The following is a 94,078-nucleotide window of genomic DNA, read 5'->3' as shown; positions in this document are numbered from 1 at the left end:
CACTAACAGAGTTGCTTTAACCGTTGGGTCTGGACATGCACCGCCGCCCCCCGGCCATATTAAATAGGCCCGGAAGCGGCAATAGTTCTCGGCTACTGCCAGCCGCACTGGTCGGGGTTACTAAGTCCCGGCTGGTTCTCACCAGCTAGAATGCGATATTTCCTCCACAGAAAGAAAAGTAAAGCGGAAAAAGTAATTGCCATTTATGCTACCCATGGAGAGCTGCGCTTGGAGTCTCCCCGGGGGCGCGGCTGGCGCTTGCTGTAAGGCATAATTTCCCGGCGGCATTTCCAACGTCAGCTTTGTCTCCCTGTGCTGCTGCACCTGCTGCTCCGGTATTTCGTACCATTACGCAAACTCGCCTCCCAAGACTTCTTCCATACGACCGAGATGTCAGGCCATTTGTAGAGGAGCAGCAGGGAGCCAAGGCGATGCAGTTCAAACCGCCCGCCGCAGGAGTTTGATTGGCTTGCATTCCTGAATGGGCAGAGTTTTTGGGCTTCGCCTTTGGGACGGTGCTTTTCCTTAGTAAAGACTACAAATCCAGACGAGTCGCTCGATAGCACGGATTTACGAAAGCGGTCGGAATTTGTAAGGTTTGTATTTTCGAACATTATACACTTTCCGCCGACGGGCCAAATCTCTGAGACGTATGTTTTCGGTATGGATATCGGAAAAAACAAAGCCGTGGCGAACCTTGCCCGGCGAGCAAACATAACCGTGTACACCGACGCAGAATGGGAATGGAACCTTATCGTGCAGGGATGGGATCAGGACTTAATCTGGGAGAGGTTCCATCGCGTTCTCTCCGGGGCTGGCCTTGAAAATGTCGAGGTCATCGACTCGGGGGCGAAATGGCGAGTCGAGGCGACGGACTCCGCCGGTAAGCCCGTCACGAAAGAGGTCTTGTGCTACATCAGGGGGATATTAGCGGGGTTGCTAGCGACTTATTCAGCGATTCCGTGGTCCTGGTCCCGCGAATCTGAAAAACGTCGGTAAAAGGTCGGCATCTGGCCATAGCGATACCCGGGGTTTTCGTCGAAGGGGACCTTCACGGCAACATTACCATCTATCGATAGCCGGACCTAAACCTATGAACTCACCCGAGTGTGCCCGTTAAAATTTCCGCAAAATGTTCTCAAAGGATGACCGATCTGGTCCCTCAATAGCCTGAAATAGAACGTTTCTATTATCGTTTCTGCTAATAGCATCCTCTTGTAGTGTCGCCTTTTTCCTGGCTTTCGTCCTCTTGGCCGATGAGTTGGAGTTATGATCGTGTAATAAATGCCGATGCGTCGATCCGCTGCCTTTTAGCAATCGACTTTTTGGCTGGGTACGCCATTCACAAATTTTTCGTTATTGGCTTTTGCCGATTTCGATTTACGAACAGCGGGCTTCGGGGCGTTCTCGTTACTTGGGGATTTCGGTTTCACAAGCTCCAACTGGCCTTTTAGGTGAGCGAGATGCAGTTCCGTTTCATGCCATTTGGCGATTGCATTATCCAGTTTTCCCCGGAGCTGCGGAACTTCCTCCTGATAGCGGTTCTGCGCATCAGCCAGCCGATTCTCTGCTTCTGTGAGTTTTAACACCATTTCATTATTGGTGGTCCGGACTTCGGCTAGTTTTGCATTCTCTTCGCGTACCTGAGATTCGAGACGCGCGCCCTGCTCTTCGAGATGACGGTTTCTCTCCTCGGCAGCCGTCAGTCGAGTTTTGAGCTGCTCACTTTCGGCAAGAATACCTGCCGCCTGGACCTCCATTCTGTGCGCCTTTGTATTCGCCTCCGAAACTTCGCTCCGCAACCGAGCGCCCTCGGAGGCAAAATGCTCGCGCAGCGAGTTCAACTGAGCAAGCGCTTCCGCGAGACGGCGGGCGTCGCTTTCGCTATTAGCGCGAGCCTGTGTAGCCTCCGCTTGGGCTTTCGCCAGTTGCGATTGCATATCATCTCGTTGCTCTTGGAATTTTTCAACCTGCGCCTCAGCACTCCGGATCTGTGCAACAAGGCGCTCATTTTCATCAAGCGTCGAGCCATAGTCTTCTTTCAACTCTCCGAGTTCCTTCGAGAGCCGGTCGGCCCCAGCTTGAACGCCCTTCTCCCAAAGGGCGCGAAAGGCTTGGACTGCCTCCGGAGAGTCTGTCGGAAGCGTCTCTTCCGCCTCGATTTCATTCTTGAACCGGTTAATCGTAGCATCCGAACCGCCCGTGATTGCGCGAATCCGCTTGACCGTCGGGTTTTCTCCTCCCGCGCGAATTTGTTTTATCGCGTTCTCGACATCTTGCCGGGTGACATCAGGCCGTGGTTTAGTATTCATGGCGCTATTACTCCGTTTTCCTCGTTGGGTAATTACGGTAATGCCATTACCGTAACGGCATTATCTTGTCCGTCAGATACGCCGGAAATCGGTGGGCGGTGCTACTGCGTGTCGGTTGCTCGGCACGGCTCGGCTTGGATATCAGCGATGCTGGGGTGTTGATATGCATGGTTTTTGGAGTTCAGAGAGCTAGTTCCCGATTCTTTGAGTGCAGGCAACCAACAATTTCACTTTTCGCACTTTGGGTTGCTCGCGAGGTTTTTCACCCAAGCTTGCCAGTCCTCGAAGGCTTCTCTGACGAGTTCCAAGATCCGGTCGCGGAGTTCAATGGGAGGGTAATCGCCAATTTCGTCGGCAATCTCGACAAGATCTCCACCCGGAATATTCCCCTCCTTAACGGCGATGGTTAACAAGCCGTGACGTTCAAGAATGACTTTGAGTTTTGCCACTGCTTGGCGAGCGGTTGCCTCGTCCGCGTCTTCGGGGAGGTAAAACGCCTGCCAGTCGGGTCTAAGCGATAATGTGACCTCGGCAAAGGCCACCTCACGGGTAAGAGCCGAGGCAACAGCCACGGCGGCCATCGCCCGTAGAATCTCCATGGCTTGTATCGAAATATCGCCCTCGATCCCCTTTAAGATTTTGTCGAAGAGGGCGCGCCCCATCAGCAAGCGGGTGTATCTGCTAAGCCGGAATATATCGTTGTCAGTCAGCTCCGAAAGAAACTCGGCAAACTGGCCAGGTTCGTCTGTTGCCACTTCCAGGCCACCGGCCTCGGATTCGAGCCAAAGCAGCGTGCCGCCGTCAGGCGTGGTCCCAAGGTACAGCGTGCGGTTTGTCTCGCTAGCCGGGAGAATACCATCGTCCTTGTCGTTGGTTGTATGGAGACGGCGGACGGAAGATTTAATGACGCCGTGAGATTTAGTGAGCTGCAATAGGGTGTTCTTTTTCACTATTTAGGATACACCCCCCAGATTCTGCCCATCGCAGATTTTTTTTGATTTTTGCGAGAATTGCCTTTTTGGCGGAAGGACTGAGCTCGGCGGAGTTAATAGGAACTTCTTGGAAATCAGGGAATTGCCACATCAGGACTGGGGTGTTCAATTTTCCTCCCGTAATTCGTTGGAGTTTGCGAAGCGACGCGGTATAACCCGGGAACTCTTCGCCTCACACCACCACGGTCGGTCTCGCCATGCAGCTTTCCACCTCAGCCCGTTCGCCTTCGCACACTTCCGGCTTCTTCGCCGCGACGCGCTGGACGATGGTGCTCTCCGCTGCCGGGCAGGGAAGCGGAACAGGTTTCCGGGCTTTGGGTGAGCTTTGCCAGTGTTATTGGCGGCCGCTTTATACTTATCTTCGGTGGCGGGGAATCGACGCGCAGGAAGCCGAGGATTTGACGCAGGAATTTTTTGCCCGGCTTTTGCAGGGAAACGGCCTGGCAACGGTTGACCCCGACAAGGGGAAGTTCCGGTCGTTCCTGCTCGCCTCGCTTAAGCACTTCCTGGCCAATGAATGCGACTGGGCGCGGGCGTTGAAGAGAGGAGGCGGAGTGCCGCCCATCCATCTTGATGCGTTGGATGCCGAGAAGCGCCGCCAGTTGGAGCCCTCTGACGATCTCTCACCCGACAAGGCGTTTGACCGGCAATGGGCGCTCACCGTGCTGGATCAAGCGCTTTCGCGACTACGTGCCGAGTTTTCCTCGGCGGGCAAGGAAGTGCTTTTCGAGGAGCTGAAAGGTTATTTAACCGGCGACGGGAAGGCTGATTCCCATGCGGCGGCAGCGGAGCGTTGCGGCTTGAGCGAGGGGGCGGTCAAAGTAGCCGTCCACCGTTTGCGCCGACGCTACCGCGAACTTCTGAGGGATGAAATCGCGCAGACGGTGAGCACCGCCGTGGAGGTCGATGAGGAAATTCGGAACCTTTTCGCCTCTTTCCGATGAAATTCTGTAACCTTTGGCGCGATTTGCTTTTTCAAGAGGTGAACCTATTCCCTCTATGAGTAATGAAGCCCAGTGTCCCGAATGTGGCGGAAAGCTTCCGGCAGAGACGCCGGAAGGGCTTTGCCCGGCCTGTTTGTTGCGGCGTGGTTTGGAAACGCAGGCGGCGGGGAGCGCCCCCGATCTCCCTTCGCCCACGCCGGAGGCGCTCGCCGCCTATTTTTCGCAGCTCGAAATAGCGGAACTCCTCGGGCGCGGCGGCATGGGGGCGGTTTACAAGGCCCGGCACAAGGGGCTGGACCGCTGGGTGGCTTTGAAGGTTCTCCCGGCCATGGCTCAGCGCGATCCGGCGTTTGCGGAACGGTTCACTCGGGAGGCCCGCGCGTTGGCGAAGCTCGACCACCCCAATATTGTCACGGTCCATGATTCCGGAGAAACCAACGGCCTCTTTTATTTCATCATGGAGTATGTGGACGGGGCAAATCTGCGCCAAGTGCTGGCTTCGGGCGGTGTCACGCCGGAGCAAGCGCTCGCTATTGTCCCGCAAATCTGCGATGCGCTCCAATACGCGCACAAGCAGGGTATCGTTCACCGCGATATCAAGCCGGAAAACATCCTCGTCGATAAGTCGGGCCACGTGAAGATCGCCGACTTCGGCATTGCCAAAATCGTAGGACGGGAAGCTCAAGATTTTACGCTCACAAGCATGGGCGACGTAGTGGGAACGCCTGCCTACATGGCTCCGGAACAAGTGGAACACCCGAGCGAAGTCGATCACCGGGCGGACATCTATTCGCTGGGCGTGGTCTTTTACCAGATGCTTACGGGCGAGCTGCCGTTGGGCCGGTTCGCGCCTCCCTCGCGCAAAGTCCACATCGACGTGCGCCTGGATGAGGTGGTGCTACGAGCTTTGGAGAAAGAACCCGACCGGCGCTACCAACAGGCCGGGGAGGTCAAGACCGAGGTGGAGACGATTGCGGGTACGCCCGGTTCTGCGGGAACGGAACGGCCAAAAGCCTACCCGTGGAATAGGCCAGTTAATTACCGAAGCAGAGCCACGCTCTTTGGCCTACCGCTGGTTCATATTACGCAAGGCACGGATCCGACCACTGGCCGGAAGCTCGTGGCGCGCGGTATTATCGCCATTGGGGATATCGCTCAGGGAGTGATCGCCATTGGCGGGTGCGCCATGGGGGGCATCGCACTGGGAGGGGCAGCTTTCGGCGTCATTTCCGTGGGTGGGCTGGCTTTGGGACTATGGGCCTTTGCTGGACTAGCTTTGGGACTGATCGGCGCATGGGGCGGACTGGCGCTGGCACCTATTGCCATGGGCGGGACAGCGATGGGGTACTTTGCAAAGGGAGGCCGGGCAATTGGAATGCATGTGTGGGATTCAATAACGAAGGACCCTGAGGCCGTGCGATTTTTTCAGGACTCGTGGTCGCAGAAATTCCTGGATTGGATGCCCATCACCAGCCCTATCTTTGGGTTTGTAATTTTTGCGATTGCCTGGGGATCGATTGAGTGGGCCAAGGCTCGCGAAAACCGTAGAACCGGGAAGAAAACGAGATGGTGGCTCGGGTTGCTCCAGTTTGCCAGCGCTCTGCTCATCTTGGCTCTCTTTGGAGTGAGTATCGCGATCTCTTGGACATCGGTTCATCAGCGACAACAACCTGCCCGATCCACAACATCGGTAAACCACGAGCACTCCCTCTCCTTTGGCCCCGCAATCGAACAAACAGTAGCCATGGAAAGCGCCATGGATTTAGATACCGGCAAACTCGCCACGCCTCCGAAATCGGTCTCGGGGGAGAACGACATTGGGAAGTTTGTCCTCGGACTGTATAAATGGTTGGAACAGCAGGGCATGGATGTTTATATCAGCAGCGGCCCCGACATCGGCGCGGTCGATATGAAGGTCGCCATCTTAAAAAACGACGCTTGGGAAACGATAACCGTCGAACAACTCTTCCAGGCGCTCGAATCGGCCAAAAAGGAAACCTTTCAACCGCTGAATCACGGCAAGGATTCACCAGTGACGTACGCCTTTCAGACGCGAGAAGGCGGTATAGGCATTCTTCAAATCCTCGGCTTCAACGCCAACGACGGCGCGAAGATCCGTTACAAAATAGTGCAGAATATGGCAAAGCCCCGGAACATCGAGGCCGTCCTGTCAACCGAGCAGTCCCCTATCGAACGTTTTCAGGCAACGCTCCAAGATGCGGTGGACCGGAAGGACAAGGCCGAGGTTCTCGCTTTAATTAACCAGGACGGCATCGATGCGGAAACGATGGCCGATTTGCAGAAATCTATCCTCCCGCTTTTTGACCGGGTATTCTCCTGGCCGCGGGTGAAGGTGAAATGTGAGCGGCGGAGTGATGTGCAACCGGAATCGTGGGAACGCAACGGCAAACAATATGCCCTGAATGGGAAATTGCTTATGAGCGCTTCTTTCCAAAACACCGATCCCGCGCACAACGGACAGGGCCCTGTGTTCCAGGCAGGGCTAACTCCCAAAGGCATGCGTATTTTGCTGCCGGTCGAAGCCAGCCAGCCCTCCGCGCAGTGGGCTCAAAACGTGTCAGGCTGGGGCTCGGAATTGCTGTCCGTTCACGGAGTAGCTGCGAATGCCGGACCGGACACAAAGGATTATCCGCTTACCAGCCCCAGCGGGCAGACCGAAACCGTCCATCTCGAAAAGCCTGTGCTGCTGGATTGGCTGAACGTCCGTTCGGTAAAGCCGGAACCGGATGGTAATGGCGTATATACCCTGAAAGTAACTTTGGACGAAGAAGGCACGCGGAAGTTCGCTGAAATCACTGCCCGGCGCCTCGAAAAGCAGATCGGGTTTGTCGTCGATGGCAGGCTCCTCTCCGCGCCCAGAGTTAAAGACCCCATCTTTGGTGGAAACTTTTCCGTGGGGAATCTGCCCGAACAAGAGGCCCGCGATCTTGCCGCAAAGCTTACCAAGGCTATTGGAACAGGCATGCCCGAACCCTCGGCAACACCAACCCCCAGCCCTTCCCCGGTTCCGGGTTCCTCTGCACCAAGCCAGGATATGAAAACCCGGGCTGTGGCGTTCGTCGACCTCCTCGCAAAGGGCGACTTTGCCAAGGCGCGGGCGGAGTTTGACACTACGATGAGCGGCGCGATGTCGGAGCAAATGCTCGGCACGGTTTGGGCTCAGTTGGGTTCGGGCGGTGGAAAGTATCTGGGACACGATGCTCCCAGGGAGGAAGCCTTTCAGGAATTCATCATCGTTTACGTTCCCTGCCGATGGGAACGGATGCAGGTGGATCTAAAAATCGTGTAAAACCGGGCAGGAAAAGTGAGCGGCCTTTGGGTCGTACCAGCCGGTTCATCCATGTTGGGGAGCTCGCCAACGCCACCAGCCAAGGAGCAAAAATAATATTTCATCATTTTTATTCGTATGGATGAATTGCCCCTTTACGTTTCCAAGCGAACAGCCAAGAGCCTTTGGCCGGAATACCGCATTTATAGCGACCGGGTGGAACTCCAATGCTGGACGGCTTTTCACACGCTCGTTATCCCTGCCGCCCAGATTGGGAAAATCGAAGTGCGTCCTTCCGCCTTGTTTAGCGTGAAAGGGATAACACTTTGGGGATTAAAGCTCGATTACTGCGACTTGTGCCGTCATGTCTTGCTGACGAAAAAATCAGGGTTCATGAAGGGTGTCGTATTCGCGCCGGACGACCCCGAAAAGTTCGTTTCCGTGTGCCATGCCATCATTCCCGATAATTATTGCTAGCTTCCTCAGGAACATTCGGACAGCTATAGCCGCCTGCAATAAAGGGCAGCGTGTGTAGCGGCACGTTAAGCTTCAAGCACGGCGGCTTCGAGCAGTCCGGAGGCAAACTCCACGTACCGGACGGTATTATTCACATTCACGTGGCCGAGAAGGCGTTGCATTTTGCAGAGGTCACCGCTAATCCGGGGATTCGTCCACATCCGGCTCGCGAAGGTTTTGCGCATCGAATGAGTGCCGAGCCGTTCGGTTGAGACGCCCATTCGCTCCGCCGCAGCCTGGATGACCTCCCAAGCGTGCGCGGCTGACATCGCTGTTGTCTTGCCCTGCGCAAAAAAGAGAGCTGTGCGAGCGTGAAACGGGTGGTCCAGTTTTTCCACGCGAATGTAACGTTCGAGGGCCTCTTTTGCCGTCCGATGAATGGGCATCGTCCGAGCCTCCCACTTTCCTTTCATACTTTCCCGCCGAACCGTCAGTGAATCGACGATGCGACCATCGCGGCAAATGTCTTGGACGCGAACGGAAAGCAGTTCTGAAACTCGGAACCCTGAGAAAACGCCCAGGGTGAAAAGCGCCCGGTCGCGCAGTGCGTGCCGCCCCGTCATACCTTCGAGCAGCTTGTTTACCTCCTCATCGGTAAGAGCTTTGCAGCCTTTGTAGTTCATACGAGAGATACGGTACGCCAACGCTCCCACGCAATGGCCCCTATTCCGTCGGATTCCTCGACATGGAAAATGGCGGGGCTCGCTTGCTTTCCGATCAGTTATGCACCGTGCCGTTGAGGAGGAGCAGAAAGCTTCGGTGTTCCATCCGCAGCGAACTCAAACTCCAACGTGCAGTAGAGCAACTTGCCAGGATGGGGATAGACTCGCTGCCCAACGTTGATGCACTTTGTCCGGCCAATTTCCTCGAGCCACCGTTCGGCCCGGAGCGGCGTGTTGTGGTCGTGCCCGCAAGCAAAGACCAAAGGCTGATGCCGCCGGATCGCGTCCGCCCATTCGGGAGCCGACAGCCACCCTTCGGACAATTCCAAGCACGGTGGTTCGTGCGCGATCCAGAGAGCACCTCCTGCGGGGCCTGCCGCGCGCAGGAGGCGGGTCAACCATACGTCCGGTTCGTAACTGTCCAGCGCACGTCCCTGCGCATACCATTCATCGTCGCCCATCCAGCACGGGAACCCCACGATTGCGAGCGGGCCGACAAAGACCGCGCTGCCGTGCAGAAAGTGCGCCGGTCGCCCCGCCGCGCGCCAAACTAGCTCGAAATCCTCGAAGTTGCTGTCTTCATGGTTTCCTCGACAAAAGACAATCTTGCACGGCAGGGCGGCAAGGACCATGGCGCACTCAGTAACTGTGAGCATTTCAGGGGTGTGCGCCTGAGGGGTAAATCCATCAAGAAAATCGCCAAGAACGGCGAGCACATCCGGCTTGTGCAATCGCACAGCAGCAGTGAGTTGCTCGTACAGGTGGCGGCGTTGGTGCAAGTCGGCAACGGTTAAGACGCGCATTACACAGTTACTGGTATTTCATGCTTACAAAAAATCGTTTCGGCAGGACGATCTCGAAAGCACAATGCGTGAACACAAGAGCCGGAATTCTCCGCCTTCTATTATTCACGTGAATTGGATATCGTGGTCACGCTGCGTTTTTTAGCCTGCGGTTCGGATTCCGGGACGAGCGGGCGTCAATCCTTCGCGGGCAAGGAGTGCTTTGTCGCGTTTGATGGACGGCCCTTCGGTGGTGAGCATGTCGCCTGCGATCAGCGCGCTGACACCCGCCTGCAGGAGCTGTGGCATTACCTTCTCGAAGAGGATACGCCCACCGGCGAGGCGGACCGTGGCTTCGGGATAAAGGATGACGAAGATGGCGACGCTGGTTAGGATTTCTTCCGACGGCAGTGGCGGCATGGATTCGAGCGGGGTGCCCTTAATGGGATACAGGACGTTGATGGGGATGGAATCGACCCCGAGTTCTCGCAACGCAATAGCCATTTCAATACGCTCGGCAAATCCTTCGCCCATCCCGATGATCCCGCCGGAGCAAAGGCTCATCCCCGCCGCGCGGGCGTGGCGCAGGGTTTCCATTTTCTCCTGAGGCGTGTGGGTGGTACAGAGCTTGGAAAAAAATGACGGGGCGGTTTCGAGATTGCAGTGGTAGCGGCTTACGCCGCTGGCGGCAAGTGCATCCAGTTCGGGGCGGGTTAATAGCCCCAACGAGGCGCAAAAACGCAAGCCGGGAGTTTTTTCCCGCATTTCCCGGTAGACGGCGCAGAGTCGCTCTACGTCCGCCCGACTCACTTTGCGTCCGCTGGTGACCAAGGCGAAGCGGTGTACCCCGTTTTGCTGCGCCTTTTTGGCAGCGGCTACCGCTTGTGGTGCCTCCACCAGCGGCGTTATTTCCACGCCGGTGCTGTAAAAACGCGACTGGGCGCACCAGCGGCAATCCTCGCTGCACCGTCCGCACCGTGCGTTGAGAATGGCGCACATCTCAATGTTTTTCCCATGGAAGGCGACGCGCAGCCGCCCCGCCAAGTTCCACAAAGCCTGGGGAGCGTTTCCTTCTAGCAAACGCAATGCTTCCTCCTGCGAAAGGCGCTGGCCATTGCAAACATCGTTGTGGAGTTTTTCCAGAAGCATGGAGTTTCCAGCCTAAAATCGAGATTCCCCATGGGCAAGACAAAGACGGGATTTGAACGGATGAGCCAGGGTGACGGTCGGATGAAAGAAGCGGATGAGAGCGTGGTACCTGTGAACCAGTAGACCGCTCCCCTCCAAAATGCAGCATAACACCATGATTCCCACACATTCCGATTCGCGTTCTGAAACCGACCGTGGCTCCCTGCTGATGGGCGATATCTTGTTTCCGCTTCGGCTGGTGGTGGGATGGACCTATTTCTCGGCTTTTTGGAGGAGGCTGGTTTTAGAGAACAAGCTCATATCGGATGCTCCGGGGTATATCGGCGAGAAGTTCAATCATTTCCTGCCCAATGCGATTGTCATCAAACCGATCATTGAGTTTTTTGTCTCCCAGCCCGTTCTGCTTTGGTGGCAGTTGGCGGTTTTCACGGCGGTGGAAGCCGTGGTGGGGTTGGCACTGATGGCTGGTTTTGTGACCCGTCTGGCGGGGATCGCTACAAGTCTGCTGGCCTTCGGGATTTTGCTTGGGGCGGGTTGGCTTGGGACAACGTGCCTCGATGAATGGCAGATCGGTGTTTTAGGCGTCACGGCGGGACTGGTTTGTGCCATGGCCGGAGGTGGTCGATATTCCGTGGACTATTTCCTGATCCGCCGTTTCCCTCGTCTCACAGACACCATCTGGGGCCAGATGTTATTTGGGGTGCCCCTTCGCAATGGGCGTTTGTTTTCACGTCTAGCGCTGGCGGTCGGGGTCGCGGTATTTGCTCTGACGCTAACGACCAATCAAGTATTTCACGGAGGCGTCTGGGGCCCTCTCCACAATAAGTCCGTCCGGCCCAAAGTGGAGGTCACGAATGCCCGAGTGGATTCCGGCGTGCTTCGATTCTCCCTGCAGCGCGTCGAAGGCGCGGACGTTTACGGTTCCTTTCTTGTTGGCGCAAGATTGCTCGACCGGGACGGGCGGGAGCAGGCGGCGTGGTCTGCCGAGGCTCTGGCAAAAACGGCAGGGTCGGACATTGGCAACCGGTATGTTGCAAAAATCAAACCCGGCCCGTACGGACTGATTCTGCCGCTGGGGGCACAGGCCACGGTATCGTTGCATCATGATTCGTTAGCGCACTTGGCAAATGGCTCCTACACTCTCGAATTACTGGATGTCAGCGGAGCAAAATGGTCGGCTCCCGTGCGAGGAGAGATCCGGTAGCAGGTGTCGGTATTGAAGCATGGAAGCCGCGACCTTTTCCCCGGCCCCGTTCTTGGACTGGCAAGATAAGGAATGCCGCGATAATTGAAATGCCTGCGGCCAAGCCAATCAACAGCGGCCAGAGGCGTCCATTTCCAGCAACTTTTGTCAGCCATGCCCAATTGATGACCAAGTGCAATACGATCAGCGCGATGAAAGCGTAGGCAATCCAAGTATGCAGGTCGCCCCATTCATGGCGAGTCCAGCCCAAAACGGTTAATCCCCGTCCGCCCCGGCTTCCCGGGATTAGCCGAAATGCCATCAGAAGCCCCGTGCCCGTCATCATGCAAAAGCTCAAATAGAGGAGAAGATTCAAGACGCGCCGAATCAGTGTTCTCATGATATCTTCCGAAACGTAGCGCTGGGCATAGCGGGATGCCGCGATTTTGAGTGAGGCAACCAACATGCGGGAACAAAGCGCTACATCGTCAATAGTCACCTCAGCCGCTTCCGGGCTTTCCAGCCGCGAGGCGAAGCTGAGGCTGGAGCAGTTTGGCCCCAACGCGGTCAAGGAAGAGAAGCCGCATCCGGTTAAGCGTTTGCTGCGGCGCTTTTGGGCGCCCGTGCCGTGGCTTTTGGAGGCGACCATCGTGCTCCAGCTTTTCCTCGGCGAACGGCTGGAAGCCTATGTGATTGGCGGGTTGTTGGTTTTCAATGCCGCGTTAAGTTCAGTGCAGGAAGGGCGCACCCAGAAAACGCTAGCGCTGTTGCGGCAAAAATTGCAGGTGGTAGCGCGGGTTCGGCGTGACGGCGCGTGGATGAGCATCCCCTCGGAAGAATTGGTTCCCGGCGATGTGATTCATCTGCGACAAGGCGGCATTGTGCCCGCTGATGTGCGGATCGATACCGGATCGCTGCTTGTAGATCAGTCAGCGTTGACGGGCGAATCCGCTGCCGTGGCAGTCGAACCCGGCAAATCCGCGTTTGCCGGTGGGTTGGTGCGTGGCGGCGAGGCGACGGGCGAAGTAATCTCCACAGGGGCGCGCACTTTTTTTGGAAAAACGTCGGAGCTGGTGCGCACGGCGCGATCCGCTAATCGGCAGGAACATGAAATCACAGCGGTGGTGGAAAATCTCTTTGTGGTGAACGCAGCGATGATTGTATGTGTAGCCGGATATGCCGCGTTCCGTGGAATGTCGCTCTCGTTCATCGTGCCGTTGCTGGTCACGATTCTGCTCGCGTCAATCCCTGTGGCGCTACCGGCAACCTTTACACTAACTGCCGCGCTGGGCGCAGCGCGGCTTACCGGGCGGGGCGTTCTCGTCACCCGGTTGAGCGCGCTGCACGACATCGCCTCAATGACGGTTCTATGCAGCGACAAGACCGGGACGCTCACGCGCAATGAAGTGACCGTCAAGACGCTCTGGACCATGCCGGATGGTTCACAAGACGACCTGTTATGTGCCGCGGCGTTTGCCAGCGATCCCGCCGGACAAGACCCAGTGGATGGCGCTGTGGTTGATGCCGCCACGCAGCATGGCTGGCAAGCCAATGAGGCGGAACGAACCGGATTCAAGCCGTTTGACCCTGCGACCAAGCGGGCCGAAGCGGATTATCGCCACGGAGAGGACTTGCACTGCTATACCAAAGGCGCACCCCCGGTCATCGCAAAAATGGCAGGCATTGAAGACGCCGTGTGGCTGCCGCACGCGCAAGAAATCGCGGCGAAAGGAGAGCGGGCGCTGGCCGTGGCCGAAGGCGTGGGCGGCAAGTGGTATTTCCTTGGGCTCATAGGCTTGGAAGATGCCGTTCGAGAAGACTCCAAGGCCGTTGTCAGCGCTATCCGGGATGCAGGGGTGCGCGTGGTGATGGTCACCGGAGATAACGTGCTGACGGCGATGAATGTCGCAGCCCAAGTCGGCATCCCGCCTCGGCTTTACCCGGCGGATCGGCTTGGCGGACACTTTCACGGCGAGGCGCTTGATGACGACATTTTTTCCGGCGTGTTTCCCGAGGACAAGTTCAAGCTGGTGCGCGCCTTTCAGCAACGGGGAAACGTCGTCGGAATGAGTGGCGATGGCGTCAACGACGCCCCGGCACTCCGCCAGGCGGAAGTGGGCGTGGCGGTGGCTAACGCGACCGACGTCGCGAAGGCCGCCGCCGCCATCGTCCTCACCCGGCCCGGGCTGGGCGACGTGGTGCCCGCGCTCCATGAAAGCCGAGGCGTGTTTCAGCGAATGATGACTTACACGCTGAACATGCTGACCAAAAAAATCGAGATCATGTTCCTGCTCGTCGGCGGCTTTTTCCTCACCGGCCACCGACCGCTGACACCGCTCATGATGGTGCTCATCATGTTTCTCAACGATTTCCTGACCATGGCCCTATCCACTGACAAGATGAGCATTTCGAGCCGTCCCAACCGCTGGAACACTCGCGCCATTGTTACCACCGCCTCGATCTTTGCCCTGGGCGTGTTCGTGTTTTCTTTCGGCGTGTTTGTGTTCGGAAATTACGTCCTGCGTTTGGATGCCCCGCATTTGCAGACGCTTCTATTTATCACCATCATTTTTAGCACGCAGGCCAACGTTTACCTGCTCCGGGAGCGCGGGCATTTCTGGGATTCAATCCCAAGCTTCCCGCTCGTGATCAGCTCGGTTTTGGGCGTTGCCGTGGCAGTGATGCTAGCCCGGACAGGGTGGATTATGCCGTCGCTTCCAACAGAGCTGTTGGCACGGGTGGCAATCGCAACCGTCATTTACAGCTTCGGATTGGATTGGCTGAAAACCTGGTTGTTTGGCCGACTTTACCTACGCTAGCAACAATTTCGATATTGCTGTTGCCTTATATCGCACGGCGCTTATATTTGCGGCGTGAAGCTTCTCGATATCTACAAGAGCCTGAGCGATGAAACCCGGGTTCGTATTCTGGGGCTGCTTTCGGTTTCGCCGCTTTGTGTCTGCCACATTCAAGCTGTTTTGCGCAAATCACAAGTCGTCGTTTCACAGCACCTCGGTTACCTGCGGGAGCGTGGACTGGTAACGGGGCGGCGATATCGGAGTTGGATGATTTATTCGCTGCCGTCCGGCCGTCCCGAGGCACTGGAGGCCAATCTCCAGTGTATTCAAAACGCCGGCAATACGGACCCTCAGTTCCGGAAAGACCGGGAACGGCTGGAAAAGTTGATGGGGGCAAAAAACGTGCAGGCATTGCTCGATGACGGCTACTGCCCGTGTCCCAAAGTTTCCTCCACCAAGTCCTCACGCCTCAAGGCAACCATTTCCTGACAGCATTTATGAAGAAACTACAAATCCTCGGCACCGGCTGTGCCAAATGCAAAAAGCTCGCCGAAGTCACCGAACACGCCGCCGAATCGCTCGGGTTGCCGTTCGAAATCGAGAAAGTGACGGAGATCCAGAAAATCATGGCGTTCGGCGTGATGACAACGCCTGCCCTCGTGGTAGACGGCGTGGTCAAGGTTAGCGGCAGAGTCCCGTCTGTGGACGAAGTTTGCGAATTGATCAAGTAGGCAAATTTTTCAACCAACACACTCTTATGAAAACAGGATCAAGGATGACGCTGGCTGTAATAACGTGTTGCGCATTGTGGTGGGGGACCGTGGCGTTTGCCGCCGAGCCTTCCGCTGGGAGCCCTGCGTCCACCGCCGTGAACACGCCCCAGCCAAGGCTGGTTGACTTGGGCGCGGGCCGCTGCATTCCATGCAAAATGATGGCCCCGGTGCTGGAGGGTCTGAAAAAGGAATACGCGGGCCGGATGCAGGTGGAGTTCATCGACGTTTGGCAAAACCCCGACGCTGGGAAGAAATATGGGATCAAGATGATCCCGACGCAGATTTTCTACGATGCCACCGGGAAGGAACTCTTCCGCCACGAAGGCTTCATCTCCAAGGAGGACATCCTCAAAAAATGGAAGCAGCTCGGAGTAACGTTCGCCGAGAAGAAGACCGCGCCATAACAGGTCCCAGGAAACCATGGAGACTCTCTTTATTTCACTGACTCACGCGGTGGAAGGCTCGGCGGTAATTGCCCTCGGGGCGGCCTTCGTGTGGGGTATTCTGAGTATTATCCTGAGCCCCTGTCACCTTTCCAGCATCCCCCTCATTGTAGGCTTCATCGGGGGACAAGGGAAGGTGTCCACCGCGCGGGCTTTCTGGACAGCGACGCTCTTTTCCACCGGCATCCTTGTGACCATCGCGGTGATCGGGGTGGTCACGTCGGCAGCGGGGCGCATGATGGGCGATGTTGGCCCATGGGGCAATTACCTTGTGGCTTGCGTGTTCTTCCTGGTCGGACTTTACCTCTTCGGCTGGCTTCCAACTCCGTGGACGGCTCCCGGTCAAGTTGGAATGCGCAGCAAAGGACTTGTCGCCGCGCTGATTCTCGGGCTCGTGTTCGGGATTGCCCTGGGGCCTTGCACCTTTGCTTACATGGCCCCGATTCTAGGCGTCACGTTCAAGCTCGCACAAACGAACGCCATTCAGGCAGCGGCCATGCTACTGGCCTATGGCATCGGGCATTGCTCGGTAATCGTGCTGGCTGGCACCTCGACGGAGTTGGTCCAGCGTTACCTCGATTGGAACGAAAAGTCCAAGGGCATCACGATTCTCAAATCCATCTGCGGGGTGCTGGTGATCGTGGGCGGAATTTACCTCATCTACGTGGCGCAACATTGAATCATCCAATGAACTCGACAAATTGGCCCTATTGGGCGCTGCGCCTGTCTGCCGTTTTCCTGGCCGTAGCCGCGCTGCTTTTGGGCGGATGCAATGCCAATCCCAAGCAGGAAGAGGCCGCTTGGTATTATCCGGATTGGATTGTCCAAGCGCCCTATGCCCCGGTGTTTCAAGTGCGGGACACCGAGAGCAGCCTCGGTCCCTACTCGCCGCAGACCAAGAGCATCACCATCAAAGACCTCGTGAAGATGCACGGGCATCCCTGCGATGGCCTCGTGACGGCAGCCTGCGCGTTGAGTCTCGGGATGCAGGAACTATATCCCGAGGGAGTGATCGACCGCACCGATACCGGCGGCATCTCGAACAACTCGCCGTGCTATGGCGACGTTGTGGCCTACCTTACCGGCGGACGCATCCGATTCGGCTCTCAGAAAATCGATCCGGCGATGGGCGCAGAATTTATCCTCTGCCGGTTCTCCACAGGGAAGGCGGTGAAGGTCGCATTGAAGCCCGGCGTGTTCCCCGCCGACGTGGCCCAACTGGAAGCGAAAATCCGCAAGGGCGACTTTACCAATGAGGAAATGCGGCGCTGCCAGCAGTTGCAGTGGGATTACGCGCGCCGACTGATGCAGCACCCGCTCGCCGAATCCTTCACCGTGACGCCGCTGACGGATTTCGTTTGGCAGCCGGACGCCTATGAGCACCTCGGCAAGCGGGGCGATGTTGTGAACAAGAACGTGGGCGCACAAAGCTCCCATCCTTAAACCATGCAAGAAGACCCAAAAAAGAAACCGAACTGCTGCTGCAATTCCGCTAACAGTGAGCAGGCTTGTTCCTCCACGGCTGGAAGTGGCCCAAGCCTAACCAAATACTTCTCGGTCGGACTCGCGGGCCTGATTGTTTGGTGGCTTGTCTATGGCAGACTCTCGCAGTTGGCGGGATGGTTTACCTACTCGCTGATCGGCCTTAGCAAAGGCTCTCAGATGGCCTCCGCCGTAGAGTTCTTCGTCTTTGAGGTGCCGAAGGTGCTGATGCTGCTCGTGCTGGTGGTATTTGGCATCGGTGTCATCCGCTCCTTCTTCACGCCGGAACGGACCCGGCGGATTCTATCGGGCAAGGGCGAGTTTGTCGGGAACGTTCTTGCGGCGTTGCTGGGCGTGGTCACACCGTTCTGCTCGTGCTCGGCGGTGCCGCTCTTTATCGGCTTCGTCACGACCGGCGTGCCGCTTGGGGTAACGTTCTCGTTTCTAATTTCCGCCCCGATGGTGAACGAAATCGCGCTCGTGCTGTTGTTCGGCCTGTTCGGCTGGAAGGTGGCGGCGATTTACCTTGGCACCGGCCTTGTGATTGCACTCGTGGCGGGTTGGATCATTGGCCGCCTGAAGATGGAGCGCCACGTCGAGGAATGGGTCTATGCCATGCAGACTGGCTCCGCCGCAGAGGATACGCGGCTGACCTGGCCCGAACGTATCCAGTATGGCTGGAACGCTGTGCGCGAGATCGTGGGCAAGGTGTGGTTTTATGTGATGCTCGGCATCGCGGTCGGGGCTGGGATTCACGGCTATGTCCCCGAAGGGCTGATGGCGTCCGTGATGGGCAAAGGGGTGTGGTGGTCGGTGCCCGTGGCCGTGGTCATGGGCGTGCCGATGTATTCCAATGCCGCCGGGATCATCCCCATCGTCCAAGCGCTCCTCGGCAAGGGGGCCGCGCTGGGCACGGTGCTGGCTTTCATGATGGCGGTCATCGGTCTTTCTGCGCCGGAAGCCGTGATCTTGCGTAAAGTGCTCAAGTTGCCGCTCATCGCCACGTTCTTCGGCGTTGTCGCCATTGGAATCATGCTCGTCGGCTATCTCTTCAACTTCATCATGTAGCGGTTACCCGAAAATCGCGTTTTCCTTGGCAAGCCGCTTTTGGAGGCTTTTGCAGACATGGCCGCAAAGATCAAAGATACCGGGATCGGCGATGCGATAGAAGACGCTAAGGCCACTTTTGCGCCGAGCCAGCAATCCCGCCGTCGTCAGGATACCCAGTTGGCGGGAAACATTGGTTTGCGTCGCGCCAGTGGCTTGAACCAATTCGGTAACGCTTTTTTCGCCTTCCTCCAGGACCATCAGCAATTTGAGCCGGGTCGGTTCACTCAACGCTCGAAACCGGGCGGCGATCAACTCGATGGCGGCGTCGGATAGCTTGGCGGATGTGCGGGTTTTGGGCATGTGACAAAAAAGATTCTTGCGCACTATATTTGTATGTGCTCATATAGTCAATGAAATACGGTCCCTTTGAAACGACGGCTATGAAGACACATCTTTCCCTGATCGGAGCTACTCTCGGATTTGCGTTATTGTTGGGGGCTTGTCACAAAAAGCCTCTGGCAAAGGGGGGCGGCGATGAGCTTCCTCCGGTAAACATTCGCGTACAAACCGTCCAAGCCAAGCCGCATGTTGCCACCGAGGATGTCACGGGCTCGGTCCGACCGAAATTGCAAACGGCCATTGCCCCCGAAGGCACGGGGCGTATCGAAAAAATGCTCGTGGTTCCGGGGCAGCAGGTCAAACGGGGCGAGGTGCTGGTGCGGCTGGACACCCGCGATGCGCAGGCGAAGCTCGATCAAGCCCGCGCTGTTTTTGAGCAATCGGTAAAGAGTTTGCAGCGGTACACGGCTTTGGTGGCCAGCAAGGCGGCATCGCAGGCGGACTACGATACGGCCTTGGCGAATAACGGCGTTGCCAAGGCCACGCTCACGCAAGCGGAAACCGCTCTGGGCTATATGACGATTGTCGCTCCGTTTGAAGGCGTGATCACCAAGAAATCGGCTGACGTGGGCGACCTTGCTTCCCCGTGGAAGGCGATCCTGGAGATGGAAGATCCCGGTGCGTTGCGTTTCGAGGCCGATGTGCCTGAGGCGATTATCGGTTCCGTAAAACCTGGGGAAGCATTGGCTGTCCAGAGTGGAACGATTAGCATCACCGGAACGGTAAGCGAGATCACGCCAGTCGCCGATGCGCAGAGCCGCACCTTTCTTGTGAAATTGGATCTTCCATCCACTCCCGGTTTGCGAACGGGGCAGTTCGGGCGTGCAGCGGTTCCCGTGAGCGAGACCACCGTGTTGCGCATTCCCACAAGCGCGGTGGTGCGCCGGGGGCAGATGGAAATCGTCTTCGTAGTCGACAAGGGACATGCGCAACTACGTCTGGTAAAAACTGGCAAGTGGTTCGGCAACGAAGTTGAGGTTGTCTCAGGGATCGAAAACGGCGAGCAAGTGGCAACGGAGAATGTAGCCCGGCTGGTGGACGGCCAACGCGTGGAGGTGCAGGCCCAATGAACTCGCAACCGTCTGAATCGCTCGGTCTGGCGGGCCGCATCGCCAAGGCGTTTATTGACTCCAAGCTGACACCGCTCATCATTGTCACGTCGATATTGCTTGGCATCGCCGCAGTGCTTCTTCTCCCTCGCGAGGAGGAGCCGCAAATCAAAGTGCCGATGGTGGATGTGCTGGTTTCCATGCCGGGGACCAGCGCCAAGGAGGCCGAGGAACGGGTCACGCGGCCCATGGAAAAGCTCCTGTGGGAAATCCCAGGTGTGGAATATGTCTACTCCACGTCGAGCCCTGGTCAGAGCCTCGTCATCGTGCGCTTTCTCGTCGGCTCCAATGCCGAGGAGTGCCTCGTGCGGCTGAACCAGAAGTTGCAATCGAACTTCGACCGCATCCCTCATGGCGCTTCGCAGCCGCTGATTAAGCTGCGCTCCATTGACGACGTGCCGGTTCTCGCACTCACGCTCCATAGCGCGAAATACGATCATCTGACCTTGCGGCGCTTGGCCGCCCAGGTGGACGACGCGGTGAAACAGGTGCCGCAGGTGGCGGAAACCAACTTGATTGGTGGAGCGCGGCGGCAACTGCGCGTCCTGATCGACCCGCCTCGGCTTGCTTCACGCAATCTGAGCCCGGCGGGGCTGATTCCGATGATCCAGCAGGCCGACCGCCAGTACGCTTCCGGCGGATTGACCAGCGAGAATCGTGAGGTATCCGTAGAAACCGGGGCTTTTCTGCAAAATGCGGACGATGTGCGAAACGTCGTCGTGGGCGTATACGCTGGCAAGCCCGTCTATTTGAAGGATGTCGCCGATGTGGTGGACGGGGCAGAGGAGCCAGCCAACTACGTGTTTTATGGCGACGCTGCTACGCCGGAAGAAGCGGCCGTGACGCTCAGCGTGGCCAAACGCCCCGGCACGAATGCGGTGTCGGTTGTCCACGAAGTTCTTCGAAAGGTGGACACGCTCAAAGGGACTGTCATCCCGTCAGATGTGCAGGTCTCCATTACCCGCGACTATGCAGAGACGGCGGCGGAGAAATCCAACGAACTGCTCTTCCACATGCTGATCGCTGTGTTCAGCGTGTCGCTCTTGATTCTGCTCACGCTCGGCTGGCGCGAATCGGGGATTGTCGCCATCGCCATCCCGTCAACGCTCGCTCTCACCTTGCTCGTTTTCTATCTCTACGGCTACACACTCAATCGTATCACGCTGTTTGCGCTGATCTTTTCCATCGGCATCCTGGTGGACGATGCCATCGTCGTGGTGGAAAACGTGGTGCGGCATTTTCATTTGCCGGGGAACCAGGGGCGGAATCGTTCGGAGGTTGCCGTGGAAGCGGTCAACGAAGTCGGCAATCCGACCATCCTTGCCACGTTCGCCGTGATTGCCGCCGTGCTGCCGATGGCGTTCGTCGGCGGGCTGATGGGGCCTTACATGCGCCCAATCCCGATTGGTTCCAGTGCCGCGATGTTCTTCTCGCTGGCTATCGCGTTTGTCGTCACGCCGTGGGCCGCCGTGCGGATGCTGCGGCATGTGGCAGGAGCTACTGCGTCTACGGGAGCGGCCTCAGCCCATTCCCACTTTGAGCATGAGGAGGATTTCTTTACGCGCTTTTACCGGCGCATCATGTCGCCGCTCTTGGCTCATACCGCCTGGCGCTGGACATTCCTGACCAGCATCACCGTGTTGTTGCTGGGATCCATGGCGTTGGTTGGGATCGGCTGGGTGAAGGTGAAGATGCTTCCCTTTGACAACAAGAGCGAGTTCCAGATCATCCTCAACATGCCCGAAGGCAGCGCGCTGGAACGGACTGCCCAGGCCGCGCGCGAAATTGCCGCCGCGGTGCGCTCGGAACCGGAGGTCACCAACTACCAGGTCTATGTGGGAGCCGCTTCGCCGTTTAATTTCAACGGCCTCGTGCGCCATTACTTCATGCGCGGTGGCGCAAACGTTGCGGATATCCAAGTCAACCTTGTTGGCAAAAACGAGCGCAAAGCGAAGAGCCACGACATCGCCAAGCGCGTCCGCCCGCGTGTGGCAGCCATCGCCGCGAAATACGGCGCCCGGGTCGCCGTGGCGGAAGTGCCGCCCGGCCCGCCGGTGCTGCAAACGCTAGTTGCGGAAATTTACGGGCCGACTGAGGAATCGCGGCTAGCCATGGCTTCCAAGGTGCGCGACATTTTTAAGAGCGTGGACGGTGTGGTCGATGTCGACTGGTATGTCGAAGCCGACCAGCCAAAAGCGAAGTTCGTTATCGACAAGGAAAAAGCCGCGCTCAATGGCATTAGCGCAGAGACGATTTCGCAAACGCTGCGTATCGCCGTGGCGGGCGAATCCATCGATTTGCTCCATCTTCCGCGTGAAAAGGAGGACGTCAATCTGACCCTCGAATTACCGCGTTCGGCGCGTGTCACGCCGGAGGAACTTCTCGCGCTCCGCGTACGTTCCGGCGACGCCAATTCGCTCCCAGAGCCCGGAGCATCATCAGGTTCGCAACTTGTCCCATTGCGCGAACTGGTCAAAATCGAGAAAACCATCACCGACAAGAGCATCTATCATAAGAACCTGATGCCCGTAACCTACGTCATTGGCGATGTGGCGGGCGCTATTGAGAGCCCGGTCTACGCCATCGCCAAGATGAACCAGGCGCTGGCGAAACTGGATACCGCAGCGTACGGCGGATCGGGGGCGAAGTTGCAAGTATTCAACGCCGCCATGCCATTCACGGGCGAACAGCCTGCGCTAAAATGGGACGGCGAGTGGCACATCACCATCGAGGTATTCCGCGATCTCGGAACCGCGTTTGCCGCAGTTCTGGTGCTGATCTACGTACTGATGGTCGGCTGGTTCCGGTCCTTTCTGACGCCACTCATCGTCATGGCGGCCATTCCGTTTTCGCTAGTTGGGATTTTGCCAGCGCACGGCGCGCTCGGGGCATTCTTTACGGCGACCTCGATGATCGGCTTCATGGCAGGGGCAGGTATCGTTGTGCGAAATTCAATCATCTTGGTCGATTTCATCGAATTGCGCCTGCGCGAAGGCATGCCGCTCGCAGAAGCCGTTGTGGACGCCGGAGCCGTCCGATTTCGGCCCATGCTCCTCACTGCGCTCGCTGTGGTTGTTGGCGCTGGGGTAATCCTTTTCGATCCGATTTTCCAAGGGCTGGCCGTTTCCTTGATGGCCGGTGAAATCGCATCCCTTCTGATCAGCCGCATGGCGGTTCCGGTGCTCTATTATATAGCGAATGCATCTCGCCAGGAAAGAGAATCCGTCCCTTCCATCACTGCAAAGCCAGCGTTGGAAGTCTCAGCCGCTGATGATCGGTTCGAGCGAAAACGCTAATCACCTTCGGTATCGGCGGCCTCGGCCTTGTTCACCTCAATACGCAAAGCAAACCCGTTGACAAGCGCCTGGGCTGTTTTTTGATGAGCCCGGCGAATGATGCGGTCGAAGGTTTGCCGCGAAACGCCCATGCACTTCGCCGCGTCTTGATTGTAAAGTCCCTCGCAGTTGGCCAGCCGCATAGCTTCCAGTTCATCCGCCCCCAGTTCGATCTCTTTGAGGTTGCACAACGGAATGCCCGCAGGCTTGAAATAATGCGCAGGAGGCGAGTGCTGGATTCTTCTCGGGCAGGGCGTTCGTGGCATGTGGGTAGCCTATACCAGCGGGGAGCGTATGGGAAGACCGTGCAAATTCGTTTGCAATCATGGTTATATTATGAGCTTATGCTCTTTATGAATTCCGTATCTATTCCACCCGAGCAATCGCCAATCGCGCATCAAATCCGAATTGCCATGCCGATCCAGAACGGCGCCTTTTGCGCCCATTTCGGCGGAGCCTCGCATTTCCGCATCATCGATGCCGAACGCGCCACGGGCAATATCCTCGAACAGCAAGACTTGGAAGCGCCCGAGCATGTGCCGGGGGCGTTTCCCAAATGGCTGGGGAGGCAGGGCGTTCACGCCGTCATTGTCTCGGGGATTGGCCAGCGCGCCGTGCAGCTTTTCACTGTTTATGGGATACCTGTCTATATCGCCACGCCGGGTGCTTCGTCTGAGGAGTTGGTGGCCTTGCAGACCCAAGGCAAGCTGGTCCAGCCAAACGCGAAAGAATGCTGCCCCGGACATGGCCACGAACACGGAGAAACGCATAGTGGCCACTGCCACTAATCCCCAGGCTGAGGCGCTTCGCTTCGGACTGCACACGCATTGTTTCGCCTGCGCGCCTGGTAATCCGCACGGCCTTGGGCTCAGTTTCTGTACGGACGATGCCGGGGTGACCCACGCCACATGGACACCGACGCCGGAATATCAGAGCTACAACGGGCGCGTCCATGGCGGCATCATGGCAACGTTGATTGATGCATCCATGGTGCACGCGCTCTTCGCGCTCGGAGTCGCGGGCGTCACAGCGGAGATGAATCTACGTTACCACACGCCGGTGCTTCTTAACGTTCCGGTGGAGGTGGCGACGTGGGTCGAAGCCCGCAAACTCGGGCTTTACCGGCTGCGTGCAGAGGTTCGTCAGGCGGGATGTAAAGTTGTAACAGCCAACGCCAAATTCATGTCCATCCCGGACACATCGACGATTCAACAGCCTCAAACCAAATGAAAATGGCCGCTGGCGGTTCCGCCGCTTCCTAACGTTACGACCTTCCCCTGGGAGACTCCGTGGTCGCAGTCGGCTGTGCTGTGCTCACCTTGAGCTGGCTGGTGGCCAGCGCAAGTTTTTTCAACCAAAGGTCTCTTCCTCGATCTTCCTTAAATGATTCCACCCTTGTGTGGTGGCGAGCACAATCGGCTTGCGTAAGAAAATGAGATAATTCGTCCGGACGCCTATCTTGGTCTTGTGTCGCCCCCATACCAAACCACAAGATGTTGTGGAATCAAAGGAATTACCAAAAGATCGGATTTCCCGGGGCTGGCCGCGAAGCGGGAAAACGACTGACTTATATTCTCCCGAACACAACATTCCGCACTTTGCGGTCGTCAAGCAAGGGATGTTTTTGGAAGTTAGCAATCGCTCGCTACTTCATCTCTCGGAGCTTCGCTGCGCATTTCGCAATAGCAGCATCCCGTTTTTGCAGCGGCCAATAAAGCTCACAGGCGGGGAAATCCTGGTTGGCCGAAAGCTCATAAGCATAGAGGTCGCAAATGCGAAAATCTCGTGTTTCACCTTTGGATGGCAGCAATGCGGGTTCAATCCTCGGATCTCCCTTTGCTTGTCGTTGCCAGCGGCCCCATCCGTTCTCAACAGAAAATCTGAATCCATCGGGTGCATCGCTTTCCACTGTTCCGGCAACCGACGTGTCCGAAAGGCCGCGCAGTAATTCAACGCAAAAACTGGGGTTGGTAATGAGCCGGGATGTGAAAAGATCGCTAAGCCAGCCATTGATTTGTGAATCCTTGGGGACCGGCTGAATCAGAGGTGCCCAAGGCCCCGGAGGCTTGGCAAACAATGTCTCCGCAGCGTGTTGGAGGATGGGGTTTTGCGGATATTTCCAAAAAGGCTCAAAGAGTGGCGGGGTAAGCGGGCTCATCCCTGCCCAACCAAGTTCCTTCGCCTCTTTGCGGCTAAGGTGGGTGATCCATTGGGCATAGTCCGCAAAATCTCTTTCTTCACCAAAAGGAAGCCGTTTCACATAGAGGCCCAGCAGCACCTGGCCCAACTCACGGCGATAACCGGGCATGGCTGCCAACCGTCGTTGCAGTTCTTCGGTAAAATCGCGCAGTTCCTTCAAATGCGCCTTGCCGTCCCAGTCAGCCAAGGCCAAACCAAACCGGGCGGCCTGCGCAAGCGGGCAAGGCTCATTGAAGCCAGGTGAATCGGAAGTATTGTCCGGCTTTGCGGCCAGGGAGCGCATCCGCCGAAGCATCAACTCTGAAACCGACGGGCTGTTTTTGGCGCGCAGTGGTTCGCCCTTCATGGCGACGTTGTCCGTACCGCTCGTTACTGGCATCATCATCCAACCTCCGCCGAAGCCTGAGGCGGAATAAGTGCGATCCCGATTGACCGGGTCAACGATGTTTTCGAGAGCTTGCAGCCATTCCTGCGGCGTGCGGCTATCGTCGTTCAGTGTTTGATACCAGCGTTCCGTCACCGAGAGTCCCTTGCCTTTGAGCCAATACTCGCGATAGGCGGCGGCGAGCCGCTTGCGCGTTTCCATGCTGTGATCGGTCAGATATCCGATGCTGGCCGCGTACCGACAATGGGAATCTTCGTCCACCGGAAACGATTTTTTCAAAATGGTGGCCAATGCACAGGAAGCTGGATCCACCACTCCCAGAACCATGCCATTGAGCGGTCCCCAAATAGCCCGGTCGGTCGTGCGGGTCAGGCGCGTGTCGTTTTCCAGACAATCGATAAGCGGTTCGACCGCCGCATCGCCTTCTTTGATGAGGGCGTTGACAGTGGGATCGAACATGAAACTGACGCCTCCTTTGGAAGTCTCCACCGGCAATTTGATCAACTCCAAGTCGCGGATTAGCGCCATGATCGTTGCACGGTCCATCGGCAGATTTTCCATTTTTACGATGGGCAGCCCGGGTGGCACGACGGGCGTCCAAGGTGCCAGCGCCTCGCGCCTGCGAGCATCAGCGACCAGTTCGGGAAGCTGCGGGAGAAAATCAAGATGAGGGGGCGTTTTCTCCCCGTGAACGGCCGCCTGGTTTTCGATGTATTTTTGAAGCGGCACGAGCGCCTCGAAGCTGACCCGCGCCAGCCGGTCATCGCCTCGCATGTGAGCGCGAAGGCCGCGGTCCATGAGGCTCCATGCCCACTGGCGCGCAAGTTGCCGCCAAGGGTTCTCGTTCTGCCCGTCCTCGTGGCGTTGCTTCCAAACCTTCGCCGCTACATCGGGGCGACCGATCCGCCAGAGCAATGCCGCTTTAATCCCGGTCAGTTTCTCCCGGGAGAGCCCCTCATCCTCAGAACCGGCTCTTTCGCCACGGACATAAACGTGGTCCCGCCCGGCATTTTTTCCAAAGTCCTGCTCCGCCTGGAGCGCGGCCTCCATATCAGCCCCCGGGTCGGCAGATTCCCCAACGGAAAGGACGGGATAAACCAGACCGTTCCAAGCAATGGCGTATTGCGGCGCATCGGGTTGCGCTTTTGCGGAAGATGTCTTTGGAGGCGGGATAACCCACCCGGCTGTTTTGCAAACATCCTTCACGTTCTTTTCAAACACCCAGGGACCGCAGCCAACGCGCACTTCAATTTCGCGGTAATCGCACCCACGCGGATCAGCCAATCCATTTTGGAAAAGGTCGTCGAAAACACCCGCAAGCTCTTTCGGCAAAGGTAAGCTGGCCTCTGGTTCATCCGCCGGAGCATGCCAGGGGGTGCGTTGAAAAGGAGGCGATGGGAACGCTTGGCCAGGCTGAGATTTGCAGAGAGCCGACGCGCAAAGCAGAAAAAACGCGACGTGAAGGAGAGTTCCTGTGGCGAGACTGCACCTGCTCTTGATGTGAACCGATTTCACGCACCGATTATGGTTGCGGCCTCCATGCCGCGCAAGTTGGAATTGAGTTTGCTAGCTATGCTGAATTCGCCAAAGTCATATCAAAGTGGCTAGCTGACTCGAATAACTGCAACCCCTGTCAGTATTCGAGTAGCGTCACTGTTGAGCGTCGGAGATGGTTGCGTTCGAGTTCATCGTCGAGAGTGTTCAGTGCGTTGACAAGGCGTAGCGGGACAGGGGCGTCAAAGGCGAAGCACAGCCTCCCGTCCTCGAAAGCCACGCTTTCCAGGCCATAGGAGTGAACCTTTGATAACCGCCAAACATCAAGGGCCAAATCGAGGAGGTGATGATAGTACGCGTAGGGCACGGCCCCGGTAATCGTCGCGTTGGCGTACAGGGGAAGCAGTTGCAAAGTCTCACGGTCGGAGATGGAAAGGGTGCGTTGGCTCATGGTGCTAATTCAGTGTTGTTCGTTGCGCCGGTGGCAGTCCGGCGCGCATTAAGGAATCATCGAGTTCGTCGAGCGTTGCTATGAGCATCGGTGAAATGTCTCCGAAAACGAGGAGTAGGTGGTTGTCATCATACCGGACTTCGCAGAGGTCTCCGTCCGAGAATGGTAGGCTCTCTGTCACATCGCGACCCAGTTTTTCGAGGTGCTGACCATATCTCTCCGGGAGATTGTCTGCGAACCAGGCGTCGGCGAATATGCGCCATTTTCGCAGTGGAACAGGACAGAGCGTCGGGTATGCTACGCTTGGCGTCCTTGTAGGCTCTGCAGGCGCGTTTTTTCGGTCACCTGGTTCATCGTGTGCGAATTGCGTTCTCCCCGTCTTGCTGGACTTCCTGGCGCATTTCTCGCAAACCGTCGAGAGCCGGTTACGAATTCGGTGCCTGTGGCCCGGGGCGCCGCAAAGCTCGCAGGTTTTCGCGCTCTCCCTTTCCGCTAACCGTGCGATTCGACGAAGAGCGCGGCTGTGCGGCGGCGAAACGGGGTAATCGCCCGAGAGAACGATGGAAATGCACCCGCCCTTGGAATTGACCTCCTTGAGGCGCAGTCCTTGTAGCCCGTGGCGGTGAGCGTAGCCGGTAACCGACTGAGCGAACCCTTCGAGGAGTGATCCCCACCCCTGGCTGATGCAGATCGAAGCGTCGCGGAGGAGCGGATATCTGGCGCGAAGGCTGTCGAGCGAATCGGACACGCTGAAGATACCCATGGGCGAGGCCGCCTGGTCCGACGACTTGCCGGGATGGTCATCGGTTGGGCGTTCGCTTCCTCCGGTCGGGTCTTTATTGGTTCCGGGGCCTACCTGGCCGTGCCGTGCCCCGAGCATAAACGGCATGCCGGCCAAGCCATGCCGTCGGCGGCGCACCCGGGCTAGAAAGCACACCAACCCGCCAACTGCGAGGCATACAAATAGGACGAGCATCCATCAGATACCGTGGTGCAAAAATCCGGTTGCAGCCTGGTTTTGTTATACCGCAGGTGGCCGGAGTACCTTCAAAAGCGGCTTCGCTAATCGGAAGTTGAGGTCCAGTCGATAGACCCCGCGCGATGGTGTGGCGACGTAGAACTGCCCGGTTCGCAGGTCCGCAAATCGGTGCGGTTCGACGAGCAACCGTTCCTCGCCGTTTGAGTCGCTGACGGCGCGTCGGAGCGCCTCGCTTTCGTGCCAGATTCGCGCCCGTTGAATCGGGGTGCCATTGCTTGTTCCGCAGAATCCAGAAGCTAGGTTGTTAGTCGCGGGATCGGAGTTGGAGCCGAAGACCCGTGTGCGGCAATTCGCCACCAACGCGTGCAGCTTGTCCAAGTCCCGGAGTGCGCCCGCCAATAACGAGAGCGATTGCGTAGCCAAGATATTGACCACCCCGAACTCTCGGCAACGTGCTAGGAAATGATCCTCGCCGCCCAAGCGTCCCCGGCTGGCTAGGCAATGGAACTCATCAACGAAGACGGCCACCGGTCGGCGACTCAGCGGTCGTCCGCCACAGCGAGCCGAAAGACGGCCCAGCAAGCGGTCGAATAACGCGAGTTTGATGGCCACGAGCGCCGGCAACGTCGCGTTGCCCGAGTCCCCCAATGGCAGGTCGATAACGAGGATCAGCCCGCGATGGATGACCTCGTCCAACGTGGTCGTCCGTTTGCGTTGAGCGAGAACGAGATTCCCCAGCGGTCCCGTGAATGTCTCAACCACCCCACGGAGGTCCGTGGCGATGCAGCCGCGCGTCGTTTCTGGGATCGCAAAGTACTCGCTAACAAGTCGGCGCAAACGTTCACCGCTCTCCGCATCCAAAGTCGTCGCGAATTGATCCAGCACCGATGATTTTGTGGGGGTCTGCAACGCATTCCGGGCCTGCTTTGCCATTTCGCCGGACAGCCGCATGAGGGCTGCGATTTTCTGGTGGTCTTGCTGCGGCCAGAGAGGCGGTTCCGTATTCGCATATTGTCTCGCCAGTTTTTCCGCTGCGTCGAGATCGGCCTCGGTTCCAAACCCAGCTTCGCGCAATCAGGCGACCACGTCGCAGTACTTCGAGGTGCCATCCCGTCGATTTCCTCCGGCGTGGTCGAAGAAAGCAGTCAGCCGATGCAGTAGGCGAACCAGTGCGTCCTCATGGTGAAGTGGAACCACCTCCGGGAGTATCGCCGTTTTGGATAACCAGCGGTCTGGGTGCAGCGATGCGAGTTCGCGCAGAATCCGAGCCCGCTGCCGGTCCCAGAACGGGTCATGCCGGGTCGCTCCCATCGCATCCGAAAGGTGTTCCGCCAAGGTCTCGATGAATTGCGGCACGGCGGATTCAAGCGCGTCCTGGGACGGCCAATTCGCGGACGGAAAGAGGCCAAGCCCCCATGAACACTCGTCGGAGGCGGAGAGGTGAATCACGTCTTTCCTTCGCGCCGGCGGCAACGACTTTATGAAATCCCGATGTGGCGCTCCCTTCACCGTGAAATAGAATATCGCCGGTTTGCGCCGCGCGTCTTCCATGGCGAGGGTAGCAAATTGGCCCGCAAAATTGTTGATGACCGAAACCGTCTTGCCCGAACCCGTCGCGCCGGTGACAAGGATTCCGCCGCAAAGCGTATCCAGCGGCAACGTCAACCCGCCCAGGTTTACGGACAAGTCGGCAAAGGTTTCGCTAATCTGGGAGGGCGTGTTTTTCATAGGAGGTCGTCCCCAGGTTCGCTCTTCGGCGTTGGGGGCTGGATTCGACTTTGTTCCGGCAGCGGGTGTTTATCGACCTCACCTGCAGGAAGAATCCGGTCGAGGTCGTCGGATGGCAGCAGAAGCAACTCCCGGAGGTCGTCCACGGAAAGCCGCCGGTTGAGAACCATGTCCAGCGCGACGTGCTCGGAAATGATATCCAAGCAACTTTGATAATCCCACAGTCGGGTCGGGGGGCGCAACATTTCAGCGGCGCATCCCCCGGCAACCTCGCCATCCGGTTTGGAGTCTGCCCCCGGGACATACACCCACGCGCTCGGCCGGATCTCGCGGACCGGCCCGGCCCCAAGCCAGAGAGCAAAATCAGCGCCATACAAGCTGCTATAACTAACGACGACGATTTCACATTCGGCCCGGGAGAGAAGGTCGAGGTAAGCCATAACCGCGTCCGGTTGGAGCCCTCCAGAGCCCGTCAAAACGAGCAGTAAACGTTCAGGCCGGGATTCCAAAAGTGAATCGAGTTCGCCGATGCGCAGTGCGTGATCCGTCGCCGTCCCGACGAGCGGGACACTGAATTTAGCGAGCACTTCCTTCTCTCCCTTTGCCGGTAGTCAAAGCTTCAATAATCATCATGACGGCAGATACCGGAACGCAAATTCGGACGCGCAACACCCTCCCAAAAATCACATTCCCCGATTTCCGTTTGAATTAGTAATACTCTTCCGTCCGCCGTTTGGTGGGCTCTTAGTCACGTTACGCGAAGAAGCTGCATCAACAGAGTAAAAGTGCGCGATTGTCCTGAATCCTAGGCGGGGTTAGAATTCTCCTTTGAATTTGCCCCCGCTATTCGGCATCCATCCTTCATCAAGCAGAATCGTAAAAGACAATTTTACAGATTAACGAGGGCGGAAAAAGGGTGCCGAGAAATGAAATCGTAACCGGGAGACGCAAATGCGCGAAAGAATAACCCCCGAGAAGCAGAATTCTAAGACCCCGCTTCACAGATAAAAGGGGCAGAAAAAAAGGCGTCGGCTGCCAAAATCCTAACCAGGGGACGGCATCTTAGCGGGGTAATGGGCTTCGCACCCAAGAATCCAAAGATCGAGTACTACTCTGAAAACGCAGGCAAATAGGATTATGCCATTGCTAAATCCTAACAGGGCACAGCCGCTTCCGCTCGAATGCATTGCAAAAACCCTGAACACAAAACCCGCCTCCGACAGAGTAAACCCCTGTTTAGGGTGCGCGGTTTTGCCAGAATCCTAACAAGGAAAGCAGCCTGGGGGGTCAATAGTCCTCCGGAAGCATGACGGTCGTCACGCTTCGGTCAGCCTCGGTGATAACCCAGATGCGCTGACTGCCGATGTCGTAGCTCGAAAAAATCCGCCCTTCGCCGCTCAAAATGGCATCGAGATTCGCCAAGATATCGTCGGCGGAGAGGCCGCCTTCGTCGCAACAATCCCCGCTCTGGTGACGCGCCAATAGAATCGCAATGTCCACGGGAGCGGAGTTCAGAAAATCCCAAGCGCGGGGAGTGGAGACAACTTTCCCAAGAGAAAATGCAGGCTTCATTCCCGAGATACCCGAAGCCTTTCGCTCAGTTTTATTAGGTGTTCGGGCCGGGATTCGGACCAAAAACAGGCCGCGCCGGGCAGTTTTTCGAGGAACTTTCTGGGGGAAAATAGCGCGTGCCCGCCGTCATTTTGGCATGGCAATCCTTAAAATTGAGCAGAAAACTCATCTGCAAAACCGGCCATCGGCGAGGAAGCGCGGCCTCTCTTTCGTCCAAATCGCGCCTACTTTTCCGGCGAAAATCCGGTTTTCTCACGCAAGCGCCGCATGATTTCATCATGCGCGTTCTGCCAGGTGTCGCCGCGAAGATGACTCAAACGACGGCCGATTTCCTTCTCGCAAATCGCAACCCACCGCTCATCCGACGCGTGTTTCGCGATAGCGAGTAGGTCAGCGTGCCGTCCATCCCGGAAGAATGCGTCCGCGTGTTCCCGGGCGATATCGCGTCTATTTATCGACATGAAAAAGCATTCGGAACCATTTGTGTTCTTGTCTGGCCAGGAAGTTTTGCTCACCCGATCTCGCGCACGCGAGGATGGTATCAAGCACACGTTCGCACATCGAAAGTGCGTTGAAAAGGACCGTCAGGCTGGTCGAATATCCCCGCTCAAACCAAGCTTTCTTGTCGTAGCAATCGAGTTTGAGAGCGCGGTCGACGATGTCCTGGAACCCAGGATCAATCCGGATCGAGCAGGGGGTTCCAAGCGTGAAAAGCTGGAAAAAATCGAGCGCTCGTTTCAGATCGGACTTCACTTCGATAGCCCGTTCATCCCGATTCCCGGAGATGAGCAAATACAAAATGAAGCTTTGAGCATCGTTCAATTTGTCCAGAAGGTTGATCGTTTCCCGATAGTATTTCCGGCAACTTAAGGCGAGTTTTTGCATGTCTCGGCGGAAATCTTCCGCATTGGCTTCGTCCTCCCAAGGGGAGGAATTCGGGTCGTCGTCGCCGTTGTCGTGTCCGTAAAAATAGGGCATAGGCGTGGGTTATTTCAGAAGATACCAAACGCAAATCCCACCCAATCCGTCGGTTCTTTTTCGAGGTGGGATGGCTTGCTTTCGGCAATGGCGATGAGCTCTTTGTAGAGCATCAGGACAAACGTCACCGCCTTCAACACCTCGCGAAGGCTCGACTTGCGACCGCGCTTTTGCCACTCGCCTTTAACGTCTGGATTCTCCAACGCGCGGGCCGGGCGAGTGTACGCCAGCACCTCCGCATTCAGTTCCGTCCATTGCCGCGAATGAGGAAGCAGCGCGCCCAAAGCCTCGGTCGCGTCGGCGATTTCCACGATGACCTCCTCGACATCTTCCTCGTGCGGTTCCGACATTACCCACACGGCAGCCGCGTAGAAACAGCGCGAAAGATAGTCCTCGTGGTGGCGCAAGATTTCCAGATTCTCGATGCAGTTCTCGCGCAAAATCTCGAAATCCCGCATCTGCTCCGGCGTCCTATCGATACCTGGATCAGCCGATTTTCGCGAAGCTTTTCGGGACGGAGAGCGCCCGGAGGATGCCCGGGAACCGGTCCGCTTTTCATTCATTGTGGACGCCTCCACCAGCTTTCGTGACCGCTTTTTACAGCCTTTCCGGCGCCTGAATTCCCAATACGAGCGCGCCTTCTTGAACACGAACCGGCTCAACCAGAACGCGGTTCCCAAACAAACAGCCGTCATTTTTCCACATGTCCAGGCCAAGAAAACGCAGAGCGTGATAGGGGCAACAGGGTATATTGGGAGCCACCTTGGCCCCCGCGAGAGGCGGTATAAGTCGTAGGGTATCCACATTTGTTGAGAGAGTTCACACGCTTCTGAGATACCTTTTTAGCGGCAATGGTCGCAAAGAATCGTACGAAAAGGATGCTTCGCCCGACGCGCCACCCGTCCTCCGGACCGTCCGCAAACGGAGCACGTTACACGCGATGCAACCTCGAGTTCCTCGCATCGAGCAAAGATTTCATCAGCCAAAGGAGCCAACGCAGTTGTGCGGCAAATCACCAGCAGGCGCTGCTGGCATTCGTAGAAACGCATCACCTTCGTCTCCGTTCCGTGCCGCTGATCGAACCGCGCCAAGTCCAATCCGAAGTCGTAAATCAGCTCCATCCACCCGCGCGGGATGATGCGAAAGTCAGTATTTTTGAGCGGCGGAAACTGACGGAGATCCTCCTCGGAAATCGTGAAAACGGGCAACATACATCGCAGATACCCGCGAGTTTTTGTGACGTACGGAGGAGGTGCGAGTTATAAATTACGAATGTAACGGCACTTCGGATAAGCAGTACATCCCAAGAACTCTTGGCCTGCGTATTTCCCTTTTTTGGCACTCCGTCTTGCGAGCGGAGAACCGCATTTCGGGCATGTTGAATTGGAATTATACCTCGCGTGCAACTGGTGAACATGCTGGGCTCCGGAGGCAAACGTGCGTAATTGTTTCAACGCATTGATCCGGCTAAAAATGCGGTTGACCTCCTCGTCTGATAGACACGCGCCGTGGAATCCCTGGACGTAACTGGCAAGCCCACGCGTCAAAACATTCGCTGGTAGCGGTGTTTTGAATTCGCAATCGCCAATGAAAAATACGACGGAACGGAAGACGTCGTGGTTCAGCCCGAGGTAATCCGACAACGATTTTGTGTGACGGTAGTTTTGGTGAAGCGGGTTTTGGAACTGGTATTTCTTTCCAAAAATTACCTGCGTCCACTTATCCTGGCGCTCATTTCCAAAGATCCACCCATCCATATTTTTTGTCTCGATAACGAATATTCCAAACGGGGAGACGAGAATATGATCTACCTGAGTTGTGCCGTTTGCGGTAGGAACAATGACATTATCGATACGTTGGTAAATGCGCGCATCCAGCCTGAGCCACATCCCAAATGTAGCTGCTTTTTCACCGAACCATCCTTTGAACAGGCTTAAAAACATCGAGTCGTCAAAAGAATGCGTCGATCCTACTTGCGGCGGCAAGCCAAAAAGGGCATTCCAGGTAGGCCGTAACAATGTACGGCTTTATATTTTGGACAAAGTCGGACGCTCGCCAGAGTCCGGGAGTTCAGTGCGAAACAGTTGGCACCGGCGGCGACGACCATCACTCCCATCCTTAGCTTCGGAGCACACCTCGGGGTGGTATGGAAATTTCGATTTTTGTTTTGCAGCGGCTCGGGAATTCGAGATTCCATCCACGAACCATGCTTATCCCCCTCACGCCAGGAATTTCGCGGCTGGTTGACGCAAATTTCATATCCTTTTTGTGTCAAAAAAAGCTTCGTTTTCTTAGGGGGAGGGGATTGCAGATATCAGTCCAGCAGGGGCGTAAACTTTTACCAATGCGTCGCGAGATGCGGTTAAAAGAGAACAGTTTTGTTATCACTTCTGCTGACTGCATCCAAAAAATGAAGTGGCGAAATCTGACGTCAATCCCCATCAAATGATGCTTGCTGAAGTCTCGAAAAGAGGAGCACCCTTCGGTAGTATTTCGGCATCTCGGTCGTAATCCGCTCGCTTCTGTCACTCAAAAGTGTGCGGCAAGGTCGTCAATCTTTGTGGCTTTGATGAATCTTGCTGGCGAGGTTTTGCCTTTTGCCAACTCCTTGAAGTGGGCTTTCCCACACTTCATCTTCGCCTCTTCTTTGTTCCGTAAATCCTCTGTGAAAAGGCTCTTTTTCGTCTCGACCACAAAATACAGGCGTTCCGCTTCACCATCGGGCTTGACGAGGACCGCCCAGTCAGGATTGTAGTTTCCCAAGGGAGTTGGCACCTTAAACCACCCCGGCAGTTTGGCGTACACTTTGACAGCGCTGTTCTTTTCGAGTTGATCCGCAAAATTGCTTTCAACATCGGAATCGTAGACCACGAACTCGTGCGTGGCTTTCGTGACCGCCAGCATCTTGTTCAGGTACCCCGTCAGTTCTTCCGTCTCGAATAGCTCCTGGGCATAATAGCACTCATCACCGATGCGCTGATATTTGATCCCATTGACAATAGCGAGACGTTTGGCGCGCAGGATGGTCTCCGCCGCCTGTTCGATGAAATATTGCGGGTTCCGCCTGAAATCGGCAAGGCGACCGCTTCCCGTCAAAATAGTCACCAAGCTCCGGCGTGTGAGTTGGGTTCGATTTTGCAGCTCTGTCAGAATGTCCGGTAATTCAATATCACCTTCCTCGATGGCAATCGGCGAACTCACCGAGCGTTCCGTGGCTTCGACGCCTGATTTTCCAATCGAAAGGTCCGCCTTGTGCCAGACCAGCCGCGACTTGGGGATAGGTGGCAAGTCCGTCATCGAAGCAATGCAGCTTTTTAGCAGCGCATCGTTGTCGAACTCCACCCGGTAGGTCGTTTTCTGCTTAATGCGATCCCACAGCGCCTTGAACTCCTCACTCTGCAAAATAGCGCGCCGGGGCGAGATGGTTTTTCGGTCAGCCGCGTTCTTGATATCGAGCTTTCCGGAGAGTTTCCGCAGTACTTCCTTGATCTGTGGAAGCTGCGCTGCGAATGCCTCGGGGACTTGCAGTGTGCCATCTTTGAGGGTGGTCCGCAGCTTGTCTTGAACCTTCCCCTTGCCATCAATATACCCCTGCGCCCGCAATTCGTTCCAAAGAGCAACGGATTGCTCGAATCCAAAGGAAACAGGCTTCCCATCTTGGCCGGCCATGGCCATCGCGGCAAATTGATGCTGCTCCACAATGCCGAAACGGATGCCCGTATCTGCCTCGATTTCCTTTTGGAGATTCTCGGCGAATTGCTCGTAGCTCTCGGTGGCCACGACAGTAAGGGTATTGATGTCGAACCCGCGGAGCCGTTCGCCGTCTTGGTTAACGCACAGGCGCAGGCCGCGGCCGATGGTCTGGCGGCGTTCCCGCTCTGTACCAATATCCCGGAGCGCGCAAATCTGGAACACATTGGGATTGTCCCAGCCCTCTTTGAGGGCGGAGTGGGAAAAGATGAACTTCAACTTGGTATCGAAACTTAGCAGCCGTTCCTTATCCCGCATGATCAGGTTATAGGCCCGCTCCGCGCTGTCCCGGTTCCCTTGATTGTTCTCGCTGGTGTTGGTCCACCGGCCCTTTTTGTCGATGGAGAAATAGCCGTCGTGGACGTCCTCCGCGAGAGAGCGCACGTCCACATCCTTGAATAAGCTGGAAAAATCGGGGGACGAAGCCAGTCTCCGGTATTCCTCCTCAAATTGCAGCGCCAGCTTCCCTTTGACTGCGTTTCCTTCCGCGTCGTATCGACGATAGTTTTCGACGGTATCAATGAAGAACAGGCTCAATACCTTGATTCCCAGGGGGGCAAGCCGTTTTTCCTTTTCGAGATGCTCTTGAATGGTACGCCGAATCATCAGCCGCTGAAAATCCTCGTGATTTACTCCGCCGATGGCTTGTCCCGGGCGAAGCCACTGTTCGCTGCCCGGCACCCGCACCTCCATGATTTCATTGTCTCGACCCACACGGATTTCGCCAATCCGGCAATTCTCGTAAATCCGGCGACCGGTGATCTGATCCAGCATATCGCCGTCCTGCACCGTCATTGTAGTTCGTTCAACTTTTTTATCTCCCTGCACGTCCACTTCTACATCAGCCGTGATGACATTCCGCTTATTGCTGGTGGAAAGGAGCTTCACATACGGGTGATTGTGGGCGCTTTCAACACGGGCTTCCGCCACTTCAATCTGCTTCACCAGCTTCCGGTCATACGCGTCCACCGCGTCCAAGCGGTAAACCATATTGTATTTATTCGCATGGGTGGCGGAATAGCGCAGTGTGCAAAGCGGGGCCATGGCGCTAAGCGCCTCGCGACCGCGGCCTTCAAGGCCGCCGTCCACGCTTTGGGGCTCGTCCACGATAACAATTGGGTGCGTTTCGCGGATTAGGTCGATGGGGCGGTCGCCGCCCGTCTTCTCGCTGTCTTTGTAGAGGTTGTTGACATCCTTTTTGTTAATGGCCCCCACCGTCACCACCATGATCTGGATATTGGGGCTGGTGGCAAATGTCCGCACCTGGCCCAGCTTGGACGAGTCGTAGGGGAAATACTCGAACGGCACGTTGGCATAGAGAGTGCGGAAATGATCCTCCATCATTTGCAGCGATTTATTGACACCCTCCTTAATGGCCACCGATGGCACCACCACCACGAACTTGGTGAACCCATAGCGCCGGTTCAGCTCGAAAACCGTTCGCAGGTAAACGTAGGTTTTGCCCGTGCCGGTTTCCATCTCCACGGTGAAATCCTTCGAGGCTAACGCGTCGGATGGGCGCAGCCCGTTGCGGAGTTGGACGGATTGGAGGTTGTGCAGAAGTTCGTCATCCAGCAGTTTGAGGCGGTTCCCGATGCCGACATCATACTGGGCGAAAGCCATGCGGCCCTGCAAATCGGAGCGGTCGAGAGTGACGGTAAACTCACTACGGCAAACCTCCTGGCCGTGGAATAAATCGCACACCGCCTCAATGGCTTGCTTCTGGAAATCGAGATCCGGCTCGAAGTGGAGTTTCATTTTACGATTTTAGTGACCGTGAAATCAGAGAACGTCACGGCTGGGGACAAATGAGCTCTTTGAGTGTCGTGTAGAAAACGTTGAAGCTGTGCGACGAATTGTTATCGGGAGATAGATGCTTGGCTATCGTTTCCGCCCGGCCGATTTTAGTTATATCCCCGGTAAGCTTGCCAAGTTCCTGGGATGCGTTGTTCAAGCGGTCCGGTACACGGTATGAATGGTAATTCTGAGGGATAGTTGCCTTTGGATATGCAGCAGCCACGGCGGCAAGATCCCCGAAAAACCAGTTTTCCAACTCCTGGCAAACAATCCGAACATGATGAGGCTTTCCACTTTTGCATGCAATATTGTGCAGCCTTTCCTTCAAGGCGACGCAATTACCCCCATCGTTGTCCCGCACGATAATGAAATGAGGATTGCCATAATTCCAAGATTTCATCTTGTCATGAATCTTGCGCTCTAAATCAGCCTTCCCATCAAATGCAATTACCAGCCAATCAACTCCTTCCAGGCGTTCCGGCCAAGTTTGCGCGAGCACGGATTTAATGACCCCTTTTATGGAGGGTTCTTCGGTTAAGAGGACAATCATAATCAGCTCTGGATTCGATTGTTCATTCCATTAAAAAGCCCCTCTGTCCAAAGCGTCCCGGGCTTGAAGCCTGCCGCTATCTGTTCACAAACGAGAGGATCGTCATTGGCTCGGAGCATTTTCGAGACTCCTTCATGTTTATTGACCATGAAGATGGAGTCGAGCGGAATGGCGTTAAGGAAATCCGGGGAATGAGTGGAAATGAACACCTGTCCACCGCGACGAGCATACTCCTGGAACTCCTCGGCTAGGGCCGCCATTAACTCCGGGTAAAGCTGATTTTCCGGTTCTTCCACACAAAGAATCTTGAATGGGGTGGGGTCATTCAGAAGCACCATGTAGGCAAACATTTTGATCGTCCCATCCGAGACGTTGTAATCAAGGAAGGGATCCTTGAAAGCCCCGTCACTGTATCGAATGAGAAGGGTGCCATCATCTCCCACCTTTGCCTCAATGTCGCTAACACCTGGAACCCGCTTTCTCATCTTCTCCAAGATCCCGTCAAAAATCACAGGATGTTCTTCTTTTAGGCGGTAGGCTACCGATGGCAAATTTTCGCCTGAGTGTGAGAGGTGGACGCCCTCCTCCTGCATTTTTTTGCCCCGGGCATCGCTGATATGGAAATCAGAAATGTGCCAATTGGCGATTAGTTCACGAAACGCTTTGGCGGCCTTAAATCGTTCAAGCTGCCCCAAGCTGCTAATGGCCAGTGTGTCCGGCGATACAGTCTGCTCCTCGCGTTTCAGTTCAGTGTCTTCCTTCTTGAAATCCTCTTCATTATTAACCGCTACCCCCACACCGCGGGTAAAGTCAATGAAATGGTAGGGTGAACCGTAGGCCCCCCGTTTGTATCGCAGGATTTCGCGCAATACAACGGGGCGGTTTTTTTCGTAGCCAATTTCAAGCACGTACGTGACAAGCCGGTTCACCCCCGCAATCTCCAACCGGAATTTGAGTTCGATTCGGATTACATCGTTTTGCGTCGTTCCCCGGGTGATGACTTCGTGAAATCCCCGCATTCCGCCTTCCCGTTGCAATGCAGTCCGAACACCCTTTTCCAGACAGTTTTTAAGAAACGAAAATACGTGAAAAAGGGTCGTTTTGCCTGTTCCATTGCGCCCTACAAACACGGTCAACGGAGGCAGATTTTCCAAATGTACGTCACGAAGAACCTTGAAGTTATTAACGTGGATTTCTTCGATATTCATAGGGGAAGATAAAATTACAGACTCCGCACGTTGGCGAGGCCGTTTTGTTCTAGGATGCAGGTGAGGTTGGTTTTGGCCACGTCATCGGGGAAGGCGCTGTCGCGGAAGACCAGTGTGGTTTCGCCTGCGGGGGCCAGGGCTTTGTGCCATTCCACGATGCCAAGGGCCAATGGCTCTACTTCTGTCCGGGTTATGGACGGAGCCAGGCAGACGATGAGGGAGCCCGCGCCGATGCTGTGAACCGTTTTCCCCGTGATTTGGCGCTGTTCCATGGGCACCGTCAGGTCAAGGCCCAGTTTGAGGAGCAACTCGAAAAGGATGTCCGCTTCGGTACGATTCGTTTTGAGGTGATCAACAGACTCTTCCAGCGTTTCCGCAAGGTTTTCACGGTTGGGTTCCCATGCCCGGATGTTGCTGCTGGCCAGCTTGAAAACCCGGAAGCCGAGGTCGCCCGAGAACATGGGGTTTTCTTCACGAATCACTGCTCTGGCGCGACGGATGCGTTCTTTTGTGATTTCAGCAATCGTTCTGATTTTTCCAAGTTGATCGCAATATTTAGCCGGAGCTTTTTGGTCCTTCTTTGTTGGGTCCAAAGGCTCTGGTAACTGGACCAAAATGAAACGGCGCCTTCCAGCGTCTGCATTATTTATTTCCCAAACCGCGTGAGCAGTGCTGCCACTTCCTGCGAAGAAATCCATGATGATGGCACTATCATCTCCAGCCGTGACATAGTTGAAGAGTTTCCCGAGTTCCAAATGGTCCTTGGGATTGTTGAATACCTTCGCCCCAAGAAGATTGCGGAGAAATTTCACTGCCACTTGGGATTGCTTGTAGAAATAGCTACCCCTTACTTGCGTCGCGTATTCTTCTTTATTGTCCTCACTCTCCTCCTCATCGTTAGGCTCAATATCTATATCAAGTTCTGCCGATACAGGACGAATATGTGCTTTACGAAAAGGCGGCTCGGTATGGTCTTTACGAAATACAACCAGCCCAAGTTTAATCTGTCGCTGCATTTCTTCTTCGCTAAAACGCCACCCGCTCTCTGGCATTTTGCATGGTAATTTTGTTGCTGGGTGAATCAAATCATACTTAGGGCCGCCATCGCCCGGCCAAGAGATATCTCTATCTCTCCACGGTCCATTTTGATCTACGCGTTTATATCGACTCCACTTCTTGGATGGGTGGTTCTTTGGCAATGAAGAAAACCAAGCGGACAAGTGTTTCTCAATCAGATCCTCGGCTTCTCCATGGAGTTGACGAAGTTCAACATACTTTTCCCAAATTTCCCTAGCACCTGGTTTTTCCTCTCGCCAAATTTTTTTCGTCTCACGAAGCAGGCTGAGGGATTTTGCGAAGACTAATAGGTATTCGTGTCCAACCGACACAAACTTTGCATCATTTTTCCGCCCTTTTTCCCAAATCATGCAGGCAACAAAGTTTTCCTCCCCAAATACTTCGTTGCAAGCTGCTTTGAGATTCTCAATTTCGTGATCATCTACACTAATGAGAATTATTCCGTCGTTCCGAAGCAGACTTTGCGCCAGCTTCAGCCGCGGGTACATCATGTTGAGCCAGTCCGTATGAAACCGGCCTGATGCTTCGGTGTTGGACGAAAGCTTCTGCCCTTCCTCGCCGGTCTGGCCCGTGAGTTCCATGTAGTTCTTGATGTTATCCTGGAAGTTGTCGGGATAAACGAAGTCCTTGCCCGTGTTGTAGGGCGGGTCGATGTAGATGAGCTTCACCTTCCCGGCGTAGGATTTCTGCAAGAGTTTCAAGACTTCCAGGTTGTCCCCCTCGATCATGAGGTTCTGAGTCTTGTCCCAGTCCACGCTTTCTTCCGGGCAGGGGCGCAAGGTGCCTGTGCTGGGAGTGAGGGCCAACTGCCGGGCGAGGCGTTTGCCGTGCCAGTTGAGGCCAAACTTCTCCTCCGCGTCGGTTATCGTTTTGTCCCCCACGAGGGCTTTGAGAACGTCCACGTTGAGCGCCACGCCATCCTTACTCTCGGTGATGAGTTCAGGGAAGAGCGCCCGGAGTTTTGCCACGTTTTCAGCGGTGATGTCGGCGGACTTGGTTTGGGGATCGGCGGCGGTGAGGGGTTCCATGGAGCTAGTGGAGGTGGAGAAATTGGAGGGACTTGAAATGATGGAAGTCAGAATCGAAGGAAACAAGACGGGAGTTCGATGAAAGGGCGAAAGACGCCAGGTAGCTGTCGGTCCAGCGGGATTGGGGAAAGTCGGGGTAGTCCGTCAGTTTGGCCATGACGGATTCCAACTTGGGGCTCTCGTCCACCAATTCGACCTCCGGTAAGGAACGGAAGGCGCGGTAGGCGGCCCAGGCTTCGGCGGCGGAAAAGGGCTGCCCCGCCATGACGTTTGGGTTGGTGGAGAGGCGCAGGAAGCTCAACATGGTGACGCGGCAGAAGGCGAGCTTCGCCGCGCTTTCCTGTTCCCAGTAGAGCTTTGCCCGATGGTGGTGCTGATGGTCTTCGTTGGCCAGGGCCAGCCAAACGTTGACATCCAGAAGATCAATGACCGCGTTGGGCTTCTTCATCGTCAAGGAGGGCTTGCTGTTCGGCGTTGGTCATCGCTGGAATGGTGCGGCCGGTGGCGCGGCGCGCCACGGGGAGAGGGCTGCGGCGAGGGCGCTGAGGCGTTTGTTCCGGGGCCTCGGGTCCGTAAAGCCCGACCTCGACATAAAGGGTAACAAGCTCTTTAAGTTTCTTCCCCTGGGTAGCTGCACGAGCTTTCAGTTCCCGGAAAAGCGGGTCCGGCAAATCAAGCGTGGTTCTCATAAAAGCATATTCACATCAAAATGTGTTTCTGTCAAGTACAGCAACCGTATGTTTTACAGGAAAAAGGACGAAAAGATTTTTATGAGGCAGTTATTCCGAGTTGGCAACACACCTTGAACAGAAACGGTAGAGTCTTTTTAAGAGGTCAGGAACAATTTGCTTGTGAGGCAGCATAAAAAGTCATACTTGATCCGCATTATGAAAACGGCACAGGAAGTTTATGATTTTCTGCTTGGCTACATAAACGGGGTTGGGTTTCCAACATCCTCTTGGTATGCGGGGATTGCAGCGAACCCCGTGACGAGACTATTTGATGAACATGGGGTAGATAAGGACAAAGGCGCTTGGGCCTATGAGTGGGCATCTTCATCGGACGATGCACGTGCAGTTGAAGAGGCGTTGCTGAACTGTGGTTGCAAGGGTGGGCCCGGGGGCGGGGACGGTACGACCACAAGTTGTTATGTCTATCTGATTACAGATTCTACTCGCGAGTAATTTTCCAGCCTTGGCCACAGGCCAAATATGCATAATTGATGGATTGGATATTACATAAGTTCTCGTCTTTTACAGCCTCAGATTGGGCGGCTTGGTGGGGGGCGATTCTAGCCACTGTTGTTTTTTTGTGGGATGTCTTTAAGTGGTTTCATACTGGACCCCGGCTTAAAGTAACAGCATGTCCCAACATGCAGATGGCAAGCAGATTGGGAGGAGTTGAACCACAACGATATCTCTTCGTTTCTGCTGTGAACATTGGAAGTGTGCCAACAACCATCACACACCTCTATCTTACGTATTATGCCTCTTGGGTCCGGCGAATATTTCATAAACCATCGGAACGTATGGTGGTACTGGAAACAAAATTGGGAGCTTTACCCAAACTCCTTGCTGTTGGCGACACCTGGTCTGGTCCTATTGAGCAAACCTCTGAACTCGAAAAGATGCTTTCCGAAGGCTATCTCTTTTGCGGTATTCGCGATGAGTCAACAGGGAATACCACCTTTACACGGGTTATATGGAAGTGATGATTCCGTGAATGGAATTCTCTTAAAGTAGGGCAGCAGTTGCTCTTAGCTGCTCTTCAAGGCGTTTGATATTTAGATTAAGTTCCACTCGGTGGTTGATTTGTTTCTCCTTCGTGGCTTGCGCTCGAAGCTGAGCGATTTCCTTTTCCAGCCGGGCGTATTCGTCCAGAGCTGCCCAGCGCTGGTCATTGGCCGTTTCGCCCAAGCGGAAACAGCCGGTGATGCGTGCTGCATCAAAAGCGATGATCCGGTCCAGCCAGCCTTGATAGCAGGCGAATAGGTTGGTCGAGGGAATCGACGCAACGGTCAAGCTTGCCAAAAACGGTTCATCCACGGGGCTGCCTTCCAGCAAGGCGAAAGACACCCCGGCGTCGTCGAGCACCACGCGTCCCTCTTCTCCCAGGGAAAAACGTTTGTGAGCCACTGAGAAGGTCAGCATTTCCCCAGCTTCCGCGATCAGAACAACCGGGTAAGGAATGGCGCGATGAATGAGTTCCACAAGACGAGTGGCCTTAGCTCCTTCCCGAAACCTTGCGGTCAGGACAGCGATTTCCAGATACTCGCGCGTCAAATCTCGGAAGGCGGGGATGCCGATGGCGTTGGGTTTGAGCGCGGCTATCCAGAGGACTTCTTCGATTCCGTCTTGAATGGCCCGCCGGTCCGTCGCCGTGGGGACGCCGTTTTCAAGAAACTGCTTTTTGGGAACCCGCTGGTTGACCCGAGATCCGGCGGGGAGTCCAAGAGAGTCAATAATTGACGAAGATTTGAAACCCGAACTCATACGTTAGCTTCCTCCACGCACTCTTTTCTGAAATCACAATCGCGGCAACGCTTTGTACGTCGGTCCAAATAAGTGTGTATGCCAAAACATCCAGGGTGTCGAACTTCCTGGGCCGGTTGAGGAGTCAAGCGACATGCCGCCCACCTCAACCATTGGCTGGTGAGCCACATCTTGGAGGCGAACTTCTGGAAAGTTGAATGGGCAGCATTGTTTGCGTCGGCAATACTAAATGCCAAATGCTCCGCCGCTATCCCCAAAGCCTGAAGCGTTTGGGCAAAGCCGCCCATAAAGCTTACAATGCCCCCGACGGCGGTGACAAATATACAGCAATCGACCCAAAAAGAGCCTTCACCGTCGCCTGTGTGAGTGACCTCAATTTGGTAATCATCTTGAACTTCGACTGACAGTAATTCCCGAAGAGCCCCGCACGATTCGCGAATGCATGCCTCTTTATCTGCATCGGTGAAAGCGACGCCTGCATCTTTTTCGAATTTGAGGGTAAAATTCGCCAATTCGTATTTTGTGGCATGTTCGACCCGTTCAGATGCAGACGGCATGATTACAATGAACGCAACCACCTCAAAGTCATTGATGCCCGCAAATTCGCCAGCCGCGGCATGGGTTCCGCCGGGGGTGAACAGACTGGCCACGGCACGCTCTTCGCGTTTTCCAACAATGGAACCAACAGCTATGGCCAGCGATTTAACGTAAGGAGCCATGTTTTCGCCGAAGCGGGTAGCTTTGTCGAAACGGGCGCAAGCCGCGGCATCCGGTAGGTCACGGCCAATACACTGTTTTTTAAGGCGGTCGAGGATCTGTTTGGCATGGGGATAAGGGAGGAGCACAGAACCTTTCTCCCCCACATGCACCAGGTAATGTGGAGCCAGGGGATACCCGGATCCCATGGCCGATGGCACCGAATCGCCAATAGCCCGCAGGCAAAAAATGACACCAGGCGGGAGGCTTGTGTCGCCATCCATGGCTGTCGTGACAGCGAACGTGCCCAGCGGCAGGTTTTCCAAATCAGCTTGGTGCTCGCGGAGATATCCCGCGAGGTCAATACGGAAGTCCGCCAGGGTCATGTCGGCGATAGAAACCCCGTTGGAGAGGTCCTCCAAATCAATGACGGTTTCTTGGAGTTTTAGGAGCTGCTTACGCCGGTATTCCAGATCATTCATCGGATCACCGGACTGCTGCTCAATGAGGTTTTCCTCGCCCGTGGCGGAGATGTCCAAAAGCACCATGCGGCCGCTTACCCGTTGTTCCAGGTTGATGTATTCCTCCAACTCAATGTTGGGCCAGAAGTTGACCAACTGAATGCAGGTGTTGGCCGAGCCAATGCGGTCGATGCGGCCAAAACGCTGGATGATCCGCACCGGGTTCCAGTGGATGTCGTAATTGACCAGGTAATCGCAGTCTTGGAGGTTTTGCCCCTCGGAAATGCAGTCCGTGGCGATCAAGAGGTCGATTTCACCTTCCTCTGCAAGCTCCGCGGGGCGTTCTTTGGAACGGGGTGAAAACGCGGAAAGGATGCTCCCCAGGTCTTTTGCCAAATTGGGAAGCGTGCTCTGATTGCGCCCCGTTCCCGTCACGATGGCGCTATGGATGCCAAGCGTTTGGTGCGCCCACGGGGCCAGTTGCCGGTAGAGGTATTCCGCCGTGTCGGCGAAGGCCGTGAAAACGATGATTTTGCGGTTGCCCGGATTGATGGGATCCCGGTTCTTCTGTTCGATGACCTGGCGCAGAGCTTCGAGCTTGGCATCGCGGTCGGGAATAATCTGGCAGGCCGCCGAATGGAGCGTGGCAAGACGGTTGCGGTCTTCCAGCAGCTCCTGTTTCCATCGAATCAAGTCAACGTCGCCCAGGAGCACCCGGACTTTGCGCCCCACGAGCAGGCTTTCGAAGATGGGGTCATCGATATCAATGTCGTTGATGTCAATTTCGGAGATGTCCTCTTCGAGCGCCTCGATTTTGGCGAGCATGGCCTCCACATCGGCAAGCTGACGCTTCAAGGTGAGCGCAAAGGAGTTCACGGAACTTTCCATGCGTTTAAGGACGTTCACCCGCAACAACTGAACCAAGCTTTCTTCACGGTCCACCTGATGGAAAAAGCTCTCTCCACCACGGATTCTCGTGCTGTATTTGGCATCGTAGGCGGCCTGCTTGTGCGGAAGCACGTAGCGCAGTGGCGCATACGAACTGAGGTTGAGCCGCCGGATTTCGTTATTGATTTGCCGCACCGAGGGGAACTCGCCTGCACGATCCACATCCGGTTTGATGTTGACCGGTTTTAGCCGCTCCGGGAATCGTCCGGTTTCCTGTGTGCCGTAATACTTTTCAACGTGCTTGCGGGACCGGGCAATGGTGAGAAGGTCGAGCAACTTGAAGTAGTCAAACCCCAGCATGTCGATGAGCCGGTCGGGTTTACGGTCGGTTTCTTGCAGGCCCAGCCAACGGTTGAACTGGATTTGCGCCAGGCGGATGGTGGACTCGATGCTGGGAATTCCGTGGGATTCGAGAGCGGTATCCTCGCCCTCTGTCACGAAGGCGATTTGATTCTTCAAGTCCGCCAAGCGGTTGTTCACCGGAGTGGCCGAAAGCATGAGTACCCGGGTTTTGACCCCTTCCTTGATGATCTGCCGCATGAGGCGGTCGTAGCGGGTTTCGCGGTCGTTGTGAGAGGATTTGTTGCGGAAATTGTGCGACTCGTCGATGACCACGAGGTCGTAATTGCCCCAGTTGACATGGTTCAAGTCGATGTCACCCGACATGCCCCTATCCCGCGAGAGATCTGTGTGGTTCAGGACATCATAATGCAACCGGTCGGCAGCGAGGATGTTGCGTCGGTCGTTGGATTTGTAGAGCGTCCAGTTATCCCGGAGGCGTTTAGGGCAGAGCACGAGAACTCGGTCATTTCTAAGCTCGTAATACTTGATCACGGCTAACGCTTCGAACGTCTTTCCCAGCCCAACGCTATCGGCAATAATGCAGCCTCCTAGACGATCTAGTTTCTCAATCGCTCCCACGACGCCGTCGCGTTGGAACTTGAAGAGCTTTTTCCAAACCACCGCATTGCGGATGCCGGTCGCGGATTTGACGATTCTCTCCTCGTCCAGTTCGCCTTGGTCCTTAAAGAGATGAAAGAGAACCAAATAATAGATGAGGGACGGCTCCTTATGTGCCGTCAGCCTTGCCAGTTCGGCCAGAAGCGCGTTCTTTGCCTCCGCGGACGCGGGCAGTGCGTCCCAGAGAGATGAAAACCAAGTTCCCAACGAGGCGCCCTCTTCGCTATTCTCGGAACACTGAATAATGCCAAACTGACTTCCTGGGGTGATGCCCAATCCGTCACTGGTAAGCGAGCAACTTCCGGTAATGATCCGGTTTTGCGTCGCAATGGGATGCCGGGAAATGATAGCCGCTTGGGGAATCAGCGCTCCCGCTCCGCGCACCTCGACCTTTCGCTGAATCCATTCCGCGCATTGACGAGCTAACCATTGGGTATTGAGGCGATTGCGGAAGGGGCGGTCGGCGTCGTTTCCCAAGAGGCCAACGGTATAGGATTCGGTTGTGGGGAGCACCATCCGGCAATGTTCCACTGAACCAAGGACCTTTTGTAGCTCGGCAAAGGCGAAGAGAGAGAAGGCTGGTGATGCAAAATCTACTGACCCTCCCGGGCCTAGACTTCTTCTGAGTTCGTCGATTACTCTGTCGCCACCAACGTTTTTGATGAGTCTCATGAGGGGGTGTCCGGGTTTGCCGTATTTGTGAGGAATACGCTATCAGCAGAGGAATGAAAATCCATAAACAAAACGGCTGCTAATACGAGCCAGATTTATGCGGAATGTGGAGCGAGAGCAGAACTTTCTTTCTTCTTCGGAAAACCCACATCTAAGTTGCTTAGATATAATGCCTAAACTGCAAAGGAGGGGTCACAACCTTTGGACCACTCGACAGAATCTCTCCGACACTATCTGCAAACCGAAGTGTTACTGGTAATCCATCGGCATACCGGCAAGAATTGTAATTGAGTTTGGTCAAGGCCAGCACGTCTTTCATTACCGTTTCAATATCACATACGCCTCTTATCACGTCGATTCGCAAGGGGCGGGGAGCTTCTCGCCCCGGGTACGTTTGCAGCCGAGGAACCCACCCCCCAGTCCATAATAACCCAGATGTTTCTCTTTGAACCCAAGCGGATCCACGGAGGATTGGATTGTCACTGGGATGATAAACACGGATGTCCGGCTCGCTTTTGATACGGACGCCGACGAGATTCGTTTCTCTTCCAACGGCACCACTAAATCCCTCCCACTCTGTATCATTAAACTCAGTGCGACCATGGAGGAACATCTCCTTTGGAGGTTCTCCATGAGTGCTCCTATATGCTTTCAAAGCGATGGAGAGAATCTCGGATGCGGCGACTTTCGAGAGGTGATAATCCCCTCGTGTGGGATTATACCACGGTCCAACATCCCCTTTGAAAACCACCCCATCGCCAGAATCCAGAAACATTTGAGCTGCACAACAGGCATTCTCTGCCTTTTTGTCGCCAAATACTTGTTTGAAAACAATGCCGATGTAGCAAACACCAGGACGAATAGAACGAAGCTTCCATGGCCGTCCACCAGCTTTATAAAAGACAGCAGAGCTTATGTTCCACGCAATCTCAGATTCAAGTAATGAGAGATCCCGGCGTGGACTCCCATCATCTCGCACGAATTCCCGAAAAGCTATTGTCCCTTCACGAACAATCTGCGTTGGAATCTGACTAGCCAGCAATCGACTTTTTAGCTGGCTGTGAAAATCTGGGTCGTACAAATAGGGAACAGCTTCGTCGTCATATTCTCTGAAAAGGAGAGGCGCATCCTGTCGAGATATAGCTTCCTTAACGCCGATTGCATGAACAGCTTTTTGCTTCTGCGCCGCTGCTATAAGGGAGCGAGGACGGCAGTTTTGATAGATAATCTCGGGGACCACGACAAACCAAAGATCAACGGTTACATCCTGCTCTCTGGTGGCTTCAAGAATTGCGTCTGCATACAGACCGACGGTATTAAAAACGCGGTGATGTTTATCATCGATATTTGCGTTCTTGATAATTTCAGCTTCGGAAATGGTGGTCGTAACATAGGGTTTAGGGTGGCATGGAACACCGAAGGCCGCTTCAAACCCTGGAAAAACAGGACGATTCCGATGTGGCGCAGTAGAAAAAACCGGCTGCTCTAGCCTGGAAAGATAGGCAGATATTCGTCTTATCCCTTCGGTAGTCCCTGCCACGCCAACCCGTATTCCATGAGGTTTTCCTTCATCCAAAGGACCAAACAACGAAAGCCCATCTCGGGGATCCGGCATCCCTTGATTATACCGGAATAGAAGCTGTGGCTCTTCGAAAAAAATCAGCTTATTCATCAGCTTCTCCCGTATAATCAGCGTCCTCTTCCATCGGCCTTATTTCGTAAGGGAGTTTTTCCGTCGGTTGCCTCTCTATTTCCTTATAACTCCGGACCGAATCAAGCGTGATGGGCAGAGCAGAGCAGCGAAGAATGGAGTTGCCGAAAGGAAGTGGTATTGTTCTCCCGTTATCCGATAGGCACGAAATCAAGCAGAGAATACGATCCCTCCAAGCATCATTCCACCAGCTTTTGCATGAAGCTCGTCGAGCAGCATGCTGCTTTGCGTCTGAGTCAAGCAGAGTATTACCATCTTCCGTAAAAACAACATGTGGTTTGATTATCAGAGCTGGAATAGGCGAAAAGATCGGACGTGCCTGAACAGCAAAATGCCAAAATCTGCGTTTTCTGAGGCCATTTACCGATATTCCGTAGCTGCTATACCCAATCAAAGACCGGCGGCGGACTGTCCCGTTCCAGTCGGCAAACGGGAATTCGTACTTTTGCCCATCTTTTTTCCGAAGCCAGAAGCACTCATTTTTTCCCGCGAGTGGATAAGCGCTGAACCCTTGATTTACAGCCAGCCTATGAAAAGCAAACCGCATCATCCAGTAGGCTCTTTTTCGAGCATCATCAATGCTCATACAGATGTCAGGCCACCCCTCGTTTAAGAAAGTCGATAACGTGATTTCGTTCGAATCAACGTAGCCATAAGCAGCAAATATTCGTCGCGTGTCTTCAATATTCGCAGGCGTAATTATACCATCAGCGTAAGGACGGGCTGGGAATGGGATACATTGGTAATCAAACTTTGTTGGCACCGTTCGCCTAAAACGATGGAACCATAATTTGATAGGCGCATCAGTTAGCGGGAAAATATTCGATATATGGGTTTGGGAGCCTTCTGACACGCCTTCACTTGCAGAGAAGCGATGCGTCCACCACTCCGTGACTCGTTCCTGGGGATTTGGCTCCCTGTAAATTTGCGCTCGTTCGAGAACTCGAATTACCGCACTTAGGCCACCAGCCCATCCTGTATCAAATCGGATGATGTTGACTTCTGAACTGAGTCCGCTGGGGAACGAACTGAAGGGAGTGTCATCCAATTTGAGGGGAACGAGGATATCCAGCCCTGTGGTTGCCTCTGCTTTTTGGGCAAGGCTTAGCTCGCGCAGAACACCTGTCTTTCGAGGATCTAAGGAAGCCTTTGACCCACAAAAGAGTACCTTTGCAGCATGTCGGGAAATCGCTTCTTCGATGTCTTTCCAAAACTTCTCCCCGCCAATAAGTTGTTCGACATCCGCCCAAACCACGTACCCTGCAGCGGCGAGTTTTACTGCTAACCAACGAGCAAAATCGTTGTCTTCTGGTGTTGCGTGGCTTACGAAGACGAGTTTGCGAATTGTCTCCCCATTACGACTGATTTCCTTATCAGAAAGCATATTATAAACTCGTGATGCGCAGATTAGGGGTATCCCTCATCGGACCACTAAAAAAGCTTAAAGTGTCGCGATGGTGCCAAAAGGCTCAAACGCCGTTCGGATTTGCCCCGAACTGTCACTGATTTCGTTGTAATTGGGCGTGGGCCTCGTCACCTTTTGCTCAATCCGGCTGACCGTAATCCCCGAGAAAACGCTGTTTATCCGAAGCTTTTGTGGACTCCTGAGGACAAATACGGACAAAGCACGGAGCAAAAATTCCGTAGCAATTTCGTAGCTGTGTTTTGTTGGGTATTGCTACGCGAGCGGCGTAAGCAACGTAGAATCAGATACTTAAAACTGGAGCCAATGACGAGATTCGAACTCGTGACCTGCTGATTACGAATCAGCTGCTCTACCAACTGAGCTACATTGGCTTTTCTCGTTTTGTTCGGTCTTTGGTGACCGCCGAAGAGCCAATACGTTTCACATTCTTTCCGCTAAAACGCAAGCGGATTCTTCGCCTGTAAGGCGTTTCCGCTGCGTGGCCAGAAGCTCTGGGTGTCCGCTCGGCTCTTGCGTTGCCGCGCTGCTGCGTTATTGGCCGTCCCAGAATTCGCGTATTTTTTCGCCGCTGTGCCGTAGGGTGCGCCCGGTGGCTTCGGAAAAGTTGATGAGGCGGGCTTTTAATCCGCCGGTGGCGGCCCATTCGCTTTTGCCTGCGGTGCTTTCAAAGGTTCTTCCAAGGACGACGCCGGTGTCGGCGGCGATGGTGATGCTGCCGATGGTGTGTTTATCTTGGTCGAGGAGCTGGATGATCCAGATGGGTTTGCCGTTGTCGCCACGCCGTAGCAGGTAGTCGGCGGCGTAGAAGCCTTCCAGGCGGCTGTTGCGTACTTCGTTTTCGGCAACGCTAAAGGCGCCTTCGCTGTCGAGGTTGAGTTTGGCAAAGTTGAGGACGGCTCCCTCGGGTTGTCCGCTGTATTCTTTGACGGGGGTGCGCTCGGAGATGATTCGGTTTTTGGCGACTTCGAGCTCGCGGACGCCGCCCCGGGCGGCGGGGTCGTTGAGGACGATGATCCAGGAGGTCGGTTGCGGGGTGCCGTTGCGGCCTTTGACTTCGACGACGTTGTTGAGGTCGGTCTGCGAGCGCTGTGCGCCGATGGTTCGCAGGGCTTGGTAGGCGGTGTCGCGGCCAAAGGCGGTGGGAGCCAGGGGTAGCAGCAGCATTGCGAATAGCAGGGCGGGTCTCATAGCGGCAAAGATGCCTTTGTGATGCGCTGTTTTCCAGTCGATTTTTCGGGCGGTTTGATGGTATGGATGGGGGCGGACAATGAGCGCGAAGATGGATGACATAAAGCGGATTTTTGCTTGTGAGCCTGCGGCTTTGGCGGAGGTGCGTACTTTTGTTCGCGCGTTCTTGGATCAAGAGAAGGTTGAGAAGGAGGAGGCGGAGTTGCTGGTGTTGGGGATTAATGAGGCTTATGCGAATGTGATCCGGCACTCGGGTGGGGCGGAGGAGGTGGTGGAGGTTTCGTGTGTGCGGGAGGGGGAAACCCTGAGGTTTCGTTTGCGCGATTTTGGGGTGAATCCGGCGGACCCTGCGCGGTTCCGGCGGCGGCCGCTGGAGGAGGTGGCGCCGGGGGGGCTCGGGCTGCACTTGATTGAGCGGGTGTTTGACGCGGTGGTGTACCGGCCCCAGACGCCGGGGACGGAGCTGGAGCTGACGAAGGTGGTTCCGGCGGCTCGGACGGTCTGATTATCGCTTGGCTCTGGCGGCTTGTTTGCAGGCTTGCAGGTCGAGTTTGCCGCTGGGCATCAGGGGGATGGTGTCGAGACGTTTGACGATTTTGGGGATCCAGAGGGGGGGGACGCCGCGCTCGAGGAGCTGGGAGCGCAGCGCGGGGAGGTCGATGTCGAGGGTGCTTAGGAGGATGATGGCTTCGCCTTTGTTGGTGTCGGGGATGCCGACGATGCAGATGATGCGGATATCGGTGCCTTCTTTGCCGAGGGCCGCTAGGATTTTGGCTTCGAGGGCTTCGTGGGGGACCATTTCTCCGGCGATTTTGGAGAATCGGGCGACGCGGCCTTCGATGTAGAGGAAGCCGTCTTCGTCGAAGCGGCCGAGGTCGCCGGTGTTGAACCATCCGTCTACGAGGACTTCGGCGGTGCGGGCGGGGGCGTTGAGGTAGCCTTCGAAGATGTTGGGGCCTTTGACCCAGAGCATGCCGGTTTCGTGGCACTGGAGGGGGCGGCCGGTTTCCGGGTCGCGGATCTGGCCTGCCATGCCGGGGGCCATTTTGCCGACGGAGCCGGGGCGCGAGGAGGGCTGGACTTCGTCTTCGGGCTTGGATTTGGGGGGCTCGGGGAGGTTGACGGAGATGACGGGGGCGGTTTCGGTGAGGCCGTAGCCTTCCATGACTTCTTTGCCGAATTTCTCGCGAAAGGCGTTGGCGACGTCACGCGGGAGTTTTTCGGCTCCGGTGACGACGAGGTCGACGGAGGCGAGTTGCTCGGGGGTGGCTTTGCGCAGGTAGCCGCGCAGGAAGGTGGGGGTGGCGAGGATGACGGTGATTTGGTGTTTTTGGATGAGTTCGGCGTTTTTTTCGGCGTCGAGCGGGTTCGGGTAGGTCACCATTTTGATGCGCTCGATGAGCGGGAACCAGAGGGTGACGGTGCAGCCGAAGGAGTGGAAGAAGGGCAGGGAGGCGAGGAGGCCGTCGCTGGGGGTGAGGTTGAGGAGTTCGCCGAATTGGGCGACGTTGGCGAGGAGGTTGCGGTGGCTTAGGACGACGCCTTTGGGGTCGCCGCCGGAGCCGCTGGTGAAGAGGACGACGGCTTCGTTGTGGTTGCCGACACGGGGGATTTCCAGCAGGGGGGCGAGGACCCACCAGGGGGTGACGGCGACGATGGCGCGCCAGAGGAGGATGCGCGGCTTGAGTGGGGGGAGGATTTCGTCGAGGAGGAGGACTTTTTCGGGAAGAGGGAGGTCGCCAAAGCGTTTCAGGACGGGGGTGGCGGTGAGGAGGTGCTGGAGGTCGCCGGTCTTGATGGAAGACTGCATGGCGGCTTTCCCGGCGGTGAAGTTGAGGTTGACGGGGACTTTGTTGGCCAGTGTGACGGCCAGGTTGGCGATGACGGCGGCGCGGCCTGGCGGGAACATGATGGCGATGCGTTTTTTTTCGCAATGCGCTTTGAGGTGCCGGGCTAGGACGATGGCGGCGGCGAGCACGGTGCCGCGGCTGGTATGGGAGCCGTCCATGCCGTCGACGACGACGGTTTCAAATTGATGGTGCTTGAGGCCGCGCAGGCAGGCCATGGCGAGGTGGCCGTTAAGAAGCGGGCGCTGCTGGTAGGCGCGTTCGCCGATTTGGAGCATCTGCTCGCGCAGGCGGGTGATGTCGGCGCGGTCGTAGGGCAGCGGTTCGCCGAAAAAGACGGTGACGGGGTAGGGGAGACGCTTGGGGAGTTTTTTAAAGAAGCGTTTGCCCTGGAAGGAGAAGATGGAGCCCCAAAGCTGGTCGAGCCAGACGGGGACGACGGGGCACTCGGCGGCGTGGGCGATGACTTCGTAGCCTCGGCGTAGCCGCAGGAGCATGCCGGTGCGGGAGAGTTCGCCCTCGGGAAAGATGCAGACGATTTCGCCCTCGCGGACTAGCGCTGAAGCCTGGCGCAGGGCGTCTTTGGCTTTGCGCGAGGAGATGGGGATGGCGCGCAGGAGTTTGAAGAGCGGGTGGAGGAGGGGGTGGCGGTAGTAAGGTTCGTAAACCAGGAACCGGATGGGGCGGGGGCAGGCTGCTTGGAGAACGACGGCGTTGACCCAGGTGACGTGGTTGGGTACGAGGAGGCACCCGCCCGAGGGCAGGGTTTCCAGTCCGCTGATGTGGAGCCGATAAACCGTGCGTACGAGCAGTTCGGCAAGTTTGAGCAGCGAACTCTTACTAGACATGGAACCGGGAAATCTACGCGGAATTTCCTGCCGGGTCTAGTAAAGAACTGGGGGTGGGGTGGATGGGGCTTTGGGGGATTCGGATTGCCTGGATTTGAGAGGCGGGGCTTCGGATTGGTTACCGGATGGGATTGTAGGCGGCGTAGGTTATGGCGAGGGATGAGGGGTGGGGCGGCAGGCAGGTTGTAGTGCGTGCGGAACGGTAGGTGGCAACAGGCTCGAGCGATACGAGGCGGGGCTGAGGGTACGAGGTCCCCGGGTGGCTGGGGCCGTAGGCTGCGTAGGTCATGTCGAGCGAAGAGGGGTGGGGGCAGATCGTCTGGGTGGGCGTGCAGGAGCTTGTTTGGTAAATTTTGGTCTGGATGATTTTCGCTCGCGCCGGTTCCAGCCGGACTTTGTAAGTGTGGCATCCACTAGCCATGGCCAGGCTCGCTGCTGCGACGGTAAACACGGCGGTTATCAATGGGATCATCGGTTTCATAGCGTCTTTCTTCTCTGGGCGGTTTCGGGCCACCGGAAGGATTTGGCTGTGCGATGACTGAAAGCCTCAAAGCCTCCTCATTTGAGAGAATGGGGTAGGTGTCATTGATTGACTGAATTCTTTTATCTGTAAGAAATTGTCGCCTGTCCCCTTTTCTCTGCACCAAACAGCATCAGAAACTCGGCCCGCACACAAAATTTCGAATACTGCCGTCAATATGCGCTCTGGCTTGATATTTCTTAATTTATTCATGGTCGCAACTATGCTTGTTGCGATTTTGATTCAGAACCAAAAGATTACCTCGAGATACATTCTAGGGTACCTTGCGGCGATTGTTGTTGCGAATTGCGTTAGCTACGTAGTGCTTAAATTTATTTTTAAGAAGTGACTCTGTTTTACCTTTGGTTTTCTTTGGCGGTATTTTTCTTCACGCCTCAGTCTGGAAAACGAATGTTCTCTCGTGAGTGCTGTGTAGCTTTGGGGAACCGTGCTTTTCGTCTGGTTTTCCTACCACGCAAAGCCTCAATTCATAGCCCAGCTACTTCCTGACTTTCCTGAGTTCCTGATAATATCGGCTATTCAGGCGGCAGGCAGCGGCGGACGTCCCAGGCGTTGGCTTCAAGGAGGGCTTCAGCTTCCGTTCGGGGCAGGCCGCGTAGGGCGCTGACTAAGCGGATGGCCCGGTCCCGCAGCTTGGCGTTGGTGACGGCGACGTTGGCCATCAAGTTGCCGTGGACTTTGCCCAGCTTCACCATGGTCGCTGTGGAGAGGATGTTGAGGGCGCACTTGGTTGCGGTGCCTGCTTTGAGCCGGGTGGAGCCGGTGACGAGTTCCGGGCCGGTGGGGAGGTCGATTTCCACGTCCCATGCCGCGCCGTCGTGCCGCCGGGCTGGGTTGCAGGCGAGGAGCAGGGTGCGGGCTCCGAGGGTGCGGGCTTGGGCGAGTGCGCCGAGGACGAAGGGGGTGCGGCCACTGGCGGTGATGCCGCAGACGACGTCCTGGGGGCGGACTCCGCGTTCCACGATGGCTAGGGCCCCGGCTTCGCGTTGGTCCTCGGCTCCTTCGGCTGCCCGGTAGAGGGCGCCGACGCCGCCTGCGATGATGGCTTGGATGCGCTCCGGGTTTTCGCCAAAGGTGGGCGGGATTTCGCTGGCGTCCAGCACGCCGAGCCGTCCGCTGGTTCCCGCGCCGACGTAGAAGAGGCGGCCACCCCGGCGCAGGCTGTCGGTGACGATTTCCACGGCTTCGACCAGGGGATTTCGCGCTGCGGCGAGGGCTTCGCTGACGCGGTTTTCCTCGCTTAAAAAGAGATCGACGATTTGCGGGGTGCTCATGGAGTCGAGGCCTTCGGAGGCGGGGTTGCGCTGTTCGGTGAGCGCGCCTGCGAGTTCGGTGAGGTCGATTTCCGGCTTTGTTTCGGGCGGGGTGGGCACGGGAACGCTTCCCTCGGCGGCCAGCCAGAGGGAGCCGACGGCTCCGGACTCGGTGCAGACGCTGACGGGGGCCTGGGCGTAGGGGCTTTCCGCGATGCGGCGGGTGAAGCGCTCGACGTATTCTGGGTGGTGCACGAAGATGCCGCCCTGGAGGCGGATCTCGGGCGCGGTGTCGAAGCCGAGCCGCCGGATGGTGGCGCAGGCGCCGTCGGCGAGCGCGGCGGCCCCCCGGTCGAGGATGGCGCTGATTTCCTGGTCGCCCTGGGCTGCGGCTTGGAAGAGGACGGGGGCGAGCTTGGCGACGGACATTTTGTCGGCTTCTTCGGCCCAGTGGACCAGTTCTTCGACCCGGTTGAGGGCGAGGGCGGAAAGGATGGCTTCGCCCGGGCCCGCGACGCGGCGGGTGAGGTCGTAGGTCCAGAGGACGTGGCGTAGGGCCTGGACGGCGAGGTGGTAGCCGCTGCCGATATCGCCCAGGAGCTGGCCCCAGCCGCCTGCTTTTTCAAACCGGAGGCCCCGGCGCGCGGTGATGGCGGAGCCGGTTCCTGCGATGACGGCCACGCCGTCGCGGTCTCCGAAGGCGGCGGCAAAGCCAGACTCGCGGTCGCCCCCAATGACTGTTTTGGCTTGGGGCCAGACGGTGGAGACGATGGCTGAAAGGCGTTTGCGGTCGGCTTCGTTGGCGCATCCGGCCAGGAAGACGCCTACGTGCGTGGCGTCGGCGGGCAGGACGCTCAAGAGGGTTTCCAGCGAGGTGTTGTCAATCAGCCTCAGGTTGGCTGCCGGGAGCACGCCGCCACGGGTGACGCCCCCGGGTTCGTCTCTGTAGATCCACTCCGTTTTGGTTCCTCCGCCCTCGATGCCCAGCACGCGTTTCATCACTTGAAACTTGCGCCCGAAAGGGCGATCCGGCAACTGCTCAAAAAGCTTGTTTTCAATCAGGGGAAACCTGTCTAGTGTTTAGGGCGCCTCTACGCGTTTCCCGCAATGAACCTTTCCCGTTTTCAACAAATCGCCAATCGTTTTTCCGGAATGACCCTCCTCGTCGTGGGGGATATCATGCTCGATGAATTTATCTGGGGCCGTGTGAAGCGGATCTCCCCGGAAGCGCCTGTGCCGGTGGTCGAGGTGGATCGGGAGACGCGTTATCCCGGCGGCGCGGCCAACGTGGCGCGCAACCTGAGCGGTTTCGCCAAGACGGTTCATTTGCTGGGCCTCATCGGGGCGAATGACCATGCGCTGCACCTGAAAAACCTCCTTGCCGCCGACGGCATCCGGCTTGACTGCTTGGTGGAGGACCCGAATTACCAGACCATTGTTAAAACGCGCATCATCGCCCGCAACCAGCAGGTGGTCCGGGTGGACCGCGAGCGCAGGACCGGCCTGACCGCGTTGCAAATGACGGCGGTGCTGGAGCGCCTGGGGGCGTTGATTGACGAAATCGACGGGGTCATCATTGAGGATTACGCCAAGGGGCTGCTGAACCAGGAACTCGTGGATGCCATTATTTCGCTGGCCCGGCAGGCGGGGAAAATCGTCACCGTTGACCCCAACCCGAACAATCGGCTGATCTGGAAACGGGTGGATACCGTCAAACCGAACCGGATGGAGGCCTTTGCCGCCGCCGGACTGCCGCCTTCCGACCCGGTTGAACCGGCTATTGAGGACAAGGAGCTGCTCAAGGCGGGCGAGGTGCTGCTGGAGCGCTGGGATACGGCGAGCCTGCTGGTGACGTTGAGCGAGCAGGGCATTATGCTTTTCCAGCGCGACGAGGCTCCGTTTCACATTCCCACGCTGGCCAAGGAGGTCTATGACGTTTCCGGCGCGGGCGATACGACCATCGCGCTCTATACGCTGGCGCTCTGCTCGGGGGCCACGGCGCGGGAGGCGGCGTTGATCGCCAACCATGCGGCGGGCGTCGTCGTCGGCAAGCTCGGCACGGCTACGCTGACGCTGGAGGAGTTGCAGGGTAGTTTTGTGGAGGAATCGGCGTGAGTTCGTTGAGGCCCGCCGTGTTTTTGGACCGCGACGGCACCCTCATGGAGGAGGTTAACTACTGTGCCGATCCGGCGCTGGTCCGGGTGTTCCCTTGTACGGGGGAGGCGCTCCGGGAGCTGAACCGCAACGGGTTTCTCTGCGTGATTATCACCAACCAGGCGGGTATCGGGCGCGGCTACTTCACTGAAGCCCAATACCGGGCCGTGCAGGCGGAGCTGATCCGGCAGATCGACGAGGAGCCCGTCTCCGCGTCTTCTTCGGCCATCGCCGCCACCTATTTCTGCCCAGACGCCCCCTCCACCCCCTCGGTTCGCCGGAAACCGGAGCCGGGAATGGTGCTCGAAGCGGCTCGGGACCTGGGCATTGACCTCGCGCGCTCCTGGTTCGTGGGGGATAAGCGGGCCGATGTCGAATGCGGTCAACGGGCGGGGACCCGGACGGTTTTGGTCGAGACCGGGTACGGCTGCCAGGAGGTGGCCGCGGGGGTTTCCCCTAATTTTATCGCAAAAGATATTGTCGCGGCGGTAGCCCTTATCTTACAGAATAAGGATGCCAGCATCTAAGAGCGCCGTCGCCGCCATTTTGCCTGCCCGTTGGGGTTCCACCCGGTTTCCCGGGAAATCCCTCCATGTCATCGCGGGCAAACCGCTCATCCAGCATGTCTGGGAGCGCACGCTGAAGGCAAAGGCCATTTCCCGGGTCATCGTGGCCACGGACGATATGCGCATCGCCGAGGCCGCGTTTGCCTTTGGCGCGGAGGTCTCCATTACCTCCCCGAAACACCGCAGCGGAACGGACCGCATTGCCGAGGTGGCCAAAAAGCTGAAGGGGATCACGCACGTTCTCAACGTCCAGGGGGACGAGCCGCTGGTCGATCCCGCGCTCCTTAACCGCCTGGCCAAGACGCTGACCGCCGATCCCAAGCTCGACATGATCACCGCCGCTAATCCGTTCGGGCCGGACGATGACGTGGCGAACCCCAACGCCGTCAAGGTGGTCCTCCGGCGCGATGGCGACGCCCTCTATTTTTCCCGCAGCCCGATTCCTTTCATCCGCGATGCCGGGGGCTCCGCGCCGTTCTACCGGCACCAGGGGATCTACGGTTATTCGCTCCGCTTTCTCCTCCAGTTCGTCAAATGGAAGCCCAGCTTGCTTGAAAAAGCCGAGCAGCTGGAGCAACTCCGAGCCCTTGAAAACGGCGCGCGCATCCGCGTGCTCATCACCAAACACGCTTCAGTCGGGGTCGATACCCCCGGCGACGTACAAGCCGTTGAAAAAATCCTGCGAAAAAGCGCAAAATCCGCGTAACCTTCCCACCAACACCTCTCTATGAAATACATTTTCGTCACTGGCGGCGTCGTTAGCTCCCTAGGTAAAGGCCTCGCGGCTGCCTCTCTCGGCACGCTGCTCGAACACCGCGGCTTGAGCGTTGTGCTCCAGAAGTTCGACCCGTACCTGAACGTTGACCCCGGCACGATGAGCCCCTTCCAGCACGGCGAGGTGTATGTGCTCGACGACGGCGCGGAGACCGACCTCGACCTTGGCCACTACGAGCGCTTTACCAAGTGTACGCTGACCCGCCACAACAATCTGACCAGCGGCCAGGTCTACCAGAACGTGCTCGATAAGGAGCGCCGGGGCGATTACCTCGGCAAGACGGTGCAGGTGATTCCGCACATCACCGACGAGATCAAGGCTCGGCTGCACGAGCTGGAGCACGAGTGTAAATGCGATGTGCTCATTACTGAAATCGGCGGCACCACGGGCGACATCGAGGGGCTGCCTTTCCTGGAGGCCATCCGTCAATTTATCCTCGAAGTGGGGCCGCAGAACGCGATCATCATGCACGTGACGCTGGTGCCGTTCATCAAGGCGGCGGGCGAGCTGAAGACCAAGCCTTCGCAGCAGAGCATCGCCAAGCTGCGCGAGATCGGTCTCCATCCGCAGGTGCTCATCTGCCGCTGCGAACACCCGCTGGACGAGGATGTCCGCAAGAAGCTTTCCATGTTCTGCAACGTGCCGCTCCCGGCGGTCGTGGAGGCGCAGGACGTGGCCCATACGATTTACGAAATGCCGCTGATGCTTCAGCAGGAGTGCCTCGACAATACGGTTGTGAGCCTGTTGGGCCTCAAGGGCAAGGCCGCGCCGGTGGCCGATATGGTGAACTGGAAGAAGTTCGTGCAGCGGATTATCAGCCCGAAGAAGCGCGTGAAAATCGCGGTCGTCGGCAAGTACATCGAGCTTCAGGACGCTTACAAATCCATTTACGAATCCCTGACCCACGCGGCGGCGGCCAATGACTGCGCCATTGATCTCGTGCGCATCGACGCCGAGACGGTGACGGACGACGACCTGAGCGACGTGGCGGGCATCCTGGTTCCCGGTGGCTTCGGCGACCGCGGCATTGAAGGGAAAATCCGCGCGGCGCAGTATGCCCGCGAAAACGGGGTGCCTTACCTGGGGCTTTGTCTGGGGATGCAGATTGCCACGATCGAGTTCGCCCGCAATGTCTGCGGTCTCAAGGATGCGAACAGCACGGAGTTTGACGAAAAGACGCCGCACCCGGTGATTTCGCTGCTCGATGAGCAGAAGGAAGTGACGCAGCTCGGCGGCTCCATGCGCCTGGGGGCTTGGCCCGCGAAGGTGGTCGAGGGGACCCGCGCTGAGAAGCTTTACGGGGCAACGGAGATTTCCGAGCGCCATCGCCATCGCTATGAATTCAACCCGGCTTACCGCGAACAGATGATCGCCAAGGGGCTCGTGGTGGCGGCGACTTCGCCCGATGGGTCGCTGGTGGAGATGATTGAATTGAAGGATCACCCGTGGTTCCTGGCTTGCCAGTTCCATCCGGAGTTCCAGAGCCGTCCGAATCAGCCGCATCCGCTCTTCCGCGGGTTCATCGCGGCTTGTTTGGCGAATTTGAGCTAGGGCGTTTTCCCGCTCAGTTCTTCTTTACCGGTTTGGAGTGGCGCGTTCCCGAGTTTAGCTCGGGAACGAGGGGGAGAGGGGAACGTGCGTTTTTTTATGCGGCGTGGTTCGCGGTTTCGGTCAGCTCGATGGGGCGGCCGTTTTCAAGCGAGGGGCGTACTTCTGAACGCCATTTCCACAGGAGGTAGATGGCCGGGTAGACGAGCAGTTCCATGATGAATGAGGTGGCGAGTCCCCCGGCTAGCGGGGCGGTGACGCGCTTGATCATGTCGGAGCCTGTGCCGGTGGACCACATGATGGGCATGAGGCCGATGAAGGCGCAGGTGACGGTCATGAGTTTCGGGCGCAGCCGTTTGACCGCGCCGTGGACGATGGCTTCTTTCAAGTCGCCCAGGCTGCGCATTCTGCCCTGGCGCACGGCGTCGTTGTAGGAAAGGTCTAGGAACATGAGCATGAAGACGCCGGTTTCTGCGTCGAGGCCCATGAGGGCGATCATGCCGACCCAGGCGGCCACCGACAGGTTGTAGCCCAGCAGCCACATGAACCAGACTGCGCCGACCAAACTGAACGGGACGGCTGCCATGACGAGCAGGGTCTTGAATGTGCTCTGGGTATTGAAGTAGAGCAGGATGAAGATGAGGAGGCCGGTGATGGGGAGGATCATTTTCATGCGCTCTTTGACGCGCTCCATGTTCTCGTATTGGCCGCTCCAGAGGAGGCTATAGCCGGTGGGGAGCTTGACCTCTTCGCGCACGATGCGCTTGGCTTCCTCGACGTAGCCGCCGATGTCGCGGCCTGCGATGTCGACGAAGACGTAACCGGCCATCATGCCGTTTTCGTTGCGGATCATGGAGGGGCCGTTGAGGAGCAGGATGTCGGCCAGTTCGATCATGGGGACCTGGATGGGATTTTTCCCGCCGCGCACGGTGACGAGGATGCGCTGGAGCTGGTCGAGGTCCTGGCGCAGGTCGCGCGGGTAGCGGAGGTTGATGGAGTAGCGCTCCCGGCCTTCGATGGTGGTGGAGATGGTCTCGCCACCGACGGCGCTGAGGATGACGGCTTGGAGGTCCTCGACGGTGAGGCCGTAGCGGGCGAGGGCCTCGCGCTTGGGGACGAAGTCGACGAAGTAACCGCCCGCGGCGCGTTCGGCAAAGACGCTGCGGGTGCCGGGGACTTTTTTAAGGACGTTTTCGATGCGGCTGCCGATGGCCTGGATTACCTCGATGTTCGCGCCGAGGACTTTGATGCCGATGGGGGTGCGTACGCCGGTGCTGAGCATGTCGATGCGGCCTTTGATGGGCATGGTCCAAGCGTTGACGCTGCCGGGGATCTGGATGGCGTGGTCCATTTCGGCGATGAGTTCCTCTTGCGAGATGTGCTCGGGCCAGATTTGGCGCAGCGGGGCTTTGAGCCATTCGGGGAGGTAGCGGGAGTACCAGCGTTCTTTGGCGCGCCACTGTTCCTTGGGCTTGAGGACGACGGTGGTTTCCATCATCGAGAAGGGGGCTGGGTCGGTGGAGGTGTCGGCGCGGCCTGCTTTGCCGTGGACGGTGAGGACTTCCGGGAAGGACTTGATGAGCTGATCCTGGGTTTGCAGGAGTTTTTGCGCCTCGGTGACGGAGATGCCGGGCAGCGTCGTGGGCATGTAGAGGATGGTCCCTTCCTGCAAGGGGGGCATGAATTCGTGGCCAAGCTGGCGGTAGACCGGGATGGTGCTCAAGACGACGAGGACGGCGGTGGCGATGGTGAGCCGGGGGTGGTTGAGCACCCCGCGGCATGGGCGGTCGTAGAGTTTCATCAAGCGTCCGCTGACGGGGTGGTTTTCCTCGCGGGTGTAGCGGCCGACCAGGAGCCCGGTGGCGAGCTTTGCCAACCAGCGCGGGCGGAAGGTGAAGGGCTCGATGCGGGCAAAGAGCATCCGTACTGCCGGATCGAGCGTGATGGCCAGAAAGGCGGCCAGCAGCATCGTGAGATTCTTGGTGTAGGCGAGCGGCTTGAAGAGGCGGCCTTCCTGGTCGACAAGGGCGAAGACGGGCAGGAAGGCGACGGCGATGACGGCGAGCGAGAAAAAGACGCTGGGGCCCACCTCCAGGAGTGCCTGGAGCCGGACTTGGTGAAAGTCGCCTTTTTTGCCGTCGGCGATCCAGTGTTCGATGCGTTTGTAGGCGTTCTCGACCTCGACAATTGCGCCGTCAACAAGCACGCCGATGGAAAGGGCGATCCCGGCGAGGCTCATGATGTTGGAGGTGATGCCCATCAGGTACATCGGGATGAAGGCCAGCAGGACGGAGACGGGGATGGTGATAATCGGGATGATCGCGGAGGGGAGGTGCCAGAGGAAAAAGAGGATGACGCAGCTCACGACGATCATGGTGAGGATCAGCTCGTGCTTGAGGTTGGCGATGGAGTCCCGGATGAGGCCGGAGCGGTCGTAGGTGGTGAGGATTTGTACGCCTTCGGGCAGGGAGGGCTTGAGTTCATCGAGCTTTGCTTTGACCCGATCGATCACATTGAGTGCGTTTTCGCCGTGGCGCATGACGACGATGGCTCCGGCGGTGTCGCCCTCGCCGTTGAAGTCGGCCACGCCTCGGCGGAGCTGGGGGCCGAGGGCGACGGTGGCGAGGTCGCGCAGCAGGACGGGGGTGCCTTGCGGGGTGGTCTTGATGACGACTTTCTCAAGCGCGTCGGGGGTCTGGACGTAGCCCCGGGCGCGTACCATGAATTCCTTGCCGCTCCATTCGATCAAGCGGCCGCCAACTTCGTTGTTGCTCTTTTTGATGGCTTCGATGATTTCGACCATGCCGACGCCGTAGCTTTGCAAGCGGTTGGGATCGACGGTGACTTGGTACTGTTTCTGAAAGCCGCCGTAGCTGGCGACCTCGGCGACGCCGGGAACGCTCTGGAGGGCGTAGCGCAGGTACCAGTCCTGGTAGCCGCGCAGTTCGGAGAGGTCGTGCTTGCCGCTTTTGTCGACCAGCGCGTATTGGAAGATCCAGCCGACGCCGGTGGCGTCCGGGCCGATCTCGGGGTTGGCGCCCTGGGGGAGGGTTCCGGCGATTTTTTGCAGGTATTCGACGACACGGCTGCGGGCCCAGTAAATATCCGTGCCGTCCTCGAAGATGACGTAGACGTAGCTGTAGCCGAAGTCGCTGAAGCCTCGGATGGCTTTGACCCTGGGTGCGCCGAGCAGCGCGGTGATGATGGGGTAGCTGACCTGGTCCTCGATGATGTCGGGGCTGCGGTCCCAGCGGGTGGAGATGATGACCTGGGTGTCGCTGAGGTCGGGGATGGCGTCGAGGCGGATCTCGTGCAGGGAGAAGGCGGCGTAGGCGACGGCGGCCGCGATGAGGAAGATGACCAGCAGGCGGTTGTGGGCGCAGAAGGCGATGATGGGCTTGATCATGGCGGGCGGCGTCTAGGGGGTGGGCTGGGTAGCGCTCTTGGGAGCGATGGGCTCCCGGGCTTCGCCGCATTCGAGCATGGCTTTGCCAAAGTAGGGGTTCTGGGTCGGGCCCACGGGCTGGAGCCATTCTGCTCCTTTTTCGCCGAGCGCCATGGGGCAGGCTTGGTGGGAAAGTGGGGTGTTGCCGGGGGCTCCGAACTGGTGGGCGGCGGCGATGACGGCGCTGGAGAGGGGCTTGAATTGCTCGCGCGCTTTGTCGAGGCCCGGCGCGGCGGCCAGGGCCCGGGCGGCGGGAAGGGTGTCGATGGTGCGGGCGGCGTCGCGTGCTTTGTCGAGGTTGTCTGCGGCGAGGGATTCGTGGATTTTCAGGTAGGCGGCGAGGACGGTGGCGTAGTTGGCGGCGGTGATGGCTTGCGGCTCGGCGGGCGGGATGGTTGCCACCGCGTGCTGGTGGGGGACTTCGGGAGCTGCGGGAGTTGTCGGAGAGGGGCTGGCCATGGCCTCCAGGGCGGCTTTGAGGTTGGATTCGCTATCTACGAGGAAGTTGGCTGAGACGACGACGCGGTCGCCTTCGTGCAGGCCGCTGAGGAGTTCGTAATCGTCACCGCTGCGTACGCCGATTTGGATTTCGGTGGGGACGAGGTGGCTGTCGCCGTTGTCGCGGAAGGCGTAGGTGCGCTGGCCGCCGAACATGACGGCGGAGGCGGGGAGGGTCAAATTTTCGCCCAGGGGGTAGAAGAGCCGGGCGTCGCCGAACATGCCGGGCTTGAGGAGTTGGGCGGGGTTGGGGATTTCGAGGCGCGCTTTGAGGGTGCGCGTTTCCGGGTCTAGGGTGGGGGAGACGAAGATGACTTTCCCATCGAAGGATTTGCCGGGCCAGTAGGGGAGGGTCATGGTGAGAGGCATGCCGGTTTTGACGTTGGCGAGGTCGGACTGGTAGATGTCGGCGTCGCCCCAGACGGTGGAGAGGTCGGCGATGATCATGAGCGGGTCGCCGGGGGCGATTTTCTGGCCCGCCAGGACGTCGCGGGTGAGGACGATGCCGTTGGCGGGGGCGTAGAGGGTGAGGGTTTTCTCGACTTTGCCGGTGCGGGCGAGGGTGGCGATTTGCTCGTCGCTGATGTCCCAGAGCTCCAGGCGCTTGCGGGCGGCGGCGACGAGGGGATCGAGGGCTGCGGAGCCTTTTTCCCGAGCGCGCAAGGCGTTGAGGTATTCGCCCTGGGCGGAGACGAGCGCGGGGCTGTAGATGCTCAGGAGGGGGGCGCCTTTCTGGATTTCCTGGCCGGTGTAGGAGATGAAGAGGCGCTCGATCCAGCCGTCGACTTTGGTGGAGACCCGCCACTGGCGCGTTTCGTCGGCGACGATCCGGGCGGAGGTGCGCACTTCGCGGTTGAGGGGGCGTTTTTCGACGGTGCCGAGCTTCAGACCCATGGTCTGGCGGGCCTGGGGTGCGATGGAGACGACGGCCAAGCCGGAGACGCCGCTTTTCATGGAAACCGGGGTGGCCCCTTCGCCGATGGGGACGAGGTCCATGCCGCAGATGGAGCACTTGCCGGGTTTGTCGGAGATAACCGACGGGTGCATGGGGCAGTGGTATTTGGGGGCGGTTTTGGTGATGGCGGCAGGAGATGCGGCGTTCCCGGGAATAAAGCCGCTCCGGAGGGCTGCGGTGCCTGCGAGTGCAAGCACGATCCCCCCCGCAACAAGAAGGCCGAGCCACGGGAAGCGGCGGGGGGTGGGTGGCGGTGCGGTGTGGGATGTGGGCGGCTGATCCATAGGGTGGTCGGTTGATGGGTAGAACACCGCCGGAGGGAAAATCCCTGGAACTTTTTTTGCCGCGAGCTGCTGGCCAGGAGATTTGACGCGCCGCGTTCGGTGCCGCATTGCGTTTCGGGCGTTCGGTTGCGAATGGTGCGTGAATGGAACCGGATTTGGCCTCAGAGGCCGCTGAGCTGACGCAGGCCGCCCCCATCGCTGGGGCGGATAACGAAAAAGAACGCGAGAAGTCGGCGCTTCTCGAACAGATGGAAGGGGTTGAGGGCGCGGGCGAGGGAGACGAGGCGGCGGCCCCTCCCGAGCCCGCGCCGGAGGCGGTGGAGACGAAGGCGGCGGAAGACCCTGCGCTCGCCGAAGCCCGCCGGAAGGTTCGCGATGCCGTGGGGCGCGATTTTCCCGAGGCGCTGGCTGAGGGGAGCGACCTGGCCGCGGCTTGTCGCGAGGAGCTGGAGTATCTGCGCGAGGCGGGCAGCCCGCTGGCGGATGACCCCGAGGCGGAATACAAAATCGCACGGCGTATGTCGCGCCTGTTGGGGAAGGGTGGCCGGGCGGCCGCTCCGGAACCAGCTCCCAAGGCCGCAGCCCACCGTTCGGTGAGGCCGATTCCGGCGGGCGGAACGCCGGTGGAGTCTCCTGCGACGGCGCTTGAACGGCGCGTGGCCGGGGCGAAGTCGACGGGCGATATGTTGAGCCTCTTGCGCGAAATCGGCACTCCGTTCGAGGCGCTCTTGAAGCGGTCTTAAATTTTTTTCAATTCACGCCCGAAGGCAGCCGCCGACGGGTCCAAAACAACCAAACAACACAAGCATGGCAACACGAAATCAAATTACGGCGACCGGACTGGAAAGCTATCGGGCGGTGGCCTCAAGCAATGTCGGTCAGCTTTTTTCCCGGTTCATCGATCTCGCGGTGGAGGAGGAGGACTTCTTTTCTCTGCTCGAAGGTGACGAGAACTCGGATCGCCCGGTCTGGATCAAGACCGATCTGAGCAAGGGCGGCGGGGATAAAGTGTTCTTCAATACGATCGCTTCCCTCGGGGGCGATGGGGTTCACGGCGATGAGGTCCTCGAAGGCAACGAAGAGGCCCTTACCATTGGAAGCTATTCCTGCCAGGTCGACTTTATCCGCCACGCGGTGGGTCTGACCAAGAAGGATATTGAGTTCCTCTCCGCGGGCCGCAGCATCGAGGCCGCCGCCGCTCCGCTGGTGGCTACCTGGCTGGGCCGCAAGCGTCAGCGCGATATGTTGATGAAGTTCATCGCTTCGGCGGTGGGGCTCAATACGATCCGCCCGAACAATCGCGCGACCCGCGATGACTTGACGGCCAGCGATGCGCTCTCGACGGGCATCATCGGCCAGGCCAACGCCATTGCCTCTTCGCTGGGCGCTCGGCCGGTGAACATCATGGCAACGGGTTATTCCAAGGTGTTCGAATATCTCTTCCTCGCAACCGAGGATTCGCTGGCTCCGCTGGCCAATAGCTCGAGCTGGCTCCAGGCCCAGCAGAATGCCGGGGTGCGTGGGGATGAAAACGTGCTCTTTAGCGGCGGCTATACCCGCTGGAATGGCACGACGATCCTGCATCACAAGGTGGTCGATGCCGATACTCCCGGGCCGATTGGCAGCCCGCTTCTGCCCAAGGCGCTCCTGGGTGATGCGGTCTCGGCTGGAACCTCCGCCATTGCTCTTACCGGCGGCGGTCGCGCGTCCTCGGGCACGGCGAACAAGTACTTCGAGTGCTTCAGCGGCGCTCCCTACCGCTACCTGGAGAGCGACAGCGCGACGAGCACGGATACGAATACGTATTACGTAGTCGTTATCAATGTGAGCGGCGCCGACAAGGGCAAGTGGGGCTTCTACAGCTACACCGGCTCAGCCAATGACGGCAACAAGATTGCCATCACGAACCGACTCGCTTCTGCGGCTTCCGGTTCTGCCGTGACCACTCTGGGCGGCGTGACTTGGGACGCTTCGAAGAATACGACCGTGCATCCGACTGGGTCCGTGGTCCTCCAGGCCAACAAGAACGGCGTTCCGGTGGGCTACAGCGTTCTGATGGGCGCTGGTGCCGGGCTTCGCGCCTATGGTTCGCTGCGCCATGAGTTGGTGCAGAATACTTCGGATTACGGCCACCGGATGGGCTGGGCTTACCAGTCGATCTATGGCCAGCAGGTTCGCCGCGATTCCGGCATTTCCGGCAGCAATCAGCCGCGCGGCTATGTGCTTGTGGAGCACGCCGTGTCGGTCGCCAATGCGCCGACGCTCTAGGCGGTAGGGCTTTGCGTTCCCGTGCGCAGGGATTGGCGCGCGGGGGTTCTAGGATGGGTGAGGTTGAGGCGGCGGGGCGGGGAACGGATTTTCCCCGCCCCGCCAATCTTCGGGTTTGTTTTTCTGGATTACTCAATATGTATTTTTGTCTCGAAATTTTGGGCGAAAGCTCTTTTCACAAGTATCTCGTTCAGGCGGGCTGGAGCGGCAGGTCTTATGTGTTCCGCTATAACCCGCCGACGCAATCGCACGTTCGCGCGTACCGCCAGCTTGGCGATTACCTGGCCGAGCGGGTGGATGTTCACAAGGCGGCTAATGTCTGGCCGCTGTTGGGAAATCTGCTGCCGGAGGATCAGCTGGAGCCGCACGTTTTTGCGGATTCGCTGACGGAGGCGCAAAAACCGCAGGAACTGGAAATCGCCCCGGGCGCGAAACGCCGTGGCCGTGGCAAGGAGGTCTAATTTTTATGGCGCTGACTCTTCATGAACTGGGCCTTCGGCTCGCAAAGCATCTCGGCGTGACGGCGTTCGATGCGGGAGATGTTTCCAATACCAGCCCGCTCTCGCGCTCGCCGGCGCGGCCGGGGGATCTCGACGATATTGTGGCGTGCATTAACGGGGCGTTGCAGGAGATGTGGGTGCTGGCTCCGCGCGGGTTGCGGGCGCTTTACCCGGACCAATGCCCGGTGGTGACGGTGGCGGATGTGGGGTTGGTCGCTTCGGGGAACCCCGGGGTGACGCTGCTGCTACCCCAGGGGTGGGAGGAATCGGTGCTGCTGCCGCTGGCGCTGCGGCGGCTTTCCGCGCATCCCGATTTCAAACCGGCGGCGGGCAAGCCTGAAATCAAACGCCAGGCGGTGTTGGCGCTGCGTATTCTGGCGGGCCTTGACGGCTCCTCCGGGCCTGTCCCGGTCCACACGAATTTTCGTTAACTCTCTCTCTTTATTCTATGTCTCAATCTGTTCCATTTCGGTTTCCCACCCAGGACCCGAGCGACGTGGAGTTGGTGGTGGAGGTGCCGGTTCGCGCCGGGCTTTCGGTTGCCGGGACGTTCGAGGCGGAGGCGCAGTATGGCTCGCCCCATCCGAAGTCGCCGGAACACCGCTTGGTTTCCCAGGAGCCGGTGCCGGGGCGCAGCGGGGCGATTACCATGCGGCGGGTTTACCGGCGGCTGCCGGGGACGGCGCTCGTTGGTGAGGCGCTGCGCTCGACGAACTGGGGGGCGGTGACGTCGACTTCCAGCCAGGAGGTGCCCGTGGGCACGGCGGCGGATACGGGCCTCAACGTGCTGGAAAGCGTTGTGGAGCCCAAGGACGCCCAGGTATCCAGGAAAAAGACGACTTCGGTGGAGGAATGGCCGGTGTTGACCGAGCGTTCCGTGGAATCGCAGACCGGTACGCCGCTGACGACGACGCACACCATGGTGGCGGCGGGCTCGGCCTTGCCGGACGCCTCGCCGCTGACGCTGGAGCGCAAGCTTTCGGCGGTCAATAAGTGGCGCAGCATCCAAATCGTGACGAGCCTTGACGCGCTGCCTGCCTCGTACGTCGAATACCGGGAGAAGTCGGTGCGCTTTCCCGGGCTTTTCTACGGGTACGATACGGACATGGGCATTTCCAAGCGGGTGGCTTTTTCGCGTACGGTGGCGGCGCGGGTGGAGGTCAGCTTTTCCGAGAGCCCTGTGGAACCGGATCTCTACCTAATTAACATGGTGCAGTGGAACTACCCGGGCACTTTTGACTGCTCTGACGTGCTGACCAATGGCGAGACGGTCGTCTACGCCTACGACAGCAATATTTTGAGCCTCACGGTTCCGAAGAGCACCCCGACGCGCTCGGATTACGAGGCGCTGATTGGGGGCTACGTCACGCTTTACGGGTCCTGCGAGCGCTGGAAGGGGAATATCTGGCGCACGGAGCTCTGGAAGATCCGGCTGGCGTGACATGTTCTGGTTTACGACAGCCCACCCCCTCACCGGGGAGCCGCTGGAGGTGGAGGCGCTCTACGTGCGGCTCCGGCGGGGGGGGCGGGACGAATTTGGGCGGCTGAAGGAGCCCGACGAGCCCGAGGCGGTGATCGTGGATAGGGTGCTCGACAGGAGGGGGCAAGTGGTTGATTATGAGCCGATTAAATGCAGCCTGGAGGGCGATGCCTGGCGGGCCCTCTCCAGGGGGATGTGAACTTTTGCAAGAAAGCCCTTGTCAAGGGGCTCGCATCGTGGCACTTTTGCCGCCTTTCTTTTCGAGACGAATATGGCTTACGCAATTATCAAAACCGGCGGCAAACAGTACAAGGTCGCCACGGGCGATGTGATTGAAGTTGAGAAACTCGAGGCCCAACCGGGCACCGAGACCAGCTTCGCGGATGTTCTTTTCTACGCCAATGGCGCGGAGATCAAATCCGACGCGGCTGCCCTTAAGGGGGCCACGGTCGCCGCGGAAGTGGTCGCTCAAATTAAGGCTGACAAGGTGATCGCCTTCAAGTATCGCCGCCGCAAGGGTTACCACCGCACGGTTGGCCATCGCCAAAAACTGACGAAGGTTAAAATCACCGCCATCAACGCTTAAAAATTTAGTTTTATATGGCTCATAAAAAAGGTCAGGGCAGTGTAAAGAACGGGCGCGACAGCGTTAGCAAGCGCCTCGGCGTGAAAAAATTCGGCAGCCAGACTGTGGTTGCGGGCAACATCATCATCCGTCAGCGCGGGACGAAGTTCGTTCCGGGTCGCGGGGTGGGCATTGGCCGCGATTACACGATCTTTGCGCTGATCGAGGGAACCGTCCGCTTCGACCGCGAAGGCCGTCGCGTGAACGTCGATCCCGTCGTCGCCGCTTAAATAACAGGCCGATTTTTCAATCGGTAGACAAAACTTTAAACGCTCTGGTGAAAGCCAGGGCGTTTTTTTTGTGTGTCTTGCTCCTGCGCGGGGCGGAACTGCGTTTCAGGGGCTTTTGGGCAAAAAAAGAAGGCCGGAGGGTCGCTCCAGCCTTCTCGATGGGGTCTTTTTTTTTAAAGGAAGCGGACTATTTCTTCCTGGCGGGCTTGGATGCCTTGGCCGGTTTCTTGGATGCCTTAGTGGGCTTCTTGGCGGCCTTGGCGGGCTTCTTTTTGGCGGTTTTGTCCAGGTTGGTGCGGTGCTGGATCTTGCCGACCTTGCCGCTCTTGAAGTACATGGCGCGGATGGTCTCGTACTGCTCGTCGCGCTTGTCGAAGAGGCGCTTGGGCGTGCGCAGAGGGGCCTTGGTGAGGGCGTAGGCCGTGATCAGAGGCAGCGCGATGGTGGAATCCGTGTAACAGACCACGCAATCGGGGAGCGATTCCGGGTCCACCTTGCCCCAGCTGACCGCCTCCGAGGGCGTGGCGCCGGAGAGACCGCCGGTGTCGGGGCGGGCGTCGGTGCACTGGAAAAAGTAATCGTGACCGCGTTCCTCAATGCCCATGACTTCCTGAATCTGCGGCTCTGTCTGGAGCATGAAGTTCTTGGGCGAGCCGCCGCCGAGCAGAAAGACGCTGCTGGTATGCCCGCTTGATTTGGCGTCGTAAACGATGGCGGCGGTCTGGTTGACGTCGCGGTTGCAGTCAAATTGCAGCTTGGAATCGCGCAGCGACATGGCGGCGACGTTCATGCCGATGGACGAATCCCCGGGGGAGCTGGTGAACACCGGCACGCCATACTGGTAGGCGGCGCTCAGCAGGCTGGTTTCCTTGATGCCGAGGGCCTTCTCGCGCTCGTAAACGTAGCGGCCCAGCAGGTTGTGGAACTCATCGGTGCCCATCGTGCGCTGGAATTCCGGCCCCTGGATCACCTTGCGGACGAAGGCGTCCGTATCGAGGAGCACGTCGTAATCGAAGAGAATATCGTAAATGCGGATGATGCCCTCGCCACGCAGTTGCACGTCATCGAGGAAGGGGGACCCGGCGAAAAGATGCATGCCCAGGCCGTAGTGGAGATCGTGGTAGAGATTCGCCCCCGTGGAGATGATCCAGTCGATGAACCCGGCTTTGATCAGCGGGACGATGGCTGATTTCCCCAACCCGGCGGGAGTCAGGGCGCCGGTGAGCGACATGCCGATGGTGCCGTTGTCGGCGAGCATTTTTTCCACAAACAGGCGGCACCCTTCGGCGAGGCGGCCCCCGTTGTAAGCTTTGAAGGCGTTGTCGATCAAATCGGCGACGCGAACGTTCTTTTTGATGGGGTCGGGCAGGAGGCGCGGGAATTTCTTATTTAAGAGACTCATGCCGCCGAACGGTAGCTCGCTTGGCGTAATGGTCAATGCGAAAGCTGCTTACGGGAATTCTTTAGGAAAATAGCAACTTTTTCCGCGCATTTGGGGGACGTTGCACGAAATATTGGTAGGGGAGAACCGGAGCGCCCTTACCGTAATGATCCAAATTTTATTCCAGATGACTTTCGAAGCGTTTCAACACCTGGCCCGTCTATCCGTCGTGGGTGCCCTTGACCCTGACGAGGTGGAGCTATTTGAGGCCGGGCGCCGTCTTTACGGCGAGAAAGCGGAGGCATTTCTCAAGGAATGCCGCAGCCTCAACGCGGTATTCGCGCTGAGCCTCCAGCCGTGTGCGCCCGATCCGAAGACCAAAGCAAAGCTCTTCGAGCGCATCAGGGCCGCGGGCAAGCAGCAGACCGACCAGCCTCCGGGGGATATCAAGTTGACGATTCAGGAGGCGATCTCCGTGGTGATTCGCCGGTGAGAGGCGGATGCCCGGTCGGCCAGCCTCAGTCCTACCCCGGCTGTTTCTAGAAAACGCCTGAAAGGCTATTCCTTCGGCGTGCGGATGACGATCTCCACGCGCCGGTTGCGGGCCTGCTGTTCGCGGGTTCCCGTGGGCGGGTCGATGTAGTGCGAGCTGCCGAAGCCCTTGGTTTGGATCTTGGCCGGATCGAGCTTCATGTTCGTTACGAGCCAATCCTTCACCGCCTCGGCCCGTTTACGGCTGAGTTCCTGGTTGTAGTCCGGCGAGCCGAAGGAGTCGGTATAGCCCTCGATGCCAAAGGTCGAGCGCGGGTTGCGCTGGATGAGCGTGCCGAGCTTGCGGAGCGTCCCGATGGCATCGTCGCGCAGTACCGCGCTGTCGTATTCGAAAAGCGCGCCGCCGGGCATGTTCACCGGGGCCACGCTGCCTTTGAGGGGGCCGGATTGCGAGAGCAGCTTGTCGATATTGCTGTAACCCTCCGAGGCGGGGTCATCCCGGCCGTTCTCGGTGGAGTCCGGGACGCCGCCGCCCTTGCCCGCGGCGATCTTCGGCGCGTTCTTGGAGGCGAGCTGGTCGGTGATGGAGTCGAGCTCGCGGTTGAGCTGATCGCTGCTGGCGGGGCTGGGGATTTTCCCGGTTTCCACGCGCGGCTTGTCCGAGGTGATGGCCTTGGCGGCTTCGGTGCCCGCGGGCGTTTGCGGCGTGAAGCGGACGTCCGTGGGGAGGTTCTCCACCTGCGGCTTATCCTCAGCGGGGATGATCTTTGGCGGCGGTGTGGGCTGCTTCGGCCTGGGGGTTTCCGCGGGCTTGAGCAGTTCTTCATTAATCGTCACCTTCTTGACGGTGAACGGGCGCTGCACCAGGCGCTGGGTCCCCGGGGCGCTGAAGGCGAAATGCTCCAGCCGTTTTCCGGAAAAATACTCGTAGAGCAGCCAGTGAACCCCGAGCGACAGGACGAGGGCCAGCAGAAACCATTTACGGACGGAGCGGATTTCCTCGCTGGCATTGCGGTTTGACGTGGGTTCCATGGGCGGTGTTGGGGGAAATGATACACCAATTCGCCCCCGGCTCAATAGAAACACCCTGTTCTCGGGGCGTGAATGAGGTAAGGTATGGCCATGTTTTCTTTGAAACGCCTCAAGGCGTGGTTGCGGCAGGAAGCCCACCGGCTTATGAGGCTGCACGATACCCCTCATGCCATTGCGGGCGGGGCGGCGATCGGGATTTTCTTCGGGTTCACCCCCTTTATCGGGCTGAAAACGCTGCTGGGCATCGGCGCGGCGTGGGGCTTCCGGTGCAGCAAGGTCGCGGCGGCTATCGGGGTGGCGCTCCACGACGTCATCATCCCGTTCATGCCGGTCGTGCTCCGGTTCGAGTACGGCGTGGGGGTGTGGCTCCTATCGCATCCTCACCACTGGCCCGAGCACTTTAAAATCGACCACCTTCACATCCACCAGTGGCTTCACTGGGATGTTTTCGTGGAGCTGATCTGGCCGACTTTCCTCGGTTCGCTCCTGGTGGGCCTGCCGATCGCGGCGATCTCGTTTTGGGTGCTCCTCGGGATTGTCACCCGCGCCCAGGCCCGGCGGCTGGAGGGCGACGCGGCGGCGCTGGGGATTGATATCGAGGAAAAGTAACCGTCCGCTTTTATACGATTTACACAGACAAAAGGCATTAAGTCTCACGCAAAGCCGCAAAGGAGGCAGGTGCGTCTCTTCTTTGCGCCTTTGCGGCTTTGCGTGAGAAATTTTTACTCCCCTGCCGCAGCTTTCTCCCGGTCCCGCCATTCCCGGGACGTCAGTCCGCGCACGAGAAAGACCATTTCCCCCTTCGGCGGGTGGGCGGTGAAATGGGCCAGCAGCTCCGGAGCCAGCCCGCGCCGGTATTCCTCGAAGGTCTTGGAAAGCTCTCGGGCCACGCAGAGTTCGCGCCCTGGCAGAAAGCGCACGGCGGCTTCGAGCGTTTTGCAAAGGCGGTGCGGGCTTTCGTAAAAAACGCTCGTCTCGCGGCGGTTTGCGGCCGCTTCGAGTTCCCGCTCGCGCCCGCCGCTTTTCGGGGGGAGGAAGCCGCCGTAGTAGAACGCATCCGCAGGGAAACCGGACCCGATGAGCCCCGTGATGAGAGCGCTCGGCCCCGGCAACACGCTGTAGGGGAGCCCCTCGGCGATGCAGGCCGCGAGCAGCCGCGCCCCGGGGTCGGAGATGCCGGGCATTCCCGCGTCGGAGATAATCGCCACGGTTTCCTCCCGGCGAAGGCGCTCCATGAGCTCCTGTGTGCGCCGGGCCTCGTTGTGCTCGTGGTAGGAGATGAGCGGCGTCGTGATCCCGAAGTGCTGCGTCAAAATGGAGGAGTGGCGCGTATCCTCGGCGCCGATGATCGTGGCATTTTTAAGCACCTCCACGGCGCGTTGCGTCATATCGCCAAGATTGCCTATGGGGGTCGGGACCAAGTAAAGCATGGCGGAAAGTAGAGCAAAAGATTCGCGAATAAGGAAGGCTTGTGTTCCCGGCCCAGGGGCGGATAAATACCCCTCTTTCGATGTCCCCGTCTCTTTTGCCGATTCTTGCCCAGGCCGGTCGGGCGTTTTTGGACGTGCTCTACCCGCCCCAGTGCGCGGTCTGCCATGGCGCGGCCCCGTCCGGCGAGGTCCTCTGCGAAGCGTGCCTTGAAAAAGCCCCCCGGATTGTGGCCCCTTACTGCCAGGTCTGTTCCCAGCCGTTTGCGGGAAACATCAAAGGCCCCTTTACTTGTTCCGATTGCAACGAGCGGCACTTCGCCTTTGCCTGCGCCGTCGCCACCCGCCGGAGCCGGGATTCCGTGCGGGAGTTGATCCACCAGTTCAAATACGGCGGCAAAATTCCGCTCAAAAAACAGCTCGGCCGCTGGCTGTCCGAAACGCTTGAAGATCCACGCCTCCGGGAGCCCCGGTGCGAGCGCCTCGTCCCCGTGCCGCTCCACCATGCCCGCCGCCGCGAGCGGGGTTTTAACCAGGCGCACATCCTGGCCGAGGAGCTTTCGCGCGCCAGCGGCATCCCCGTCCTCGACTGCCTGCGCCGAACGCGCTACACCGCCACCCAGACCGCCTTTGACCGGGCCGCCCGCATGGAAAACTTGCGCGGAGCCTTCCATTTGCGTCAACATCGGGCCGTGACCGATCTCCACCTACTCCTTATCGACGATGTCCTCACCACGGGTTCCACCGTGGACGAATGCGCCCGCGTGCTCATGGCCGCCGGGGCCGCCTCCGTTCGCGTGGCGACGGTCGCCCGGGCCTAGACGGTTCTTTTTTCAGTGATGCTTACCGATACGCTCATGGTTTACGACGAAGCTATTTCCTGGCTCTACTCCACTCAAAAAGTCGGGATCAAACTCGGCCTCGAATCCATCTCGCGCCTGCTGCGCCTTCTTAACGTCAACGCAGCCCCTGGGCCCGGGGGGAGCCCCGTCATCTTCCACGTGGCCGGGACCAACGGCAAAGGCTCCGTCTGCGCCGTGCTGGACGCCATCTCCCGCGCTGCCGGGTACCGCACCGCGCTCTTCACCTCGCCCCACCTCGTCACCTTCCGGGAGCGCCTCCGCATCAACGGCGCGATGATTTCCCGGCAAGAAGCCGCCGAGGGCCTCTCGCGCATCCGCGAGCTGGTGAAGGACTGGAACCCGCACCCCACTTTTTTTGAGCTGACCGCCGCGCTCGCCCTCGACTGGTTCCAGCGCCAGAACGCCGAGGTGATTGTGCTCGAAACCGGCCTCGGGGGCCGCCTCGACGCCACCAACGCCCTCACGCCCGCCGTTACCGCCATCACCTCGCTGAGCCTTGACCACCGGCAGTACCTGGGCAACACCCTGGAAGCCATTGCCGGGGAAAAAGCGGGCATTTTCAAGCCAGGCGTCCCGGTCGTCAGCGTCGTGCAGCCGGAAGCCGCCGCCAAGGTGCTGCGAGAGCGGGCACAGACGGTCGGCGCGCCGCTGCGCTGGGTTGAGCAGCCGGTGGCCCAAGCCGTGGCGCTCGCGGGTAGTCATCAGAAAATCAATGCCGCCCTGGCCCTGGCCGCCCTGGAAGCCTCGAAGCTTCCCGTCACGCGCGAGGCCATCGAGCGCGGCCTCTCAGGCGTGGTCTGGCCCGGGCGTTTCCAGCGGATCGCGGGTGCAAAGGGCGTGGAACTCGTTCTCGACGGCGCGCATAACGAAGACGCCGCCCGCAGGCTCGTCCAGACTTGGCGCGAAGAGTACGCGGAAGAGCGCCCGATCCTTCTCCTGGGGGTGTTGCGCGATAAAGACATTGAGGCCATCTGCCGCGAATTTGCCCCCCTGGCCGCTGAATTCGTGGCGGTCGGTGTTAAGAGCGTCCGGGCCTGCGCTGCGGCTGATCTTGCCGCGAAGGTGCGCGCCGCCGCGCCGCAGACGCCTTGCGCCGTGGCCGAAAGCGCCGCTGAGGGGCTCGCCCTGGCCCAGATCCGCTCCCGCGAGAGTGGCAGCCGGGTGCTGATTGCCGGATCGCTTTTCCTGATCGGCGAAATCCTGGCCCTGCTTCAGGGAGCCGAGGCCGAGGCCAGCGCGCAGTAGGTTACAGAATCAGCATGCAGTCGCCGTAGCTGTAGAAGCGGTAGCCTTCGCGGATGGCCTCGTGGTAGGCCTCCAGGACGAACTCCCGCCCGGCAAAGGCCGACACCAACATTAGCAAAGTGGACTTCGGTAGGTGGAAATTCGTCAGCAGCGCGCCGACGGAGCGGAACTGAAAGCCGGGGTAGATGAAAATATCCGTGCTGCCCGAGCCGGGTGTCACGCTGCCAGCGTCGCGGGCCCGCGATTCCAGCACGCGCATGCTCGTCGTGCCCACCGCGATCACGCGCCGCGCCGATGCCACCGCCAGCGCCGTTTCCTCCGAAACAGAGTACGACTCCCGATGCATGATGTGGTTAGTGAGGCAGTCTTCTTTAACCGGTTTGAACGTCCCCGCGCCTACGTGCAGAGTCACAAAGGCGTGGGGCGTTTTTTCTAAAATCTCCGGCGTGAAATGCAGCCCCGCCGTGGGAGCGGCCACTGCCCCCGGCACGTGGGCGTAGACCGTCTGGTAGCGCTCCTCGTCGCCCGGTTCGCATTGTCGCTGAAAGTAGGGCGGTAGCGGGAGCTTGCCCACTTTTTCGAGGTCGATCGGCGCGGCGAAATGGATGATCCGCTCGCCCGTTTCCAAAATCCCCGTGACCGTTCCCTCAATGCCGCCCACCGTTACCGTGCGACCCTCGCGCATCCGGCGGCCCGGCTTCACCATGCACTTCCAGGTAGCCTCCCCTGCGGCTTCGAGAAAGAGCAGCTCGATCTTGCCGTCGTCGGAAAACACCCGGGCATGGATCACCTTGGTATCATTGAGCACCACCAGGTCGCCTGCCTGCAAATAGGAGGGGAAATCGCGAAAATGGCGGTGTTCGATCCGGTGTTCGGCCCGGTGCAGCACGAGCATCCGGGAATCCTCGCGGTGGGGCAGGGGATAGCGGGCTATCTGTTCCTCTGGGAGCAGGAAATCATAATCGCGGGTGTAAAGGCTCATTGGCGAGGGACAAGCAAAACAGGAAAGCGGGCCGGACGCAAGGGGACCGCCTCGCTTTTGTCCTAAAACCCTTCCGGATGGCGCACCACGCAGCCGTCCGCCGGGCGGCTGGCCGTCGTCCACCGAGGCCCCTTGGCCCCCTTGCCGTAGCCGGTGTCAAACCGCAGCCCGGCCACCACCAGGAACACATGCCCCTTGCGGGCATAGACGCTGATCCAGTCCCCATAGCCGCGCTCCCCGTAGTGGCGGAACCCGTAGGAGGGAATCGTCGTCTCCAGCAGCCCCGCCTGCCGGAGCACGAAGGAAGAGGCTCCGGAGCAATCGTAGGCCGAATCGTTGAGCCGGGCATGGCCGCCGCCCATCCGGTACGGGAGCCCCGCGATCCGGTTGCCCGCCTCGATGGCGGCTTTCACCCGGGCCGGTGCCTCGGGCGGGGCGACCGCGCGGCCGGACTGCACCACGGCCGTCTTGCCGGGGATGTAGGTGTAGCGATACGGAGCCGGGCTGCCGCAGCCGGTCAGAATAACGCTGAGGGCCAGGGCCGCGAGGGCAACAAAAGAGTGCAAAAGGGATCGAGAGAAAAGCATCGGGGCGATTTTATGATTTCCCTGAAAAATGCAACAGCTCCTATGCAAATTTTTCTCACCTCCCCGGCGGCGCGCCCCGGAGGCCCGGCCTGATTTGCGGTTTGACTTTCCCTACGCCCTCCCACCATAACGGTACCAATGACTCATTCTCTGCCTTCTGGGCAGCCGAACGATATTGAACGGACGGAGGTCAAACCGGCCGACGCGCCCACCGTGGCAGCGGCCATGGACATCCTGTCCGGGGATAGCAAGAAGGGATCGCTCGCGCGGCTCCTTCCCTTTCTTGGGCCCGCCTTCATTGCCTGCGTGGCCTATATCGATCCCGGCAACTTCGCCACCAATATCCAAGCCGGGGCGCAGTTTGGCTACACCCTGCTTTGGGTCGTCGTCGCCAGCAACTTGATGGCCCTCCTGGTCCAGGCGCTCTCGGCCAAGCTCGGCATCGCCACCGGCAGGAACCTGGCCGAACATTGCCGCAACGAATTTCCCCGGCCCATCGTCTGGCTCATGTGGGTGATGATGGAAGTCGTCGCCATGGCGACCGACCTGGCCGAGTTCATCGGCGCGGCCATCGGCTTCAACCTCCTTTTTGGCCTGCCGCTTTTCCCCTCGGCCCTGCTCACCGCCGTCATCACCTTCCTCGTCCTGGGCGCGGAGGTGCGCGGGTTCCGCAAAACGGAAGCCATCATCGGCGTGCTCGTTGGCGTCATCGCTGTTTCTTACCTGCTGGAAACGTGGTTCAGCCCGCCGGACTGGGCCCAGGTGGCCCGCCACGCCTTCATCCCGCAGCTCCCCGGGGGGGGCGTTCTCCTGGCAACGGGCATTCTCGGGGCCACCGTCATGCCGCATGTCATTTTCCTGCACTCCGCCCTGACGCAGAACCGCATCACCACGCGCGACCCCAAGCGGGCGCTGCGCCTCTTCCAGTTTGAGCTGGTTGACGTCGGCATCGCCATGGGCATCGCGGGCCTGGTCAACATGGCCATGCTCGTTATGGCCGCCACGACGTTCTACAAAACCGGCCACACCCAGGTGGCCACGCTGGAGGACGCCCACCGCACCCTTGAGCCGCTCCTCGGGCACGCTTCGAGCTGGGTCTTCGCCATTTCGCTGCTCGCCTCCGGGCTCTCCTCGGCCTCCGTCGGCACCATGGCCGGGCAGGTTGTCATGCAGGGCTTCATGCGTCGGCAGATTCCCATCTGGCTGCGGCGCGCCGTTACGATGGTTCCCTCCCTGGCCGTCATCGCCATCGGGCTGGAGCCGACCCAGACGCTGGTTTTAAGCCAGGTCGTCCTAAGCTTCGGGCTCCCCTTCGCGCTGGTGCCGCTCATCCTGTTCACCCGGCGCAAGGACCTGATGGGTAATCTCGTCAACCACCCCTTTACGACCGCCATTGCCTGGGGCGTTGCCGCCGTCATCATCGCGCTCAATGTCTGGCTGCTCATCCAAACGTTTACCGACCTTTTCGCCTCCCATGTTTAAGCACATCATCATCCCGCTCGACGGATCGCGGCTGGCCGAGACCGTGCTCCCCACTGCCGTGCAGCTGGCCAGGGCGCTCGGTGCTTCCGTCACGCTGGTGCACGTCATCGAACGCAACCCGCCGCGCCAGATCCACGGCGAGACGCACTTGACGCTGCCCGCCGAGGCCGAGAACTACCTGGATGACGTTCGCAGGCGCTACTTCCCGCCCGAGATCACCGTGGACCAGCACGTCCACACCGTGGCGATCGCCGACGTGGCTCAGTCGATTGTTGATCACGCGCACGAGTTTGGCTCCGACCTGGTCGCCATGTGCACCCACGGCAAAAGCGGCTTGAAACAGTGGCTTTTCGGCAACCTTGCCCAGAAAGTCTCGGCGGCGCGCATCCCCGTTCTGCTCGTGCGGCCCGGCCCCGGTGGCGTCGCCCCGCTCTCCAACGGTGGGCCGCTCCTGGTCCCGCTCGACGGCTCCGAGGTCCGCGAGGTGGCCCTGCCCGTCGCCGCAGCGCTGGCCAAGGCGTGCAGTACCTGCCTTAAGCTCCTCATGGTCGTCCCCACGCCGGGAACGCTTTCCGGAGCCGAGACCTCCTCGCGCATCCTGCTGCCCGCCACTACCAAGGCGATGCTCGACCTGGTGAAAGAGGACGCCGTGCATTACATCCAGAGCCTTGCCGAGCAGTTGCAGAGCGATCCCGCCGTGCACGTCAGCGGCCATGTGATCGAAGGCGAAGTGGCCCAGGTGATTTCCGATGCCGCGCAGAGCCTTGGCGTGGACTGGATCGTCATGGGGACCTCCGCGCGCGCTGGCATGGACGCCTTCTGGAGCGGCAGCGTGGCCCCGAAGGTTTTTAACCGCATCTACCGCCCGCTGCTGCTGATTCCCGGCGCGGAGGAATAATCCTTTCCCCCGAGCCTCCGGTTTCGTTAGCTTGGCGGGATGCGAGTTGTATCAGGCATTGCCGGGGGGATCCCCTTGATTGCGCCCAAAACCGATTTGCGGCCCACCATGGACCGCGTGAAGGGAGCCATTTTCGACAGCCTTGGCGAGTCGATCATCGACGCCCGTGTGCTGGATCTTTTTTCCGGCAGCGGGTCGCTGGGCATCGAGGCGCTGAGCCGGGGTGCGGCCTCCGCCGACTTGGTGGAAAAAGACGCCCGCGCTGAGGCGGCCATCCGCGCCAACCTCGCCAAAACGAAGCTGCAAGGAGCCACGGTTCACATGATGGATGTCTTCAGCTATCTCCACCGCGTGGCCCCCGAGGCGGTCTTTAATATCATCATCGCCGACCCGCCCTACGCCAAGGCGAAAGGCGAGCGCGACTTCGGCCTCGAACTGCTTGGCGAACCGGCCCTGGCCCACGCGCTCGCTCCTGGCGGCCTTTTTATTCTCGAAAAACTTCCCGGCGCGCCTCTCCCAAAAGACTCCGGCTGGGAGCTGCTCCGCGAGCGCCGTTACGGAGCCACCGAAGTCGCCTACCTCCGGCGCGCCTGATCTTTTTCCGTCATGCCCAGTTCCCGTTCTTTTCCCGCTGCCGCCCGGCTGCCGCTCTCGGTCTACCGGTTGCTCTTTCCCGTTGTCTTTCTGCTCCTCCTGCCCGCCTACCTGGGGCGCATGTTCCGGCGGGGGCACTACGCCGAAAAATTCGGCCAGCGGCTTGGCTTGTTTTCCCCCCAGGATCGCGAGACCCTGGGCTGCGGCGGCTGGATCTGGATTCACGCCGTCAGCGTCGGCGAAATGATGATGGGCCTCAAGCTTGCCCGCGTTCTGCTGTCCGAACGGCCTGAGGCCCGTGTGCTGATTTCGGCCACCACCTCCACCGGCTTCACCGTGGCCCGCGAACAGATCGCGCGCGGCGGTCTGCCCTTTGAGCTCATCTACTATCCCGTCGACTGGCTGCCCGGCGTTCGCCGTACGCTGGCCCTCGTGCGCCCCTCGCAGCTCATCATGGTTGATAAGGAACTCTGGCCCAACATGGTCGCCGAATGCTTCCAGCGCGGAATTCCCGTTTCCATCGTCAATGCCCGCCTCAGCCCGAAGTCCGAACGCGGATTCCGCAAGTGGATCCGCTGGACGGGGCCTTTCTTCGGTATGATTGAGCGCGTTTGCGTCCAGGAGCCGGAAGATCTTGCCCGCTGGCAGGCGCTTGGAGTGCGGCCCGAGGCGCTTCATTGCACCGGCAGCTTGAAATATGATTTTGCTGTGAGCGAAGCCGGTCATATCGCGGAGTTCCGCGCACTACTGGGCCGCGTCGGCGTCACCCCGGGGACGCCCATTCTTCTAGGCGGCAGCACCTTTCCCGGCGAAGAGGCGATCCTCGCCCGCGTGCTTGCCGCATTGCGCCAACGCTGGCCCGAGCTTTTCCTGATCGTCGTGCCGCGTCATGTCGAGCGGACCCCCGAGGTGGAAAGCGAGCTGCGCGCAAGCGGCCTCACCGTCGCGCTCCGCTCCACCCTACCCGATGCCACTGCTGGCAGCCCGCGTCCGGATGTCCTCATCGTCAACACAACCGGCGAACTGCGGGACTGGTACGCCGTGGCCTCTGTTTGCTTTATCGGCAAAAGCCTTACGGCCATTGGCGGTCAGAACCCAGCCGAGCCCGTCCTCGTGGGGCGTCCCGTTGTCTTCGGTTCGCACATGGAAAACTTCGAAGCGCTGGTGCGTCAATTTCTCGCCGCTAACGGAGCGGTGCAGGTCTCCAGCGAAGCGGAACTCACGCGGGCCGTCGGCGAACTACTTGAAACTCCCGCGCGCGGCGAAGCACTTGTCGCTGCTGCCAAGCGTGTGCTCGAAGTGCATCTTGGCGCCAATAGCCGCACTGCCAACTTGCTATTGTATTAAGGCCCGTTAACGCAAATAAGCTTAACGGGATCTTAATAAAGTTAAAGGATTCTTAATATTACAGGAGGTTCTGCTTCAATTAAGCTTGGGGAAATTGCCTAAGCGTACGTAATGATCTGCGCTGATGTACGAACGGGGAATCGTTATTTAAATACAAAACAACGCGCTCCAAGCCGTGGTTGGCAGCTTGAAGCGCGTTGACATAATACTTTCACGTCCGGCCCTCGGTGGAGAGGGCTAGGCAGATCGCAATTCCCTTGGGTTAAGGGAATTACTTCTTAGCCTTTGCGCGTTTGGCGGGTTTGGCCGGCTTGGCTGCTTTAGCGGGTTTAACGCTTTTAGCGCCGCGGGTCGTCTTGCGCGCAGGGGTTGCAGTGGCGGCGTGAAGAACATCTTCACGAGTCACACCGCCTTCCGCGTCGCGCTGAATCAACCAGGCGATGTATGCGGAAAACGACTGACCGAATCCACGTTTGGCTGCGATCTGTTGCCCGGCTTCATAAACCGGATCTTCTAGGGTGATACTGGTACGTTTGATAGGAAGGTCCTCGTTAGGGTTCGCTTTACTTAACGGCGGAAACGCCTTTCTGGATGTATAAAAAATCCGCTTGGGGATTTTTTTTTAATCCAAGTGGGTTTCGCTTATAAATCCCCGAACCCATTGGGATTTGATTAAGATATTACAAAGTGAGACTTTCGTCCAGTGGTAAAATTGCAGATAGCGGATTTGCCACTCATACTTGAATATGCTTGCCCGTGCGTGGGGAAAGGTCGTATTACGCCGTCTGTCATTCATTATGGAGAGTTCAACCCGACGAACCTCGATTTCATTACCCGAAGAACTATTGCAGGAGGGGCAACGGCTCGCGAAACTTCGCCGCCGCAATTTCTCCAACTACGTCGCTGGGCTCATCGCTGCGGATTCGAGAAAATCGGGGTCCAAACTTTTTTTTCCTCCCCCCACAGGCACGCGCAGCAAACCGCGTTAGCCCGCCGGATTCATTGTTTACGTGCTGGCATGGGGCGAAAAGTGGCGGCATAGTTTGCCGATCATGAATCCCGCCCATCCCATTCCCCCCAAGCGCAAGGGCGCTTTGCGCGTCGTGCATACGGCGGATTGGCATTTGGGCAAGCCGCTGGCGGATCTCGACCGCACGGAAGATTTTCGCCGTTTCCTCGCCTTCCTTTTGGAAACGCTTATCGCCACGCAGGTCGATGCGCTCTTGGTCGCGGGCGATGTCTTCGACGGGGCCACGCCGCCGAAAGCCGCCGAGCGTCTCTATTATGACTTTCTCTCCGCGCTCTACCGCGAGACCTCCTGCGAGGCCGTCATCACTGCGGGCAACCACGATTCGCCCTCGCAGTTGGAAGCCCCTAAAACGCTGCTCGGCGTTTTAAGGACCCGCGTAACAGCTACGGTGCCCGCCGACAAAGCCGAGTGGCTCATTCCGCTCCCCTCGGCTGAAAATGCAGCGCTGGTCGTGGCAGCGGTTCCGTTTTTGCGGGAACGCGATCTGCGCACCGGGCGCCTCGGCCAGAGCGCGGCGGAGATCGAACGCGACCTGCGCGAAGGGATCCGCGCGCGCTACCGCGAGACGGCTGAGGCGGCGGCGGATTGGACCCGGCGCGGCGTGCCGCTCCTAGCCATGGGGCACCTCACGGCGCTCGGTTCGGCGGTCTCGGAAAGCGAGCGGGAAATCCACGTCGGCGGGTTGGGTCAGGTGGGTGCGGATGCCTTCCCTGGGGAATTTTCCTACGTGGCCCTGGGGCATCTTCACCGGCCCCAATCGGTGGGAGGACTAGATCATATCCGATACAGCGGCTCCCCGCTCGCCTTGAGCTTTGGCGAGGTGGCCGACGCCAAGGAGTTGCGGCTCCTCGACTTTGAAGACGGCGCGCTCCGCTCCAGCGTGGCCCTGCCCGTGCCGCAGCCGCGCACCCTCGCCGTGCTGAAGACCCCGGCTGCCGGGCTCAAGACAGCGCTGGCGGATTTCCAGCCCCAGCCCTCGGAGCTGACGCCGTGGGTGGAGGTCGTCGTCGAAGGGGGGCTTCCCGGGGCCGAGCTCTACGAGGAAGTTCAGGAGCTGGCCAAAGGTCGCCCCTTCCAGGTCGTCAAAGTTAGCGCCGAAAACGCGGCGGCACGTCCCGGGCTCGAACTGACCGACCGCCAGGCCGACCAGGAGGCGGAAGACCTGCTTTCAGACCCCAAGGCGGTCTTCCAGCGGCGGCTCGACGCGGAGCCGGACCTCGACGCGGGCTCGCGGGCGGCGCTCGAAACGGCTTTTGCTGAGCTTTACAACCGCTATCTGGAAGCTCCGGAGCAATAATTTTTCCGATAAATTGTCGGAAATCCCGGGGGAACTTGGTATGGTGTACAGCTTTAGTTCCCGATTTCCCCCATGCGCATTCTCCGAATTCAGTTCGAAAACCTCAACTCGTTGCCTCGCGGCGACATTGATCTGGAGCATGGCGCTCTGGCCGAGGCGGGAATTTTCGCGATCACGGGGCCGACCGGCGCGGGAAAATCGACTCTCCTGGACGCCCTGACGCTCGCCCTCTACGGACGCGCCTCCCGGTACGGCAAAACGCCCAACCCGGAGAACATGATGAGCCGACAGAGCGGGTCTTGCCAGGCCGAAGTCCTCTTCGAAGTGCCCCGGGGCCGCTTCGTCGCGCGCTGGGAGCTGCGCCGCGCCCGCAACAAACCCGACGGCAAGCTGCAAGCCGCCCGCCGCAGCGTCTTAGAAGAAGGGACGGGGAGCGTCCTGGCGCAGAAAATCGACGAGGCGGATCGCATCATCGAGGAGCTCACCGGGCTGGACTACGAACGCTTTCGCCGCTCCGTCCTGCTGGCCCAGGGGGAGTTTGGCCAATTTTTCAAATCCAAGCCCCAGGAGCGGGCCGCGCTGCTGGAGAGCCTCACCGGCACCATCGTCTACTCCGAGTTAAGCCGCCTGGCCTTCCGCGAGGCCACCGACCGGGAAAACGCCCTGGCCGCCCGCCGCGAAGCCCTGGGCCGGGTGACGCTCTTTACTGAGGAGGAGCGCGCCGCCAAAGCCGGGGAAATCGACGCCCTTTCCGCCCGGATCGCGCAGCTCACCGCCGAACGCGCCGGAGCCGCCGCCCAGGTGGAAGCCGGGCGTCAACTGCTAGCCCGCTTGGGCGAGGAAGCCGGGCTCGCCGAACGCGAAGCCGCCCTGGCCCGCGAAGCCGAGGTCGCCGCGCCGAACCGGGAACGCCTGGCGCGCCATCGCCAAACGGAACCCTTTGCCGCCCCGCTCCAGACCCTTGACGCCCTCAAGCGCCAGCACGCCGCCCTTTTGATTCAGTCTGGGGAAGCCGCGGCAGGGGCCGAAACTGCCCGCCGCGAACTCTCCGCCGGGTTGCGGGCTGCCCAGAGCGTCGCCGCTAGCCGGGTCGCGGAAGCCGAGGCCGCCATCGCGAGCGCTCGGGAGGAAGTCGCGAAACTCGACGAAGGGCTGGCCGAGGCCGAAAAAGCCGAGAAAGCCGCCGAAGCCCGCGTGGCCGAGGCGACCCACAAGCTCGATCAAGGGCTCCGGGGCCGCACGCTGGAGGCGGCCATTCAGGAATTTACCAAACTCGAAGACCGCCGCAATGCGCTGCTGGCTTTGCGCGCCGCCATGGAAAAACGCGACGCCACCGCCGCCGAGGCCGCCCGCCTGGCCGATGACGAGACCGCGCTCGAAGCCGATATCGAGACCGCCCGCCGCGAAAAAGACGAGACCTCCCAGGAAGCCGAGGCCCAGGCAAAGCTGCTCGACTCCGCGCGCGTTGCCCTGGAGTTTGAAATTCGCATCGCCGACATGGCCGATCAGCGCGCCGAGCTGGAGGACGGCAAGCCGTGCCCGCTCTGCGGTTCGCCGGATCACCCGTTCCGCCGGGGTGGCCTGCTCGCCAATTCGCCCATCGAAGAAGCCCGCCGCAACCTGAGCGCCGCTCAGCTGGCCAACGACACCGCCGCCAAGGAGGCCCTCCTGGCTGCCGAGAACCTGACCCGCGCCGAAGAACGCTTTGCCGGGATCACCAAGCGCCGGGGCGAACTCCGCTGGCAGCAGACCTCCGAGCACGAAGCCGTCGAGCGCATCGCCCGTTCGGTGCGCATTTTTACCGTCGACGCGCTGGAGGAAGCCTTCGCCGAACTGGAGAAGACCCGGGCCGACCACGAAGCGCTCACCCAGTCCATCCGCTCCGCCGAGGCCGCCCGCAACCTGGCTGAGAAGCATTTGCTTTCCATGCAAAACCGCGTGATCCAGCTTCGCGAAAAGCGCGTGGGCATCCAGAACGGCCTCGTCGCGCTGGGCGACCGCCTGAGCGCCCTTTCGCAAGAAGCCGAACGGCTTGCCAGCCCGAAATGGGCCGAGGGGCTCGACCTCGCTGCCCCGGATGGCCGCCCTCTCCCGCGCTGGCGGAGCCTCGAAGAAGCCCGCGAAGGCCTCGAAGCGCTCCGATCCCGCCATGCCGAGGCCGGAGCCAAAGCCCAGGAGCGCCAGACCCAGTGTGACCAGCTGCACAAAGCCTCTGCCGCCCAGCTCGTCGAGTTGACCAAGCTGCTAGCCGGTTCCGCTTTTGCCGACGTGGAGGCCCTGCGCGCCGCCCGGCTCGATCCCGGGGAAGCCGCGAAAATCGAGCGTTGGGAAACCGCCCACACCGCCCAAGCCCAGGCCCTTGGGGGGCAGCTCCGGCAGGTTCGCGACCAAATCGCGCGCCTTCGCAGCGAGAGCCGTCCGCCGGAAGGGGAGGCCCTCGCCGCTCTGGAGACACAGTGCCGCGGTCTCGAAACGGAGATCGCCGCCGCCACTGACCTCCGCGCCGCCGTTCGCGCCGACTTGGAGCGCGACCGTGAGGCCCGCCAATCCCTGGCCGAGGGGCTCGCCGAGCTGGAGAAAGAAGAGAAATCTCTCACCGTCTGGAGCCGCCTGCGCCAGATGATCGGCTCCGCCAGCGGGAACGCATTCCAGGAATTCGCCCAAGGCCTTTCCCTCGACCTGCTCGTGCGCCACGCCAATCGCCACCTCACCCGCCTGAGCGACCGCTACCGGCTGCGCCGCGTGGAGGGGGGCGAACTGACGCTCGAAGTCATCGACCTGCACCAGGCTGGGGCCATCCGCCCCATGGCCAGCCTCTCCGGTGGCGAGAGCTTTCTGGCCAGCCTCGCGCTCGCCCTGGGCCTCTCTGACCTCGCCGGGCGCAACGTCCGGATCGACTCCCTCTTCATCGACGAAGGCTTCGGCTCGCTCGACGCCGACACGCTCGACCTCGCCGTTTCCGCGCTCGATTCCCTGCGCCTGGCCAACAAGACCGTCGGCGTCATCTCCCACGTCGAGCTGCTCAAAGAGCGCATCCCCGTGCAGATCCGCGTGGAAAAGCGCCTCGGTGGCGTCAGCGAACTGCGCCTCCCGGGCGACCTGGCGGCGTAAAGATCCCTACGCCCGCCCCTCCCGCTTGCGCAGGATCAGCCAAACGACGCTGAGCGTAATGAGGATTGCGATCACCGAGGCGAGGCCCACATAGAGCGTATCGCCAAACCAGGGCATCGTCTCATTCGCCTTGATCACACGGCGTGTCACCCCGGAGAACGTCTTCAAGCCGAAAACCCATCCCGCGTGGAGCCCAATCGGCATCCAGAGCGAGCGCGTCTTAAGGCGGCTCCAGCCCAGCGTCCAGCCGACCAGGAAAAGCGTCACAAACCCGCCCAGCACCAGCCACGGCTCCTGGAAATTAGCGAACGCCGCCGGGATCATCGCGAACCCCGAGAACCACTCCACCGTGGCCGGGTCAGGCGTGTTGGGTTTGAAAAAGTGGATGATCGAAAAAAGCGCCGAGGTGGCAAAGAGCGCCCCGTAACGGTTCATCGAATGCACCAAGAGCCCCAGGATCGCCCCCCGGAAAAGCCATTCCTCCAGGAACGACGCCCCGATGGCCGCCGTAGCCGCTCCCATGAACACCGACCCTTTAACGTGTCCGCGCATTTCCACAATCCCCAGCGCCAGCATCAGTGCGCCCAGGCCTGCCATCACCAGAAACGACGAGGCAAACCCCGCGCCCAAGTCCTGCCAGCGGCGCGGGTTGGGGGCCAGGCCGAGCGCCCGGACTTGAAGCCAGCGGATCGTTGGCCAGAGCAGCACCAGAGCTGCCACCAAGAGGCTGCGGTGGAAGTAACGCCGGAAGGGCACCTCCGCGAGCGCGGGGAGCGTTCCGTGCTCCGCCAGCCAGTGGCCACCCCAGTAAAAAGGCGAGGCGAGGAGCGCCCCCAGGACCACCGTTGCGAGCAAATAGAAAAGGATTTTGAAAAGCGGCTTCAAAGTAGCGAAAGTTTTGGCAAGATTCGCCCCCACCCGCAATCCTTTCCATGCATAACAAACACATTTGGACCGAGCGCACCGCCGAGGGCGAGAAACGCGAAGTGCGCGCCACCAAGTTCGGCGGCACCTGGCGCATTCAGAGCAAACTCGCCAGCGACCTCGACTGGACCTACCACGAACCCGCCCTGCTCCCTGACCTCATTGAGCTGCGCGACGTGCTTTTTCGCAAATACCAGCGTCGCCGCGCCGCCTACGAGGACGTCACGCTTATTGAAAAAATGATCACCGCCCGGGGAGGGGACTGGCGCCAGCCCGGCGACGAAGAGCCGGATGAGGCCCCAGACGAGGAGTAAAATTGACGTAAATTAGGGAAATTTATAATATCCTTAAAAATGTCCATGACTACCGCCGAATTAATCGCCTCCGACAAACGCCACTGCTGGCACCCGTTCACCCAACAGCGCGACTGGTGCGCGCCGGAAAATGAACCGCTGGTGCTGGTGGAGGGCCGGGGCGCGATCCTGCGCGACAGCGAAGGGCGGGAGTACATCGACGGGAATTCCTCCATCTGGACGAACATCCACGGCCATTGCCACCCGAAGATCAACGCCGCCATCCGCGAGCAACTCGACAAAGTGGCCCACACCTCCTTCCTCGGGTTCACCAATCCGCAGGCCATCCTGCTGGCCGAGGAGCTTGTCGGTCTCTGGCCCCGGGAGGTCCCCCGGCCGCTCACCCGCGTCTTTTTTGGCGACGACGGCAGTACCGCCATCGAGTGCGCTGTGAAAATGGCCGTCCAGTGCTGGCAACATCGCGGCCAGCCCCGGCGCAACCGCTTCCTCTCCTTCGCCAACGCCTACCATGGCGACACCATGGGCGCTTCCAGCCTTGGCGGCATCAATGTTTTTCATGGGCGCTTCTCGGCGTTTCATTTCCCGTGCACGCACGTTAGCTCCATTGATGACCTCATCGCCCGCTCCGAGCCGGGCGCGGCGGACGCCATCGACGTGGGCGAGATCGCTGCGGTCGTTATCGAGCCGCTGATGCAAGGGGCCGCCGGGATGCGCCTCTGGCCCTCGGGCATGCTCGCGCAGCTGCGCACTTGGTGCGACCGCCACGGCATTTTCCTCATCGCCGACGAAGTGATGACCGGCTTTGGGCGCACGGGCAAGATGTTCGCTTCGCACCATGAGAACGTCGTGCCGGATTTCGTCGCCTGCGCTAAGGGCCTCAGCGGCGGGTACTTGCCGCTCTGCGCCACCTACACCACTGAGGCGGTCTACGAAGCCTTCCTGGGCGACTACACCGAGGCGAAGAGCTTCTTCTACGGCCACAGCTTCACCGGCAACCAGGTGGCCTGCGCTGCCGCCCGGGCCAGCCTGGCGATTTTCCGCGAAGAGCAGGTCCTCGAAAAATTGGCTCCGAAAATCGACCTCTTGAGCCGCCTCCTTGGGGAGCTGGAAAGCCAGCGCCATGTCGGGGCCGTGCGCCAATGCGGTTTCATGGCCGGGATCGACCTCGTGGACGACGCGGGCCAGCCCTATGGCCTGGAGGGGCAGGTGGGGGCGCGTGTTTGTGTGGCCGCCCGCAAGCACGGCCTTTTAACCCGGCCCGTTACCGGGAATACGCTGGTTCTCATGCCGCCGCTGTGCGTCACCGAGGCGCAGATCGAGCAGAGTGTCGAGGCGCTGGCCCTCGGGATCGAGGAGATCTGCTAATCATTCCGCGACAAAAATCAGCAACCCCGCGCCAGTCGTCACGATGACTTTCTCCGGCCTCGAGGGATAACAGAACCGCTGGAGGATGGGGGAGGTCGAGGTGGTGTGCAGCATGAATGTGGCGGTTTCGCCCGGGGCGAGCCTGAGCGGGTAATCCGCAACGTGAACCATCTCTGGCGTCTCTTTGAGGGCGATGCGCAGGGGAAAGGCCGCGTCGACGTGTACGGCTTGAATTTCCGCCGGAGAGATGCCGGTGATCTCCAGGACGGTGAAGATCAGGTAATCGAAGGAGCTGATGTTGAGCAGTCCGTTCCCGAGGGGGATGGCCTGCCGGTAATGCCGGGTGTTTTCTGTGGGATACATTTTGCCTGGGGCTCAGGCAAAAAAGGGCACGGCCCAGCCGCGTTCGCTCCTAGGCCCTGACAAGGCCTGTCCTCAAAGCACGACCGGACCGCACCGATTGCTTCGGTGCAGCCAGCAGGTTTGAGGACGCGGTAAATTGTCAGGTTTAGGAGCGTCTGATCTGCCTGCGCAGATAATGTTAAAAATGTCAGGCGATAATATCGCAAACGCCCGAGATGGCGTCAATGGCGAACGCTTTTTGCCCGCGGGCTCCTTGGTCGAATCAGAGAGGGTAATGTCCGCTTTAGCACGAATCCATATACGTAAAGTGCTAGCGGACAATGAAAAACAGATACATCGAGCATGCGCACATTTCCGAGAGGAAATTTAGGGCGATTATGCATCATTTCGCTTACGACATTTGTGTACTCAAAACGTCGGCCTTGCTGGGGATTCGCCGCCAGAGCGTGAGCCGCATCTACGGCCTTTTGCGCCAGCGTTTGCTGGCTCTGAGCATCGAGGAATTCAGACCCTTTGCCGGTGAAGTCGAAATCGACGAGAGCTATTTCGGCCCGAGGCG

The 94,078-nt window shown here is 58.7% G+C and carries 84 protein-coding genes, 1 tRNA gene and 2 pseudogenes; 45 read left to right on the top strand and 42 right to left on the bottom strand.

Annotation, left to right across the window (positions count from 1 at the left end; all coding sequences use genetic code 11):
• The first annotated feature begins 663 nt into the window (after positions 1-663).
• The gene (locus B2828_RS01210; RefSeq protein WP_479631851.1) at positions 664-999 is read left to right on the top strand and encodes a hypothetical protein; all 336 of its coding nucleotides are present in this window, start codon (positions 664-666) and stop codon (positions 997-999) included.
• Between the two features lie 311 nt (positions 1,000-1,310).
• On the opposite strand, the gene B2828_RS01205 is transcribed toward B2828_RS01210, so the two are convergent.
• Positions 1,311-2,312, bottom strand: coding sequence for a DNA-binding protein (locus B2828_RS01205; RefSeq protein ID WP_479631850.1), 1,002 nt, complete (start codon positions 2,310-2,312; stop codon positions 1,311-1,313).
• 227 nt (positions 2,313-2,539) lie between these two features.
• Positions 2,540-3,262 (bottom strand): hypothetical protein, encoded by a 723-nt coding sequence (locus B2828_RS01200; protein ID WP_479631849.1) that lies wholly within the window; start codon positions 3,260-3,262, stop codon positions 2,540-2,542.
• A 239-nt stretch (positions 3,263-3,501) separates the two neighbouring features.
• Here B2828_RS01200 and B2828_RS01195 point away from each other — a divergent pair, with 239 nt between their 5' ends.
• From B2828_RS01195 to B2828_RS01185, 3 genes are all read left to right on the top strand, one after another.
• Positions 3,502-4,248: an RNA polymerase sigma factor gene (locus B2828_RS01195; RefSeq protein WP_479631848.1), complete on the top strand. Its 747-nt coding sequence runs from the start codon at positions 3,502-3,504 to the stop codon at positions 4,246-4,248.
• Between the two features lie 55 nt (positions 4,249-4,303).
• Positions 4,304-7,558 (top strand): protein kinase domain-containing protein, encoded by a 3,255-nt coding sequence (locus B2828_RS01190; RefSeq protein ID WP_479631847.1) that lies wholly within the window; start codon positions 4,304-4,306, stop codon positions 7,556-7,558.
• A gap of 117 nt (positions 7,559-7,675) precedes the next feature.
• On the top strand, positions 7,676-8,014 hold the full coding sequence (locus B2828_RS01185; protein WP_479631846.1) for a hypothetical protein: 339 nt from the start codon (positions 7,676-7,678) through the stop codon (positions 8,012-8,014).
• 65 nt (positions 8,015-8,079) lie between these two features.
• On the opposite strand, the gene B2828_RS01180 is transcribed toward B2828_RS01185, so the two are convergent.
• The 3 genes from B2828_RS01180 to bioB form a co-directional block, all read right to left on the bottom strand.
• The gene (locus B2828_RS01180) at positions 8,080-8,676 is read right to left on the bottom strand and encodes a tyrosine-type recombinase/integrase (protein WP_479631845.1); all 597 of its coding nucleotides are present in this window, start codon (positions 8,674-8,676) and stop codon (positions 8,080-8,082) included.
• A 98-nt stretch (positions 8,677-8,774) separates the two neighbouring features.
• Positions 8,775-9,518 (bottom strand): metallophosphoesterase family protein, encoded by a 744-nt coding sequence (locus tag B2828_RS01175; RefSeq protein WP_479631844.1) that lies wholly within the window; start codon positions 9,516-9,518, stop codon positions 8,775-8,777.
• Between the two features lie 141 nt (positions 9,519-9,659).
• A complete protein-coding gene (bioB, locus tag B2828_RS01170; protein ID WP_479631843.1) occupies positions 9,660-10,646 on the bottom strand; it encodes a biotin synthase BioB in 987 nt (328 codons plus the stop codon).
• Between the two features lie 139 nt (positions 10,647-10,785).
• Between bioB and B2828_RS01165 the strand changes: the two genes are divergently transcribed.
• Entirely contained in the window at positions 10,786-11,850 is a 1,065-nt protein-coding gene (locus tag B2828_RS01165) for a TQO small subunit DoxD (protein WP_479631842.1), read from the top strand.
• Here B2828_RS01165 and B2828_RS01160 read toward each other — a convergent pair.
• On the bottom strand, positions 11,804-12,229 hold the full coding sequence (locus tag B2828_RS01160) for a DUF4405 domain-containing protein (RefSeq protein ID WP_479631841.1): 426 nt from the start codon (positions 12,227-12,229) through the stop codon (positions 11,804-11,806). The genes B2828_RS01165 and B2828_RS01160 overlap by 47 nt on opposite strands.
• 46 nt (positions 12,230-12,275) lie before the next feature.
• Here B2828_RS01160 and B2828_RS01155 point away from each other — a divergent pair, with 46 nt between their 5' ends.
• Genes B2828_RS01155 through B2828_RS01125 form a run of 7 tightly spaced genes read left to right on the top strand, consistent with a single transcriptional unit; the run spans position 12,276 to position 18,393 of the window.
• A complete protein-coding gene (locus B2828_RS01155) occupies positions 12,276-14,648 on the top strand; it encodes a plasma-membrane proton-efflux P-type ATPase (protein ID WP_479631840.1) in 2,373 nt (790 codons plus the stop codon).
• Positions 14,649-14,702: 54 nt separating this feature from the next.
• Positions 14,703-15,116, top strand: a complete 414-nt coding sequence (locus tag B2828_RS01150) for an ArsR/SmtB family transcription factor (RefSeq protein ID WP_479631839.1) — start codon at positions 14,703-14,705, stop codon at positions 15,114-15,116.
• Positions 15,117-15,124: 8 nt separating this feature from the next.
• Entirely contained in the window at positions 15,125-15,358 is a 234-nt protein-coding gene (locus tag B2828_RS01145) for a thioredoxin family protein (protein WP_479631838.1), read from the top strand.
• 26 nt (positions 15,359-15,384) lie between these two features.
• A complete protein-coding gene (locus B2828_RS01140) occupies positions 15,385-15,804 on the top strand; it encodes a thioredoxin family protein (RefSeq protein ID WP_479631837.1) in 420 nt (139 codons plus the stop codon).
• Positions 15,805-15,820: 16 nt separating this feature from the next.
• Positions 15,821-16,522: a cytochrome c biogenesis CcdA family protein gene (locus B2828_RS01135; RefSeq protein WP_479631836.1), complete on the top strand. Its 702-nt coding sequence runs from the start codon at positions 15,821-15,823 to the stop codon at positions 16,520-16,522.
• Between the two features lie 8 nt (positions 16,523-16,530).
• Positions 16,531-17,286, top strand: coding sequence for a formylmethanofuran dehydrogenase subunit E family protein (locus B2828_RS01130; protein WP_479631835.1), 756 nt, complete (start codon positions 16,531-16,533; stop codon positions 17,284-17,286).
• Between the two features lie 3 nt (positions 17,287-17,289).
• A complete protein-coding gene (locus tag B2828_RS01125) occupies positions 17,290-18,393 on the top strand; it encodes a permease (protein WP_479631834.1) in 1,104 nt (367 codons plus the stop codon).
• A gap of 3 nt (positions 18,394-18,396) precedes the next feature.
• Here B2828_RS01125 and B2828_RS01120 read toward each other — a convergent pair whose 3' ends face one another.
• Positions 18,397-18,735, bottom strand: coding sequence for an ArsR/SmtB family transcription factor (locus B2828_RS01120; protein ID WP_479631833.1), 339 nt, complete (start codon positions 18,733-18,735; stop codon positions 18,397-18,399).
• A gap of 50 nt (positions 18,736-18,785) precedes the next feature.
• On the opposite strand from B2828_RS01120, the gene B2828_RS01115 reads away from it, so the two are divergent.
• Together B2828_RS01115 and B2828_RS01110 are read left to right on the top strand one after the other, a co-directional pair.
• Complete coding sequence (locus B2828_RS01115) at positions 18,786-19,844, top strand: efflux RND transporter periplasmic adaptor subunit (protein ID WP_479631832.1); 1,059 nt, start codon at positions 18,786-18,788, stop codon at positions 19,842-19,844.
• Positions 19,841-23,179, top strand: coding sequence for an efflux RND transporter permease subunit (locus B2828_RS01110; RefSeq protein ID WP_479631831.1), 3,339 nt, complete (start codon positions 19,841-19,843; stop codon positions 23,177-23,179). Before B2828_RS01115 ends, B2828_RS01110 begins: the two co-directional genes overlap by 4 nt.
• Here the strand turns inward: B2828_RS01110 and B2828_RS01105 are convergent.
• Positions 23,176-23,484 carry a DUF134 domain-containing protein gene (locus B2828_RS01105; protein ID WP_479631830.1) on the bottom strand — a complete coding sequence of 103 codons (309 nt, stop codon included), beginning with the start codon at positions 23,482-23,484 and terminating at the stop codon, positions 23,176-23,178. The genes B2828_RS01110 and B2828_RS01105 overlap by 4 nt on opposite strands.
• 87 nt (positions 23,485-23,571) lie before the next feature.
• Between B2828_RS01105 and B2828_RS01100 the strand changes: the two genes are divergently transcribed.
• Entirely contained in the window at positions 23,572-24,006 is a 435-nt protein-coding gene (locus B2828_RS01100) for a NifB/NifX family molybdenum-iron cluster-binding protein (protein ID WP_479631829.1), read from the top strand.
• On the top strand, positions 23,990-24,448 hold the full coding sequence (locus B2828_RS01095) for a PaaI family thioesterase (protein WP_479631828.1): 459 nt from the start codon (positions 23,990-23,992) through the stop codon (positions 24,446-24,448). Before B2828_RS01100 ends, B2828_RS01095 begins: the two co-directional genes overlap by 17 nt.
• Positions 24,449-24,863: 415 nt before the next feature.
• Here the strand turns inward: B2828_RS01095 and B2828_RS01090 are convergent, their stop codons facing one another.
• The 6 genes from B2828_RS01090 to B2828_RS01065 all read right to left on the bottom strand — a co-directional run bounded on the left by B2828_RS01090 (position 24,864) and on the right by B2828_RS01065 (position 32,026).
• A complete protein-coding gene (locus B2828_RS01090) occupies positions 24,864-27,134 on the bottom strand; it encodes a hypothetical protein (protein ID WP_479631827.1) in 2,271 nt (756 codons plus the stop codon).
• Positions 27,135-27,435: 301 nt separating this feature from the next.
• Positions 27,436-27,747 (bottom strand): hypothetical protein, encoded by a 312-nt coding sequence (locus B2828_RS01085; protein WP_479631826.1) that lies wholly within the window; start codon positions 27,745-27,747, stop codon positions 27,436-27,438.
• A 1,021-nt stretch (positions 27,748-28,768) separates the two neighbouring features.
• Entirely contained in the window at positions 28,769-29,659 is an 891-nt protein-coding gene (locus B2828_RS01080; protein WP_479631852.1) for a TraM recognition domain-containing protein, read from the bottom strand.
• A 141-nt stretch (positions 29,660-29,800) separates the two neighbouring features.
• Entirely contained in the window at positions 29,801-30,454 is a 654-nt protein-coding gene (locus tag B2828_RS01075; RefSeq protein ID WP_479631825.1) for a hypothetical protein, read from the bottom strand.
• Positions 30,451-31,041 (bottom strand): hypothetical protein, encoded by a 591-nt coding sequence (locus B2828_RS01070; protein ID WP_479631824.1) that lies wholly within the window; start codon positions 31,039-31,041, stop codon positions 30,451-30,453. The genes B2828_RS01075 and B2828_RS01070 overlap by 4 nt, the downstream gene beginning before the upstream one ends.
• A 700-nt stretch (positions 31,042-31,741) precedes the next feature.
• Positions 31,742-32,026 carry a hypothetical protein gene (locus tag B2828_RS01065; protein WP_479631823.1) on the bottom strand — a complete coding sequence of 95 codons (285 nt, stop codon included), beginning with the start codon at positions 32,024-32,026 and terminating at the stop codon, positions 31,742-31,744.
• Between the two features lie 116 nt (positions 32,027-32,142).
• Between B2828_RS01065 and B2828_RS01060 the strand changes: the two genes are divergently transcribed.
• Positions 32,143-32,415 (top strand): hypothetical protein, encoded by a 273-nt coding sequence (locus B2828_RS01060; protein ID WP_479631822.1) that lies wholly within the window; start codon positions 32,143-32,145, stop codon positions 32,413-32,415.
• A 58-nt stretch (positions 32,416-32,473) separates the two neighbouring features.
• Here the strand turns inward: B2828_RS01060 and B2828_RS01055 are convergent, their stop codons facing one another.
• The 10 genes from B2828_RS01055 to B2828_RS01010 form a co-directional block, all read right to left on the bottom strand.
• Positions 32,474-33,004: a hypothetical protein gene (locus tag B2828_RS01055; RefSeq protein ID WP_479631821.1), complete on the bottom strand. Its 531-nt coding sequence runs from the start codon at positions 33,002-33,004 to the stop codon at positions 32,474-32,476.
• 14 nt (positions 33,005-33,018) lie between these two features.
• Positions 33,019-33,684, bottom strand: coding sequence for a hypothetical protein (locus B2828_RS01050; RefSeq protein WP_479631820.1), 666 nt, complete (start codon positions 33,682-33,684; stop codon positions 33,019-33,021).
• A gap of 162 nt (positions 33,685-33,846) precedes the next feature.
• The gene (locus tag B2828_RS01045) at positions 33,847-34,215 is read right to left on the bottom strand and encodes a hypothetical protein (RefSeq protein ID WP_479631819.1); all 369 of its coding nucleotides are present in this window, start codon (positions 34,213-34,215) and stop codon (positions 33,847-33,849) included.
• A 48-nt stretch (positions 34,216-34,263) separates the two neighbouring features.
• Entirely contained in the window at positions 34,264-35,022 is a 759-nt protein-coding gene (locus B2828_RS01040) for a nuclease-related domain-containing protein (RefSeq protein WP_479631818.1), read from the bottom strand.
• A gap of 511 nt (positions 35,023-35,533) precedes the next feature.
• Positions 35,534-38,512, bottom strand: coding sequence for a type III restriction-modification system endonuclease (locus tag B2828_RS01035; RefSeq protein ID WP_479631817.1), 2,979 nt, complete (start codon positions 38,510-38,512; stop codon positions 35,534-35,536).
• Positions 38,513-38,546: 34 nt separating this feature from the next.
• A complete protein-coding gene (locus B2828_RS01030) occupies positions 38,547-39,101 on the bottom strand; it encodes a DUF4276 family protein (protein WP_479631816.1) in 555 nt (184 codons plus the stop codon).
• Between the two features lie 2 nt (positions 39,102-39,103).
• The gene (locus tag B2828_RS01025) at positions 39,104-40,309 is read right to left on the bottom strand and encodes an AAA family ATPase (protein ID WP_479631815.1); all 1,206 of its coding nucleotides are present in this window, start codon (positions 40,307-40,309) and stop codon (positions 39,104-39,106) included.
• A 14-nt stretch (positions 40,310-40,323) separates the two neighbouring features.
• Positions 40,324-42,414 (bottom strand): site-specific DNA-methyltransferase, encoded by a 2,091-nt coding sequence (locus B2828_RS01020; RefSeq protein ID WP_479631814.1) that lies wholly within the window; start codon positions 42,412-42,414, stop codon positions 40,324-40,326.
• Positions 42,415-42,418: 4 nt separating this feature from the next.
• Positions 42,419-42,862, bottom strand: coding sequence for a TA system VapC family ribonuclease toxin (locus B2828_RS01015; RefSeq protein WP_479631813.1), 444 nt, complete (start codon positions 42,860-42,862; stop codon positions 42,419-42,421).
• Entirely contained in the window at positions 42,837-43,103 is a 267-nt protein-coding gene (locus B2828_RS01010; protein WP_479631812.1) for a hypothetical protein, read from the bottom strand. Before B2828_RS01010 ends, B2828_RS01015 begins: the two co-directional genes overlap by 26 nt.
• Before the next feature lie 198 nt (positions 43,104-43,301).
• On the opposite strand from B2828_RS01010, the gene B2828_RS01005 reads away from it, so the two are divergent.
• Positions 43,302-43,598 (top strand): hypothetical protein, encoded by a 297-nt coding sequence (locus B2828_RS01005; RefSeq protein WP_479631811.1) that lies wholly within the window; start codon positions 43,302-43,304, stop codon positions 43,596-43,598.
• A gap of 38 nt (positions 43,599-43,636) precedes the next feature.
• Positions 43,637-44,125 (top strand): hypothetical protein, encoded by a 489-nt coding sequence (locus B2828_RS01000; RefSeq protein WP_479631810.1) that lies wholly within the window; start codon positions 43,637-43,639, stop codon positions 44,123-44,125.
• A 22-nt stretch (positions 44,126-44,147) separates the two neighbouring features.
• On the opposite strand, the gene B2828_RS00995 is transcribed toward B2828_RS01000, so the two are convergent.
• The 6 genes and pseudogenes from B2828_RS00995 to B2828_RS00970 form a co-directional block, all read right to left on the bottom strand.
• Positions 44,148-44,906, bottom strand: coding sequence for a DUF4391 domain-containing protein (locus B2828_RS00995; RefSeq protein WP_479631809.1), 759 nt, complete (start codon positions 44,904-44,906; stop codon positions 44,148-44,150).
• Between the two features lie 542 nt (positions 44,907-45,448).
• Positions 45,449-48,643: pseudogene (locus B2828_RS00990) on the bottom strand (helicase-related protein); the annotation flags it as partial.
• A 160-nt stretch (positions 48,644-48,803) separates the two neighbouring features.
• Complete coding sequence (locus B2828_RS00985) at positions 48,804-50,315, bottom strand: argonaute/piwi family protein (protein WP_479631808.1); 1,512 nt, start codon at positions 50,313-50,315, stop codon at positions 48,804-48,806.
• Entirely contained in the window at positions 50,308-51,738 is a 1,431-nt protein-coding gene (locus B2828_RS00980) for a toll/interleukin-1 receptor domain-containing protein (protein ID WP_479631807.1), read from the bottom strand. Before B2828_RS00980 ends, B2828_RS00985 begins: the two co-directional genes overlap by 8 nt.
• 337 nt (positions 51,739-52,075) lie before the next feature.
• Positions 52,076-52,151, bottom strand: a tRNA-Thr gene (locus B2828_RS00975).
• A gap of 160 nt (positions 52,152-52,311) precedes the next feature.
• Positions 52,312-52,968, bottom strand: coding sequence for a hypothetical protein (locus B2828_RS00970; protein ID WP_479631806.1), 657 nt, complete (start codon positions 52,966-52,968; stop codon positions 52,312-52,314).
• A gap of 79 nt (positions 52,969-53,047) precedes the next feature.
• On the opposite strand from B2828_RS00970, the gene B2828_RS00965 reads away from it, so the two are divergent.
• Entirely contained in the window at positions 53,048-53,473 is a 426-nt protein-coding gene (locus tag B2828_RS00965; RefSeq protein WP_479631805.1) for an ATP-binding protein, read from the top strand.
• On the opposite strand, the gene B2828_RS00960 is transcribed toward B2828_RS00965, so the two are convergent.
• From B2828_RS00960 to murQ, 3 genes are all read right to left on the bottom strand, one after another.
• Complete coding sequence (locus tag B2828_RS00960) at positions 53,474-55,663, bottom strand: AMP-binding protein (RefSeq protein ID WP_479631804.1); 2,190 nt, start codon at positions 55,661-55,663, stop codon at positions 53,474-53,476.
• A gap of 118 nt (positions 55,664-55,781) precedes the next feature.
• Complete coding sequence (locus B2828_RS00955; protein WP_479631803.1) at positions 55,782-56,144, bottom strand: hypothetical protein; 363 nt, start codon at positions 56,142-56,144, stop codon at positions 55,782-55,784.
• Between the two features lie 575 nt (positions 56,145-56,719).
• Positions 56,720-58,456, bottom strand: coding sequence for an N-acetylmuramic acid 6-phosphate etherase (gene murQ, locus B2828_RS00950; RefSeq protein WP_479631802.1), 1,737 nt, complete (start codon positions 58,454-58,456; stop codon positions 56,720-56,722).
• 108 nt (positions 58,457-58,564) lie between these two features.
• On the opposite strand from murQ, the gene rfaE1 reads away from it, so the two are divergent.
• Genes rfaE1 through B2828_RS00930 form a run of 4 tightly spaced genes read left to right on the top strand, consistent with a single transcriptional unit; the run spans position 58,565 to position 62,503 of the window.
• Positions 58,565-59,572, top strand: coding sequence for a D-glycero-beta-D-manno-heptose-7-phosphate kinase (gene rfaE1, locus B2828_RS00945; protein ID WP_479631801.1), 1,008 nt, complete (start codon positions 58,565-58,567; stop codon positions 59,570-59,572).
• Positions 59,569-60,138, top strand: coding sequence for a D-glycero-alpha-D-manno-heptose-1,7-bisphosphate 7-phosphatase (locus B2828_RS00940; protein ID WP_479631800.1), 570 nt, complete (start codon positions 59,569-59,571; stop codon positions 60,136-60,138). Before rfaE1 ends, B2828_RS00940 begins: the two co-directional genes overlap by 4 nt.
• A complete protein-coding gene (gene kdsB / locus B2828_RS00935; protein WP_479631799.1) occupies positions 60,125-60,883 on the top strand; it encodes a 3-deoxy-manno-octulosonate cytidylyltransferase in 759 nt (252 codons plus the stop codon). The genes B2828_RS00940 and kdsB overlap by 14 nt, the downstream gene beginning before the upstream one ends.
• Before the next feature lie 21 nt (positions 60,884-60,904).
• Positions 60,905-62,503 carry a CTP synthase gene (locus B2828_RS00930; protein WP_479631798.1) on the top strand — a complete coding sequence of 533 codons (1,599 nt, stop codon included), beginning with the start codon at positions 60,905-60,907 and terminating at the stop codon, positions 62,501-62,503.
• Between the two features lie 94 nt (positions 62,504-62,597).
• Here B2828_RS00930 and B2828_RS00925 read toward each other — a convergent pair whose 3' ends face one another.
• Both B2828_RS00925 and B2828_RS00920 read right to left on the bottom strand, forming a co-directional pair.
• Entirely contained in the window at positions 62,598-65,906 is a 3,309-nt protein-coding gene (locus B2828_RS00925) for an efflux RND transporter permease subunit (protein WP_479631797.1), read from the bottom strand.
• A gap of 12 nt (positions 65,907-65,918) precedes the next feature.
• Positions 65,919-67,595, bottom strand: coding sequence for an efflux RND transporter periplasmic adaptor subunit (locus B2828_RS00920; RefSeq protein ID WP_479631796.1), 1,677 nt, complete (start codon positions 67,593-67,595; stop codon positions 65,919-65,921).
• Between the two features lie 230 nt (positions 67,596-67,825).
• Here B2828_RS00920 and B2828_RS00915 point away from each other — a divergent pair, with 230 nt between their 5' ends.
• From B2828_RS00915 to rpmA, 8 genes are all read left to right on the top strand, one after another.
• On the top strand, positions 67,826-68,425 hold the full coding sequence (locus B2828_RS00915) for a hypothetical protein (RefSeq protein ID WP_479631795.1): 600 nt from the start codon (positions 67,826-67,828) through the stop codon (positions 68,423-68,425).
• Between the two features lie 64 nt (positions 68,426-68,489).
• Positions 68,490-69,950: a phage capsid family protein gene (locus B2828_RS00910; protein WP_479631794.1), complete on the top strand. Its 1,461-nt coding sequence runs from the start codon at positions 68,490-68,492 to the stop codon at positions 69,948-69,950.
• A gap of 218 nt (positions 69,951-70,168) precedes the next feature.
• Positions 70,169-70,411, top strand: a complete 243-nt coding sequence (locus B2828_RS00905) for a hypothetical protein (RefSeq protein WP_479631793.1) — start codon at positions 70,169-70,171, stop codon at positions 70,409-70,411.
• 5 nt (positions 70,412-70,416) lie between these two features.
• Complete coding sequence (locus B2828_RS00900; RefSeq protein ID WP_479631792.1) at positions 70,417-70,881, top strand: hypothetical protein; 465 nt, start codon at positions 70,417-70,419, stop codon at positions 70,879-70,881.
• 17 nt (positions 70,882-70,898) lie between these two features.
• Positions 70,899-71,891 (top strand): hypothetical protein, encoded by a 993-nt coding sequence (locus B2828_RS00895; RefSeq protein ID WP_479631791.1) that lies wholly within the window; start codon positions 70,899-70,901, stop codon positions 71,889-71,891.
• A 1-nt stretch (position 71,892) separates the two neighbouring features.
• The gene (locus tag B2828_RS00890) at positions 71,893-72,129 is read left to right on the top strand and encodes a hypothetical protein (protein ID WP_479631790.1); all 237 of its coding nucleotides are present in this window, start codon (positions 71,893-71,895) and stop codon (positions 72,127-72,129) included.
• Between the two features lie 72 nt (positions 72,130-72,201).
• Positions 72,202-72,516: a 50S ribosomal protein L21 gene (gene rplU, locus B2828_RS00885; RefSeq protein ID WP_479631789.1), complete on the top strand. Its 315-nt coding sequence runs from the start codon at positions 72,202-72,204 to the stop codon at positions 72,514-72,516.
• 14 nt (positions 72,517-72,530) lie between these two features.
• The gene (gene rpmA, locus B2828_RS00880; protein ID WP_479631788.1) at positions 72,531-72,785 is read left to right on the top strand and encodes a 50S ribosomal protein L27; all 255 of its coding nucleotides are present in this window, start codon (positions 72,531-72,533) and stop codon (positions 72,783-72,785) included.
• A gap of 187 nt (positions 72,786-72,972) precedes the next feature.
• Here rpmA and B2828_RS00875 read toward each other — a convergent pair whose 3' ends face one another.
• Positions 72,973-74,187, bottom strand: coding sequence for a homospermidine biosynthesis protein (locus tag B2828_RS00875; protein ID WP_479631787.1), 1,215 nt, complete (start codon positions 74,185-74,187; stop codon positions 72,973-72,975).
• 145 nt (positions 74,188-74,332) lie between these two features.
• Between B2828_RS00875 and B2828_RS00870 the strand changes: the two genes are divergently transcribed.
• A complete protein-coding gene (locus B2828_RS00870) occupies positions 74,333-74,659 on the top strand; it encodes a hypothetical protein (RefSeq protein WP_479631786.1) in 327 nt (108 codons plus the stop codon).
• Positions 74,660-74,724: 65 nt separating this feature from the next.
• On the opposite strand, the gene B2828_RS00865 is transcribed toward B2828_RS00870, so the two are convergent.
• Positions 74,725-75,690 carry an OmpA family protein gene (locus tag B2828_RS00865; protein ID WP_479631785.1) on the bottom strand — a complete coding sequence of 322 codons (966 nt, stop codon included), beginning with the start codon at positions 75,688-75,690 and terminating at the stop codon, positions 74,725-74,727.
• A gap of 90 nt (positions 75,691-75,780) precedes the next feature.
• Here B2828_RS00865 and B2828_RS00860 point away from each other — a divergent pair, with 90 nt between their 5' ends.
• Positions 75,781-76,299, top strand: a complete 519-nt coding sequence (locus B2828_RS00860) for a DUF2062 domain-containing protein (RefSeq protein ID WP_479631784.1) — start codon at positions 75,781-75,783, stop codon at positions 76,297-76,299.
• Between the two features lie 113 nt (positions 76,300-76,412).
• Here B2828_RS00860 and rsmI read toward each other — a convergent pair whose 3' ends face one another.
• Positions 76,413-77,120 (bottom strand): 16S rRNA (cytidine(1402)-2'-O)-methyltransferase, encoded by a 708-nt coding sequence (gene rsmI / locus B2828_RS00855; RefSeq protein WP_479631783.1) that lies wholly within the window; start codon positions 77,118-77,120, stop codon positions 76,413-76,415.
• 80 nt (positions 77,121-77,200) lie between these two features.
• Between rsmI and B2828_RS00850 the strand changes: the two genes are divergently transcribed.
• Positions 77,201-77,938, top strand: coding sequence for a ComF family protein (locus B2828_RS00850; RefSeq protein ID WP_479631782.1), 738 nt, complete (start codon positions 77,201-77,203; stop codon positions 77,936-77,938).
• Between the two features lie 18 nt (positions 77,939-77,956).
• Complete coding sequence (locus B2828_RS00845) at positions 77,957-79,225, top strand: bifunctional folylpolyglutamate synthase/dihydrofolate synthase (protein ID WP_479631781.1); 1,269 nt, start codon at positions 77,957-77,959, stop codon at positions 79,223-79,225.
• A gap of 1 nt (position 79,226) precedes the next feature.
• On the opposite strand, the gene queA is transcribed toward B2828_RS00845, so the two are convergent.
• Positions 79,227-80,207 (bottom strand): tRNA preQ1(34) S-adenosylmethionine ribosyltransferase-isomerase QueA, encoded by a 981-nt coding sequence (gene queA / locus B2828_RS00840; RefSeq protein WP_479631780.1) that lies wholly within the window; start codon positions 80,205-80,207, stop codon positions 79,227-79,229.
• A 62-nt stretch (positions 80,208-80,269) separates the two neighbouring features.
• Entirely contained in the window at positions 80,270-80,773 is a 504-nt protein-coding gene (locus B2828_RS00835) for a peptidoglycan endopeptidase (protein ID WP_479631779.1), read from the bottom strand.
• A gap of 159 nt (positions 80,774-80,932) precedes the next feature.
• Between B2828_RS00835 and B2828_RS00830 the strand changes: the two genes are divergently transcribed.
• The 6 genes from B2828_RS00830 (at position 80,933) to B2828_RS00805 (ending at position 90,553) form a co-directional block, all read left to right on the top strand.
• A complete protein-coding gene (locus B2828_RS00830; protein WP_479631778.1) occupies positions 80,933-82,276 on the top strand; it encodes an Nramp family divalent metal transporter in 1,344 nt (447 codons plus the stop codon).
• Positions 82,269-83,174, top strand: a complete 906-nt coding sequence (locus B2828_RS00825; RefSeq protein ID WP_479631777.1) for a universal stress protein — start codon at positions 82,269-82,271, stop codon at positions 83,172-83,174. Before B2828_RS00830 ends, B2828_RS00825 begins: the two co-directional genes overlap by 8 nt.
• 39 nt (positions 83,175-83,213) lie before the next feature.
• Positions 83,214-83,768 (top strand): 16S rRNA (guanine(966)-N(2))-methyltransferase RsmD, encoded by a 555-nt coding sequence (gene rsmD, locus B2828_RS00820; RefSeq protein WP_479631776.1) that lies wholly within the window; start codon positions 83,214-83,216, stop codon positions 83,766-83,768.
• Between the two features lie 12 nt (positions 83,769-83,780).
• Entirely contained in the window at positions 83,781-85,115 is a 1,335-nt protein-coding gene (locus B2828_RS00815) for a 3-deoxy-D-manno-octulosonic acid transferase (RefSeq protein ID WP_479631775.1), read from the top strand.
• A 1,052-nt stretch (positions 85,116-86,167) separates the two neighbouring features.
• Complete coding sequence (locus B2828_RS00810; protein WP_479631774.1) at positions 86,168-87,442, top strand: exonuclease SbcCD subunit D C-terminal domain-containing protein; 1,275 nt, start codon at positions 86,168-86,170, stop codon at positions 87,440-87,442.
• A gap of 72 nt (positions 87,443-87,514) precedes the next feature.
• Positions 87,515-90,553 carry an AAA family ATPase gene (locus tag B2828_RS00805; RefSeq protein WP_479631773.1) on the top strand — a complete coding sequence of 1,013 codons (3,039 nt, stop codon included), beginning with the start codon at positions 87,515-87,517 and terminating at the stop codon, positions 90,551-90,553.
• Positions 90,554-90,559: 6 nt separating this feature from the next.
• Here the strand turns inward: B2828_RS00805 and B2828_RS00800 are convergent, their stop codons facing one another.
• The gene (locus tag B2828_RS00800) at positions 90,560-91,438 is read right to left on the bottom strand and encodes a lysostaphin resistance A-like protein (RefSeq protein WP_479631772.1); all 879 of its coding nucleotides are present in this window, start codon (positions 91,436-91,438) and stop codon (positions 90,560-90,562) included.
• A 47-nt stretch (positions 91,439-91,485) separates the two neighbouring features.
• Here B2828_RS00800 and B2828_RS00795 point away from each other — a divergent pair, with 47 nt between their 5' ends.
• Both B2828_RS00795 and bioA read left to right on the top strand, forming a co-directional pair.
• Positions 91,486-91,791: a hypothetical protein gene (locus tag B2828_RS00795; protein WP_479631771.1), complete on the top strand. Its 306-nt coding sequence runs from the start codon at positions 91,486-91,488 to the stop codon at positions 91,789-91,791.
• A 45-nt stretch (positions 91,792-91,836) separates the two neighbouring features.
• A complete protein-coding gene (gene bioA, locus B2828_RS00790; protein ID WP_479631770.1) occupies positions 91,837-93,156 on the top strand; it encodes an adenosylmethionine--8-amino-7-oxononanoate transaminase in 1,320 nt (439 codons plus the stop codon).
• Here bioA and B2828_RS00785 read toward each other — a convergent pair whose 3' ends face one another.
• Positions 93,157-93,519 (bottom strand): hypothetical protein, encoded by a 363-nt coding sequence (locus B2828_RS00785; protein WP_479631769.1) that lies wholly within the window; start codon positions 93,517-93,519, stop codon positions 93,157-93,159.
• A gap of 377 nt (positions 93,520-93,896) precedes the next feature.
• Between B2828_RS00785 and B2828_RS00780 the strand changes: the two are divergent.
• A pseudogene (locus B2828_RS00780) lies at positions 93,897-94,078 on the top strand (IS1595 family transposase); the annotation flags it as partial.

This window comes from Spartobacteria bacterium UBA695 (assembly GCA_002298145.1).
Lineage (GTDB): Bacteria > Verrucomicrobiota > Verrucomicrobiia > Chthoniobacterales > Chthoniobacteraceae > UBA695.
Note: the sequence above shows the minus strand (reverse complement) of the source record. Positions and strands in the feature narration are given on the sequence as shown.

What these genes read in the sequence shown, in the direction of transcription:
- B2828_RS00805 (WP_479631773.1), top strand. Translation starts at nt 87,515, where the DNA reads ATGCGCATTCTCCGAATTCAGTTCGAAAACCTCAACTCGTTGCCTCGC.
- B2828_RS01125 (WP_479631834.1), top strand. Translation starts at nt 17,290, where the DNA reads ATGCAAGAAGACCCAAAAAAGAAACCGAACTGCTGCTGCAATTCCGCT.
- B2828_RS00850 (WP_479631782.1), top strand. Translation starts at nt 77,201, where the DNA reads ATGTCCCCGTCTCTTTTGCCGATTCTTGCCCAGGCCGGTCGGGCGTTT.
- B2828_RS01210 (WP_479631851.1), top strand. Translation starts at nt 664, where the DNA reads ATGGATATCGGAAAAAACAAAGCCGTGGCGAACCTTGCCCGGCGAGCA.
- B2828_RS01080 (WP_479631852.1), bottom strand. Translation starts at nt 29,659, where the DNA reads ATGGCAAAGCAGGCCCGGAATGCGTTGCAGACCCCCACAAAATCATCG.
- rpmA (WP_479631788.1), top strand. Translation starts at nt 72,531, where the DNA reads ATGGCTCATAAAAAAGGTCAGGGCAGTGTAAAGAACGGGCGCGACAGC.
- B2828_RS00985 (WP_479631808.1), bottom strand. Translation starts at nt 50,315, where the DNA reads ATGAATAAGCTGATTTTTTTCGAAGAGCCACAGCTTCTATTCCGGTAT.
- B2828_RS01195 (WP_479631848.1), top strand. Translation starts at nt 3,502, where the DNA reads ATGCAGCTTTCCACCTCAGCCCGTTCGCCTTCGCACACTTCCGGCTTC.
- bioB (WP_479631843.1), bottom strand. Translation starts at nt 10,646, where the DNA reads ATGCTTCTGGAAAAACTCCACAACGATGTTTGCAATGGCCAGCGCCTT.
- murQ (WP_479631802.1), bottom strand. Translation starts at nt 58,456, where the DNA reads ATGAAACGCGTGCTGGGCATCGAGGGCGGAGGAACCAAAACGGAGTGG.
- B2828_RS00865 (WP_479631785.1), bottom strand. Translation starts at nt 75,690, where the DNA reads ATGGAACCCACGTCAAACCGCAATGCCAGCGAGGAAATCCGCTCCGTC.
- rsmI (WP_479631783.1), bottom strand. Translation starts at nt 77,120, where the DNA reads ATGCTTTACTTGGTCCCGACCCCCATAGGCAATCTTGGCGATATGACG.
- B2828_RS01025 (WP_479631815.1), bottom strand. Translation starts at nt 40,309, where the DNA reads ATGAATATCGAAGAAATCCACGTTAATAACTTCAAGGTTCTTCGTGAC.
- rfaE1 (WP_479631801.1), top strand. Translation starts at nt 58,565, where the DNA reads ATGAACCTTTCCCGTTTTCAACAAATCGCCAATCGTTTTTCCGGAATG.
- B2828_RS01140 (WP_479631837.1), top strand. Translation starts at nt 15,385, where the DNA reads ATGAAAACAGGATCAAGGATGACGCTGGCTGTAATAACGTGTTGCGCA.
- bioA (WP_479631770.1), top strand. Translation starts at nt 91,837, where the DNA reads ATGACTACCGCCGAATTAATCGCCTCCGACAAACGCCACTGCTGGCAC.
- B2828_RS01000 (WP_479631810.1), top strand. Translation starts at nt 43,637, where the DNA reads ATGGATTGGATATTACATAAGTTCTCGTCTTTTACAGCCTCAGATTGG.
- B2828_RS00860 (WP_479631784.1), top strand. Translation starts at nt 75,781, where the DNA reads ATGTTTTCTTTGAAACGCCTCAAGGCGTGGTTGCGGCAGGAAGCCCAC.
- B2828_RS01175 (WP_479631844.1), bottom strand. Translation starts at nt 9,518, where the DNA reads ATGCGCGTCTTAACCGTTGCCGACTTGCACCAACGCCGCCACCTGTAC.
- B2828_RS00925 (WP_479631797.1), bottom strand. Translation starts at nt 65,906, where the DNA reads ATGATCAAGCCCATCATCGCCTTCTGCGCCCACAACCGCCTGCTGGTC.
- B2828_RS01205 (WP_479631850.1), bottom strand. Translation starts at nt 2,312, where the DNA reads ATGAATACTAAACCACGGCCTGATGTCACCCGGCAAGATGTCGAGAAC.
- B2828_RS01045 (WP_479631819.1), bottom strand. Translation starts at nt 34,215, where the DNA reads ATGTTGCCCGTTTTCACGATTTCCGAGGAGGATCTCCGTCAGTTTCCG.
- B2828_RS00980 (WP_479631807.1), bottom strand. Translation starts at nt 51,738, where the DNA reads ATGCTTTCTGATAAGGAAATCAGTCGTAATGGGGAGACAATTCGCAAA.
- rplU (WP_479631789.1), top strand. Translation starts at nt 72,202, where the DNA reads ATGGCTTACGCAATTATCAAAACCGGCGGCAAACAGTACAAGGTCGCC.
- B2828_RS01085 (WP_479631826.1), bottom strand. Translation starts at nt 27,747, where the DNA reads ATGAGCCAACGCACCCTTTCCATCTCCGACCGTGAGACTTTGCAACTG.
- B2828_RS01100 (WP_479631829.1), top strand. Translation starts at nt 23,572, where the DNA reads ATGAATTCCGTATCTATTCCACCCGAGCAATCGCCAATCGCGCATCAA.
- B2828_RS01005 (WP_479631811.1), top strand. Translation starts at nt 43,302, where the DNA reads ATGAAAACGGCACAGGAAGTTTATGATTTTCTGCTTGGCTACATAAAC.
- B2828_RS00825 (WP_479631777.1), top strand. Translation starts at nt 82,269, where the DNA reads ATGTTTAAGCACATCATCATCCCGCTCGACGGATCGCGGCTGGCCGAG.
- B2828_RS00830 (WP_479631778.1), top strand. Translation starts at nt 80,933, where the DNA reads ATGACTCATTCTCTGCCTTCTGGGCAGCCGAACGATATTGAACGGACG.
- B2828_RS00970 (WP_479631806.1), bottom strand. Translation starts at nt 52,968, where the DNA reads ATGAGACCCGCCCTGCTATTCGCAATGCTGCTGCTACCCCTGGCTCCC.
- B2828_RS01185 (WP_479631846.1), top strand. Translation starts at nt 7,676, where the DNA reads ATGGATGAATTGCCCCTTTACGTTTCCAAGCGAACAGCCAAGAGCCTT.
- B2828_RS01020 (WP_479631814.1), bottom strand. Translation starts at nt 42,414, where the DNA reads ATGGAACCCCTCACCGCCGCCGATCCCCAAACCAAGTCCGCCGACATC.
- B2828_RS00995 (WP_479631809.1), bottom strand. Translation starts at nt 44,906, where the DNA reads ATGAGTTCGGGTTTCAAATCTTCGTCAATTATTGACTCTCTTGGACTC.
- queA (WP_479631780.1), bottom strand. Translation starts at nt 80,207, where the DNA reads ATGAGCCTTTACACCCGCGATTATGATTTCCTGCTCCCAGAGGAACAG.
- B2828_RS00900 (WP_479631792.1), top strand. Translation starts at nt 70,417, where the DNA reads ATGGCGCTGACTCTTCATGAACTGGGCCTTCGGCTCGCAAAGCATCTC.
- B2828_RS01110 (WP_479631831.1), top strand. Translation starts at nt 19,841, where the DNA reads ATGAACTCGCAACCGTCTGAATCGCTCGGTCTGGCGGGCCGCATCGCC.
- B2828_RS01165 (WP_479631842.1), top strand. Translation starts at nt 10,786, where the DNA reads ATGCAGCATAACACCATGATTCCCACACATTCCGATTCGCGTTCTGAA.
- B2828_RS00785 (WP_479631769.1), bottom strand. Translation starts at nt 93,519, where the DNA reads ATGTATCCCACAGAAAACACCCGGCATTACCGGCAGGCCATCCCCCTC.
- B2828_RS01145 (WP_479631838.1), top strand. Translation starts at nt 15,125, where the DNA reads ATGAAGAAACTACAAATCCTCGGCACCGGCTGTGCCAAATGCAAAAAG.
- kdsB (WP_479631799.1), top strand. Translation starts at nt 60,125, where the DNA reads ATGCCAGCATCTAAGAGCGCCGTCGCCGCCATTTTGCCTGCCCGTTGG.
- B2828_RS01120 (WP_479631833.1), bottom strand. Translation starts at nt 18,735, where the DNA reads ATGCCCAAAACCCGCACATCCGCCAAGCTATCCGACGCCGCCATCGAG.
- B2828_RS00910 (WP_479631794.1), top strand. Translation starts at nt 68,490, where the DNA reads ATGGCAACACGAAATCAAATTACGGCGACCGGACTGGAAAGCTATCGG.
- B2828_RS01030 (WP_479631816.1), bottom strand. Translation starts at nt 39,101, where the DNA reads ATGATTGTCCTCTTAACCGAAGAACCCTCCATAAAAGGGGTCATTAAA.
- B2828_RS01015 (WP_479631813.1), bottom strand. Translation starts at nt 42,862, where the DNA reads ATGAAGAAGCCCAACGCGGTCATTGATCTTCTGGATGTCAACGTTTGG.
- B2828_RS01115 (WP_479631832.1), top strand. Translation starts at nt 18,786, where the DNA reads ATGAAATACGGTCCCTTTGAAACGACGGCTATGAAGACACATCTTTCC.
- B2828_RS01135 (WP_479631836.1), top strand. Translation starts at nt 15,821, where the DNA reads ATGGAGACTCTCTTTATTTCACTGACTCACGCGGTGGAAGGCTCGGCG.
- B2828_RS00955 (WP_479631803.1), bottom strand. Translation starts at nt 56,144, where the DNA reads ATGAAACCGATGATCCCATTGATAACCGCCGTGTTTACCGTCGCAGCA.
- B2828_RS01055 (WP_479631821.1), bottom strand. Translation starts at nt 33,004, where the DNA reads ATGCCCTATTTTTACGGACACGACAACGGCGACGACGACCCGAATTCC.
- B2828_RS00965 (WP_479631805.1), top strand. Translation starts at nt 53,048, where the DNA reads ATGAGCGCGAAGATGGATGACATAAAGCGGATTTTTGCTTGTGAGCCT.
- B2828_RS00870 (WP_479631786.1), top strand. Translation starts at nt 74,333, where the DNA reads ATGATCCAAATTTTATTCCAGATGACTTTCGAAGCGTTTCAACACCTG.
- B2828_RS01065 (WP_479631823.1), bottom strand. Translation starts at nt 32,026, where the DNA reads ATGAAGCCTGCATTTTCTCTTGGGAAAGTTGTCTCCACTCCCCGCGCT.
- B2828_RS00815 (WP_479631775.1), top strand. Translation starts at nt 83,781, where the DNA reads ATGCCCAGTTCCCGTTCTTTTCCCGCTGCCGCCCGGCTGCCGCTCTCG.
- B2828_RS00890 (WP_479631790.1), top strand. Translation starts at nt 71,893, where the DNA reads ATGTTCTGGTTTACGACAGCCCACCCCCTCACCGGGGAGCCGCTGGAG.
- B2828_RS01160 (WP_479631841.1), bottom strand. Translation starts at nt 12,229, where the DNA reads ATGAGAACACTGATTCGGCGCGTCTTGAATCTTCTCCTCTATTTGAGC.
- rsmD (WP_479631776.1), top strand. Translation starts at nt 83,214, where the DNA reads ATGCGAGTTGTATCAGGCATTGCCGGGGGGATCCCCTTGATTGCGCCC.
- B2828_RS01190 (WP_479631847.1), top strand. Translation starts at nt 4,304, where the DNA reads ATGAGTAATGAAGCCCAGTGTCCCGAATGTGGCGGAAAGCTTCCGGCA.
- B2828_RS00915 (WP_479631795.1), top strand. Translation starts at nt 67,826, where the DNA reads ATGGAACCGGATTTGGCCTCAGAGGCCGCTGAGCTGACGCAGGCCGCC.
- B2828_RS00930 (WP_479631798.1), top strand. Translation starts at nt 60,905, where the DNA reads ATGAAATACATTTTCGTCACTGGCGGCGTCGTTAGCTCCCTAGGTAAA.
- B2828_RS01075 (WP_479631825.1), bottom strand. Translation starts at nt 30,454, where the DNA reads ATGAAAAACACGCCCTCCCAGATTAGCGAAACCTTTGCCGACTTGTCC.
- B2828_RS01180 (WP_479631845.1), bottom strand. Translation starts at nt 8,676, where the DNA reads ATGAACTACAAAGGCTGCAAAGCTCTTACCGATGAGGAGGTAAACAAG.
- B2828_RS00810 (WP_479631774.1), top strand. Translation starts at nt 86,168, where the DNA reads ATGAATCCCGCCCATCCCATTCCCCCCAAGCGCAAGGGCGCTTTGCGC.
- B2828_RS00875 (WP_479631787.1), bottom strand. Translation starts at nt 74,187, where the DNA reads ATGAGTCTCTTAAATAAGAAATTCCCGCGCCTCCTGCCCGACCCCATC.
- B2828_RS01130 (WP_479631835.1), top strand. Translation starts at nt 16,531, where the DNA reads ATGAACTCGACAAATTGGCCCTATTGGGCGCTGCGCCTGTCTGCCGTT.
- B2828_RS01010 (WP_479631812.1), bottom strand. Translation starts at nt 43,103, where the DNA reads ATGAGAACCACGCTTGATTTGCCGGACCCGCTTTTCCGGGAACTGAAA.
- B2828_RS00960 (WP_479631804.1), bottom strand. Translation starts at nt 55,663, where the DNA reads ATGTCTAGTAAGAGTTCGCTGCTCAAACTTGCCGAACTGCTCGTACGC.
- B2828_RS00795 (WP_479631771.1), top strand. Translation starts at nt 91,486, where the DNA reads ATGCATAACAAACACATTTGGACCGAGCGCACCGCCGAGGGCGAGAAA.
- B2828_RS00845 (WP_479631781.1), top strand. Translation starts at nt 77,957, where the DNA reads ATGCTTACCGATACGCTCATGGTTTACGACGAAGCTATTTCCTGGCTC.
- B2828_RS00895 (WP_479631791.1), top strand. Translation starts at nt 70,899, where the DNA reads ATGTCTCAATCTGTTCCATTTCGGTTTCCCACCCAGGACCCGAGCGAC.
- B2828_RS01105 (WP_479631830.1), bottom strand. Translation starts at nt 23,484, where the DNA reads ATGCCACGAACGCCCTGCCCGAGAAGAATCCAGCACTCGCCTCCTGCG.
- B2828_RS01035 (WP_479631817.1), bottom strand. Translation starts at nt 38,512, where the DNA reads ATGAAACTCCACTTCGAGCCGGATCTCGATTTCCAGAAGCAAGCCATT.